This is a genomic window from Pseudochrobactrum lubricantis (assembly GCF_041929865.1).
GTDB lineage: Bacteria > Pseudomonadota > Alphaproteobacteria > Rhizobiales > Rhizobiaceae > Pseudochrobactrum > Pseudochrobactrum saccharolyticum.
In genome coordinates this window covers 1-115,343 of sequence record NZ_JBHEEE010000003.1, presented here as the reverse complement: position 1 = coordinate 115,343, position 115,343 = coordinate 1, and the positions used below count along the sequence as shown (strand labels likewise).

Below are 115,343 nucleotides of genomic sequence, written 5' to 3'. Positions count from 1 at the left end.
GCTGGAGCGTGTTTGGCTGGGTATCGGTTCTGCCGATGATTTCAGCTTTTCTGTTTGCAGTTTATCTGGTGCTGAACCGTAAATTCGGCCTCAATGAGCGTCCCGTCGTCATGCAGCTTTATGCCGGTATCGGCGGCAGTATCATGGGGCTTGCTGTTATGATCTTCGGTGAGGCCGCGGCTATTCCGGATCTGCAATTTGTATTGCCTACCTCGCTGTTCCCGTGGTTCATGCTGATTATGATCGGCGTCTTTGCAGCCAGCGGCCATTTGCTGGTGGTGCAGGCATTTCAGCTGGCACCGGCATCTATTCTTGCGCCATTTCAATATGTCGAAATCGTTATGGCCGTGACCGTTGGGCTGATCTTCTTCGGGGATTTCCCAAGCCTGTCAAAGTGGTTCGGCATCGCCATTATTATCGGCTCCGGTATTTATGTTTTCATCCGCGAGCAAAAGCGCAGTGCCGAAGCGGAGAAGGCAATGCTTTCCGCATGAGCGAAAAAGAAAGGCGGTTCAAAAGCCGCCTTTATCATTTTAAAATAATATGTTGTTTGATGTTTTTGTTATTTCACATCACCAAAAACATCATTGAAACTTTGCTTCAACGCCACATCCAGATCATCCATCGAAACGGGTAATCCCAGATCGACAAGGCTGGTCACACCATGTTCGGCAATGCCGCAGGGAACAATACCGCCGAAATTTTCAAGCTGCGGTTCTACATTGATGGAAATGCCGTGAAAGCTGACCCAGCGACGCAAACGAATACCGATTGCAGCAATCTTGTCTTCAGCCATTGAGCCATCGGCGAGGCGAGGTTTTTCAGGGCGCATAACCCAGACACCCACGCGGTCTTCGCGGCGCTCACCTTTGACATTAAAGCTGTCAAGCGTGCGGATAATCCATTCTTCAAGTGCAGCCACAAAGGCACGAATATCTTCGCGGCGCCGTTTCAGATCCAGCATGACATAGGCCACGCGTTGCCCCGGGCCATGATAGGTAAACTCACCGCCGCGCCCCGTCTTGTAAACCGGAAAACGATCAGGTGAGAGCAGGTCTTCTTCGCGGGCACTGGTGCCTGCAGTATAAAGCGGCGGGTGTTCCACAAGCCAGACCAGCTCATTAGCTGTACCGTCACGAATGGCTGCGACGCGGGCTTCCATAAATGCTTCAGCATCCGGATAGGCTGTGAGGCCATCGGCAAGCAGCCATTCAACAGGCGGAGAGCCGTCAGCAGCCTGAAAACGTGCAGATAGATCATTACGGTTTGTCGCGGGGCGACTCTGTGCAGGGGAATTTTCTGTCATGATGGCATTCAGGTAGAGATTACAGCTCAAAAAATCCAGATGGCAAATTGACCGCTTTTATTTGAAAAGGCTCTACTCTGTGCGCATCAGATGTCGTAATGGCAAGAGCAACATCACTATCGCCATGTTGCTGTGTAAATGACGAAACTGCAGCAATGGGACACGGGTGTTGTGCAGGCTTTACTCTGTATCCTTTAGCCAATAATGCTCACGAATATTTTGAGCATTTTTAATCACGAATTCTGCAATTTGTGGGTCTCCGCCCTCAAATGTTTCAGGATCAGCGCCACACAGAAGTGCGAATAACTGCTGATGCGCTAAGGCGATATAATAATCCTGTGGCGGTGCATCTTCGTCGATTCCGGCTGCTTTTAATTCATTCGCCGTTTGTACATAGGCATCACTGAGAGATTCCTTGATCGCAAGCATCATCCTGCGCTCATTTTGTGCTTTGATGTCGGAGTATTTCTCTTCCATTGAAGGTGTCAGTGAGTTGCGGGTGCTCAAAGGGACTTCCTTAGCTTAAAGTGCAATAGTGATAATCAAGTCATAAAATATGCGGATGGTGAAATTGTGCCGCACCTTATCGATCACTAGTGCTTCGGTAAAGCGAGTCATTTTGCCCATAAAGGCTGCTGTCGCAGGCCTGTATCAGCGACGGTGTCAACGATCTGCTTATTGGCAACTATCGAAGAGGCTTAGCACTCATGCATATGCAGAGGAGGGCTCAGGTATGTTTTTTTATAAAAAAGGCCATCTCAACTAATCTGACAAGGTGAGGGGCTTGTTTCAAATTAGGAAGTAAAATCAATAGGTGTTTTAGAATAGAGGATAGAGGATAGAGGGGAAACGCATTTAATAAGCTTCAATAGATCGTTGCTATTGTTAGCTTTTTCTTCCTGATTGTAAGGAGAGAATGGTGCGGTCGAGAAGACTCGAACTTCCACGGGTTGCCCCACAGCGACCTCAACGCTGCGCGTCTACCAATTCCGCCACGACCGCACTGTGTGGTAGAAACCGAACTGCTTCGGTGAGCGCTGTTTAGCAAACCACTATTACACTGACAAGGGTCTTATATTCAATAATTTCAAACGGTTTCAGAGTTTCCTTAAGGTGACACTCGAATGATTGTTTTTCAGTCTTTGTGTTGTACTCTTTGGTCGTCTTGAATGTCAGCTAAGAGAAAAGCGCAGACAAGCCATTCAAAGGTAAATAGTTAGAAGTCGGCCACTGTGTACCTCGTGTGGTGCAAAATGTGTACCTCTGATTGAACCATTAGCAGCACTTATAGGGAACGCCAAGAGGTAATCAAACGCCCTCACAACCTTCAACTTCAACAGCAATGAAATTCGCGTAGTCACCATTGAAGACCAACCTTGGTTCGTGGCGGCAGACGTTTTGGATACGCTTGAATATCCTAAAGGCTCCAGAACATACCGCATGAAAATGCTTAATGTAGCTGAACAGGGGGGGCTCATTTATTAAGACCCCACAGGGCGGTAATGAGCCTAATCAAACGGTATCTGAAAGCGGTTTCTACAAGCTCGTAATGTGGTCAGACAAACCTCAGGCGCGGCCTTTCCAAGATTGGGTCACAGGAACAGTCCTTCCAGCTATCCGCAAAGATGGTGCTTACATCATGGGCGAAGAGAAGGTCGTGTCTGGTGAGATGGGCGAAGACGAGTTCGTTCTGAAAGCTATGATGATCTTGCAGGGCAAGGGTGTATTTTCAGAGGGGGCAGTAGCTTTTTTAAGAAATAGTCTGATTAAAAGAAGTTGTGCTAGCTGAGTGTAGCCGCGCAGCAGCAGTGAAATAAGATCGAAGCAGTCGTAAAAAACAGGTTCAAGCATTGGTTTGTGCAACAATGCAGAAGTCTCAAAGATTGTTTGTTAAATTGCTTAGAGAGACCGGTCACACTCACCCTGTGGAGCTTCAAAATCAAGAAATAGTCGATCTCGGCTAGGGTAATCGGATACGGGCTAGGTGCGTTATTGTGTAGCTATTTCAGCAGCTTAGGGTAAATATACCAATCATTCATTGGCCCACCCTCTGTAATAACCAAGCAGCGTCTATAATGGCGGGATGGTCATAGTTGCAAAGTTTTGCCATTCTTACCCATTTGTTAGGGTTGGTAGGAAAGAACATGGATTGCTTAATCAGCCCAGTGAGGAAATGTTCAAAAATTTGATCTTCTTCTTAATGTGATGCAATGAAATCCAATGCTGCTTGATGACTAAAAATACCAATCGGTTTTAGGAGGGAATAGAGCTCAGTCAGATCTATTAAAAATAATCTGAGCTGTTTGAATTCATCGTTGTTCAATACATACTCCTATAACATCCAGTAATTTCGTTATTGTATAGTGAAATTTCTATTTATTGAAAATAATGTTCATTCATGTAAATAGTTTTTGAGTTTATATTAAGGTTTTTCATAGTTCTGCTTGTTTTGCTGTGTTCCCTACATCAAGGCTTGCAGATCGGTAACTATAATCTGTAGATGTAGTACTAAGCAGAGGTCGGTATGGGATTGGCTATATCCTTTATTAAAAAACAAAATTATGTGTTTATGGTGCTCTGCTTGTCATTAGCTATATTTTCGCCAGAAAATGATTTTGCATTAGCTGGCACAGGTCTTCGAGCATTATCGATTAGCGAAGACACTAAAATTACCGAACAAGACGTTTCCGTTATTATAAAAAATGAAAAATTAGAGCTTGATATTTCATGGCAAAAGCTGAGACCAATTACATTCGATAATACGAATAAAACTGAATATATTAATTTTTTTGATGATTTAATACATAAGTGGGAGGGGTATGTAGAAGAGGCGGGGAAAGGCGATAGTAATGTTATTAATTTGCCTGATTTGAAATCGGATAACGGGGGACTCATCGCACATTTTTTATAAGATTAGCTGATGGGAAAGAGTTTTTTGACGGAAAACCTAGAGTTCGTTTGACATATTGCGACAATAATAATCACTGTCTCGGTGGGCAAATTCATTTCTATACAAAAGAGCAATTGATAATTTTAAGAAATATCATTCTTAAGAAGTTTTAAATTATTCATAGGGATTTTTGACTTTATTATAGGTTGTTTCTGAATGGGGGAGGAGAAGAACCCCGCACGGAAAATCATGCAGGGCACTTGAAGGGGAGATTGCATAGGTTACGTATCACGGAACTTATCGAGTTCTTTTTTAGCGAGTGCATGAGCAGCTTTCTTTGCCTGATTAACCTTATGGCCTTGCTCCCATTTCCATGACAGGGACAATCCTGTGGAGGTTTCGTCAAGTTGTAGCCATAATTTATAATTCTCAACCTGGGTTTTGCTGGTAGTTTTCCAACCGTTGTTCTTCCAGCGTTTTAGCCATTTATTCATGCCATCAATCACATATTTGCTATTGCAAACTAGGGTGATTGGTACGTTCAAACTACCGGTATGCTTTTCTCGCAGATGGCGCAGTGCTTCAATTGCGGCAGACATCCCCATTTGATTGCAGGACGTCATAGTGTTGCTAATATCTGATACTTTATCAATTAGGGGTGGCCGGTCTTTATTCCATCGTTCGATAGTTGCTGCGTAAGCTCCGGAACCTAGATTGCCTAGGTAGGAGCTACCAATGTAGATAATAATATGTGTGATTTCGTTGGTGGACATATTGTTGCTCCTTTCAAGGGCAGCATAAAGCAACCGCAAACGCGCAAAGTCATATGCACGGCGGTGATAATAGGGTGGTTTTGTGGGGTGTTTCGTGATGGCTTAGAATGTGCCGTACCGACTACGGACGACCTAAAGACCTACATTTAGCAATGCTGATTAAGGAGTGCGTAGTATGATACTGCACTATAAACACTTGCTTTCAGGGTATTCTCAGAGCTTGTTCCAGTGACCATTCAACATGAATAGCATTTGGAATGTATTGAGAAAGACAGGAAACAAGGGGCTTAATGGGAAGAACCTACGACCTATCTCATATGAAAGTATGTCTAAGGTTGGCCTGTTAAGGGTATAACAAAAGGGTCTTCTATATATAATAGCGGAAAGGTTGTGACGAAACCCTGTATTTGTAGGCTTTTTAGGTCGCTTTTTATTAATGAGGAGGTGACGCAATGGTTGTGAAACGAAGAGGAATAATCTCATTCCCAAGAGCCAAGAATAGGCCAGTTTGTTAGATGAGGGTGTCTACTTTTAATTTTTTTGCTAACAGCTTGCTGACTGCATCCTAACAGGGAAGCAATTCTAGATTGACTATAACCTTTTTTCAGTAATCGGCATACATCAGTTTCATCCGGATTGGTGGCTTCAAGGTTGGTCACAATTTTAACCATGCCTTCAGGCAAGATTACGTCAATACACAGCATAGCCCCCGTTCTGTCATGCTGAGGCTGTTTGTAAGTTCTGCCATAGCATTTTTGTCTTGCCATTCTTGTGAGGCGATGGCGTTCCCCTTTGTATTCTACAATACCAAGCTTTAAACAGCGTCGAATGAGGTCTTGCGTTGTCGTACCTACAAGGCGAGCCATAGCTGTATAAGTTAATACTCCTGTGTGCCATTTTCCTTCTGCATCGCGGATTTCACCGAGTACTGGATGTACGCATTTAGTATTTGAGAGTAGTTTCATTATATGTCCGGATTTTATTTGTGATCTGGTTGAGGCGTAAATTGTTGGCGCGAAGGTCTAATCTGTTTGCGCTGATGTAACTGACAACTTGTCGAGGTTGCGCGTTTAGTATCATTCGAGCGATTTGTACGAGGGTTGCACTGCCGTTCTGGTGCAATCTCGCACGAACGTAAAAGCGACCTTTTCCGTCACTATTCATGCACCATACTGGTGACACGCCCATATCAATCAAACGCTTGTAATCAATGGCATTTACAAGCGCGTAGTTCTCATTTCGATTGTCTAGCGGGACTTTGAGAACATCATTTCCAAAGCCGTCTATAAAGGGCAGAGGAGTTCGGTTCTGGTGCTGTTTTGTGTTTGGCCTAGGTGGTTTCATAAGCGCCTTTCGTGGATATGAAAAAGCCCCGCAAGGATGAACCAAGCGAGGCGATTAATGGTGGTCTTTGGGGTGTTAATTGTGTCACTTATATTCGTACAGACGGAATAAACAGACTCTCAGACACAAAAGGGACTGTGTAATAAACTATCGAAGATAGGGGGTAATCAATTTTCTATATATGCTCATTCCTCTAAAATGAGTCATATGCAGCGTTTTGCACCCATCCGTGGCCTCTTTTGGCTTGTCTTGATTGTCGTGTCTATGTGAGAGCTTTAGCTCTGTGGCTTATCTACTTTTTGCGTCTCTGTTGCTGGTAATTGCTTAATTAGTTTTCGGTCTTGCTTTTCAAGCTTGATGAGGTGTTTTCTTAAGGCATCGACGCCAGATAAAATTTCTAGACGGTCTTCACTGGATAGGTGTGCTATCGCCTCTCTTTGTTGCAAAAGGCTCCATTGAAATGCCTTTCCATTAGTCATAGGCCAACCATTCTTGCCTTCGACCATATCAAATATGGCTTCATTCAAAAATTCTAAGGCTTGGTAGAGATGCCATATGTGCGTCATACGTTTCTTTGGTGGACTGTTCTTTATGCTGGTAGCAAGTGCCTCACGTACACGCATAATGCTATTTCGCGGGTTTTCAACATTGGCGGTTGTGGTGTTCGACATTAGTAATCCTCATTAGCTTGAAGGTTGCCTAAAGCTACCATTGAGGATTCTTGTGATCCAATGCGTAATCAGAATCGCTTGATTCCGTTTTGGAATGAGATCGAGTGTTGCTAGGTCGGACATGCTGTGATTATGGAAGCATTTTCGTCCATATAAAATAACCCGCAATGAGTATCCATGCTGTTATGAATAAAGCCATTACACTGCTCCTGTAGAGCTTTGCAGCGCTCTATAAACAGCGGCACGACTGACATTCGTGACCTTCATAATCTCAGGTACTGTCTTTCCTGCCGCTTTCAAGGCTTGTATTGCAGCCTCATCAACTGTCTTCGGTCGACCTCCAGTTTCCCCCCTTGCCTTGGCTCTGGCTATGCCCTCTAGCTGGCGCTCCTTACGTAGTGCGGTCTCAAACTCTGCCATAGAAGCAAGAATACCAAACATGAGCTTTCCTGTTCGGGTGGTGGTATCAAGGGCGCTATCGTCTAGCACTTTGAAGCCGACACCTTTCTTGTCTAGCAGTTCAAGTATTTGATGTAGGTGCGCGGCAGAGCGAGCAAGGCGGTCTAGCTTCGTTATGATGAGGGTGTCACCGTCACGCACGAACTCCAGAGCTGCCGATAGTTCTGGCCTGTCTTTATCTAAGCCTGATTGCTTCTCACTGAATATCTTCTCAGCCCCTGCTGCTTGCAAGCGGTCAATCTGGCTGCTGTGGTCTTGTCCAAGGGAGCTGACACGGGCATAGGCAACAATCATGAGTGTCTCCGTATCTCTAAGAGTATTTAGAGACTGTTTTGAGACAGGTCAATCGGATTGTCTATAAAGTTTACTTTTGAGACTTCGTAGCGATCTCAATCTGATTGCAATACGCTGAACAATGGATAGAGAATTATGAATGTAGTCAGGGAGAGGAAAACCAATGAAGATTATGCTGGTAGCTGTAGTGGCAGCTTTTACACCTGTTCAGGCTTTTGCTTATTGCTCCGCTCCCTATGGCAGTGTCAGCTTTCCCGATACGCCAAGCAGCTTTCAAAAACCAAGTGTTCCGTATTGTCTATCGTCGTACTCTTATAGCGGTACTCATACGTGTGAGGAGTGGGAGATCACTAGCTATAAGAATGACGTAGATAACTATGTCAGGAAGCTTCAAGACTATGTTGATGAGTCATTTGAAGCAGCACGTAAGGCGGCTAGGCTGGCTGAGGAGGCGCAGGACTACGCTAAGTGCGAAGCTGCTGATGTTGCCCGACAACGCCAATGAGGGGCGCTGTGTGTGCTCGAGAAGGCAGCGGGGGGAAGCCTCTAAGCATTGACTGTTGAGTTCGGTGTCTCACATTTTTATGTCAGATTTAGATGGTATTGAAAAAGCGGCCATGATAAATTTGGGACATTTGTAGTGCTAAGCAAAATGACCGATATCGTCGTATTGGGTAGGGTGTTTAAAAAGATTAAGAGCATAAGGTTGCTAATTATCTGATTTTAAGATCTCCGCCATAGTGGCCTAATGGAGACTAGCCTTACACCAGACTATCTACCGCATTGAGGGTGAGTCAGCAGCGGCAGATAAAGCCTTGGCAATGTGGGGGCTGTGATTGTTATGGGGTGATTATGCGTTTTCGTAACCATAGCCGCCCATACAATTTATTTCTCTGTTAGTACTGTCTCAGTAACGAGACCCGTAACTGCGTCTACCTGAGTTATAACCGCCATAACTATTGCTGCGGGTAGTGCTACGGCTTCCATAGCTATATGAGTTATAGTTGTTACGGGGACGATAAGAAGGCGATACAGTTCCTCTCTGGCCTGTGTAGGGATTGACGTTCCCACGCGTAGAATAGTTATTGTATGTATTTCGATCAGGGCTTGTTCGATAATGCGGTGCTACATATGTTCCATTGCTGCGCGTGTATCCGCGTGTATATGTGTCAGCCATTGCTGATGAAGTAAAAGCAACGGCAGCTACTGCCATTAAGATGGTTCTAATTTTCATTGTTCTTCAAAGCCTTCATTAAGTAAATTTTCTTAAGTGACTTCTAAATGGCAGTAATAGGGTTATCAAGTGTTATTATAATTTAGATGTTTTAAAACGATTATCAAGCGGTTTTAACTTTGCATCGACCCTAATGATAATAGATCAAGCTACCTAAATATCAGCCATTTAATTTTTTAGGTGTTGGTCGAACGATTTAATCTCATTTCGGATATTTATTAGATACCGCAACGGCTATATATCATTGATATTAGCTATTATGTGGCTCAAAACTCTGCATCAAGCTCGATTGATTGTATGAATGGGCGGAGGTTGGTTTCTCGAATTAAATCGCTTTTTCCCCTAATGCTAAAAGTTAATCTGTGGGGCTTTGTGTTGTCCCGTAATTCAAAGCGATGATTTGGATTGGTGAGTTCTACTCGAACGTTTGGCGCAACTCGCATTACAACAGCAAAATACATTGTATAATGGCCTGACTGATTGGGGCCATCGATAATAATTTCAGAGTTTCCATGGCCTTGAACGTACGCTAACTCTGCTTCGTTCTTTCCGATGCGCTGACTTGTAAAGAGTTGCTGCGGAGCAGCGTAAACAAAGTGCAGAGGAGTTGGAGGGGATAGATCGTGCAGTATAGGATGCAGCCAAAGCGAAAAATCTCGAAAATCGAAACGAACTCCTCCTAGCTCCGAGAAACCAGTAGGGGTGAATGTTACGGCGAATGTAAAGCGATTTTCATGGTTGATTGGAATTATGTAATTTGCTGTTTCGCTATCCATGCCCCCTTCGTATATGTCGAGTAGCGTGCAAGATGGGATGGAGATTGCGAGCACGGTATTAGCTACGGTGATATCAACCAAGGGTTCAAAGTAGGATGGTGGTGATGATACCAAACCGTGATAATTTACCCTGCCTGTAGTGTGATAGGATAGTTTTCTTGAGCTTTTGGGAGCAGGAGCAGGAGTGTAAACTGTTTCATTTGCCTTTTTCACGAGTCTACTAGTTGGCTCTTGTACATGTCGGTCAAGTGAGATGTATATCGACCCATCTTTTTGGTGTTGTATATCTAGAAGACGGTAAAGTTTAGTCAGGTGCTGAATAAGCAGCTTCACAGCGTGTTTTCCTTATTCGTTTAAAGAATAATTGTTGTACGTTCAGATAGCATGATCATCTAGGTTGATTTAGTCATTTACCATTTACACTAATTAATGCCTTATATGCCATCTCGAGCCGTACCTCTGCACCACCATAACGCTCACTCATACCACCGCTTGAATGTCCGAGAACAAGGTTTCTATCAAACTCCGACACGCCAGCTCGTGTTAGCTTGTCCTCCATGCCGTGACGGAGTGAATGGACGGTGTGTTTTGGATTGTCAGAAACAGCTCTTAGGTGCTTCATGAGGGCTGCTGAGGCGCTATCAGCTCCGCGCACACGACCATAGCGAGGGAATAGAAAGACGCTACCTGTGGAGTCCCTCAGGGCGTTTTGAGCTGCTTTCAATGCACTTCCTACAAGCGGCACTCTACGAATTGAGCCGTTTGTCTTGAGTCGTCTGTGGTTATGGAATATCAAATCAATGTAGGGAATTTGATTTTCTGTATGAACATCTGATTTGAGTAGGCCGGTCACTTCACCAAGGCGGCAGCCCGTACCTTCGACCATTTGCCATATGTTCCATATGTCGGGTGCTGCATGAGTAGAAAGACGCTCCTGCATGGCTGTTAAGACCTCGGCAGGAAGTGGGTCTCTCTCCTCTCTGGCTACTGTATCAATCTTGATTGGCAGATTGAGAAACGGGTTTATTGCTCCCCGTATATCGAACTCCCTGAGACCAAGGTTCACCATAGCGCTTACATCGCACAGGTAGCGTTTCACTGTTATCGGAGTCATGTTGAGCTCTGTGAGCATTCTGTCACGCACTTCACGGGCATCTTTACGTGTGATCTGCGAGAGTGGGCAGTCAGGCTTAATGATAGCGTGAAGATGAGTCATAACGCGCTCTAAACGGGCAGTTTTATGGTGCTCGTTTATATCCCCGATAATCCGCTCTTGCAGGTATAGCTGCTTAGCATCCGCTAATATCGGCTTGTAGCGCTCTGTTGCAATGCCCTTGAGTGGAGGCTTTGGGGCTTGCTCTGCGGAGGTGTGGTCTCGGTAAGGCGAAGTAATGCGCTGCTCAAATGGCGCAGTGTCAGGGCTTGAGGGATGCTCGTTTGCGAATGATTCTTTAGGTGGGTGTTTGTCACTGCTGGTCAGGCGTTCAAACTCAGCATGGACATGCGACCAATTACGTAGAGCTTCACGTCGAGTGTCACCAAGTAGTCTTTTGAATTCACTTTGAGGGAAGGCTGTCTGGGCTGCTTTAGGAACCCTACGGCGATAATGCCAAGTGCCAGCATTTGTCAGGACTACGTATTTCAGCGACAAACCCATTGTGTACTTCCTGTGTACTCGAATGTGTACCTGAGAAGTGCTGAAACTGTTATGTTATTGAAATATAAGGGGCAATAAAAGCCAAATGGTGCGGTCGAGAAGACTCGAACTTCCACGGGTTGCCCCACAGCGACCTCAACGCTGCGCGTCTACCAATTCCGCCACGACCGCACTGTGTGGTAGAAACCGAATTGCTTCGGTGAGGGCGATGTAGCAAATCACTATTGCAGTGACAAGCCAAATTATTCGTTTCATTGCATTTTTTTAAAAGTAATTCACAGAAGCCCGTTTTTCTCCCGCAAAACCGCGTTTTTATAATCCCTTCAATAGGATGAAGCGGGGCTATTTTCTTCACTGGGTAGTTAGTTCGCCATATTTTCCGGAATCAAACTGTCAAAAAACTGAAAAGATTCGTCTTTTGAGCCGGAATTTTTGATTCAAAAGATTACGCGTTGCAGTCTTTCAATATTTTCCAGCTGTTTACGGGTTTCCTGATAGCCAATATCAATAGTTTCAGCCGCGCGGTGAAACTCGGTCAGGCCGATATGGCCGATGCTTGGCATCAAAGCGATGTCCGGCGGATCGCCGGCCATACGGGCGCGCGAGATTCTGTCCTGTATAATATTGAAAGCGTCCATCATGACGCCGGTTATGCCCAAGCGTGATTCATGGCTTATTACCCCTGCCTGAGCAGGGTTGATGGTATCCTCCTGTCCGGCGCGTGCAGGGCTGGTATATTTTACAACGGCTGCGCGGCCGAACTGGTCATAGTTGAGATTGACGGCCAGAACCAATTGCTGCTCATAGGCGCGGCATACGGAAACGGGAACCGGATTGACCAATGCACCGTCCACAAGCAGCCGGTGGTCGTAACGGATCGGTTCAAAAACGCCCGGCAATGCATAAGAGGCGCGCATTGCCATTATAAGTGAGCCGGTGGAGAGCCAGATTTCGTGACCCGTGCGTAATTCAGTAGCCACAGCCACATAAGGACAGGGCAAGTCATCAATATTCAATCCGTCGAGATGCTGGTGCAATTTGCGATCCAGTTTCATGCCTCCGAATAATCCGCTGCCACGAAATGTAATATCCATCAGGCTGAACATGCGTCTGCGTGTAAGGGAGCGTGCAAACTCTTCCAGCTCATCTAGTTTTCCTGCCAGATAGCAGCCGCCCACAAGTGCCCCTATTGAGGTGCCTGCAATCATAGATATTTTGATATTGGCTTCATTCAGTGCGCGTAATACGCCGATATGTGCCCATCCGCGTGCCGAACCGCCGCCTAAAGCAAGAGCAATTGGCTGGGGTGTTTTAAGAATAACAGGTTTGGGAATTTCCGCCTGAGCCGGTGCATTGGCAGCAGCAGTTGTGCGGCGGCGCGGTACCCATGAAAGCATGCAATATCTCCCGAATATACCTGTGTTTGCAACCAGAATACAGGAACAAGTATATTCAGACTATGGCTTTCATGCGATGGCTGTGCAAGGCAATTTATGCAGTTATAAATTGCAGAAAACGCACAAAATAATATGAATTATGTAAATTTAATGTAATTTTAATTATTATTAATTGTCAATTAAGTAATTATATTGAAGTTTATTTGTGTTTACTTTGATTTTTCAAATTAACGCAATAGTAACCATAAGTTCTTCTGAATATACGTGTTGCAATATTGTTACAGCATTTTTGTCCGGTTGGTGTAAAACAAGATCAAGAAAGATTTTTGAGGTTCTCCCATGTTTAATAAAGTCATCCTCGCTGCTTCCGCAGCTGTTCTGTTCTCCGGCACTGCAATGGCTGCAGACGCTATCGTTTACAACGAACCTGCACCAGCCGTTGAAGTGAATACCTTCAGCTGGGAAGGCGGTTATGTTGGTGCCAATGCCGGTTACGGTTTTGGTAAAATGAAAGAAGACGGCGTCAGCATCAAGCCACGTGGCTTTGTTGGTGGTGTGCAGGCTGGTTACAACTGGCAGTTCGATCAGGTTGTTGCCGGTATCGAAGCTGACTTCCAGGGCTCGACCATGAAGAAATCGGTTGATTTCTATGATGCAGCCGGCGCTTACGAAGGCACTGTAAAAGGTAAAGTCCAGTGGTTCGGTACTGTTCGCGGTCGTCTGGGGGCAGACATTGCTGAACGCACCATGCTCTACGGTACAGCCGGTCTTGCTTACGGTAAAGTGAAGATCGAAGGTTATGATGCTGCTCAGGATGTGTCTGAAAGCGCTTCCAAGACCCGCGCTGGCTGGACTGCCGGTGCCGGTGTAGAACACGCCTTCACTGACAACGTAACTCTGAAGACAGAATATCTCTACACTGATCTGGGCAAAGTTAAGTTCAGCGACGGTGCAGATGTATCCAAAGTTAAAACCAACTTCCACACTGTGCGCGTTGGTGTAAACTACAAGTTCTGATAATCTGACGGGAGGTGAAGGACGCCTCTCATGTCTTCAAGATTTCTTTCGCCGGATTTGATATTTGGCGAAAGAACCGTCCTCCAGACAAAAAGCCCTGCGTAATTAATATTACGCAGGGCTTTTGTGTTTCGTATCAAACAATAAAACTAATAGTTTGATTTATTTATGTAAAATGACGTTGTTGCCTGAAATGTCTACCGTGCGATAAAAGCAGGAGTGACGATCTGTGTGGCATGTCGGGCCATTACCGGCAACTCTGACCTTGAGCCACAGGGCATCCTGATCGCAGTCTGTGCGCATCTCAATAACAGTCTGCAGATTGCCGGAGGTTTCGCCTTTCTTCCAAAGCGACTTGCGTGACCGCGACCAGTAATGGGCAATGCCGGTTTCCAGTGTCAGCCGCAAAGCTTCGCTGTTCATATGCGCAACCATCAGCAATTCGCCGTCATCCGCACTTGTCACAACTGCGGTTATCAGACCTGAACTGTCAAAGCGGGGCGCAAAGACAGCACCTTCTTCGGTGCTGTGCTTGTCGGTCTGTGCAGGGAAATCGGCAGGCAATTCGGTCATGAACCGCTCCGCAGCATGGTCATGAACCGAACCTGATTGGCAACATCCTGTTCAAAAGCGCCTGTAAAGGTGGTCGTCAATGTGGTTGATCCCTGTTTGCGAATACCGCGCATAGCCATGCACATATGTTCCGCTTCAATCAATACAGCAACGCCGAGGGGTTTGAGAATATTCTGAATGCTGTGAGCAATCTGCGCAGTCATGCTTTCCTGTGTTTGCAGGCGATGGGCAAACATATCAACAACACGTGCAATTTTCGACAGGCCGACAACAGAACCATTCGGCAGATAGCCGATATGTGCCTTGCCGATAATCGGCACCATATGATGTTCGCAATGCGAGAAGAACTTGATGTCTTTGATGAGAACCATGTCTTTGTAGCCGGCAACTTCTTCAAAAACAGTGCCGAGTTCTTCTTCCGGAGACTGATGATAGCCGGAAAACAGTTCTTTATAGGCTTTTGCCACGCGTTTCGGGGTTTCAAGCAACCCTTCGCGCGACGGATCTTCTCCCATCCAGAGCAGCAATGTTTTTACAGCGGCCTCTGCTTCAGCCTTTGTCGGGCGTGCAACATTGCTGGTCTGTGAATCGGAAATGTGCTTGTTCATATCGAGCTCCCGTAGTCTCTCTCTGTGGAGAGACGAGTTAAACGGACACTGTTACGAAGCTTGCTCAGGCGGTAATCTTAGCTGTACCGCTGAAGGCTTGGCATTTATGTCGGGGCAGTTATCTGGCGTTTTGCAGAATACAGCCAAAGGCCTGCTCTGCCTGTTTGCATTGACTGTCGCGGAAATATCCGCAAAAGGCAAATGCCTGTCCTATATAAAGTATGTCGAAGATATTAAAAGAGCAAAGACAGCCGATTTATGTCGTATTTCGGTTGTGCTATTCTCTATAGCGGCTTGAAATGAAATATTTATATAGCCACTTATACAATCATGTCCGGCAATGCGCCGGAACATGCTGAAGGAGAAACCGGATGATCAATGATATGTATAATGCCCGGATTCTCGAATTTGCCGGTAACATTCCACATATTGGTCGTCTTCAGTCGCCGGATGCAACAGCTAAGGCACATTCAAAACTTTGTGGTTCTACAGTGATTGTCGATCTCAAAGTCAGAGATGGCATTGTCGTAGATTTCGCGCATGAGGTAAAGGCTTGTGCTTTGGGGCAGGCGACCTCCTCGGTGATGGCACGCCATATTATCGGCTCAACAGAAGCTGAACTGCGTGAATTGCAGGCGCAAATGACTGCAATGCTGAAAGACAACGGCGCACCACCTGAAGGGCGTTTTGAAGATTTGCGTTTTTTCGAGCCGGTGCGTGACTATAAAGCCCGTCATGCATCCACTTTGCTAACATTTGACGCTGTTGTTGACTGTCTGGATCAGATTGCCGCAAAAGCTGCCGTGTAAGCGATATGTGCCCGCAGCCTGAAACCAAACCCCGCAAAAAATACAGCCGTAACTATCAGGGCGCATGGCGCAAGACACCGGATCGTTTGTTGGGAACAGGGCTTGTACGGCTTTATCAGCTGACTTTATCGGGTTTTATCGGTAATTCCTGCCGCCATATGCCAACCTGTTCCGAATATGCCTATGAGGCTATTGCCCGTTACGGTTTGTGGACCGGCGGCTGGATGGGCTTGTTTCGTGTTATGCGTTGCGGGCCGCTCGGCACCTGCGGCATAGATCGCGTGCCGGAAGCGCTGGAGCCGTGCTATAAATGGTATTTTCCGTGGCGTTATTGGCACATTTCGGCTGCAAAACCCGATAATGACTAAGCTTTTACGGGGTAAAGGTTTATTTCCCCGTTTAGATTGATTATAGAGACGCTGCCGGTCGCATCTGCACTTCGTTTTGCAGGAGCCGGAAAGCTTTTATTTTGCTCTAAATAACCACCCGCAATCGTTGGCGGGACTGGATGAGGATGACAATGTCTGATCTTATTACTCTCGAATTTCCCGACGGCTCACAGCGCGAATATGATCCGGCCATGACCGGTCTGGCGCTTGCCGAATCCATCTCCAAATCACTGGCCAAGAAGTCTGTCGCCTATGCGGTTGACGGCACCGTGCGTGATTTGTCCGAGCCGCTTGGCGCATCAGGCAAAGTCGAGATTCTCACCCGTGAAGATCCGCGCGCGCTGGAGCTGATCCGCCACGACTGCGCCCACGTTCTGGCTGAGGCTGTGCAGGAGCTTTTCCCTGGCACGCAGGTCACAATCGGACCGGTTATCGAAAACGGCTTCTATTATGACTTCGCCCGCAATGAGCCTTTCACGCCCGATGACCTGCCGGTTATCGAGAAGAAAATGCGTGAAATCATTGCCCGCAACAAGTCGTTCACACGCGAAGTCTGGACACGCGAAAAAGCCAAGCAGGTTTTCTCTGATAAGGGTGAATCCTATAAGGTTGAGCTGATTGACGCGATCCCTGAAGGTCAGGATCTGAAGATCTATTATCAGGGCGACTGGTTCGATCTTTGCCGTGGTCCGCATATGGCCTCCACAGGTCAGATCGGCAATGCGTTCAAGCTGATGAAAGTTGCCGGTGCTTATTGGCGCGGTGACAGCAACAATCCGATGCTGACCCGTATTTACGGTACAGCCTTCGCGAATGATGCTGATCTGCAGCAATATCTGACAATGCTGGAAGAAGCTGAAAAGCGCGATCATCGCCGCCTTGGCCGTGAAATGGATCTGTTCCATTTTCAGGAAGAAGGTCCGGGCGTTGTGTTCTGGCATTCCAAGGGCTGGCGCATGTTCCAGAGCCTTGTCAGCTATATGCGCCGCCGTCTCGACGATCATGGCTATCAGGAAGTCAACGCACCGCAGGTGCTGGATAAATCCCTTTGGGAAACATCCGGTCACTGGGGCTGGTATAAAGACAACATGTTCAAGGTCACCACTGCCGGTGATGACACTGAAGATGACCGCGTTTTCGCGCTAAAGCCGATGAACTGCCCGGGTCATGTGCAGATTTTCAAACATGGTTTGAAATCCTATCGCGATCTGCCGATCAAAATGGCGGAATTCGGTAATGTGCACCGTTATGAGCCATCCGGTGCACTGCATGGCCTGATGCGCGTTCGCGGCTTTACGCAGGATGATGCGCACATCTTCTGTACAGATGAACAGATGGCTGATGAATGCCTGCGCATTAACGACCTGATCCTCTCGACTTATGCCGATTTCGGTTTTGATCAGATCACCGTCAAGCTCTCCACACGTCCTGAAAAGCGCGTGGGTGATGATGCGCTGTGGGATCGTGCGGAAAGCGTTATGGGCGAAGTGCTCAAGACAATTGAAGCCAATTCCGGCGGCCGCATCAAAACCGGCATTCTGCCAGGTGAGGGTGCGTTCTACGGACCTAAGTTCGAATATACGCTGAAAGACGCGATCGGTCGTGAATGGCAGTGCGGTACAACGCAGGTTGACTTCAACCTGCCGGAACGCTTCGGTGCATTCTATATCGACAACAATTCCGAGAAGCAGCAGCCGGTTATGATTCACCGCGCTATCTGTGGCTCGATGGAGCGTTTCCTCGGTATTCTGATCGAGAACTTTGCCGGTCATATGCCGCTGTGGTTCGCACCAATTCAGGTTGTTGTGGCAACGATCACTTCGGAAGCGGATGAATATGGTCAGGAAGTTGCTAACTTGTTCAAAAAAGCAGGCTTGCAGGTGACAACTGACTTCCGCAACGAGAAGATCAACTACAAGGTGCGTGAGCACTCGCTGCAGAAAGTGCCGGTTATTCTGGTGCTTGGTAAGCGTGAAGCAGAAGAGCGTACAGTGAATGTACGTCGTCTCGGCTCCCGCGACCAGACACCAATGTCGCTGGATGAAGCACTGAGCTCATTGCGCGAAGAGGCAACACCGCCGGATCTTCGCCGCGCATAATCGATATAAAAAAGGCCGGAGCAATCCGGCCTTTTTGTTTGTTGTTTAAAGCAGGTATCCATGCGCAGCACCCCGTTTTCACAATTCTGGAATAGTATATACTCAGGCTCGCTGCCTTTGATGTATCTTCTGCGGGAAGAAAAACGGCAGCAATGGGTACGCTTTTACGCATTGCCTGAAGGAAAGCGCTATCCTTCTAATGTTGCTGAGCAGCAGGAGGTTTTAGAGCGATTTAACAGCATTGCCTCTGCAATTTTCACTGATAATGAACCACTTTGGTTGGTGTCTGATACTGACATTGAAAAATCTGCAACCAGTAAAACTTTAAGCTTTCTCAGGATGGGTTTTAAAAGTTCAGGTATAAAAACATATTTTGACAATGATGGAGATAAGTGCAAATCCCGTTTTCTCTATAAACAAGATCATTGGAAAAGCGGCGCATTTGACGAGTTATTTTCTCTCATTCTTCATGGGAAAATATCAGGCATTTTGTTTGTAAATCAAAAAGCGCAGCTATTTTATGTTTATGACGGCGGAATGGATGTCATCCTGCCAGATAGTCTGCAGCTCAATCACCTCAAAGAGCGGTTTGAACAATGGCGCTCACCGCTTTTAAGCGGACTTTAATTCAATGGTGCAGCTTTAAAGCGATATTCGCCCTGACTGTCGATGTCGAAATAGTCACCGATTTGCGGGTGGCGCAGCGGTTCACCGCTTTCATCTTCTTCCAGATTTTGCTCGGAAACATAGGCCACGTAATCCGTTTCCTCATTCTCCGCCAGCACATGATAAAACGGCTGCTCACGTTTCGGACGTGAGGCTTCGGGAATGGACATGTACCATTCTTCCGTATTGGCGAATTCCGGATCAACATCGAAAATGATACCGCGGAACGGTAACAGGCGGTGACGCACCACCTGTCCGATCTGGAAACGTGCATATTTTACTTCAAAAGCACTCATTGTGATCCGTCGTGATGTGGCGTGACAGTTGGCAGTGTCGTCTTCTTATTTGCTGCGGAGAACGACGGCAGCAGGGCTTTGAAGCCGCCACCGGGACGCAGCCCCTCACGCATGAAAAAAGCACGCAGCGGCGGTACAACACGCAGGATTTCCAGTCCGGTGCCGCGAATGATCTGTGCTGGCAGGAAGTCTGACAACAGCGTGCGGTTCAGAACATCGACCGAGCCGGTACGTGCCAGAATGTCAGGGCGGCGACCGCTATCATAGGCGCGGATCACGCGATCAGAACCGGCATCCTGCTTATCTTTGCTCAAAGCGGAGATCAGTGTTTCCACATCACGGGTGCCGAGGTTCAGGCCTTGTGCACCGATTGGCGGGAAAACATGCGCTGCTTCGCCGATCAGAATGGTACGCTTGGCTGCAAATTTCAGCGGTACCAGACCGGAAAGCGGCCATGCCTGCTGTTTGGTGTCGACCGTAATTTGCCCGAGCATGGATTGCATTTTTGTTTCAATCTCACGGGCGAGCTGTTCGCTGTCGAGCGCCATCAGTTTTTCAGCATAGCGCGGATTGGCAACCCAGACGAGACTGGAGCGATTGCCGGGCAGCGGCACCTGCGTGAAAGGGCCGTCCTCGGTGTGGAATTCGGTCGAAATATTCTGATGCGGAACTTTATGGCTGAACGAGCACACAACTGCCGTTTGCGGATAGCGCCAGCGGCGGGTTTGAATGCCGGCTGCATCCCGTGCCAGACTATTGCGGCCGTCAGCGGCCACGACCAGTGGAGTGGTCACAACCTGTCCGTCGCTGAAAGTGACAGAAATACTGTCTGTATTATGCTGATAGGCGGTGGCATTGCTGAAATTACGGGCAATGCGCGGATGCGCGGTTACAGCTTCATGCAGCGCCCGGTTCAGCACCAGATTGGGAATATTATAGCCGAAAGCTTCTGTGCCGATTTCTGAAGCGCGGAATGTCACTGCAGGGCTTCGGATCAGTCTGCGGGTGCCGTCAACAATACGCATGGAGGCGAGGGCGGCTGTATCCGGACGGATCGTCTGCCAAACGCCGAGACTGTCGAGATATTCAATAGCAGGCATCATCAGTGCTGTGGTGCGCCGGTCATCCTGATCGCTTACCGGACCCGCAAGCAGAATATCATAGCCCGCCTGCGCCATCGCCAGTGCCGCAATCATTCCCGCAGGGCCGCTGCCGCTCACAAGAATGCGCGCCGAAGTGAACTCTGATGAATGAACGGAGCCTGACATAATGCACCTCTTTGTTATCCGGATTTTGACAATCAAACAGTCAAATCACCGGAATATCCTGCTAATTTTTAAAAACCATAAGCAGATTTGCCTGCTCATTCTTTTAGGCCATAAGTCGCCGTTACGACACTAAAAACATATGCTTAAAGCGGAGATAGTCACGAATAGCAGGTAACTTCTTTGGATGAGCGACATTTTGTCTGTTTTTCAAGTCAGCTTTTCTTGCACTTTTGGTGTTTTTCGACAAAAGCTGTCAGGACTGATAATTCATTAATTTTTTGTAACAGAATCGGCAAAGATCTTGAAAGCGAAACTGACAGACAAACTGAAAGCTAAAAAAGTCACTCTGCCTCAGGTCAGGGCTTTTTCTGTTCACCTGTTAACGGCTTCCGGCTCCTTTCTGGCCTTTCTGTCACTGGTTGCTGCCAGTGAAGAAAACTGGACGGCAATGTTTCTCTGGCTCGGGCTGGCACTTTTCGTCGATGGTATTGACGGGCCGATAGCCCGCAAGCTGGAAGTGAAATATGTGCTGCCGAACTGGTCGGGCGAGCTTCTCGATAATATCATCGATTATGTCACTTATGTGCTGATCCCTGCATTTGCACTCTATCAGAGCGGCTTCATGGGACACGGCCTGTCGTTCCTGTCCGGTGCGATCATCGTTATCAGCAGTGCGATTTATTATGCTGATACCGGCATGAAGACCAAAGAAAACTTCTTCAAGGGTTTCCCCGTGGTCTGGAATATGGTGGTCTTCACCCTGTTCATCGTCGGTCCGGGTGAATGGACAGCTTTTGCGGTTGTTGTTGTCTCGGCGATCCTGTCTTTCATGCCGCTGAATTTTCTGCATCCGGTGCGCGTGGTGCGTTTGCGTCCGCTCAATCTCACAGTGTTTCTGCTGTGGTGCGTTTTCGGTGTGGCGGGTATTTTCTATCAGATGGATGCACCGCTCTGGGTGCGCATCGGTATTTCCGTCACCGGTATTTATCTCTACTGCATCGGTATCGTGATGCAATTCCTGCCTAATCTTGGTCTTAAAACTGCTGCGAAATAACAGGGAATTCTGACAATGATAAATGCAATTCTGATCCGTGAAACCGGTGGTGCCGATGTTCTGAAATATGAACAGGTCGAACTTGGGCAGCCTAAAGCAGGCGAGGCACGTATCCGCCACGAAGCGGTCGGATTGAATTTTATCGATGTCTATTTCCGTACCGGTCTTTATAAGGCGCCGCAACTGCCTTTCATTCCGGGGCAGGAGGGCGCAGGCACAGTCGTTGCTGTCGGTGAAGGCGTGACGAATGTGAAGGTCGGTGACCGTGTGGCCTATACAGGTGCTATGGGTTCTTATGCGGATGAACGGCTGATTGCTGCGGATCGTCTGGTTAAAGTGCCGGATAATATGGATTTGCGCCTTGCCGCATCCATGATGCTGAAAGGCATGACAGCCTATTATCTGATTAATCTGACCTATAAGGTGCAGAAGGGCGATACGATCCTGATCCATGCTGCCGCCGGCGGCGTCGGACAGATTGCCGGACAGTGGGCGAAGCATCTTGGTGCAACAGTCATCGGTACTGCCGGATCGCAGGAGAAAATCGATCTCGCACTGTCACTCGGCTATGACCATGTTATCAATTACCGTGAAGATAATTTCGTCGAGAAGGTGAAGGAAATTACCGGCGGCAAAGGCCTGCCGGTGGTCTATGACAGTGTTGGCAAAGATACGTTCCCGGCATCACTGCAAGTTCTGCAACCACGTGGCTTGTTCGTGAGCTATGGCAATGCATCGGGGCCGGTGCCGCCATTTGAGCTGGCACTGCTCAATCAATATGGTTCGCTTTATGCAACCCGCCCGACGCTGGGCTCTTATATTGCTACAAGGGAAGAGCTGGAACGTGCGGCGCAGGCGCTGTTTGATGTGGTTGCCAGCGGTGCAGTCAAAATCAATGTCAATCAGACCTATGCATTGCGGGATGCCGCACAGGCACAGCGTGATCTCGAAGCGCGCAAAACCACCGGTACAACGATACTGATCCCGTAAAATCATTTTCAGATTTGAAAAACAATATTCCGGCGAAATCTGATTTCGCCGGAATTTCTTTATGCATCTTGCAAAAAGTGTTCATAGAATTGTTATAAATTACTTTTCGGCTTTCCTATTTTTTTGACTGTGGCATAAGGTGGGCGGAAGAAATGTCTAGGGGACACATGACAGAACCTTCCGCAAAACCTCAACAATTACTGGCTGAGCAATTACTGGATGTACGGCGTTTAACCAAACAGTTTGGTGCGCTGAAAGCATGTGACCAGATTGATCTGACAATTGAACATGGCGAAATCCACGCGCTGCTGGGGGAAAACGGCGCAGGAAAATCCACGCTTGTCAAAATGCTGTTCGGCTCTTTGCAGCCACAGGATGGCGAGATTTTCTGGAAGGGACGCAAAGTCCGCATGAATAATCCGGCCTATGCCCGCAAGCTCGGCATTGGTATGGTTTTTCAGCATTTCTCTCTGTTTGACAGTTTGACCGCTGCAGAAAATATCGCGCTGTCACTGGATGCGGGTCTCTCCCTCAATGAAGTTGCGCAAAAAGCATCGCAGATCGGTGAGACTTACGGCCTGCCCGTCGATACCAATGCGCTTGTCGGTGATTTATCGGTCGGGGAGCGCCAGCGTATCGAAATTATCCGCTGCCTGTTGCAAGAGCCGGAACTTATTATTCTCGACGAGCCGACATCAGTTTTGACCCCTCAGGAAGCGGACAAGCTGTTTATCACGCTCAATCGCCTGAAAAGCGAAGGCAAATCCATTCTCTATATCAGCCACCGGCTGGAAGAAGTGAAGCAGATTTGCGACCGCGCAACCGTGCTGCGCCATGGCAAAGTCGTGTCCCATTGCACGCCTTCGCAGGAAACCGCAGCGTCGCTTGCCCGTATGATGGTCGGTGAGGATGTGGCACTGGTTGAACGTCCGAAAGCTGAGTTGCAGTCAGCGGAACAGGCGATATTGCTGGAGATTGACGGGCTTTCACAGGCACCGCGCGGACCATTCTCAACGGCCTTACGTAATATTTCTCTGAATGTCGCTGCCGGTGAGGTGGTTGGCATCGCCGGTGTTGCCGGTAACGGCCAGAGCGAGTTTTTTGAAGCTGTATCCGGCGAGTTGCGGCAGGATCAGGCATCAACCATCCGTATTCGCGGGCAGCAGGCAGGTCTTGCCGGTATCACGCAGCGCCGAATGCTGGGCGCAGGTTTTGTGCCGGAAGAACGTTTAGGACATGGCGCTGTGCCGGAACTGCCGCTGACGGATAATCTGTTTCTGTCGCGTTACCGTACCGATGCAAAAGTGTTTCTGAAGGGTGGCTGGCTCAAAATCATCTCGCAATCCGCATTGTCCTCCGCTGCCAAGCGCATCAATGCGATGATGGATGTACGCAAAAATGCGGAAAATCCGGTGGCGGGTGCGCTGTCCGGCGGCAATTTGCAGAAATTCATTATCGGCCGTGAGCTGGATCGCAACCCGTCTGTTCTTGTCGTCAATCAGCCGACATGGGGCGTGGATGCCGGTGCGGCCATGCGTATTCGTCAGGCTTTGGTGGATCTGTCACGTCAGGGTTCTGCGGTACTGGTCATCAGTCAGGACCTTGATGAATTGTTTGAAATTTGTGACCGTATCGCAGTGATGCATCATGGTCAGTTATCCGAAGCCATGCCGCGCGATGTTGTAACGGCTGAAAAAATCGGCCTGATGATGGGCGGGGCAGTCTGATGCGTATTGAACTGATTAAAAGACCACAACCCTCACGTTGGTTCAGCGCAATTTCTCCGCTGTTAGCACTGGCGCTTGCAATGATTTGCGGCGCCATTTTGTTTGCGCTGATGGGAAAAGACCCTTTTGCGGCGCTCCATGCGTTCTTCATTGAGCCGCTGCTGGATATGTGGTCGATTCATGAATTGCTGGTCAAAGCCGCGCCGCTGATCCTGATCGCTGTCGGGCTTTCCGTCTGTTATCTGTCGAATAACTGGAATATCGGTGCCGAAGGTCAGCTGACCATGGGCGCGATTACCGGTTCGATCCTGCCGATATTATATCCGGACGTGCAGGGCTGGTATGTTCTGCCGCTGATGCTGCTGATGGGGATGGTCGGCGGTGCGCTTTATGGTGCGGTTCCGGCGCTTTTAAAAACCCGTTTTAATGCCAATACGATCCTGACCAGCCTGATGCTGGTCTATGTGGCGCAGTTCTTTCTGGACTGGCTGGTGCGCGGGCCATGGCGCAATCCGGAAGGTAATAATTTCCCTGAAAGCCGTCAGTTTCATGAATATGCGGTGCTGCCGGAAATCTGGTCAGCCGCAGGGCGTGCGCATTGGGGATTCATCTTCGCCATTATTGCTGCATTCCTGCTGTGGTTCATGCTGCACAGCACCCTGAAAGGTTTTCAGATCAAGGTTGTCGGGCAAAGCCCGCGTGCAGCGCGTTTCGCCGGTTTCAGTGCGGGCAAGATTACATTCTTTGCCTTTCTGGTCTCCGGTGCGCTGGCAGGTCTTGCCGGTATCAGCGAAGTGTCCGGCGCTATCGGACAGCTGCGTACGACAATTACACCGGGCTACGGATTTACGGCGATTATTGTTGCCTTTCTCGGGCGGCTTAATCCGCTGGGTATTATTGCAGCCGGTCTGGTGCTGGCATTGTCCTATCTCGGCGGTGAGGCAGCACAGCTTTCTATTGGTATCTCAGAAAAATCCGCGCGCGTGTTTCAGGGGATGATCCTGTTTTTTGTGCTGGCCTGCGATACTTTCATTCACTACCGCATTCGTTTTGTCAGTCGCAGTCAGCATGATCTGCGCGGGGAGGCCTGAGCCATGGATATGACACAGGCAATTATGCTGACTATTGCAACAGCGGCCACGCCTCTGCTGATTGCCGCCATCGGCGAGTTGGTCGTTGAACGCTCAGGTGTGCTCAATCTCGGTGTTGAAGGCATGATGCTGATGGGCGCAGTCACCGGTTTCGGTATCGCTCATTTAACCGGCAATGCGTGGCTCGGCATGATAGCAGCAATTTTTGCAGGAGCAGCCTGCGCATTGCTGTTCGGCTTTCTGACACTGACACTGGTCACCAATCAGGTGGCAACAGGTCTGGCTCTGACCATTCTCGGGCTGGGCGCATCGGCAGTGATCGGCGAGGGCTTTGTCGGTCTTCCGGGCGTGCGCCTTGGCGCGATCTATATTCCTTATCTGAGCGATATCCCGCTGATCGGAAAATTGCTGTTCGGGCAAGACCCGATTTTCTATATCGCATTATTGCTGGTTATTGGCGTGAGCTGGTTTTTGTTCCGCTCACGGGCAGGGCTTAAACTGCGCTCTATCGGCGACAATCACGGCTCCGCCCATGCGCTCGGCATCAATGTGGTGCGCACGCGTTATCTGGCTGTAATGTTCGGTGGTGCCTGTGCGGGTCTTGCCGGTGCGCAGCTCTCCCTCGTCTATGTGCCGCAATGGGTGGAAAATATGACGGCTGGCCGTGGCTGGATTGCGCTGGCTCTGGTGGTTTTTGCTTCATGGCGGCCTTGGCGTGTGCTGATCGGCGCCTATCTTTTTGGTGCAGTGACGATCGGTCAGCTCCATGCGCAGGCATTCGGCATCGGCCTGCCGCCGCAACTGTTGTCGGCACTGCCATATCTGGCGACAATCATTGTGCTGGTGATTATTTCGCGTAACCGCCGCCTGACAATGATGAATACACCGGCATCGCTCGGCAAGCCATTTGTGCCGGATAGATAATACAAAGTCGTTTTACAGTTTTTTGATTACGGACCTTAACAGGAGAACGGGGACAATGAAGAAAACGCTAACAATTCTTGCCACTGCGGCAACGCTTGCCATGGCAGGCACCGCCATGGCTGAAGAAAAGCTGAAGGTCGGCTTTATCTATATCGGCCCTCCGGGTGATTTCGGCTGGACCTATCAGCATGACGAAGCCCGCAAAGAGCTGGAAAAAGAACTGGGTGATAAGATCACAACCAGCTATCTGGAAAGCGTACCGGAAGGTGCGGATGCCGAGCGTTCGATTGAACGTCTTGCCCGTGCAGGCAATAAGCTGATTTTCACGACATCTTTCGGCTATATGGATCCGACCATTAAAGTTGCGAAAAAATTTCCTGATGTGAAATTTGAACATGCAACCGGCTATAAGACAGCAGAAAACGTATCTGCCTATAATGCGCGCTTCTATGAAGGCCGTTATGTGCAGGGTCAGATCGCTGCCAAATTGTCGAAAAACGGTATGGCTGGCTTCATCGGTTCCGTGCCGGTGCCGGAAGTTGTGCAGGCTATCAACTCCTTCATGATCGGCGCGCAGTCCGTTAATCCGGATTTCAAAATCAAGATCATCTGGGCAAACTCATGGTTTGATCCGGGCAAAGAAGCAGATGCTGCCAAGGCGCTGATCGATCAGGGCGTTGATATTCTCACCCAGCATACAGATTCCACCGCACCAATTCAGGTTGCGGCAGAACGCGGTATCAAGGCATTCGGTCAGGCTTCGGACATGATCAAGTTCGGCCCTGAAACCCAGCTGACAGCGACAATCGACCATTGGTCGCCATATTATATCGAGCGCACCAAAGCTGTTCTCGATGGCACATGGAAGTCGCAGAATACATTCAACGGCATGAATACCGGTCTGGTTGCTATGGCACCGCTGACCAATATGCCTGACGATGTGAAAGCAATGGCTGAAGAAACCATCAAGAAGCTGACCTCCGGCGAGCTGAAGCCGTTTACCGGCCCGCTGAAAAAGCAGGATGGTTCTGAATGGCTCAAAGCCGGTGAAACCGCCGATGATAAAGCAATCGTCAGCATGAACTTCTATGTTCAGGGCATTGATGACAAGCTGCCGCAATAAGCTGCTTGCATGAAGAAATGAAAAGGCTCCGCATTTGCGGAGCTTTTTTATATGGTTCAGGCGCGGTCAATACGACCGGAATAACAGCCGCGTCCGGCATTATGCGCATGAATATAGGCGGCGTTCTGATCGCTGAAGAGGCGTTCAATTGCCGCTTCAATATCCGTACCCTGCACAACTTCAGCTCCTATAATCATGCCTGTAGCATTATAGGCACGCAAAGACAGGAGCCGCGTGCGCATGACTGAGGGAACCTCGTTGATCTGGTCATAGGCTGCCACTGCATTCTCGCGTACATAAATCGCATGAGTTGCATAATAGGGTGTTTCTGCGCTTTGGCAGACATGGTTGAGCAGCAGCAGGCTTTCACCTATTTCAGCCTCACACATCTCAATACGGTCAGGATAACCTCTGTCTTCAGCAAATACGCGTAGTGCACGATGCTGTTTCAGTTCATGATCGGGTAAACCAAATAGGTGGCGAAACGGCTCCGGTGAAAGCCCTGTGATACGAAAATCCATAGAGAGTCTCCTGTAAATAACAGGAGGATTAAATTGCAGATACAAAGCGGAAACACTGCAATTCTGCTTTTCAAATTTTTGATTTGTAAGATTGGTACGGCGTGTATCCGGCAATAAAAAAGGCCCCGCAGAGCGGAGCCTTTCATTGCAATCGCAATAACGATTTTATTCAGCAGCATCTGCCGGTGCGGCATTGAGCATACCATAGCGTTCTTCGCCGATTTTGCCGAGCAGTTCGAGCTGGGTTTCGAGGAAGTCGATATGGCCTTCCTCATCCTTCAGCAATTCGTCGAAAAGCTGACGGCTGACATAGTCACCTGCTTCATCGCAGATTTCGCGGGATTTCTTGTAAGAGGCGCGGGCGTCATATTCACCGGCCAGATCAGCTTCCAGAACTTCTTTTACAGTCTGACCGATACGCAGCGGCGCAACAGTCTGCAGGTTCGGATGGCCTTCTAGGAAAATGATGCGGTCGATGAGGCGGTCTGCATGCTGCATTTCTTCAATCGACTCTTCGCGTTCCTTTTTCGCCAGACGGGTATAACCCCAGTCAGACAGGAGGCGGTAGTGCAGCCAATATTGGTTTACTGCGCCGAGTTCGAGGAAAAGTGCCTCGTTAAGCCGCTCGATGACCTTTTTGTCGCCCTTCATTCCATTTGCTCCCGAATTGTTCACGTAACGCACGAACGCGATCAATATAGACAATGAACTCAGAATCATTGTGCTCGCGCCGAAGATGATATTCTTCAGTCACTCTTATGATCGTTTCAACAACATTTGGGAAGCAGCCGCAGCACCGGCCACGCTTCTTCATAGCATGGTAGACCTTGGCAGGAACAATCAATTGCCAGCAATCTTCATCCAGCATCTGGATGATAGTATTTTCGATTTCTTTGGCAGTAATTACATTGCAATGGCAGACTAGCATGCTGCACCATGCATAGAAAAAGCGGTGTTTAAGCCGGAAAATACGGAAAATGAATTTGAAATATGCAAATGACCTGAAGAAATCATGTTCTGATTTTCATCATGGTCGCTGAAAAAGAAAGCAACCCTGGCTGCATTCATAAAATTATACTGATTCATCATTCCTCCAAATGAATGGGTCAAGGCCAAACATTTAAAGTTGCACTGTAACTGTTTGATTTTCTAATGCTTCACAGAGGCGGGCTTGTCAAATTGTGCAGATTAAAACCATTCTAAAAATCAACAATTTAGAATGACTTTAAACCTGAGTTAAATACCCATATTAATTGAACTATTCGGTACGGAAAAACGGCAGAACGGAGAATTTACGGTAAAATCATACCGCTGTGGCGTGTTGTCACACTACGTATAAAAACGGAATTTCAACAGGATTTTGAAAAAAACAACGCGCCCCGAAGAGCGCGCTGCATCATCTTCTATATCCGGCTCAACTCAGAACTGGAACTGAGTGGCGACAACGAATGTACGACCCTGACCGGAGCCCGATGTGCTGAGTGCCGGTGTATATGTTTTATCAAACAGGTTGGTGACTTTGAGGGACAGGTCAACATTTTCATTGAATTTATAGGTCGCGAAAATGTCTACCAGATCATAGGAGTCGGATTTTGTCGGAGGCAGCAGATTGCCTCGTGCATCTGCAGCAGCAACCAGACCGCTGGAAACATAGGAATATTTCACACCTGCAGAGAGCTTCTTATCAAAGAAATAGCCGCCGAGGGTCGCCGCAAAAACATCATCCGGCAGATACTGGCTTGCACCAAGACCCGGTGTCTGCGACGGCAGGTCAGACTTGTTATGGGTGTAGGAAAGGCTGCCGAACACATAATCGGAATTATAATGTGTTTCGAGTTCAAAACCTTTCACGCGGGATGTGCCCGGCAGGTTAACAAACTGCAGCTTGTTGAAAGTCGTATTACGCTGCGCTGCGATATAGTTTTTAACATCCATATCAAAGTAATTGGCTTTGAAGCGGATTGTGTCGCCTGCGGTAATCAGATCATCATGCTTCATGTTCAGGCCGATATCCCAGCCGCGCTGCTCTTCAGGCGCGAGATAAGGGTTTGGCACATAGCTGGATGCTGTTCCGCCGGGATGCGTGCCGCCGATCATTGTTTCCTGCAATGTTGGCGCGCGCATTGACTGCGAATAGGTCACATATGGCTGGAGCCAGTCAGTTACATTGTAAGCGAGTGTAACTTTAGGATTCCACAAGCCTTTGGACTGATTGGCGGAATACATGCCGTTATCTTCAAAGCCCGGAATACCGCTATCGGCTGTACCGTCCAGCTTGTAGAAGTCATAACGCAGACCGGTCAGAACCTGAAGGCGGTCGTAATTCCACTCGACCTGAGTAAAGGCTGCGCCGCGGTTCATGCTTGAATCAACCGGATTAACGCCGACTTTCACGCCGCCGGTATTGTCGTGATTATATTCAACGCCGTATTTCCAGTCGATATACAGATCATTGACTGTGAAACGGGAAGTGTTGGCGACCGAGAAGCCGATGGATTCATTTTTGATTTCACGGCCAAGGCTCGACAGAGTAGGGCTGTTGCCACCGACATAAGTCAGTTTTGTGCTGTTGAAATAACCGTTGATCGCAAGGTCAATCAGATCATTATCGACAGGCTTGTAGACGTAATTGGCTGTAAATGTACGGTTCTGCAGCAGCAGATCATAGTCAATTGTCGGCGGCACAGGCATGAAATTCGTCTGCGATGTGCCATATTTATTGTTATAAATCACGCCGCCAAGTGTCAGCTTGTGATCTTCGGCAAATCCGAATTCTGTTTTGAACAGGCCGGAAGTCATCTCCTGACCGGTTTTATTCTGGGTAATACCGTCACCGTTTTTATAATCATTGGAATCGCGGCGGCTGAGAGCGGCAACAATGCCCACTTCATTGACGCGCATCGCACCGGCAAGCATTTCAGAGAAGCCGACGCCGTTGCTGCCCCATGATGCGCGGCCGAGAACGCCTTTGTCCTTGCCTTCCATCAATACGTCATCAACGCCGAGTGTTTTGAAATTAACACTGCCGGCAAGACCGCTGCCGCCTTCAGTGGTCACTGCACCGCGGGTAATATCAACGGAGGACAGCAGATTCGGATCGATATAGCTGTAACCTTGAGCATCATGCGCCGTGGTACGGAAAGTCTGCGGCGCACCGTCGATCATCATATTCACGCGGCCGGAGCCTTCAAAACCGCGAATATTGACCGCAACACCCGGATTGGAGCCGTTAATACGGGTGAACACGCCCGGAGTTTCACGCAGAACCGTATCCAGTTTTTCACGGCCGTTCAGCTTGATCTCTGTTTTGGAGATTGTGCTGACCGGTGCCGGACGGGATGTAATATCCTGAGGATTAACGGTTTTAACATTGATTGTGTTGAGCTGCACATCACCGGATGCATTTTCCGCAGCCGGTTTTGCAGTCTGAGCCTGTGCCTGCTGGGCATTGGCTGCGCCAGCCATTACCACAAGGCTGATAGCCGTGCTGCCGAGACCGATTTTGAGATATCTGGAGAGGTTGGAAGGCTGCTGCATTGAAAGTCTCCGCATCGTTGCCGCTTATTGGCGGGGCAAGCAAGGCATTAAAATTGCGTTCGGAACCTTGGCGCTTGCACCGGAAAAATGTTCTCAGCAACAATCAGCAGTTTTTCCGTACTGATCTGCGAGTTCCCTGATCCGGCTGGTGCAGGTTCAATTCTGTACTATGCGGAGGCCAGATATCCTCTGTTTTTCCACACAAGTTTATGGACAATCACATGATTTTTAATATGACTCTTAAAGTCCACTATTGCTTCCAATAATTAATATGATATTTTGTGTCAAGAAAACTTCCTGAAAATAAACAGGATGGTTGCATTGATGCAACGGGGGCCAGAAGGCGCCGATAAACTGATCCGGCAGTTTTGTTGAAAAGCCGGATTTGACGATGACACTAATAGACTGCATCCGGCGGATGTGGTCGGTACAGGCGTATAATAATGACTGCAACGCAAACACATTCTCAGTCCCTGACACCGCAAGATATCCTGCGTCTGCGCAGTGAAAATCCGAAATCCCGTGAGAGGGACTTTGCTCAGGCTCATGGTATTACCGAGGCTGATTATGTTGCTGCCCATGTCGGCACATCTGCTATTCGCCTGAATGTGGACATTGCTGCAATTCTGAACGGCGCAACCACACTCGGCGAAGTTATGGCGCTGACCCGCAATGAAAGCGTTGTGCACGAAAAAATCGGACCTTATGAAAAAGTCTCCGTCGGACCGCATGCGTCTCTGGTGCTCGGCAAGCAGATCGATCTGCGTATTTTCCCGAAAGCCTGGGCCTATGGTTTCGCTGTAGAGAAAGCTGACAGCGAAAATAATATCCGCCGCTCATTGCAGTTCTTCAACAAGGCCGGTGATGCGGTTCACAAAATCCATCTGCGTGATGCGTCCGATCTGGCCGCCTATGAAGCACTGGTTGCTCAGCTGCGCTCGGACGATCAGAGCCAGACAGTTGAAACCAAAGCTGCAGCGAAAAAAGAGCCGACAGACATTGATACAGTTGATGTAAACGGCTTCCGTGAGCGCTGGACAAACATGACTGACGTGCATCAGTTCGTGATGATCCTGCGTGATTACGCTGTCAGCCGCAAACAGGCTGTTGAACTTGCCGGTGAAGAATTCGCCTGGGAACTGGAAGCCGGTACAGTTGAAAGCATGATGAATACGGTTTCCGAAACCGGCCAGCCGATCATGGTTTTTGTCGGTAATAACGGTTGCATTCAGATCCATACCGGTCCGGTTAAAGAGATCAAAATGATGGGCCCGTGGCTCAATGTTATGGATCCGACTTTCCACATGCATTTCCGCACCGACCATGTTCATGCCGTTTGGGCTGTTCGTAAGCCTACCAAAGACGGCCATGTAACATCGCTGGAAGCCTATGACGAGCAGGGCGAAATGATTGCCCAGTTCTTTGGCGAGCGTCACGAAGGTGAAGCAGAGCGCACAGACTGGCGTGAACTGGTTGAAGCGCTGCCGCGTCTGGCACGCTCCGCAGCAGCCTGAAAACTCTGAAAGACATGCAGGGCGGTTTATGTCGCTCTGCATGGTTCACTTTTAAAATTGCCCGCTGTCTCCCTTGGCGGTGAATATTATCAATGACGGTCAGGATAGTTATCTTTGGCCGGAACAGTCTCGGATTGACCAATGTCTTTTGCCCGCAGCACTCTTTTTTCATCCCGGATCAGGTCTTATCGTTTGGTTGCAGCTTTTGCTGCCGGTCTGCTTTCTGCCACCACAGGCGTTTTGCCGGTCGCCGGTATGATCTCACCTGCACAGGCAGAAGAGGTCAAAACCTTTACGGATACAACACGACTGGTGAGTGTTGGCGGCGCGCTGACAGAAATCATCTATGCGCTGGGTCTTGAAGACAAGCTTATTGCCCGCGACCGCACCAGTATTTATCCGGAAACAGTCAAAAAGCTCCCTGATATCGGCTATATGCGCCAGCTTTCAGCGGAAGGTATTTTGTCTGTTGCACCGACTGCCATGCTGGTGATTGAAGGCAGCGGCCCTGCGGAAACTATGGATGTGCTGAAACGCGCTTCTGTGCCGATGATTATTGTGCAGGATCAATATACCGCTGAAGGTATTACCAATAAAATCAATGCTGTGGGACAGGCATTAGGTGCTCAGGATAAAGCCGCGGCTCTGGCGGAAAAAGTCCGCACTGATCTGAAGGCTGTTGAGGCCGCGACCAGCAAAATCACCGAGAAAAAGCGTGTCCTGTTTATTTTGTCCCGTCAGGGCGGACGTCTCATGGCATCAGGGCGGGAAACTGCGGCTGACGGCATGATTAAGATGGCCGGCGGCATCAACGCGATTGACGAATTTCAGGGCTACAAACAGCTGACCGATGAAGCTCTTGATAAAGCTGCTCCGGACATGATCCTGCTGATGAATACCGGCCCTGATAAAGCGTCGAATGATTATTCGGATCTGCTTGCCAATCCGGCGCTGGCTGCCACACCGGCAGGTCGCAACAAAGCTATTCTGGCCATGGACGGGCTCTATCTGCTCGGCTTTGGACCGCGCGCTGCTGAAGCTGCACGCGATCTGGCAGAAGGCCTTTATGGCAAGGCTGTTCAATAAGATATTGAATTGGTTCAGCCCGTTGCCGGAAGATTATCCGGCAACGGGCGACGCATTCTGATAAGGTATGAAGCTGTCTTCTGCCGGAATGTGTTTTCATCAAATTTCACATTCGCAGCAGCTTTTCGATTTGCCTGCTGCATGGCTGAAACGGAAAGCATAAGATTTTGACTGATACTGTTGGCGATATGCCTGCTTCCCACTTTGCCAAACGCAACACAGTCGCGGCATCCTCAAATGTGATAAAGCCTGCTGAGAGCGGCAAAGGTACAACTGCCCTGCAAGGTGACCGTTCGCGTCAGGCGCGTATTCTGATAGCACTTCTCGCAGTTCTGCTGGTGGCTGTTGCATTATTCAGCCTGACAGCCGGTGCTTCGCAGGCATCAAGCTGGTCGGTGCTGAAATCCCTGTTCTCCTCACAAATCAATCCTGATGATATTACAGCGCAGCGCGATCATATCATCATTATGGATATCCGCCTGCCGCGCATCATTCTCGGCATTCTGATCGGCGCTTCACTGGCCGTTTCCGGCGCGGTAATGCAGGGTCTGTTCCGCAACCCTCTGGCTGATCCGGGACTGGTCGGCGTTTCTTCCGGCGCCAGCCTTGGTGCGATTGTCGTTATTGTTTTAGGTGGTACATTCCTTGCACCGGTACTCGGATTTCTCGGCATGTATACATTGCCGCTGGCAGCCTTTATCGGCGGCCTGACGACAACACTGATCCTGTATCGTGTTGCCACGCGCAGAGGCAGAACTTCAATTGCCACAATGCTGCTTGCCGGTATTGCGCTGGGTGCCATGACCGGCGCTTTCAGCGGGGTGCTGGTTTATATTGCGGATGACAGACAGCTGCGCGATCTCACTTTCTGGGGGATGGGTTCGCTGGCCGGTGCCACATGGATTAAAATCCTCACTGCCGGACCGATTATTGCGCTGACATTGTTTGCGGCTCCGTTTCTGGCACGCGGATTGAATGCTCTGGCTCTGGGTGAGGCGACAGCCAATCATCTGGGGCTGCCAATTCAGCGTATTAAAAACACAGCAATCATTCTTGTAGCCGCAGCCACCGGCGCTTCGGTTGCAGTCAGTGGCGGTATCGGTTTTGTCGGCATTGTGGTGCCGCATTTGCTGCGCCTTTCCATCGGACCTGATCACCGCTATTTGCTGCCTGCCTCTGCATTGCTGGGGGCTTCGATGCTGCTGCTGGCGGATGCTGTCAGCCGTACTATTGTTGCTCCGGCTGAAATCCCGATCGGCATTGTCACTGCATTTGTCGGTGCTCCGTTCTTCCTTTGGATTTTGCTGCGTCGCCGTGGTTTGCTGGACTTATAATCATGATAGAAACAAAAAATCTGGCCGTTCAGCTCAGCGGCAAAACCATTCTGAAAAATGTCAATATCACTGCCAAACCCGGTGAGGTGACAGCCATTGTCGGGCCGAACGGCTCCGGCAAGACAACGCTGATCCGTGCGCTTTCCGGCGATCTGCCTTATACGGGGCAGGCGCTGCTTGATGGTGCATTGTTCGAAACCTATAAGCCCTGGCAGATGGCTGAACGCCGCGCAGTGCTTCCTCAGAACAGCGCTTTGTCCTTTCCGTTTACTGTGCGTGAGATTGTTAATCTCGGCCTGACAGGCGGCCGTTCCGGCCTGACAGCAGCGGAAGAAATCCGTTTGCCGGATCAGGCATTGGAGCTGGTCGATCTGAGCGGTTTCGGCGGCCGTTATTATCAGGAGCTTTCCGGCGGAGAACAGCAGCGCACGCAACTCGCGCGCGTGCTGTGTCAGGTATGGAAACCGGTGCTCGATGGACAGCCACGCTTCCTGCTGCTGGATGAGCCGGTCTCCAGTCTTGATATCCGCCATCAGATCGTGGTGATGGATATTGCCCGTAATTTTGCGGCCAAAGGCGGCGGCGTCATTACGATTCTGCACGATCTTAATTTGACAGCCCTTTATGCGGATCATGTTGTGATGGTGCATAATGGTGAAATAGATGCCAGCGGCTCTGTCGCAACCACACTGACGAATGACCGTTTGCTGCGGGTCTATGAATGTCCGCTGCAGGTTGGTGTCGCACCGCCTGCCGGTCAACCTTTTGTGCTGCCGCATTCGGTATTCGGTTAAAATAAAAAAGCCCTGAAACGTCTGTTTCAGGGCTTTTTAAATTCATGGATAAACGGGGTTAGAGCGGTTTACGTCCGGATTGAATCATAGTGCTCGCGTCTCAATTCTTTATTTGGTCGCATTGTCACGGGCGTCAAGTTGATCCAACTTGACTGTGAAATGCTCTAGTGTGCCGCAGCGACTGCGCGGACTTCCAGTTCATCAATACCCAGCAGCTTGCGTACATTCGGCCGTGCATCAATCAGATCCTGAATGCTGTATTTGCCAAGCACTGTGAAGAAAGCATTCAGTGCTTCGCGCAAAGCAGAATTCAGCGCACAGCTGTCAATCAGCGGGCACTCACTGTCACTGTCGAAGCATTCTGCCATCGCAAAATTATCTTCAGTCACACGCACCACATCAAACAGCGAAATTTCCGCAGCAGGGCGGGCGAGTTTCACACCGCCATTGCGTCCGCGTACTGTTGTGACAATGTTGTTTTCAACGAGCGGCTGCAAAATCTTGAACAAAAACAATTCCGAGACCGTATAGGCCTTGGCGATTTCAGCAATACGGCTGAGACTGCCTTCATTTGCTGCACAATACATCAGCATCCGAATAGCATAATTGGTCTGTCTGGTAAGACGCATTTCAGGTCCTTTCCCGCAGCGCATCAGGGCGCTGCTAAAAACATGAGCGCAGTTTAGAACTATTCTGAATAAATATGAAGTCCTGTTTTGAAATTAAAGTCACTAAAATTAATCATGTTTTAGTGATTTTGCACAGCCCTTGTTTTAAAGTCACATTCCGGTGACCGTTTACAGGCCGTGATTATGGTTTCAGCCAAATCGAAACTGCTGATTCCGAAGAGATTTACAATATCTGTCAGAGGCTTACTGACATACATCCACCCATTTTGCATTGGTCAGTTCGGCCAGACGATGCGGATTAATGCGCACAGCACTGTTAACAGCACCGGCCGCAGGCAAAACTTCTTCAAAGGCTTTCAGCGAAACGTCACAATAGATTTTCAGATGTTCCGCAACACCGAAAGGGCAGCCCCCGCCGACAGGATGGCCTGTGGCCTCCAAAACAGAATCAAAATCCAGCATGCGCGGCTTGTTCTGAAACTGATCTTTGAACTTGCGGTTGTCGAGCCGTGCATCGCCGCGGGCAACAAGCAGAATAATATCTTCACCAAGTTTGAGTGAAAGCGTTTTGGCGATTTGTGCAGGCTCCACATTATGAGCGGCAGCGGCTTCAGCAACTGTTGCAGTGCTGGTTTCCAGCTCAATAACCTGCACATCCGGTGCTTTTTCAGCGAAAAAGGCTTTCACAGTTTCAAGGCTCATGAGATTTCCTGTGCGCTTTCGTCAGAACAGTCACATCAAAGAGGAATGGTTCTGAATTTCGGGATTGCCCGCATGATGGTACAGAACATCATGCGGTCTCAACAATTATTTGCAAACAAGCACAATAATTTAAGCGGAGGCGATTGACGAAACGACAAGAGTGCCTGTATGTAGCCTTCATTCGCCATCACAGTGCGTTTCGGGCTGATTTGCCTGAGGAGGGGTGGCCGAGTGGTTTAAGGCACCGGTCTTGAAAACCGGCGTGCGGGAGACCGTACCGTGGGTTCGAATCCCACCCCCTCCGCCATGTTTTATTTTCCCATGTTCATTGCTGTTTATCTGTAGCTGAGCCTTTGTATTTAAAGGGTTCATACGTTTCTTCTTTGCAATTATTACCGGCTGTACCTCCAAAATTCTGTACGGCGTTAAGAGTTATGGCAAGTGGCCGCCAAGCAGAGCAACCACTGCCAGTGCATATCGAAATGACTCTGCCGGTTTTACTCCGGCAGGGATATTTTCTAACCCGACACCGTAATCTTGCCTTTCATATTGGGATGAAAGCGGCAGTAGTAATCGACCGTATCGTCAGCGGTAACGATGTGAGTTGCCACTTTGCCGGGCGGGATCATCACCTCCCAACCGCCTTTAATTGTGGCAGTGTGGGCAAAAGGATCCTTATTTGTCCATTCAATGGTCTCACCGGCCTTTACCGTGATTATAGCTGGCACAAAGGCCAGCTTTTCAATAACCACGTGGACGGTGCCGTTATGGGCGCGAGCCAATTGTGTTGCGGCGAGTGTCGCCGCACCGGCAGCGAGTAGCTGCCGTCGGTTGAGAAGGAGCGCGGTCATTTCAGGCTGGCCGCAACATGTTCGGCGTGCTGTTCATGGCCTTGAAACAGTTTCAAACCGGTTTCCAGCAGGCCTTTCAGCTCTGCATTCTGAGCAGAAGGGATCAGCAGCGTTTCCAGTGCGCCATTCACCTGCTTGTGATAGGCGACTTCATTATCGATATAAGCCTTGTCGAAGGCAGCTCCCTGAAGCTTATCTAGCTTGGCGCGCTCTTCTTCGCCCGCTTTGGTCAGTGACTGGCTGGTGGCATTATCTTCCGGCGTTACATTGAGTTTTTTGACGAGCGCCAGAGCCATTTCATTGACGGCTGCATGGTCTTTCTGCATCGATTCCGCGAAGGCTTTAACCTCGGGATTCGTCGTTTTTGACAGGGCAAGCTTGGCCGCTTCAATATCGATGGCACCGGCACTATAGGCGATATGGGCGATCTGAGGGTCAGTTGGTTTGTCAGCAGCCATCCCGAGCGAGCTGGTGAATGCAAGGGCGGCAGTGCCGAGTATAGCGATCAGAGTTTTCATCGGACTCTCCTTGGCGCCGTTTTGTTCAGCGCCTGTTTCGGTTGACACTACATTTGATGTCAGCCCGCCGGAGAGGTTCCCGTTATTTTTCGAGACCTAGTTTTGTAATCACGGCTTCAGTCAGCCGGGCGCAGCGCATACCGGCAAATGGAAAGGCGTTGATCAATATCGGCCCGATCTGTTCTTCAAGCTGTGTGCGGATGAGTTTTCTGGCGCGATGCAGGCGGGTCTTGACCGTAGCGACCGGAATATTGAGCGCAGCGGCAGTTTCCTCAGCACTCAGCCCCTCAATGACACGGGCGACGAAGACAAGGCGGAAGCTTTCAGGAAGCGCATCAGTGGCTTCCTCGACGAGAGTGAGAAGCTGGCGCTGCGCCATGATACGCTCCGGATCGGCAGTGGTGGAATGGTAAAGCGGAAAGGGAATAATCTCTGCATCCATATGTCCCGTTGCTGGGGCGGGATATGTGACAGCTGTACGTTTCAGGCGCTTTTGTGCCCGAAGTCGCATCAGTGCCGCGTTGAGCGCGATGCGCGACAACCATGTCGAGAGCGAAGCACTGCCTTCAAATGTATCAAGATGGGTAAAGGCGTTCAAATAGGCTTCCTGCAACACATCTTCGGCATCCGCATTATTGCGCAACACCGCGCGGACGAGCCGGTAGAGGCGTTGGTTATGCGTCTTGATGATCTGACGGACGGCTTCCGTTTCTCCGGCGGCAGCGCGGGAGACGAGAGCCGCTTCTTGCGGTTCGGCGGCGGGCAGCAAAACGGACATGAATTTTCTCCTCTCAGAGACTATTAGATGCCGGTTGTTCCATAAGGTTCCGCAGATTTCACAAATTTAAACATCATTCAGCTTGTCAGAAGCTGAGTATAGCCTCAAAGCCGTTTTTCTGCCCGCTTGGCGGGGAGGAAAATTGCAGGCGGGCGTGCATCTGACCGGCAATTTCAGTGGCAATGGGAATACCAAGTCCTGAACCCGGTGCTGCAGTTGTGCCGCGGCCAAATCTTTTCTGAACACGCAGTAATTCTTCAGCAGTAAGGTTCTTGCCACTATTTATGATGCGGATCGTACCGTTTTTATCGGCCTGAATGATAACCGGTTCATTCTGCGCACCATGAAGCAATGCATTTTCAAGCAGATTTCTTATGACAATAGCAAAGGCGTCTTCATTGACCGGCTTCATCAGACTGGCCTCAGAGTGGCGTTGATAAATAATCCGGTCATTGGAAGCCATTTTACGCTGAAATTCCTCCACCAGAAGATCAAGGACGCTCAGGAGATTCACCGGCTTATCCGCAAGCGCTATATTGGCTTCTGCGCGTGCCAGCTGCATCAGTTTTTCAACCAGTCGTTTCAGTTTTTGCAGTGATGCTTCGATCTGTTCGACCCGCGCTTTGCCCGATGCGCTTTTCACTTCTGTCATCAGCAATTGCGTATGTGCCAATGCACCGGCAATCGGCGTGCGTAATTCATGGGCGCTGTTTGCGGTGAATGCCCGCTCTGCTTCAAGAGCGGATTGCACGCGTCCCATCAGAATATTGACCGAATGCACGATCGGCTGAAGCTCGATCGTCAGTCCTTCAGCTTTTATCGGTGTCAGATCTCCGCTGTCTTTCTCGGATATTGCCTGTCGCAAATCGCCGATAGGATTAACCGAGCGCCGTGCAACAAGGCGGATAATATAGAGGCTGAGCGGCACAAGCACGAGGATCGGCAGCAGCAGGGCAAGCGCACCTTCATTGATGGCTTCGCGCCTGTTTTTCATCTGATCCGCGACCTGAACAAAGATCGTATTATCGGCTGCGGCGACAGTATAGTAGCGCGCAGTGTCATCCTCCCAGAAACCCTCAGCTAATGGCGCAGGGAAGGCACCGTCGATAATATCCGAGGAGTGAACAAGGATTTTGCCGCTGGCGTCTCTGGCCTGATAGGTCAGATATTGGCGGGATGAGGATTGAGCGCCGTTGTCCAGCGACAGAACTGCACCGGATTGGTCACGATGCATAATGTCGTCGACGATGAGCGGCGTCAGCCGTTCGGTGGTTTCCTGCAAGGCACTGTCAAAAATTTCAGCAAATTCGTCCCGCATCACCAATATGCCGCCGACAGCGGCGACGACCCAAAATGTCACCACAGCTGCAGTCACAGAAAACATGAGACGTCCGATGAGGCTGGGAGACTTCATGTTCTGTCCTCAACTTTGTAACCCACACCACGCACCGTACTTATCCGGTCATGACCGAGCTTTTTACGCAGGCGGCTGATATAGACTTCAACCGTATTGCTCTCAATTTCCGAGCCGAATGCATAAAGCGCTTCTTCAATCTGTGCTTTGGAAACAATAGCACCGGAACGGTGGAGCAGACATTCCAGCACTGCCCATTCGCGTCCCGAGAGGATAATCTCGCCCTGCGGTGAAAGAATATTGCGCTCGGAGATTTTGATTTCGAGATCACCGACATGCAGAACCGATGCGCTGTTGCCGCCATATCTGCGTGACACGGCCAGCATACGTGCGGTCAGCTCATCGAGATTAAATGGTTTGACCAGATAATCATCTGCGCCTGCATTCAGGCCTTCAATACGGTCTGATATCTGGTCATGTGCCGTTAATATAATAACCGGCACCGGATTATTGGCGCTCCGCAAATCTTTGAGAATGGTGAGGCCGCTGCCGTCAGGGAGACGCAGATCAAGCAGGATCAGGCCATAAGCAACGCTTGTCGCAGCCAATGCCGCATCTTCAGCCGTCTGCATCCAGTCAACAGCATGACCGCTTGCCAGAACATGATCGCGCACGGCCTGACCAAGTGTATCATCATCTTCAACAAGAAGAACTCTCAAGCAGTAATCTCCGGCGGATAGTCTGAAAACAGGCAGGGTGATGGATTGTCAGCGGACAATCCATCACCCTGTAACCGGTTTCAAGTATATAATGTGATTTCTATCTGCGCACAGCCACAGAATTAGCAACCTGCGGATCTGTTTGCCCGTTCACGCGGCATGAAGAGAGCGTATCCAGAGCCGGAGAATAAACCTGTGTTTTCACCTGCATCAGACCGAGAACTGTATGGAACAGCTTGTCATGAGATTGCGGCTCGGTTGCTTCTTTCGCGAGACAATCCTGCCTGATTGTGGCTTTGGCATCTTTTCCGAGCCACAGCACATAAGGCACGTGAGTCTGCTGTGACGGTGCTACAAAATAGGGTGCACCATGGAGATAGAGGCCAAATTCACCAACGGATTCACCATGGTCTGACATGTAAATCAGCGAAGTATAGAGCTTGTCCTGCTTATCGCGCAGCCGGTCGATAACCGATGAAATAATATGATCCGTATAGGCAATACTATTATCATAGGCATTGAGAATTTCTTCACGGCTGCATTTTGAAAATTCAGCACTCTGACAATCCGGTGTAAAACGGCGATATTCATCAGGATAACGCAGATAATAAGCCGGACCGTGGCTGCCAAGCTGGTGCATCACCAGCACCGTGTCCTGTGTTATGCCGGACATCCATGTATCAAGCTTATCCAGAAAAATCCCGTCCAGACATTCTCCGTTTTTACAATATTTCGGATTGTCTGATGTCGACAGCGCTTCACTTGTCACGCGATCAGCAACAGATTTGTGGCCTGTATTATTATCCCACCACTCCACATGCACACCGCCATGTTTCAGCACATCGAGCAGGTTTTCCGTCTCCAGACCCTTCTCATGGGTATACTCATCGCGTGTGTAAACCGAGAACATACATGGCAGGGATACCGCTGTGATGGTGCCGCAACTGCTGGTATCGGAAAAATAGGTGATGTCCTGACGGGCAAGTTCAGGATTGGTGTTTTTCTTATAGCCTCCGAGGGAAAAGCTTTCTGCACGGGCAGTTTCACCTGCAATAACAATCGTCAGACGCGGTTTTCTATTGCCGGAAACAGCATTGGCAACCTTGGCATCCGTACCGAGCGGCTGCACAATAATATTCTGATTTTTACCGGAGCGGATGCCCAGCTTGACAGCATTGCCAATCGGCATCACCGGATTGAGCGTTGCAATCCATTCCTTATGTTCGCGCCCCAGCGAGGTAAAGGTGCTGGCATTCAGCATGAAAAGTGCGGCTGCAGCAAACAGTGCAGGAAAGATAAAAGCAGAATTCTGCTTCACTTTTTGCAGGAATGAACGGTGCTCGATTTTTACCCATAAAATCAGCAGGGAAGGCAGAATGCCAAATATAACGACATGGCGTATGAAACCGAAGCTGATGAGATGTCCCGCTTCGGCATTGGTTGTGTCGATGGCACTTTGCAGCATCTCCACATCAATGATGGTTCCGAACTGATCGATGAACCATGATGCTGTGGCCGAAACCATAATGAGAAAAATAAACAGCGGTTTGGTGAGATATTTCACGGAAACAGTGATGCAAAGCGCTGTTAACAGGCAGAATATGCCCGCAACAAGAGCCAGAAGCGCGCCGGTTGGCAGCAGCTCCTCTGAGCGGTGCCAGAATGTTGCATTGTTTACTGCGGTCAGATAGCCGGCTGTGATGATACTTAAGGTTACGCTCTCGATATGCGGGCGGCGTAACTCTGCCGGAATATTCAATGCCATGACTCGTCGTCCTTGAAGTTCTGTACTTTGGACAAACGAGTGAATGGTTTTCCTGACAGGAACCTGAACGCGGCTTTCCCTGATCGCTATATGAAAGCCTGATCTTCATATAAAATAAAAACGCGCCGGTGCATTTGCTCCGGCGCGTGCCTATTCAATATATGCCTGCGTTTTATTCCGAACTTGTTTTCAGGAATATTTTAGGCACCCAGAAACCGGGTTTCGGGTCAACGATGGCACTCAGCGCACGGGCATAATCAAGAACGAGACCCGGTGTCCATGCCATGGTTTCTGCGCGCTTGCGCATCATGCTGGCAGCCCAGAGTTCCGGATAAACAATCGCACGGAATGCTGAGAAGACCGGCCAGCGTTTATTCCGGTAAACACCTTCCAATGCGGCATCCAGAGCATCAGCCACTGCGCTGGAGCAATTGCGGTTTGTCAGGTTATAGGTGTTGTCGGCCTTGTAGGTCTTCCAGAAAGCACGCAGCTTATCTTCATCAATATTATTGATAACCACCTGTACCGTAGACTCGCACCAGTCTGCGGCCTCCGATTTATAATCAGGTAAAAATCTGCCTTCGATATTATTATCGGCAGTGGCACGCAAAGTGCGGCTGAACTCATTGGGAGAACGGTCAATTTCTACCGCCGGATAGTGACTGATATAAACATCAGGCACCAGCTCCAGAGCCGCATGGCCGGTGGAGATGACACCATTGGCATCAACGGCAGCGATATAACGGCTGATCGCGCGCTGACGCAGCGGTGTCATGGCCGTGCCGGTTGGTGTCCAGACATGAACGATTAATTCGCCGCGTTTAGGGTTTTTCTCATCCGTTTCATGATGCGCGGTCATTGCCGAGAGCAGGCTGCTGCGGCCGAAAAGACGTGAAAGCGGCGCACCGGCCTCAAGACTATGAATGCGAAGCGCAACATGGATAATACCGAAGCTGGTGAGCATAATAACAGCGCCGACATTGGCGCCGACAGTGCCTTCATACCAGGTCGGCCATGGCTGCAAGGTTGCAACCGCCAGAATAAGTTCCAGCACACCACCGGCAATACCGGCCTTCCAGCGCGGATAGCGCACAACCCACGCGCTGGCGATACGCATACTGCCGTCAACAAGAAAACACAGGCCAAACACCATGGCCAGAAAGAAATTGCTGGCGGCACTGGATGTGTAAATAAGAATACCGACAGCGAATAATGCAATCCCTTGCACTATGCGCATCTGTCTGGCTGTGCCTTCGCTACCGGCTGCGGCAAGCAGGCTGAGAGCCGCTTCCGGCACCAGAAAATAAGCAAAAAGATACGGGCGGAGCAGGGTATCTCCGTCCAGTGCATCAATCAGAATAGCAAAGCCGACAAGAAGCCAGAGAACGCCGATGACGAACAGTGTTTTCCAATGTCTCTGGATGATTTCACGACCCAGAAAAAGAAACAGAATACGTATCATGCGTTGATCTCGGTTGTTCTCTTGTAATTATCATAATGGCGCTTTTATTCAGTTAAGCGCGAAGAATTTACTATTACATTTAAAATTGTACAGACAGCTAAATAAATATTGCAAAAAAGAATAAAAAACCTGCGGGTCATAATATTGTCCGGTCAGGCTCCCAATTATGCCTCATTCCGCCGCAAAGCATAGGCATCGTTTATTCTTCGGGGAAAATAATGGTTCGTTCTTTGCGCGCTTTCGGAAAAAAACTTGCTGCCGGTCTTGCTGTCACTGCATTGGCCTCACCGGTTTTTGCAGCCGGTAATGACCAGAACCAACGTATTGAGGTCGCTTTTGTACTCGATACAACCGGATCAATGGCCGGCCTTATTGACGGGGCCAAAAAGAAGATCTGGTCGATTGCCAATACCATCATTGATGTGAATCCCGATGCGGATATCCGTATGGCACTTGTGGCCTATCGTGACCAGGGCGATGAATATGTCGTTAAATCCTATGATATGAGCGCGGATGTGCAGGGACTATACGGCAAGCTGATTAAGCTTGAGGCAGACGGCGGCGGCGATACACCCGAATCCGTCAATGAAGCGCTGGATGAATCTGTCCGCAAGCTGCAATGGACAAAGAATGACAATACCAGACGGATCATCTTCCTTGTCGGAGATGCGCCGCCGCATATGGATTATCCGAACACATGGCAATATCCGCAAATTCTGAAACGTGCGAAAGAAGATAAAATCACCGTCAATACAATTCAGGCCGGTGATGATCCTGACACAACCAAAGTCTGGCGGGAAATTGCCCAGCTCGGACACGGGCGTTATATAGAAATTCCGCAGGATGGCGGTAATATCACTGTTATGGAAACGCCGTTTGACAACGAAATTATCGTTGTTCAGCAAAATCTTGATAAAACCGTGATTGCCTATGGCAGTTCAAAAGTTCAGGCTGAGCTTTTCAGCAAGATGGATGCAAAATCTGCCGCTCCTGCAGCTGTAAAGGTTGATAATTCACGCTATTACTCGAAAAAAGGCGGCGCTAAAGAGGTTGTAACCGGCGGCGGCGATCTTGTGGCGGATGTGCAGAACGGCAAACAAAAACTGGATGCCGTGAAGGATGAGGAATTGCCGGAAAATATGCGCGGCAAATCCGGTCAGGAAAAACAAGCTATTCTCGACCGCAATGCGCAGGAACGCACGAAACTTGAAGGGGAAATGGCAGGCCTCATCAGCAAGCGTGATGATTATATAGCCAAGAAAACAGCTGAGCTGAGCAAAGACAGTGGCGGAGATTCATTCGATACTGTTGTTAAGGAAACTCTGGTTGAACAGCTGAAATAATACTCCGATTTTGGCACTCTGTTCATAACGGGCAGGGTGCCTCGTGCTGTAAGACATTTTATAAATATATAAGCGGTGAAAGCCCCAGAAGCAGGCCGGCAACGGCGATACTGCTGCGCCAGTAAAATACGCCCCACAGGCCGAATATTAAAGCGATTGGCGCCGTAAAAACGCAATATATGATGGCATAACCGTCATTTCCCGCACCGAAAAAGACCAGATAATAGAATATAAAGGCCGTCAGCGCGCCAAAAATCACGGATATGATTGCAGACAGGCACCAGTTTTGTTTACGGGAGGGTGTTTGCTGGCTCATATGTCGTAAGCAATCCGCTCAATAGTCCCGTCACCGGATAATCCGAACAGAACATCCTGAGGGACTTCAAGTTTCAGTGCTTCATTTCTCGGGATATTGGCATAAATACTGCGAATTATCCGGCCGGTCACACCATGCGAAACGATGATTTTGATCTGAGCCTTATATTCTTCAATGGTGGTCAGCACGTCCTGGACGCGGGCGGACATATCTTCAAAGCTTTCACCGTCTGGAGAGTGAAAGAACCATTCATGGCGTTCCAATCCATCACGGGCATTCGGCCATTCCTGCTCTATCTCGTAATCCGTAAGACCTTCCCATGACCCCATACCAATTTCCATCAGGCGCGGATCGAGTATGATTTCATCCGGTTTTCCCAGTTTTTCGGCGATTATTTTTGCAGTGCTATGCGCACGGCCTAGCGGGCTGGAAAAGAGAGCAATATCATCGGAGATGATGTTTTTGCGAAGAGTTACACCTGCAGCAGCAGCCTGACGTAATCCGAGCGCGGTTAGCGGAGAGTCGACTTGTCCTTGCCAGCGTGCGGCAGCGTTAAAAATCGTTTGGCCGTGACGAACTAAATAAATCACGCTGCTTTGCTCCTGAGTCCAAGGCTGTTTTGTTTTCGCAGTGATGAGAATACTCAAAAATAATCCCTCAAACCATCGCTGGCTTGAGGGATAATTTTTTAGCCGATTATATCGCCGGTGACAGGGCCTTCCCAGTTCGGTTTCCAGCCAAGGGCAGGAGCCACATATTTTGCAAAAGATTCCAGCATATGCAGGTTATAATCCGGCCCAAGCTGGTTCGGAATTGTCAGCATAAGAGTATCAGCCAGTGCAATGGCGCGATCATTCTTCAGCTCTTCAATCAGCCGGTCCGGTTCGGCAGCATAGGTACGGCCGAATGTTGAACGGAAACCGTCAATCATACCAACCCCGTCATATCTTTCAGATGCATTACCAAAATAAGCGGCATCCTGTTCGTTCACAATCGGGAAGATGCTGCGGCTGACAGAAACACGCGGAGCGCCGGTATGACCTGCCGCACGATAGGCTGCGCGGAAACGAATAATCTGCTCCGCCTGAAGCTCATCAAAAGGCATTCCCGCATCTTCCGTCAACAAAGTAGATGACATCATGTTCAGGCCTTGTTGTCCTGTCCATTCAGCACTTTCACGGGTCGCAGAACCCCACCAGATATGATCGCGCAACGTAGAAGAACGCGGTTCAATCGGCATCATCTGACCGCCGGTCGTGCTGCGTTCGCCCGGTGCCAGTCGTTCGCCGTCAATTGAACGCATGAACAAATCGAATTTGGTGCGTGCAATATCAGCGCCGCGCGGATCAGTTGAACCGGTATAGCCAAAGGTTTCGTAACCGCGCACCACTGTTTCCGGTGAGCCGCGACTGATCCCCAGTGCAATACGTCCGTCTGCGAGAATATCGAGAGCAGCAGCTTCTTCAGCCAGATATAGCGGGTTTTCATAGCGCATATCGATAACACCGGTACCGACTTCGATATGTTTTGTCTTCGCTGCAATCGTTGCCAGCAATGGCATTGGCGATGCCTGCTGACGGGCAAAGTGATGCACGCGGAAATAAGCGCCGTTCACACCAAGTTCGTCTGCACCAACGCCGATATCGACTGCTTGTTTCAGCATGTCACTGGCTGTCCGCGCCTGCGAACCCTGTGCATTCACATAGTGACCAAAACTTAAAAAACCAAAGGCTCTCATAGAGTTACTCCTGCCGCTCAAGCGGTTTCAATAGCAATTGGTCTTGATATAGTATGCAGGTGGAAGAGGCGCAAAGCTTGCAAATAGGACACTGTGTTCATCATGTGACCTATAGTGAGGAGAAATCCCCTTCATTGCGTTGTTGGTTATTTTTTGACCTGATGTCTTGATACCTGATTATAGGCAAGAGGCATTTACAAGGGATAGTATTCTTGCTGGATCTACCTCATGTATTGTTACAGCTATTTGAAATGGGGTTCGAGTAATTCTTGTCGCTAATTAGCAGGCTGGCATTTTATCCCCCAGCAAATTGATATCATTTGCGGAAGCTATGAATGCATTAGAAATGTTTCATAGCTATACACACGGCCGGAGTGAGTACGAATATTGGCTTTATCGTCCTTACTCTGAGAGTTTTCCGTGGTTTAGCGAACGTTGAAACTTCACCACAAATTTATCATAATCTGCGCCGTAATATCCGCCCGTTCTCATGGCGCAGGCAGCGATAAATGACGGCTCCGAATGATAAAAAACAACACGCACATTCCGAAACAACACTGCAGCCTGAAGGGCTTGCACAGTCATCCCGACGCTTTGACCTGATAAAGCGCTATCAGCATTTTTTCTTTCCTGTTGCCGGTTTCGTAGTCGTTCTGCTGGCAATCTATGTATTGGAAAATATGCTGCAGAATACGTCCCGCTCGCAGACAATGGCGGCGTTTCATACGATTTCATGGCAAACAATCAGCCTTGCCGTATTTTTCACAATGCTCAGCTATGCCGCTGTTGCACTATATGATGTGGTCGCAGTCGAGACGATTGCTCCGGGGCAGATTCCAAAACGTCTTGCAGCGATTGCAGGAGCGGCAGGCTATGCAATCTCTAATGCGCTTGGTTTTTCACTGCTGACAGGTGGTGCATTGCGTTACCGTATTTATGCGGCGGAAGGTATCAGCCTTGCCGATATAGGCAAAATAGTCGGCACATCGTGGTTTGCCATCTGGTTCGCCCTGATTATCATGGTTGGCGCGGCACTGTTGATTGACCCTCAGGACGTGCCCTGGCTGTCTGCTTTTGACAGCCGTATTGATATTGTGGCCGGACTTGTCATTCTTGGTGGCATCGGCTGGCTTATTTACTGGCTGTCACACAGCGAACGCCATATCAGGATCGGCACTTTCAGCCTGCGATTACCGGATTCAAAAGGCGCTATGGTTCAGATATTCGCCGGTCTGGTTGATGTCGGTGCTGCAGCTGCTACACTTTATGTGCTGATGCCGGATGGCGCGGTCCCAAGTTTTGCGGTTTTTGCGATTGTTTATGTAATTGCGGTGGTGCTGGGTATTGCCAGTCATGCACCCGGCGGGCTTGGTGCTTTTGAGGCAACAATCATTGCCGGTCTTGGCCTTGGCGGCAATCCGGAAGCCATTGCAGGCTTACTTGCCTATCGCGTTATCTATACGGTCTTGCCATTGGTTACCGCTGCAGCCGGTCTGTTATTCTGGGAGATCATGCGCCGCCGGCATATGCTCGGCAAACAGGCACGACTTGCCAAACGTCTGGTTGAGCCGCTGATACCGGGACTGAGCGCCAGTATTATTTTTCTGGGCGGAATTATCCTGCTGATTTCCGGAGCCACGCCGGATAAGCGCTATCGTGTGGAATTGCTGTCTGACATTGTGCCGGAATTTCTGGTTGAAATGTCTCATCTGGCCGCGAGCTTGGTCGGGGTTGCCTTGCTGATTGTTGCGCGGGGGCTGGCAAAACGGCTGGAGCGTGCATGGCTGGCGGCATTGCTGTTACTTTTAAGCGGCGCTGTTTTCTCCCTTTCGAAAGGGCTGGATTGGGAAGAAGCTGTTACGCTTTGTCTTTTTTCTGTCGTGCTCTGGGAGTTTCGCGATTCATTTTATCGTCGCCCGATCACCGGTAGTTTTGAGCTAAGCTGGCATTGGATTGTGACCGTTGGCACAACATTGCTGGTTTCTACCTGGCTTGGTTTCTTTGTGTATCGCCATGTCGAATATTCCAGTGATCTTTGGTGGGATTTTGCATGGAATAGCAATGCGCCACGTTTTTTGCGTGCCACAGTACTGGTTTTCGCTGTTGTCGCTGCTTTTGGTCTGCATACATTAATCAACCGTCATAGCCAGCGCAGACAAAATACCAATCATGACATTCCTGAAGCCGTGCCTGCTTTGGTTGCGGCCTGTCCTCATACGGATGCGGCTCTTGCTATGGTGGGGGATAAACAGTTTCTTCTTGCACCTGACGACAGTGCTTTCATCATGTATGCGCAGTCGGGCGGCAGCCTGATTGCATTGGGTGAACCGGTTGGCCAAATCTCTACGGCAAAAGAACTGGCATGGTCATTTCACGCTTTGGCGGATCAGCAGGCATTACGCACAGTGTTTTACGGAGTGGGGCCGCAAAGTCTGCCATTGTTTCTGGATATGGGATTGGTTGCACTTAAGCTGGGTGAAGTGGCGCGGGTGGAATTGGCGGATTTCTCTCTTGAGGGCGCACGGCGTCAGCCTTTCCGCTATGCAGATCGTAAAGTCAGTAAAGACGGGTTAGTCTTTGAAGTTATTTCTGCAGCAGATGTACCGCCTTTGTTGCCGCGTTTGCGTGAGATTTCTGATGCCTGGCTGGAGTTTAAATCCGGAAGTGAAAAAGGCTTTTCACTCGGATATTTTGATGAAGATTACCTCAAGCGGTTTGATCTGGCTGTGCTCCGGCAGCAAGGGGAAATCGTTGCTTTTGCCAATTTATGGCGCGGTGGTGACAAATACGAAATTACCGTCGATCTGATGCGTTATATGCCGAATGCGCATAAATTACTGATGGATGCGCTCTTTGCCAAATTGCTGATCTACAGCAAAGAGCAGGGTTATAAATGGTTTAATCTCGGAGCAGCGCCCCTGTCAGGCTTAAGTGGCAGCAGGCTTGCTTCCCGATGGAACCGGTTTGGTTCTTTTGTCTACAGACGTGGCGCAGATCTTTATCATTTTGACGGGTTAAAGGCGTTTAAGGAAAAATTCGAACCTGTCTGGACACCGCATTACATGGTTTGCCCCGGCGGATTTGAAACGCCGCGCGCACTTTTGGACGTAACGAAACTGATTAACGGCAGTCCGCTGGAGTTTATTCGCAAATGAAAGCAAAACGGCTTGTGGGACTCTTCGGATTACTGGTGCTGATTGCAGCAGGTATCTATTTTTCTATGCATCCGGGCAAAGTGCTTCGTTTCTGGGCAGGTCTGACTGTTTCGGACAAGCCGGTAACGCATGTAAGTGCGGAGCGGCTGTCAGAGATTCCTGTTTATATGCCGAAAGGCGATCCGGCAGGGCTGGCGATTATTATCAGCGATCTTAACGGAGGCGGCGATCGTGAACGCCGTTTTGCCGATGCGCTGCTGGCACGCAACCTGATTGTCTTGCCGGTTGATCTCCGGCAATGGCGTGCAGCACTCGATAAAGAGGATGGTGAATGTAATTATCTTGATTCAGACTTTGAAGCGATCACCAAAGAGGCTCTGCGTGCGCTGGATCTGAATGTTTATTTTCATCCTGTTGTAACCGGTATCGGGCAGGGGGCGACGATTGTTTACGCCGCTGCATCTGATTCACCCGATGCTACAATTGCCGGTGCTGTCGGAATTGATCCCGTGCCCGCCCGTACCCGTCTGCCATCCTGTACCGAACAGGCGCAGGCCAGCAAAACGCCGGACGGCGGTTTCACTTATGAATATGGTAAGGAGCTTCCGGTTTCTGCTTTGCTTGTTGCAGCAGGAGGCTTGCAAGCCAACCAGCCGGAAGCTGCACGCGAACAGAATATTGCGATATTGCAAAATGTGCCTGATCCGGATCAGCGTTTACGCGTGGCCGCTGATGAGGTGTTGTCAATGGCCGGGCAGGATGCTCAAAATGCAGCTATGCCGGTTGTTGATTTACCTGCGCGTGGCGGTAAAGCAAAATATGTAGCAGTTTTTTATTCAGGAGACGGCGGCTGGCGCGATATTGATAAATCTATCGGGGAGTGGCTGCAGACGCAGGGTGTGCATGTGATTGGTGTGGATTCTCTGCGTTATTTCTGGAGCGAACGTAAACCCGAGGATATTGCGCGCGATACAACAGCTTTACTGAAGAAAGCAGATCCGGGTGGAAAGTTACCTATAGCGGTTCTGGGCTATTCATTCGGTGCTGATACATTCCCTTTTGCATGGAAATATCTTGATCCGGCACTGCAAAACCGGATCAGAATGGTAGGGTTACTGGGAGTCTCAACCACAACATCTTTTCAGATTTCCGTTCAGGGATGGCTCGGTTTTGAAGGGGAGCAGAAAACGCTGCCGGCTATTCTTTCCATACCACAGGATCGGGTCGTCTGCGTCTATGGTGAAGATGAAGAGGATACGGCTTGTACTGCGGATGCTTTAAAAGGTGCGGATATTATGAAAATCAGCGGCGGGCATCATTTTGACGGGAATTATGAGGCACTCGCCCAAACATTGTTACAGAAAATGCAGAAACTTGCAGCAGTGTTGGAATAATAAATGAAAAATGCACCGCAGATAATATACATGACAAAAGTACATTTATTATATCGATAAAATAATGAGAGAATATTTCGCTGATTAAACAAGATATCTTCATGATTAATATGGTTAAAACAAAGAAGTAATGTTTCGTATATTCTTTTGCAATTCAGAGATGCGATTACCACTTAATGATAAAATATCCAAAATGACAATATAGTCTGTTCGCGTATAACTGGCGCTTGATATGTTTTAGACCAGCAGTAAGATTTTACACAAATTACAGGCGGAAACCTCTGACTGGTTCGACAAATAATAATTTATACTGAAAACAGCGCGTTATCAGCGCAAGTTTTGTCATTGAGAGAATAATGATATCAGAACGCGCAGAACGCTTAAAAAAAATAGCACCAGCTAAGTCATTGAAATAGCTGGTGCGGACGGCGGGACTTGAACCCGCAAGCTCTAAGAGCGGCAGATTTTAAGTCTGCTGAGTTTACCGATTTCTCCACGTCCGCAGTGCAAGATGTTTTATGCACCTGAAACCTGCCTTTTGATCTGTGATTTGCTGGCGGAAGTCAAGGCGCAGATTGCGCGCTGAGTGAAAAATCTGCCGGAATATCACTCGACATAAATATATTTTGCAAAAATCAATATTGATTGAAATCAGTAATTTAGTCTCATGTAACTCACGTCACATAAGAGTGGCAGCGGCCGGACTATACCGGCCGCGGCAAGATATTCTTAAACTGAACGCGTAATGCCGCCATCAACGCGGATATTCTGGCCGGTAATATAACCTGCGCCGTCAGACGCCAGAAATGCGATGGTTTCGGCAATTTCCTGTTCGGTGCCATAACGCTGCATCGGAATACGGTCTTTGAATTCCTGCTTTTCCGGCAGGCTGTCGATAAAGCCCGGCAGAATATTATTCATGCGGATATTGTCAGCAGCATATTTGTCTGCAAACAGCTTGGTATAGGAGGCGAGGCCAGCGCGGAACACACTGGAGACCGGAAAAGCCGGATCCGGCTCAAAGGCTGCAAATGTTGAGATATTGATGATCGAGCCGCTTTTTTGCGCCTGCATGATTGGCGTTACCAGTCGCACAGAGCGCACCACATTCATGAAATAAACATCCATGCCGCGATGCCAGTCTTCATCTGAAAAATCCAGCAAACCGCCACGTGGCCCGTGGCCCGCGCTATTCACCAATACGTCTACGCGACCCCATTTCTGATGTGCGCTGTCGATAAGCTTTTGCAGGTCATCATTAGACTGGTTGCTGCCGGTTACGCCGATGCCGTCATAGGTCTTTGCCAGCGCTTCACCTTTGCCAGATGAGGATAAAACTGCAATTTTATAACCGTTATCCGCCAGTTTGCGTGCTGCCGCTGCGCCCATGCCTGAACCACCGGCAGTAATAATCGCTACTTTTCCGTCCATATTCTATCGCTCCCGATTTGAATTTTCCTGAAGCTGCCATGAAAATGCTTTTGCTGTAAAGTATTATATAGTCAGTGTTATAATAATTATTGTGCCGTTTGAGAGACGCCGCTTAGCTGTGTAATCCGATGAGATAATTGCTTAAACAATCAAAACAAACTGGTAATTTCCGGCTAAACTTGGCAAAACTGATTTTTGCCTGCGCCGGATATATTTATGACCGGTCATGCCATGGAGGCTATCTTGTCATCATCAGATCTTAAAAAGTCAAAAACTGAAATCAAATCATGGGCAGCATCTGCGCCTGTTCTGGTTGATGTTGCCATGGGGCGCAAACCGGCCGATCTGGTTGTGCGCAACGGTCGTCTGGTCAGCGTTTACTCTGGCGAGATTGTTGCCGGCATTGATATTGCTATTGCCGAAGGGCGTTTTGCCTATGTCGGCCATGATGCAACCCATTGCATTGGTGCGACAACCAAGGTTGTGGATGCCGAAGGCCGCTATCTGGTGCCGGGTCTGTGCGATGCGCATATGCATGTCGAAAGCGGCATGGTGACAGTCACAGAATTTACCCGTGCGGTTGTTCCGCATGGCACAACTTCCATGTTTATTGATCCGCATGAAATCGCCAATGTGCTTGGGCTTGAAGGCGTGCGGCTGATGCATGATGAAGCTATGGCCATGCCGGTCAATGTCTATGTGCAGATGCCAAGCTGTGTGCCTTCTGCACCGGGACTGGAAAATGGCGGCGCGGAAATCGGTGCGGCAGAAGTGCTGGAAGCCATGAGCTGGCCGAATATTATCGGCCTCGGCGAAGTGATGAATTTCCCCGGCGTCGCCAATAATGACCCGACTATGCGCGGCGTGATTGATGCCACGATGAATGCAGGCAAGACGGTCGGCGGCCATTATGCTTCGCCTGATCTCGGCCGTGCGTTCCACGGCTATGTGGCCGGTGGCCCTGAGGATGACCATGAAGGCACACGCGCGGAAGATGCGATTGCCCGCGTGCGTCAGGGGATGCGCGCAATGCTGCGCCTTGGTTCCGCATGGTTCGATGTGGCAACACAGGTCAAGGCGATTACCGAGCAGGGCTTGGATTCCCGTAATTTTGTGCTCTGCACCGATGACAGCCATTCCGGCACTCTGGTGCATGAAGGCCATATGGATCGCGTTGTGCGTCATGCCATTGCGCAAGGGCTGAAACCTGTCACAGCTATTCAGATGGCAACGATTAATACTGCCCAGCATTTCCGCTTAGAGCGCGAAATCGGCTCTATCACACCGGGTCGCCGTGCGGATTTCCTGATCGTGTCTGATCTCTCGGCGCTGACGATTGAGCGCGTTTACGGACGCGGTGTGTTGCTGGCTGAGCAGGGCAAACTGGTTGCGGAAATTGCACCTTATAAATATCCGGCAAAAGCGAAAAACACGGTAAAGCTTGGTCGTAAGTTCTCGGCACAAGACTTTGATATTCAATCACCAAAACCAACTAAAAATGTAACGGCGCGCGTTATCGGTGTGATTGAAAATCAGGCACCGACACGCGCTTTGGAAGCCGAACTTTCCGTGAGTGACGGCATTGTGCAGATGGATCGCCGTAATGATGTTTGCCAGATTGCTCTGGTTGAGCGTCATCGCGGTTCAGGACAGATTACCAATGCTTTCGTGTCCGGCTTTGGCTATACGCTCGATTGCGCGCTGGCATCGACTGTTGCCCATGACAGCCATCACATCATCGCTGTCGGCACCAATAAGGAAGATATGGCGAAAGCCGTTAATCGTCTGGGTGAGATCGGTGGCGGCGTGGTGCTTTATTCCAAGGGCAGGGAACTGGCCTGTGTGGAAATGCCGATTGCCGGACTGATGTCTGATGAACGTGCCGAGATCGTTGCAGCAAAAGCGGACAAGCTGGTGAAAGCCATGGCTGCGATGGGGTGCACATTGAATAATGCCTATATGCAGCACTCGCTGCTGGCTCTTGTGGTGATACCGGAACTGCGCATTTCCGATATCGGTTTGGTGGATGTGCGTAGCTTCGAGAAAGTTGATTTGTTCCTATGAGTGATTTTATACAATCGGTAAAACAGGCTACGCAGCAAATGCGCGGCCTGTTCGGCGAAACACCTTTGCTGCGTAATGATTATCTGTCGCGCAAATATGGTGCGGATATCTGGCTGAAGCGCGAAGATTTGACGCCGGTACGCTCCTATAAAATCCGTGGTGCATTCAACTTCATTTCTGCCGCGATTAAAAAAGCCGATCCGAACGCGGTGTTTGTCTGCGCGTCTGCAGGCAATCATGCGCAGGGTTTCGCCTATGTCTGCCGCCATTTCGGCCGCAAGGGCGTGGTCTTCATGCCGGTGACAACACCGCAACAGAAGATCAACAAGACCCGCGCTTTCGGTGCCGAGTTTATTGAAATTCGTCTGGTCGGCGATATTTTTGACCAGTGCTATGCCGCCTCGCAGGATTATGCCAAGGCCGAAGGCGGGGTGATGGTGCCGCCATTCGATCATATGGGCATCATCACCGGTCAGGCATCGGTTGCGCAGGAAATTTCCGAGCAATTGCCGGAAGGCAAAATCCCCGATCTGATGATGCTGCCGGTTGGCGGCGGCGGTCTTTCTGCCGGTGTAACGCTTTATGTGAAAGCGCTTGGCTGGCCGACAGAGTTTCGCTTTGTCGAGCCGCAGGGTGCGCCAAGCCTCAAACTCAGCCTTGAAGCAGGCAAGCGCGTCAAGCTGCAGACTGTTGATAATTTTGTTGACGGTGCGGCTGTTGGTGAGCTGGGCGCAGAGAATTTCAAAATTCTCAAAACCTATCCGGCATCATCCGTTATCAATGTGCCGGAGAACCGTCTTTGCGGCACGATGACGGAAATGCTCAATGTTGAAGGCGTGGTGCTGGAGCCAGCCGGTGCTCTGGCAATTGATGCGCTGAAAGATTTCAAGAAGAGCGAACTCAAAGGCAAAACCATTGTTCTGGTGGTTTCCGGCGGTAATTTCGACTTTGAACGTCTGCCGGACGTCAAAGAACGTGCGCTGCGCTATGAAGGGCTGAAGAAATATTTCATCTTCCGCTTCCCGCAGCGTCCGGGTGCATTGCGCATGTTCCTTGATCTGCTGGGGCCGGAAGATGATATTGCTCGTTTCGAATATTTGAAAAAATCGGCACGAAATTTCGGTTCTGTGCTGATCGGCATTGAAACGAAAGATGCGAAGAACTTCGCTATTCTTGATAAGAAGTTCAAGGAAGCGGGCTGGGCCTATCAGGATATTACCGATAATCAGGTTCTGGCTGATTTCATCATCTGATGAAGGTTTAAACAGTGTCCTATGTTTATTTGCATAGGACACTGTTGTTTATTTCATTTGCTTTTTAACACGAAAGCGCCCATATGCAGGTCAGGCGCTTGGGTCTGATGCGAGATATTGCATTAGGGCTTTCCATGCTGGACTTCGTTGCGTCTTGAAACTTTGCCTCATGAAGAGGTGAAATAATCCGGTCATTCCGTACCGGATACGGCAGCGCAAGTCGCGTGAGAACATCAATGTTCCGGCGCTTCGTCGTATAAAAATTTGTTTCCGGATTGCCAGCTGCGCATGGTGGTCTGATGATGCGTGTGTCCGGTTCTCCCGACCGGCGGCGCATATCGAAAGCTTATATTTTGACAAATCGAAATGAATCCGACCTGACCGCAGTTGCGGAAATTCAGGATACCAGCGGCTTCGCCGCTAAAACTGAAGATAATGCCGGCTTTGCCGCTTTGGGCATTACCGGTCTTTTGCTGAAAAATCTGGATGCAGCGGGCATGACTTCGCCAAAGCCAATTCAGCAGCAATCCCTGCCAGCCCAGCTTAAGGGCAAAGACATTCTGGGTATCGCGCAGACCGGCTCCGGCAAAACTGCGGCCTTTTCCCTGCCGATCATCGAGCAGATTTTGGCACTTGGTGATAAGCGTCTGCCTAAAACCTGCCGCGCTCTGATCCTCGCGCCAACCCGCGAACTGGCTGTGCAGATTGAAGAAACCGTTCGTGTACTCACCAAAGGCGCACATCTTTCAACCGCATTGATTTTGGGTGGTGTTTCCCGCGCCTCTCAGGTGCGCAAAATGGCGCCGGGCGTGGATATTCTGGTGGCAACACCGGGTCGTCTGACCGATCTGGTGCGTGATAAATGCGTTGATCTGTCCGCTACTAAATGGCTGGTTCTGGACGAGGCCGACCGTATGCTGGATATGGGCTTTATCAATGATGTGAAGCGCATTGCCAAAGCAACGCGTTCTGACCGTCAGACTGCTTTGTTCTCTGCAACCATGCCTAAGGAAATCGTGGCACTGGCTGAAGGCCTGCTGCGTGATCCGGTGCGTGTCGAAGTTTCGCCTGCCGGTACAACTGCAGCTGAAATTACACAGGTTGTTTATACCGTTCCGACCAAGGATAAGAAAAAAGCGCTGTCCGGCCTTTTGACCAATCCTAAGCTAGAAACCGTTATTGTCTTTACCCGTACCAAACATGGCGCGGATGCGGTAACACGCACGCTGGAAAAAGACGGTTACTCCGTTGCGGCCATTCACGGTAATAAATCGCAGAACGCCCGTCAGCGTGCGCTGAACGGCTTTAAAGACCGTTCTGTGCGTGTGCTGATTGCCACCGATATTGCTGCGCGTGGTATTGACGTTCCGGGCATCAGCCATGTCATCAATTATGACCTGCCGGATGAGCCGGAGAGCTATGTGCACCGTATTGGCCGTACCGGTCGTAATGGTGCCTCCGGTGCAGCGATTACGCTTTATGACGGCGGTACAGAACATGCAAAGCTCAAGGCTGTTGAGCGTGTTATCCGCAATAAGCTGACATTGAAAGACCTGCCGCCGCAGTTTGGCCCGTTGCCGGAACGCACAGAAAAGCCAACCTTCGAGCACGAATGGCCAAAGCCTGATCCGCGTGCCACCGGCAAGCGTAAAACCTCACGCCCGTATAAAAACCTGGATAAAGCACCGCAGCGTACCACTGGTTTTTCCGATGTGCGTGAACTTTATGATGATGCCGCACCTGCCAAGCCACGCGAAGCAAAGCCTGCACAGGGCGAACGTGGCCGCCAGAACCGCAATCATTCCGGTCGTGGCGGTAAAAGCTCGGCTCAGGGTGCCGGTTATAATTCCGGTCAGGCCAATAGCGGTAAGCCTGCGAATAAAAAGACCTTCCACCGCAATAAGAAACGTGCGGGTCAGGACTGGAACAGCTAATTTATAAGTCTGTTCTAAACCTTGCATAATAGTGAAATAAAACACCGCCGGAACGCTTTCCGGCGGTGTTTTTTATTGTCGGATGCAGACTTACCGGAAAACTGTACCTTGAATAAGCTGTTCAGCAACAATAGGTTCGGCGCAGCAATGCGTATTCTTGCATAGAATTACCGGCGTAAAATTACCGGTGCAGAATTAAAGGACAAATATAATGGTGCAGTCAGGTGTAACAAATTCTGTGATTGAGGCGATCGGCAATACACCGCTGATCCGTCTGAACAAAGCTTCAGAGCTCACCGGCTGCGAGATTTTCGGTAAAGCTGAATTTGCCAATCCGGGACAGTCCGTCAAAGACCGCGCGGCGCTTTATATTATCCGTGATGCAGAAAAACGCGGGCTTTTGCGCAAAGGCGGCGTGATTGTGGAAGGCACTGCCGGAAATACCGGTATCGGCCTGACCATGGTGGCCAAGGCACTGGGCTATCGCACTGTTATCGTTATTCCTGAAACACAAAGTCAGGAAAAGAAAGATGCACTGCGTCTGCTGGGTGCGGAACTGATTGAAGTTCCGGCTGTTCCTTACAAAAACCCGAATAATTATGTCCGGCTTTCCGGCCGCTTGGCCGAGCAACTGGCCAAAATCGAGCCGAATGGTGCTATCTGGGCAAACCAGTTTGACAGCCAGATCAACCGTCAGGCGCATATTGAGACAACAGCACCGGAAATCTGGCAGCAGACTGAAGGTAAAATTGACGGTTTCATTTGTGCTGTCGGTTCCGGTGGCACACTGGCCGGTGTGGCAGAGGGTCTGCGCGGCTTCAGCAAAGATATCAAAATCGGGCTGGCTGATCCGGAAGGCGCGGCGCTCTATTCCTATTACACCACGGGCGAATTGAAGGCTGAGGGATCATCCATCACGGAAGGTATCGGGCAGGGACGCATTACCGGTAATCTCGAAGGTTTCAAACCGGATTTCGCCTATCAGATCAGCGATGCAGATGCTCTGAAAATTGCTTTTGATCTGGTGCAGGAAGAAGGCCTCTGCCTCGGTGGCTCATCGGCTATCAATATTGCCGGTGCTATCCGCATGGCGAAAGATCTTGGCAAAGGCGCACGGATTGTGACAATTCTGGCTGATTACGGTAATCGCTACCAGTCAAAAATGTATAATCCGGCTTTCCTTGAAGAGCGTGGCCTGCCGGTGCCGCAATGGCTTCTGACACGTTCAGACATTGCAGTTCCTTACGAGGCCTAACCTAGTCTCTTTGTTGTTATCATAGTTTCAGGAAAAGCGGTTTTACTTTTCCTGAAACTGCTTTAAACCTCTCGCAAAAGACTTTTTCTTAAATGTTTGCATGAGGGTATGATGACACAGAGTCTGGAAACCAATCCGCTTTTCCGCGAAGATGCTTATCTGAAAGCGACACCGGCCAAGGTGATCGGTCTCACGGATGAAGGCGGCGTTATTCTCGATCAGACCGTGTTTTATGCCACATCCGGCGGTCAGCCGGGTGACAGCGGTTTGCTGCGCCGTGCAGACGGCAGCATCATTCAGATTGCCACCACTGTTAACGGCGCGACCAAGAATGATTTCATTCATGTGCCTGCGGAAGGTGAAACACTGCCGCAGCTCGGAGAAGAGCTGATTGCAGAGATCGACTGGGAACGCCGTTTCAAGCTGATGCAAATGCATACAGCCTGCCATTTGCTTTCCGTGATTTGTCCGTTTCCGGTGACCGGCGCTTCGGTCAATATTGATGACAGCCGCATTGACTTCGATATGCAGGGCACTGACCTGACAAAAGAACAGGTCAGTGAAAAGCTGATGGAAATGGTCAATGCCGCATCGCCGGTGACTACAAACTGGATCAGCGATGAAGAACTGGCTGCCAATCCCGATCTGGTTAAATCCAAGAATGTGCGCCCGCCGGTCGGGCAGGGACGTATCCGTTTGGTGCTGATCGGCGACAATGGTTCCGTAGACTCACAGCCATGCGGCGGCACACATGTGGCCAATACCTCCGAAATCGGTGAAATTCATATCGGCAAGGTTGAGAAAAAAGGCAAAGAAAACCGCCGCTATCGTATCCGTTTCGGTAAGGCTCCGGCATAATATCGCTGCTTTTCCTTGTCATTATCAGGAAAACAAAGCAATTGAGCGATCCGGCGTGCATAATGAAATATGCACGCCCTGAAATGAAGATCGGAACCCTATGAGCGATCCTACGGATAACGTCGATAAAACGCTCGCTGATGAAGTGAGCGTTAATATTACCCGGCTCGAAATGGCTGCGCCGTTAAATGTTGCGGTGCCTCTGCCTGCGGGTCTCCGGCTGGCAATCATGCTGGCAGAAAATATGCCGGTGCATCTCTATCGCTATCTTTATGAGGTCATCGGCAAGCCGCATCACTGGATGCTGCGCCGTATGCAGAATGACGAGACTGTTACCTCGATCATTCAGGCCGAAGAGACCCGCATTCTGCTGCTCTATGTGGATGGTTGCCCCGCAGGTTTTGCTGAAATGCGGCTCAATCTGCCGGAGAGCGTCGATCTGCTCTATTTCGGGCTGGTGCCGGATTATCAGGGACGGGGTCTGGCAAAATTCTTCTTTGCCGAGGCTCTGGCGGCAGCATGGTCGCATAATCCGGAAAAACTGCGCCTTGAAACCAATACGCTTGATAGCCCCCGCGCTTTACAGCTCTATCAGCGCATGGGCTTTTCGCCGGTTTCCACGGCTGAGGACGTGATTACGCTCTGGAAATAGAGCGTAATCCGTCAGAAATTGCGCCGGTCCCGGCTTTCTTCTGCATCTGAAATCAGGTGAATTTTCCTGGCATCTGTTTCAGCTGCTTCTGCCGGTTCAAAAACAATGCAGTTCCGCCCCTGATTTTTCGCCTCATAAAGACAATGGTCGGCACGGCTGAAAATCTGCGAATTGCTGTCGCTTTTATACGCAAGGGCACCGCCCGCACTGATTGTCAGCGGTTCAACATGGCTCTGTGATACATAAAACGGCGTATTCTCTATTTCCACACGAATACGCTCGGCAACGCTGATAGCGGCAGCGCGGCTGGCATTGGGCAGGTAAACGCAAAATTCCTCACCGCCGACACGGCCAACCAGATCACCCTTTCGGGTCACATTCTGCAAAGCATAGGCAATCAGCTTTAAGGCGCGGTCACCGACTGTATGGCCGTATTTATCATTGATATTCTTAAAGTGATCCGCATCTATGAGCAGCAATGCACCTGCGTCCTGACGGGAACGGACAGTGCGCATCATTTCAAAGAAAGCCTCTCGATTATAGAGGTTGGTCATATAATCGATCTTTGAACGCGCCTGTAATTCATGATGGGCTTTCTCCAGATCGGAAAATGCTTTTGAAAGCTGCGTATTACGGTGAAACACCACCGTCATTGCCGGAAAAGCGGTAATCAGGGGGAGGATCAGACTCAGGCTGATGCTGAGCGTGCCAACCGGCTCATTGCGGATAAGCCCGACAATCATGTTGATTGCAACACAAAGCAGCGCAGCCGCAGCAGAAACAATAAAGGCTTTTATAAGAGCTGATTTCATAGTCTGTTCAAATATCCCTGAGCGTATGCTGTAGTCTGAATATTTCAGTTAATGACTGGAAATGCTGAATAGAAATTACTGGCCAACCCGATATTCTCCTCCACATAAAGGAATAGTTCTTTCAAGCCTATTAAAATCAGGAATTGGCGTAAATTCTTTATAAATAAGAGCTTTTTATTTTAGCGATACATAAACCTGCATTATACGAATAGCCCCGTCAGTCCCAAAATTATCATGCCAAGTCCGGCCAGAGAGACAACCCAGATCAGGCTTCGCACATAAGGAATCCCGAAAGCATAAGCGGGAATATAAAAGATGCGCCCGATAACATAGATCCACGCGCCTGCAGTAGTGAGCCCGCTTTCCCGACCGGCAATATGGGCAATAATCACGGCAGCGAGAAACAGGGGCAGGGTTTCATAAAGATTGCGCTGCGCCCGTTGCAGTCGTGCGGTGATAATGCCGACAGGCGGCCCCGCCTCATCACGTGGTCCGGCATTATAATCCAGACCTGTCTCGCCGTTACGGAAAAACGCGGGAAGCAAAACCTGAATGATTGCTACAATAAGCATGACGACAGCAAGGTTCAGTTCTGTACTCAAACTCTTCTTCCTTCATCGGAGGCAGATGCATGTCCGCAGCATTTCTGACAGCGGTTTATTTCAGGAAAAGATCAAAGCGGAATTTCATCTGTCCCCAGCGAAATATAAACTTGGTTAACGCGGGCACATCAAGAGAAATCCGGCACCGGGATTTTGGGGCAGATAAAGCTGCTGGCAGATATTCGTTTGTTTCTTCATGGCAATAAACCATTGTTAATAAAGCGAGTTAATCAAATAGGGTTTGTTGTTCTGCTGATTATCAAAAAAGAAATTATCCCCCGAAATACACATAAATAATGAAAGATCTGATTTAAATATGTAGGCGAAAAAACCGGCGGGCAAGGTTTGGGGATTTGCTTTGTGCGGATTTTTAAGATTCTATCAATTAATTCTTGCGAACAGTCGCCAAATGTTGTGCATTTTCCGCTCTGAACAAAGGCGGGATAAAGGTTTTGAAACTGTTTCGTTTTACAAGTGACAGGCTGGCATTGTCTGACTGGTATAATGACAGGGGAAATGCCGGTTTTGTTGCAGACTGAATGTTGTTGTTTGTAATGGGTTTGAGTAGCGTAATGAAGTCATTTCAGAAAAAGCCGCATGGGCCTGTTGCAATGAACAAGAGCGGGGGCCGGATGCTGCATTCTTCTCGGGTGAAACATATTCTTTGTCTTGGTGTGGTGGGATTGCTGGTTACAGCCTGTGCCTCTCCCCAGCCGGAAGTGAAGAAGAAAAAGCGCTCCAAGGAATATTTTGCAGAATCCGTCTATGGCGTAAAAGCCAGCCCGCGTGTAGCCAATGGCAAGAAAATCCCGCGCGGCGGCGGCCGCAATCAGGTTGGCAAGCCTTATAAAGTCAAAGACAAGTGGTATAAGCCGAAGGAAGACCCGAATTATGTGAAGGTCGGCCGCGCTTCCTGGTATGGTTCGGCCTTTCATGGCCGTCTGACCGCCAATGGCGAGGTCTATGACATGACCCACCTGACAGCCGCGCATCCGACCATGCCGCTGCCAAGCTATGCCCGCGTCACCAATACCACCAATGGCAGTTCAGTGATCGTACGCGTGAATGACCGCGGCCCTTATTCCAACGAACGTATTATTGACATGTCGGAAAAAGCGGCTGAAATGCTGGATTACAAGCATCACGGCACCGCGAATGTTAAAGTCGAATATGTTGGCCGTGCACCTTTGCATGGACAGGATGATGCATTCCTGCTCGCTTCTTACCGTCCGGCAGGCGGTGACAATATCGGCCAGCCTGCGACAGGTGTGATGATGGCCATGAACGGCCCGACACCGACATCTGCGCCAAACCGTGCAGAACAGGGTGTAGCCAACGCATTTGACCAGATTTCCGCACAGCCGGAGCTGCCTTTCGGTTATGCTGACGGCGCAGCGCCTGTGCTTCCATCTGTTATTCCTGTGCCGCTGGATAAGCCATATGGCCTCTATGCATCTGCGCAGAATGATATTCTGGTCAGCGCCTATGCCGGAAACCGCATCGCTCAGGCCAATGAGGGTATCTATTCCAAAGTGCTGATGCCGGATGCAGCCTCTGCCGAATGGCGCAATGCGCAGGCTGCAAAATATCTGCAGGCCGGTGCGGAGCAGGGTGAGTTTGTCGATCTCGGTACTTTCAGCAGCAAGGATGAGGCAGACCGTATTGCCTCTGCGCTTAAAAATATCGGAACAATCAGCAGCAGCATGACCCCGCAGGCTCAGGGCGATTTATACAGCCTGACTGCAAAATCACGCAGCGGCAATAATGACGCGCTGTTGCAGGCCGCATGGGCTGCCGGTGCAAATGATGCTTTTGTGGTGCGTGCCGAGTAATTTTTTACAATGTGATATATCGTGTTCAAACGTCCGGCTATGCCGGACGTTTTTGTTTCAGCTTCATTGATCGTCAATCATCGTGAACTATTTTTGAGTCTGTTACAGAGAGAAATCACAACCGGAGAACAAGGTGGCCTGCTTTACCGGCACATACGAAAAGACAAAATCTGCAGGGAAGCTGCGTTTTGCTGCTGTGCTGATCGTGAGCCAGTTTATACTATCTCATGCGCAAAGTGCCGAGCCGCCATTTGCGGTGAAGTCCGAACAGGTTTTGCTGTTCGATTCCGATACAGGCAGCGTCTTATTCGCCCGCAAAGCCGATACGCCGTTTCCGCCGGCCTCTTTGGCGAAGCTGATGACTGCGGAAGTTGCATTTCATGCGCTGACAACCGGAAAATTGCAGCCGGAAGCCAGTTTTACAGTCAGTGAACATGCGTGGCGCACCGGTGGTGCACCTTCGGGTACGGCAACAATGTTTGCCAAAATCAAATCACAGCTGACAGTCAATGACCTGATACAGGGCATTACAGTGCAATCGGCCAATGACGGTGCGATTGTACTGGCGGAGGGTATGAGCGGTAGTGAGCAGGCTTTCACCGTGCTAATGAATCAACGGGCGCAGGAGCTGGGGTTAAAAAACTCCGTTTTTGCGAACCCGACCGGTTTACCGCTGGATGGTGCTACCCAAAAAGTAACGCTGGGCGATATGGTGAAACTCGCACAGCATCTGCATAAAACCTATCCGCAATATTATCCGCTTTATGCGCAGGAAAGCTTTACGTGGAATAATATTATGCAGCGCAATCGTAATCCTTTGCTGCGGTTAAATCTGGGTGCTGATGGTCTGGCCATGGGGGGCACCAAGGATTCCGGCTTTTCTTTTGTCGCATCCGCTGAAACCGGCGGACGGCGCATATTTATCGGGCTGAACGGAGCCAAAACCATTCAGGACAGAACCGAAGATGCTGAAAAGCTGATCCGCTGGGCAATGAATGATTTCGTTAAACTGCCGGTTTTTACTGCGGGTACAGAAGTGGCTCAAGGCTCGCTCTATGGCGGAACACAAGGATCAGTCGGGCTTGTGGTTCATGATGCGGTTTCCGTGCTTGTGCCTGTTCAGGATAAAGGCAAACTGCGCTCGCAAGTGATTTATCAGGGGCCGGTATCGGCACCGGTCTCCAAAGGACAGGAAATCGGCCGGATTCAAGTGCTGCGGGATAAGGAAATATTGCTCGAACGCCCTGTCTTTGCAGCGCAGGATGTGCGTGAGGGAACTTTGCGCAACAAGTCGATGGATGCGCTCTATGAGCTGGCGACAGGCTGGATACGTCGTTTGCTGAAATAAGAGTGCTTGTTTCCTTTGTCAGTTTTATTTGACAAAGCCATGCCTATCCCTCATTAAACTTATAATTATTAACGGTGTACAGCGTAGGAAAATCAGAGCTTTGTCAGGATTGCTGATCACATTTGAAGGCGGAGAAGGCGCGGGGAAGTCCACGCAGATTCTTGCTTTGGCTGATCATCTGCGCGCTCAAGGCTATGAGGTTGTGGTCACGCGTGAACCGGGCGGCTCAGCAGGGGCAGAGGCTGTGCGCCATGTCATCCTGAGCGGTGCGGCAGAAACCTATGGCCCTGCCATGGAAGCGCTGCTATTCGCAGCTGCACGCAGCGATCATATTGACCAGAAAATCCGCCCTGCGATTGAAGCCGGACAGATTGTGCTCTGCGACCGATTTATTGATTCAAGCCGTGTTTATCAGGGCATCAGCGGCAATCTTGATCCGCAATTCATGCGCTCGGTTGAGCGTATTGCCATTGATGGCACTATGCCTGATCTGACTTTCATTCTCGATATTCCGGCTGATAAGGGCTTAGCCAGAGCAGGCTTGCGTCGTGGCAATGAAGTGGCAGATCGTTTTGAAAAAGAAACCATTGCCACCCATGAGGCGCGCCGTCAGGCATTTCTGGCTATCGCCGCCGAAGAACCACAACGATGCAAGGTAATTGATGCAGACCGCTCGGTGCATGAGATCAGCGCTGAAATAGCTACACTCACCGATGCTGTTCTGAGCCCGCAAGAGGTGTCTGCCCATGGCTGAACAGGCACCCAACAGTACCTATGATGCGATTGATGGTGTTCCTGCACCCAATGCGACCAGTTTTCTGACTGCGCATGAGGAAGTGCGCACATTTCTCGCGCAGGCCTATCAGGAAGGGCGCATGCATCATGCGCTGTTGTTTGAAGGTTTGCAGGGCATAGGTAAAGCGACAACCGGTTTTCATCTTGCCGGACATATGCTGAAATTTCCCGACAGTGCATCAGCTCCACAGCAACTGAGCACGCCGGATCTGGATGCCGCGCCTTACCGTCAAATGTCGCAGGGAATGCATCCGGCGCTGCTGCATATTACACGACCTTTTGATGCGAAAACCGGCAAATACCGCACGGCGATTACCGTTGAGGAAATCCGCCGTATCACGCATTTTCTGAGCCGCACCTCCGGTGACGGCGCATGGCGCATCGTTATTATCGACCCTGCGGATGATATGAACCGCAATGCTGCCAATGCTTTGCTGAAAACGTTGGAAGAACCACCGGCACGGGCGCTGTTTATTCTGATTTCCCATTCGTCCGGCCGTCTGCTGCCGACGATCCGCTCGCGCTGCCAGTCACTGGCTTTCAAGCCACTGAATGATAATGAGCTGAAGCGCGCGCTGGAAGTTGCAGGCAGAGATGTCGGCATTGATGTACAGGATCAGGCTTATTTCACTGCACTCAGCGCGCGGGCGGAAGGTTCTGTGCGCAAAGCTTTGTTGCTGGTAGCGCATGGCGGTTTAGAAATCACTGATACAGTCGATGCTGTGCTGAGCGGCAATCACTTTGATCTGCCAAAGGCGCAGGCGCTTGCCGCTGTGCTTGGTGGCCGTGAAGCCGATGTGCAGAACCAGCTTTTCCTTGAATATTTGCTGGATAAAGCTGCCGCGCAGGCACTTGGTCTTGCTGAACAAGGGCAGGTGGTGCAAGCTAGTCAATGGTCGCAATTCTGGGATGATCTGCGTCGCGAGGCGATGGAAACGGAAAGCTATAATCTCGACCGCAAACAGGCGGCACTGATTATGATGGAAAAGATGCATCGCGCTATGCGCAGCGGCATGCCGGTCTAAGGTTTGAGACCGGCTGATGCCGCCGAGCAAGCCGGTCACTGCAAGAATACCGGAAACCGGTATTTTCAGGATCACAAAACCGCATAAACAAGCATGAGTTTCTGAATTCGATGCATTTAGGGCTGACTTACGGTCTGACATGCGATATGCCGGTTTTATCAGTTATCATCATATTGACTTCATGAGATAAAATATCTCGACAAGACGGATCCGACATGAGCCGCGAAAAATTTTACATCACTACCCCGATCTTCTATCCGAACGGCACACCGCATATCGGTCATGCCTACACATCGATTGCCACCGATGCCATGGCGCGCTTCCAGCGTCTGGACGGCAAGGATGTGCTGTTCCTGACCGGTACAGACGAACATGGTCTGAAAATGCAGCAGACCGCCGAGAAGGAAGGCATTACGCCGCTTGAACTGGCTGACAAAAACTCCGCCGTGTTCCGCGAAATGCTGGCGAAAATCGGTTCCAGCCATGACCAGTTCATCCGCACCACGGAAGAACGTCATTACAAAGCCTGTCAGGATATCTGGGAGCGCATGGTCGCGAACGGCGATATCTATCTCGACAGCTATGCCGGCTGGTATTCGGTTCGTCAGGAAGCTTATTTCGACGAGAGCGAAACAACTGTTGGTGAAGATGGCGTTCGCCGTGAGCCGATCGGTTCGCCGGTAGAATGGCATGAAGAAGAAAGCTATTTCTTCCGCCTGTCCAAATACCAGCAGCCGCTGATCGATTATTTCGAAAAACATCCGGAATTTGTCGGCCCGTCTGAGCGCCGCAATGAAGTGCTGAGCTTCATCAAATCCGGCCTGCGTGACTTGTCCGTTTCCCGCACCACATTTGACTGGGGTGTGCCGGTTCCGGGCAATGACAAGCATGTGATGTATGTCTGGGTTGATGCGCTGACCAACTATCTCACAGCTATCGGCTATCCGGATATGGATGCGGAGAAGGCACAGTTCTGGCCTGCAACTGCTCATATTCTCGGTAAGGACATTGTGCGCTTCCACGCGGTTTACTGGCCTGCATTCCTGATGTCTGCCGGTCTGCCTCTGCCGGAACGTGTTTTCGCGCACGGCTTCCTGTTCAACCGCGGCGAGAAAATGTCGAAGTCGGTCGGCAATGTGATCGATCCGTTTGCCTTTATCGACCGCTATGGTCTGGATCAGGTGCGCTACTTCTTCCTGCGTGAAGTGCCTTTCGGTCAGGACGGCAGCTACAATCACGAAGCGATTGTCAACCGCACCAATGCCGATCTGGCCAATGATCTGGGCAATCTGGCACAGCGCTCGCTGTCGATGATCGCCAAGAACTGCGAAGGTAAAGTGCCGGAAAAAGCCAACTTCCATGAGGAAGATACGGCTATTCTGAAACTGGCTGAAGAAGCAATTGAACTTGCCCGTAATGCGATGAAGGTTCAGGCCATTCATCAGGCGCTGGCGGCAATCTTCAATGTTGTATCCGAAGCCAACCGTTACTTCGCAGCTCAGGAGCCTTGGGCACTGCGCAAGACCGATCCGGTACGTATGGGCACAGTATTGTATACGACCGCAGAAGTGCTGCGCCGCGTTGCAATTATGACTCAGGCCTATATCCCGACATCTTCAGCCAAGCTGCTGAATATTCTGGGTGTTGCACAAGATAAGCGCAGTTTCGCTGATCTCGGCGATGTGCTGATCAGCGGTGCTGAACTGCCTGCACCGGAGCCGATCTTCCCGCGTTATGTGGAAACTGAAGAGTAATATCTTATATCAGATACGGGCGAATTATCGCCCGTATCATTTTCCCGAGTGCTAAGCCTTGGGCAGGACTTTTATTATGCTTGTAGACAGCCATTGCCATCTCGATTTCGCTGATTTTGCAGAAGAGCGTGACGCGATTATTCAGCGTGCTCTCGATGCCGGTGTCGAAAAGATGATCACCATCTGCACCCGTGTGAAGAAATTCGATCAGATTTTAGCGCTCGCGGAGAGCTATGATCCGGTTTATTGCTCGGTCGGCACCCATCCGAATAATGCCCATGAAGAGCTGGATGTAACCGCTGATGAGCTGGTACGTCTTGCGCAGCATCCGAAAGTTGTGGCAATCGGTGAGGCAGGGCTGGATTACCATTATGATTATTCAACGCCGGAAGCCCAGCGCCAAGGCCTGCTGACACATATTGAAGCGTCGCGCCGCACGCAATTGCCGCTTGTGATTCATGCGCGCAGTGCGGATGAGGATATGGCAGTATTATTGCGTGAAGAGACCGCCAAAGGCGCTTTCCCGTTTATTCTCCATTGCTTCTCGTCCGGCATTGAACTGGCACGTACCGGCGTTGAGCTTGGCGGCTATGTGTCTTTCTCAGGTATTATCACCTTCAAAAACTCTGCCGAAATTCGTGAAGCCGCAAAAATCGTGCCGCATGATCGTCTGCTGGTAGAGACTGATGCACCTTATCTGGCACCGATGCCACATCGCGGCAAACGCAATGAGCCGTCCTATGTTGCGCATACTGCTGCGGTTCTGGCGGATGTAATCGGTGTGAGCGATGCGGATATCCGCCGGATGACCGGTGAGAATGTACTGCGTCTGTTTACTAAAATACCTCGCTGATTATGTTCGTTCAAACTATCAGATAATCATTTCAACCTTTTGATATTTAATTATTAAAAGGCGTATAAAAGCGGAACTGGCACATGTCTGACTTCTATCGCTTTACGGTTCTTGGTTGCGGCTCATCTCCGGGTGTGCCGCGTCCGAATGGCGATTGGGGTAAGTGCAATCCGGACAATCCGAAAAACCGCCGTCGCCGTGCATCGCTGCTGGTGGAGCGTGTCAGCCCCCATGGCACAACGCGTGTGGTGATCGATACGGGACCAGATTTTCGCGCACAAATCATTGATGGTTTGGCAGGCAAAACAGACCGTCATATCGATGCGGCGATCTATACGCATCCTCATGCCGACCATATTCACGGTATTGATGATTTGCGCAGTTTTGTGCTCGACAGCAAGAGCCTGATGCCGGTCTATGCAAATCGTCTGACGCTCAACCGGCTTTATGAGGCTTTCGGCTATTGTTTCGCCACGCCCTTCGGCTCAAGCTATCCGCCAATTCTTAAAGCCCATGAAATCGGTAATACCGAGAGTTTTACCATTAACGGGGCAGGCGGTCCGATCCGCTTTAAACCCATGCCGATGGTGCATGGCGATATTACCAGTCTCGGCTTTCGTATTGAAAATGTGGCCTATTGCTCGGATGTGAATGAATTTCCGCCGGAAACGGCCGCTTCCCTTGAAAATCTGGATGTTTTGCTGATTGATGCTCTGCAATACAGGCCGCATCCAAGCCATTTCAGTCTGGATGAAGCGCTGGAATGGGTTTCACGCCTAAAACCGCACCGTGCTATTCTCACCCATATGCATGTGCCGCTGGATTATGATGAAGTGCGCGCTCTTGTACCTGAGAATGTCGAGCCAGCCTATGACGGTATGGTTTTTGAAGCCCCCGCAAATCACTGATTTAGCTCAGCCTGTTGTTTTTATTTGCAATCGGGCAATCCTCTCCGTAGTTTCCTGTCGTGCAGTTATTTCAGGAGGCCGTATCGTAGATATGGAGCAATAATTGCAGCATGAGGAGGAAACTGATTTATGAAATTTACATTTGCTGAGCCTCAGCGCGCGCATAATCCGGCCATGTTTTTATCCGCCGGTGCCCGCAAACCCAATCCGGAAGTGCCTGAGCGCATACAGCGGCTTTTAACCGGCGCTAATGATGCCGGACTTGCAATGATTGCAGCGCAGGATCACGGTTTGGCACCGGTCAGCGCCGTGCACAGCCCTGAATATCTGGAATTCCTGCAGGTCATTTACGGGCAATGGCAGACGATCAGCGGCGCGTCCGATGAGGTCATTCCGAATATCCATCCGAACCGCCGCGATTTTTCCTATCCGACTTCACCGGTAGGCCGTGCGGGCTATCATATGGCCGATACGGCATGCCCGATTGCTGCGGATACGTGGAATTCTGCCTATTGGAGTGCGCAGACGGCAATCGAAGCTGCCAAACTGGTGCAAAATGGCGAGCCTGCAGCCTATGCGTTGTGCCGTCCGCCCGGACATCATGCCTATGCCGACATGGCGGGCGGCTTCTGCTTTCTGAATAATTCCGCGATTGCTGCGCAAGTTCTGCGCGAGAGCCATGACCGCGTGGTCATTCTCGATGTGGACTTGCATCACGGCAATGGCACGCAGGGCATTTTCTATCACCGTGCTGATGTGATGACCGTTTCCATCCATGTTGATCCGGCGGTTTTCTATCCGTTTTTCTGGGGGCATGCCTCAGAGCGCGGTGAGGGCGCAGGCCTTGGCTATAATTACAACCTGCCTTTGGCACGCGGTTCCGGCAATCAGGAATTTCTCGATGCACTGGATCTGGCATTGGATCGTATCCGCGCCTATCGGCCGGGTGCTTTGGTTCTGGCGCTTGGGCTTGATGCTTCCGAGCATGATCCGTTTGGCGGTTTTACCGTCAATGAGCAGGGTTTCACCAGCATTGCTCAGAAATGCGCAAGCCTGAACCTGCCGACAGTGATTGTGCAGGAAGGTGGTTATATCTGCGATCAGCTGGGCGGAAATCTCACGCATTTTCTGCGCGGCTTTGGCGGATAATCTACATTCAATGAATATTTGCTGAGCAGGCGGTCAAGAAGCTGCCTGCTTCTTCAATAAAATTGTTTAAACGAACTTGATTTTGTGTATATTCAAAACTGTTTTATATAAATTTCATTTGTATTTATTGTTATTTTAAAATTATTATTATTTTCAGTTTTATTTGATCTTACATATATGTGCGTTCAGGAATAATCCGGCATCAAATAATCCTTACAGGGGAAATATCCGATGTGTTTAGCCTGCAATCCCGGAGTTACAGCCATTCTGAGAAACGCCGCATCACGGCGTAATTTTTTGAAATATATGGGAGTGGCGGCCACTTCTGTTTTCGCCGCCTCAGTTATGGAAAGCAGAACAGCGCTGGCCGCAGCTTCTGCTGACGGATCCGCTGATGTGATCTTTAAGGGCGGCACTATCCTCACCATGAATAAGGAGAATGCCCGCGCTGAAGCTATTGCCATTCGCGGCGATACTATTCTCGGCGTCGGAACGGCTGAGGATATGCAGGCTTTAAGCGGCCCTAAGACGCGTATTGTTGATCTTGGCGGCCGCACATTAATGCCGGGTCTGATTGATCCGCATATGCATTCGACCTTTGTGGTGCTGGATGACTGGATTGACGTCAGCCCGATGGCCACACCGACCTTCAAGGATGTCTGGCTTCAGCTGAAAGCTGGCGTGGAGAAGGCAAAATCAGGTGAATGGATTCGGGCGAAAAATTTTGACCCCAGCATCACCAAAGATGCCCGCCCGCCGATAATGGCAGAGCTGGATGCACTGGCACCGGACAATCCGTTTTTCATGATGGAAAGCAACGGACATATTGCCTATGCAAACAGCGCCGCCATGAAACTGGCAGGCATTACGGAAGACACCAAAGACCCTTCCGGTGCGCGTTTTGTGCGTGATGCAAATGGCAAACTCAGCGGCAGGCTTGAAGAGAGCGCGGCGCAGGAACCATTTATCGAGAAGATGCCGCAACCAACGGCAGCGGAAGTACAGAAGCGCATTCGCGGACTTTTCGATCATGCGGCATCTGTGGGCTGCACAAGCCTGCATGATTGCAGCATTGGCATGCTATCCGGCGTCAATGATATTGCGCTTCTTGATGCCGTGATGGCTGATAATCCGCCGGTGCGCTATCGCGGGATGCTGATTTCAACCCTGATGGATGAATGGGACAAACTCGGCATCAAACCCGGTCATGGCAATGACCTGTTCCGCATCGATGGTATCAAAGCCTGGGCGGATGGCTCCAATCAGGCAGAAACCGGCTATCAGCGCGAGAATTATCTGGGCAGCAATAGCCGCGGGGCTCTGAATTACAGTCTTGAACAAATCACCGAAGTCATAAAGCGTGCGCATGATGGCGGCTGGCAGGTCGGCGTGCATGCCAATGGTGACGGGGCGATTGATACGGTGATTGAAGCCTATCAGACCGTGCTGCAAGGGTCGGCACCGAATGATCTGCGCCACCGGATTGAGCATTGCAGTGTTCTGCATCCTGAGCAGATGGAGAAAATGGTGCGGCTTGGCCTGTCGCCGTCTTTCCTCATCGGCCATGTACGATGGTGGGGCAAGGCCTTCCGTGATCGCATTCTGGGGCCGGAGCGGGCGAAATATTATGACCCTTGCGCCTCGGCTCTGGCAGCCGGTTTGCGTATTTCGCTGCATTCCGACTGGAGCGTAACGCCGATTGAACCTCTGCGCTATGTGCAGGATGCGGTTGCCCGTGTGATGAATGAGGGCGGCGGTGTCTTCTTCTCCGACGAATGCATACCGGCAGAAGCCGCATTGCGTGCTGTAACCATTGATGCTGCATGGCATTGTCATATGGATGATAAGGTTGGCAGCCTTGAAACCGGAAAATATGCGGACTTCGCCATTCTGGAACAGGACCCGACTAGCGGCGTGAAAGATATCGGCAAAATCAAAGTCAGCGAAACATGGATGGCAGGCGAGCAGCGCTATACAGCCTGACATTTTCGTGAGTGCCTGTATTTATTGCGCAGCCTGATTTACCATACCTCATCCATTCTTGAGGTTTGATTATGTTATCGGGTAAGCTCAAAGAAACGCTGACGGTGGGCGATGTTGCCCGCCGCAGCGGTGTTCCTGTTTCCACCATCCATTTTTATGAAGCAAAAGAGCTGATAGCCGGATGGCGCACCGCGGGTAATCAGCGGCGCTACCACCGTGCGGTTCTGCGCCGTATTGCTATTATCCGCATTGCCCAGCGTGCCGGAATTTCCCTGTCGATTATCCGTGATGCACTGGAAGATCTCCCGCATGACCATGTGCCGACAGCACGGGACTGGCGGCAATTTACCAATGCATGGAAAGATATGCTGGAGGAGCGCATTGTCAGCCTGATGCAGCTGCGCGATCAGATTGCCACCTGTATCGGTTGCGGGTGCCTTTCTCTGGCAGATTGTCCGTTACGCAATCCGGATGATGAACTTGCCGAACAAGGGGCAGGGCCGCGCCGCCTGCTGAGAAAAAAACTTTAACACAACAATACAAATACGGCTTGACCTCAACTTTGGTTGAGGTTCTATAAGCGTGTCGGTGCTTGCGACGACTTGTCATTTTTGGCCGGTTGTCACGGCATTCTTTTGAGATGCTGCATGAATTTCTCCGTGAAAATCCGGTGAAGTCCTGCGGCGGCAAAGGAACCTTTGCGTTCACACGCATTTTGGAGAGCCGACATGAGAAATGATACGACGGGCGCAGTATCAGCCGGTGCTGATGCCGCCACAGTAAAAAGAGATAATGCTCCGGCCGGCTGGGGCGAATTATTCAGCGGAAAAAACGGAATCTATGCACTTGCCCTTGCCGGTGGTGTAACCTTGCATGCCGTCAATATGTATATCGCCACAACGGTTATGCCTTCCGTGATCGTTGAAATCGGCGGGCTCGATTTTTATGCATGGACAACAACATTATTCGTAGTCGCCTCAATTCTGGGCGCGGCTCTGACCGCTAAATTACTGAAAAGCACAGGGCCGCGCGGTGCCTATCTGGTCGCCACATTGTTATTTGGCACCGGCACGCTGATTTGTTCACTGGCGATCAATATGCCGGTTATGCTGCTCGGACGTGCGGTACAGGGACTGGGTGGCGGCTTTCTCTATGCGCTTGCCTATGGCCTGACACGGATCGTGCTGCCGGAGCACCTATGGGGGCGGGCGATTGGCCTGATCTCGGCTATGTTTGGTGTGGCAACTCTGATTGGCCCCGCGATCGGCGGTGTTTTTGCTGAATATGGCGCATGGCGTGCGGCTTTCTGGTCTTTGCTGCCCTTTGCTGCTTTGTTTGCTGTGCTGGCTTTCACAACTTTACCAAAGCGCAGCTGGGATAAGAATGAGCAATCCTCCATACCCGTTTTACAGCTTATTCTGCTGACCGGTGCAGTGCTGGCTGTTTCAGCCGGCAGCCTGTCAAAAGAATTGTCATGGAACATGATCGGTCTGGCCGGAGCGCTGACTATGGTTGTCGCCATAGCTCTCGTGGATATGAATGCCAGATCCCGCCTGTTGCCGCGCAAGGCTTTCAATATTTCCACACCGCTGGGGGCGCTCTATCTGATGATTGCTCTGCTGATGATGAGCATGCAGCCGGAAATTTATGTGCCTTATCTGTTGCAGAAACTGCATGGTCAGACTCCGCTCTGGGCAGGCTATCTTGCAGCACTGATGGCGATTGGCTGGACAGCGGCTTCTTTCCTCAGCTCACGTTGGCAGAAGAGCGGTGGTTTTCTGATTTTCTCAGGTCCCGTCATGGTACTGGCGGGGCTGATCCTGCTTGCCATTTTCATGCCGGTTCATGGTGGCGGAGACTGGACATATTTACTGCCTCTCTGCATCGGGCTGGTTCTGATCGGCTTTGGCATTGGTCTGGCATGGCCTGGTCTGGTCACGCGGGTTTATCAGAGTGCACCGGCAACTGAACAGGATCTTGCTTCAGGAGGCATGACCACAGTGCAATTATTCGCCATTGCATTCGGAACAGCCTGCGCCGGTATGATTGCCAATTTTGCCGGTATATCGGATGCGGGTGATATTGCCGGTGCGTCCAATGCCTCGCTATGGCTGGCGGGTATTTTCGCAGCGGCTCCGGTTCTGGCTATATTTGTGGCGATGAAAGTCGTGCGCCTCACCGGAGGCAAGGGATAAGCCATGCCGGACATCATCGCAAAAATACTGGATTCCTATTGGTTTGATATTCTGGCGAGAATTCTGCTTACACTGGTTTTCTGGACAAGTGGTCTGGCAAAATTATTCGACTTCACCGCCAATGCGGGGATTATGGATGATTTCGGTCTGCAACCGGGCTGGGCTTATAATCTCATGACACTAATCCTGCAAATCGGTTCTTCGCTGATGATTATCTGTAACAAAGGTGTCTGGCTGGCAACCGGTGCGCTGGCGGTCTTTACGGTGCTGACGATACCAGTTGCGCACCCGTTCTGGGCGAAGGAAGGGGAAGAGGCTTTCCGCGATATGACCGTGGCTCTGGAACATGCCTCAGTTATCGGCGGTCTGGCAGTATTTGCCCTCTATTCCCGCTACAGAACCTGCAATTGCTGGTGAACAATATGCAACAAACAGTCACTCCTTTTAAAGGGAGTGACTGCCGATGAAATATCTGGTGCAATCAGATAAAGGCAGCAACCATATTGGTGAAAAACAGAATAATGCTGAAAATCACAATCAGGGAAATAACCCAGACACCGAAAGCTTTGATTTCCGCATATTGAGAGCCGGATTTTGCCTCAAGATATTCTCTTTCAGCAAAGGCTGCGATGACAACCGACAGCGGCAGCCCGATAAACAGAAGAGAAACAATGAGCGTGGTTGCTTTGAAAATCATCTCATACTCCTGATTTTCCATTTCTGTTTAATAACAACAGCTTCAATCTATAGGTCTTTGCACTAATTGCAATAATGAAGCATGATATCCGCCTATGTTACTGAATATATTTCATATATTAAACATTCAATATTAGATATTAATTATATTACTTATATTGATATCCGAATTTATTTGCGACTATAGTCTATATTGGTGTGGTTTTTATTGAAATTGTCCCCGACTTCTGTCATTGCACGCCCAAACGCGGGAGGGGTACCGCATGCTGGCATTTCCAATACTCTGCGACGCAATCCGGCAGAGAAGACAAGTTCGTTTTATTTATAAATCATTTCGTTGGATCATCGAGCCATATTTGCTCGGCTATTCCGCACAGGGAAACATGGTTCTGAATGGCTGGGTTATCGCGCATCGCAGCGAGGCCGGCTGGCAGCAGTTTCATGTTCCGCTGATCTCGAATGTGGCGCTGTCCCAAAAACGCTTTCTGCGGGCAAGGGCGGATTATAATCCCTATGATGAATCCGTTGCTCAGGTAGTCTGGCGTTTTGAGAGCTTCAACACCTCGATTGATACGGATTAAGATCAATTGAAACCATCTCCATACAGCGATCCTGCGTGACCGCTGTATGGGGCGATCTTCTTTATCCGGCTGCTCTGAGATCCTGCAGCCATGGCCCTGCATTGCGCGCTTCAACCTCATGCGCTTCATCGCGCCAGACCTCAGCGAGACTTGCAGCATACCAGTCCTGCATCACTGGCAACTCACGCAAATGGGCAGCATAGGCTGCGGCTTTATCGCTGAGCCTGATACCATAGGTCTGGAAGCGGAAAGCAACCGGCGCAAAGAATGCATCAACAGCACTGAATTCAGCACCCGCCAGAAATGGTCCGCCAAAATCATCCAGCCCTTCATTCCAGAGCTGGTCAATGCGGCTGATATCTTTTTGCAGGGCAGGTGTTGTCTGCGCACTGACATCAATCCGCAATCCGATATTATTGGTGCATATTGAGCGCAGAGAGTGAAAACCGGAATGCATTTCTGCTGTCGCACAGCGTGCCCAGGCTCTGGCTTTCTTGTCCTGCGGCCAGATTTGCGGATGATTATCCGCCAGATATTCGGTGATGCCGAGCGAATCCCAGACTGAGATAAAGCTGCCGTCAGCCTGCTTTTCCGAGAGGCAGGGAACCTGCCCTGTCGGAGACGGGTTTTTATCCCAGTCTGCGCTGCCAAAAGGGATCAGAATTTCTTCAAACGGAATGTCCAGCTGCTTCATCAGAAGCCATGGCCGGAGTGACCATGAGGAATAGTTTTTATTCGCAATATAGAGCGTGTACATGAAATATCCGTCCTGATGCTGATGCAACAGTCATTCCATGAAATGGTTTTCCGGTACAGAGGAACAGCGCATATTTCCGCTATTCAGGACAAAAGAAACAGTTCCGTCAACTATGGCTTGGACGCAGCTTCCGCCTGCGCATTAAGATAGGCCAGCAAATCGTCAATCTGCCCCTCCCACAGCCCCCAGAAACGCATTGTTGTGCCGGGGATCATGGTTTTAGGCGCTGTCAGGAATTCTTTGAGCGTCGCATCATTCCAGATCAGACCATTTTCACCGGCCTGTTTCATAGCGGCAGAATATTGAAAACCTTCAATCGTGCCTGCTTTGCGCCCCTGCAATTGCATCAGATGCGGCCCCATGCGATTGGCCGGCTGGCTGAGAATATGGCAGAAGCGGCATTTCTGGTAAATTTTCTCGCCGTTCCTGATGTCGCCTTCCGCCAATGCTGTCGCCGGTGCCGACAGACACATAGCAAGAAGTGAAATTTTAAACAGGCGCAGCATGTCAGATACCAGTCAGTCTTTAATCCATTTTCGCTGATCTACGCCGGATTACAGCCTGCCGCAATATGGCACCGGTCAACAAATGGTGCCGGTGCCATATCCTGATTTTTATGCGCTGATGGTTTTTGTCAGTACCAGAGTAAGCAGTCCTGATGTGATGGTGAAAACAACCAGAGGCATAATTGTATTGCCGCCAAGCAGCACGACCACAAGTGTTCCGGCAATGCTGACGATCAGGCTTTCAATGCAGTAATAAATGGCCGTTGCCGTGCCTGCATAGTCACCAAAACTCTTCAGCGCTCCGTTCGCTGTTACCGAGCAGGTGAGGGCAATGCCCGCCGCGATCACCCACATGGCGACAATGAAGGCTGGCACAGACAATTGCATAACTCCGCCGAAGAGCAATAACAGCCCGCCACCGCACATGATAAGTAGCATACCGCGTCTTAATGTGCCGCGCAGTCCCCACCATTGCGTATAAAAACCGGCAAAACGGGCGAAAGCCACCATAACAATGGCGATACTGGCAAAACACAGGCTGAATGTGACCGAAGACAGGCCAAGCCCGTTGACCAGCAAGAGCGGTGCCGTGGAGAAGAAAACAAAGAACGAGCCCATTGCGGCACTAAAGCCGGTTGTATAGGTCCAGAACGGCTTGCTTCCGAGTATGGAACGCAGCTTTCCCTGCGGTTTTGTCAGGCTTGGCACGCGGGTTTCCGGCCAACGCCATGCGGCATGCAAACCTGTAAAAGCACCAAGTGCCGCGAGCACGCAGAAAATACTGCGCCAGCCAAACTGAATATCCAGCAAAGCGCCGAGCAGCGGTGCAAGTGCAGGTACAAAAGCCAGCATGGAGCTGAACAGGCTGTAGATGACCGCACTTTCCGCACGTTGCGCATAAACATCGCGCACCGTAGCAAAAGTTGCCACCAGCATTGCCGCAGCCCCTGCGGATTGCAGCAGACGCAATGCCAGAAAGACCGGCGCAGAACCGGTGATCGCCAGTCCGGCAGAGGCACAGGTAAAGATCAGCGCGCCACCCAGCAAAACCGGTTTGCGCCCGATTTTATCCGAGAGCGGGCCGAAGATAAGCTGACCTGTACCCAGTACGCCCAGATAGAGGCTGAGTGTCAGCTGCACCATTTCAGGGCTGGTCTGCAGCGCTTCCGACATATGCGGAATAACGGGCAGATAAATATCCATTCCCATAGATGCCAGAAGATCAAACGGCGCCATGAGAACCAGTGCCGCTGCAAGACTAAAATTCCATTGCACCGGCAGAATGCCCTCTGCGGGTTGCAAAGACTTGTTTTTATAGAAAGACATATGTCGAATCCACGCTGTGAGGTGTGCATACAAAAGCAATCATGCAGCGGTGCTTAAGCGACCGGCAGAGCGTGGCTTCTGAATGTTACGCCGTAAATTTTCTTCAGATGATGAAATTTACGGCTGAGCGGGTTGCGGATTCGACTGTACTCATGATGCGCATTGTTTAGATATTTGTCAGCATATTGTCAAAGTACTGTCTCTGTTCTGCCTGAGTTCTGCCTGAAACCAAGTATCAGTTTGCCGCTCCCGATCCCTGTATATAAATTGCACTTGCTTGATTACCTGCCGGATATGGCAGGCGAAAATGAGAGGGTTTGCAATGGCAAAACTGGTTATTGAAAAATATACCGAAGGTCAGCTCGGGAAGAAGACGAATGTTCCGCTTCCGCTGGTGCGGATAGCTGCACGTATTTTACCGGATGCAGCGCTGAGCCAGCTAAAAGCAAAAGGGATTGATCTTCCGGCAGTCTGTGCTGCAAGCCGTATCGGCCAGCCTTATGAGACGGTTCTGGATATTCGTGAAAACCGCCAAAACAAAAAAGTCGTGATCTCTTTACAGCACTGACGCACTATAATTTTACAAGATAAATTTCTGTATCTTGCCGCTGATAAACACAAATGTGAGCGGTTTATCAGCCATGCGGCACTATGAGCGCGGTAGGAATGTCGGTCTTTGATTGACTGCGCGGTGTATTTTTGCCAAATCAGCGAAAATGATTTTCATGGAAGTGCAGGTTTCTGCCTGTATAATGCTTCTGTGTTTATTGCAGAATGTTGCAGCAAATTTCAAATCCCGATCAGGCATTGCTGCCGTGGTCAGGTAAGCTGCAATGTGAGATTGAGATTATTACGTGCGTCAAACGCACAGGAAAGGTTTAGGGCTATGACAGCCGATTTCCGCGAGCTTCGTGTTAATATGGTTGATACGCAGATCCGCACGACGGATGTGACGGATCTTGCTGTTCTGGATGCTTTTCTGGCAGTTCCGCGTGAAGAATTTGTACCGGCGCACCGTCGTGAGCTGGCCTATATTGATGAAGATCAGCTGCTGGCAGAAACACCGGAAGGTGCGCGCTATCTGATGGAACCATCACCGGCAGCCCGTCTGGTGCAGCTCGCATCGGTGAAAAAGCAGGATGTGGTTCTCGATATCGGTTGCGGCACAGGCTATCTGGCAGCGGTTCTGTCGCAACTTGCAAGCTCGGTGATCGCTCTTGAAAGCAATGCGGATTTCGCCGCCACGGCTTCGGAAAAACTGCAGGCACTGGGTTGCGACAATGTTGTGGTTGTCAGCGGTGAACTGACTGCCGGCTACCCTAAAGAAGCGCCGTTTGATGTGATCATCATTGAAGGCGCAGTTGATTTTGTTCCTGAAGCTCTGCAGGCACAGCTCAAAGACGGCGGCCGTCTGGTTGCTATCGAAGGGCAGGGCAATATGGGCGTTGCGCATATTTATGTGAAAGAAGACGGTATCGTATCCCGTCGCGGCGTATTTAATGCTGCGGTGAAACTGCTGCCGGGCTTCCGTCATGCGGCCGAATTCGTATTCTGATACGCAATAAATTCTTTTCAGAAAGCCTGTCACGGATCTCCGCGGCAGGCTTTTTGTTTATTACCGATATTTAAGCTTAAAATCTCTGTGTAACCTGATATTGTCACACTCGTTGAAAACCACTATTTTTAGCCCGCCGCTTACAAAAGGGTAAAAATTGTGGCACACCAGAAATTGTTGTTTTGGCAACAATAACAATTTGTTTATTAATGAATTAAGCTGACGGGTGGAAAATCCGATTTTTACCCGTTATTAGCAAATGCCCGAATGAGTTTGGGAAATTTGATTCGAATTGTATGGGGTAAACCGTGGTCAATTTACGCAAACAGGTTTTAGCTGTTGCACTATTAGCGAGCACGGTACTCGCACCGGCTCCTGTCATGGCGGAAACGCTGTTCGGAGCAATGCAAAAAGCATATCACAATAATGCTTCGCTCAATTCATCCCGCGCCGGTCTGCGCGCAGTTGATGAAGATGTGGCAATTGCCAAATCAGGCTACCGCCCGACATTGAGCGGCACATATAAATATGGCCGCAGCCGTAACGGCACGACTGATATGTATTCGACAACAGGCGAGGTCGGCATTCAGCTGAACCAGACACTGTTCGATGGTTTCCAAACAAAAAACAGCGTGGCGGCGGCCGAAAGTAACGTATACGCCCAGCGCGAAAATCTTCGCAATGACGAGCAGAACCGTCTGTTCGAAGCTGTTCAGGCCTATATGGATGTTTATCAGAACCGCCAGATCGCTTCTCTGCGCCAGAAAAATCTGGCCGCATTGAACGAACAGGTTCGTGCAGCCAAAGCCCGTCTGGATGTTGGTGAAGGCACCCGTACTGACGTAGCGCAGGCCGATGCGCAGCGCTCCGCTGCTGTTGCGCAGCTCAATGCTGCTCTTGCCAATGTTAAATCGGCAGAAGCAGTCTACCGTCAGGTAACCGGCTCGGCGCCGGATAAATTGCAGGCCGCTAAGCCTGCCGGTAAATCGCTGCCAAAGAGCATTGCTCAGGCCTATGCGATTGCTGAAGCCGGTCACCCTGGTGTTAAGGCAATGCAATTTGCCATGGATGCTGCCGGTCATAATGTGAAAGCTAAAGAAGGTGCATTGCTGCCGACTGTCGGCGTAACAGCGTCCGCTTCGCATTCATCGGTTTATTCCGGTCTGCCAATGGCTGGTAACGGCAATTCCGCTTCGATCGGTGTTGGTGTTACTGTTCCGATTTATTCAGGCGGCAAAACATCTGCAACTGTTCGTAAGTCGAAAGAACAGCTTGGTCAGGCGCGTATTCAGATTGATGTTGTGCAGGATCAGGTGCGTGCTGCCGTGGCCTCATCATGGTCGCAGCTTGAAGCCGCAAAAGCGTCTCTCTCTGCTTATCGCGACGGTATCTCCGCAGCACGTCTCGCATTGGACGGCGTGATTGAGGAGCGCAATGTTGGTCAGCGTACAACACTTGATGTTTTGAACGCCCAGAATGATCTGGTCGATGTTCAGATCCAGCAGGTTCAGGCTGAACGCGATGTTGTTGTGGCAAGCTATGCTGTGCTTTCATCGGTTGGCCGCCTTACAGCACGCCAGATCGGTCTGCAGGTTGCAGAATATAAGCCTGAACAGCATTATGACGCTGTGAAAGATAAGTGGATCGGTCTGCGTACGCCGGACGGCCGCTAATCAGGATTAGATTCAAGCTTTTAAAAAGCGGCGCATAATGCGCCGCTTTTTTGTTTTCAGCTGACATTTCCGCGAGGGTTACGCGGCCACAATGACAGCAATAGTTAAAAATCACTTAAGAAATCTGTGTTTTACGCCGCAGCGGGGTCTGCAGGGATTCTCAAATCAGCAATGGTTCTGTATTTTAGAGCTAAGATTCGTTGAATTTTCAGACTGAAGAATTTTACGCTTTATTCTGCCGGAGAAAACTTAAGGCTAAACAAGCCGTTTCCGCAGATAAGCGACAGCCAAAGGATGCTGCACGATATGGCTCAGACTTCCAGCGCAACACGTGAACCGTCCATGGAAGAAATTCTGGCTTCCATTCGCAGAATTATTGAAGACAGCGATGTCACAAAACAGGCAACAGCTGATCTGACATCAGCTCCGGCTGCAAAAGCACAGCCTGAAAACCGCGCTGAAACAGTTAAAACCTCAGAACTGCCTGCAGAAGAAAAACGCGGGGAGGTTGCCCAGTTTCCCCGTGCTGTTTCTTCGGAAACAGCACAAACAAATAACCACGCTGTTTCTTCGGAAACAGCACAAACAAATAACCACGCTGTTTCTTTAGAAACAGCGCCAACTAATAATGCTGCTGTTTCGTCAGAAACCACAACTGCTGAAACTCAGCCTGCGCCTTCATTCACGCTGGATGCGATCTTGCGTGGCAGCATTCAGGAACAGGCATCACCATCACAAAAGCCGGAACTGACACGGGCTGAAATGCATGAGCGCAATGTTGCTCATGTGCGTATTGCGACGGTCAACCCGCCGGTGCCGCCGGTTGTTGTTGCCGCTACCGAACAACCTAAGAGTGATGCCATAAAAATGTCAGAGGCACTTCTTATGCAGGTTGCAGAAAAGCGGGTTGTGTCCATGACCCAGCCAGCCGCAAAAGAAGAGGTTGCCCCTGTGTCTGAAAAAGCATTTGAAACCGCTCCGCAAACTGTATCCGCTCCTGTACAGGACAAGTCTCTGATTTCAGAGGCGGCGGAAAAGCAGGTTGCAGCATCTTTCGGCAGTCTCAGTCAGGCTCTTATCGAAGAGCAGAAGCGTCTGCTCAATGAGAAAATGGAAGCTATGCTGCGCCCGATGTTGCAGGAATGGCTTGATACCAATCTGCCGCCGCTAGTTGAACGACTGGTGCGTGAGGAAATCGAGCGCGTCGTCCGCCGCGGCTGACGGAAAGAATGCTCACTTGCGGATTTACAGCCCCTTTACCACTGTAAACGGGGCTGTTTTTATGTTTAAAGCCATCCTATATAGAATACGGAAATACCGTGATTTGCAGTGTGAGGCACGCAGTTTTCCTTGATTCTTTGTTTCAAACTTGCTTTGAAACATATCACTGAGACTTGTTTGTACCGGATAGGTGGTCGGATCTGCTGCTGTTAAGGCAGGATTGAACGATCACTGCTTTCGTTGCGCCTGCCTTCATATAAAGAGACAGAGTTTTTTATGTTAGAGAAAACCTACGATTCCGCGGCTACCGAGCCAAAAATTGCTGATATTTGGGAAAAAGCGCAGGCTTTTAAAGCCGGTGCAGGTTCCAAGCCGGGTGCGGATCCGTTTGCTGTGGTGATCCCGCCGCCGAATGTCACCGGTTCTCTGCATATGGGCCATGCCCTCAATAATACCATTCAGGATATTATGGTGCGCTTTGAGCGCATGCGCGGCAAAAACGTGCTGTGGCAGCCGGGCATGGATCATGCCGGCATTGCAACGCAGATGGTTGTTGAACGCCAGCTGATGGAACGGCAGGAGCCGAACCGTCATGAGATGGGGCGTGAGAAATTCGTTGAGCGCATCTGGCAGTGGAAAGAAGAATCCGGCGGCCTGATTTTCAATCAGCTGCGTCGCCTTGGTGCGTCCTGTGACTGGTCGCGCGAACGCTTCACGATGGATGAAGGTCTGTCCAAAGCCGTTCTGGAAGTTTTCGTCACGCTCTACAAAGAAGGCCTGATTTATAAAGACAAGCGTCTGGTCAACTGGGATCCGAAATTGCAGACAGCGATCTCGGATATTGAAGTTGAACAGCGTGAAATCAAAGGTCATTTGTGGCACTTCCGCTATCCGCTGGAAGGCGTGGCTTTTGATGCGGAAAATCCGGACACTTATATTGTTGTTGCAACAACCCGTCCTGAAACAATGCTGGGCGATAGCGGTATTGCGGTTAATCCGGAAGATCCGCGCTATCAGTCCCGTATCGGCAAAAATGCCGTATTGCCACTGGTTGGCCGTGCGCTGCCGATCGTTGGTGACGATTATGCTGATCCGGAATCCGGCTCCGGTGCGGTTAAAATTACGCCTGCGCATGATTTTAATGATGCGGAAGTCGGAAAACGTAATAACTTACGTAAAATCAACATCATGTCACCTGTTGCTACCATTTTGCTTCAGGACAATGAGGACTTTGCGGAAGGCCTGACACCATCTGCTGAGCTGGATGCGCTGATTGAACGCTTCCACGATCAGGATCGCTTCAAGGCGCGTAAAGCCATTGTTGAGATGATGGAAGAAGGTGGCTATCTCGAGAAAATCGAAGACCACACCCACATGGTGCCGCATGGCGACCGCGGCGGTGTGCCGATTGAACCATTGCTGACTGACCAGTGGTATGTAAATGCTGCGGAAATGGCCAAGCCGGCCATTGCTTCTGTTCGTGAAGGCCGTACAGCGATTGTACCGAAAACATGGGAAAAGACCTATTATGACTGGATGGAAAACATTCAGCCATGGTGTATTTCCCGCCAGTTGTGGTGGGGTCATCAGATCCCTGCATGGTATGGTCCGGACGGTACAATTTTCGTAGAAAAGAGCGAAGCAGAAGCTCTGACTGCGGCTCAGAAACATTATGGTGAACCGACATCGCTGACCCGCGATTGCGACGTGCTGGATACATGGTTCTCCTCAGCGCTGTGGCCTTTCTCGACCCTTGGCTGGCCGGATAAGACACCGGAACTCGACACCTATTATCAGACAGATGTGCTGGTAACAGGTTTTGACATCATCTTCTTCTGGGTTGCCCGTATGATGATGATGGGTCTGCACTTCATGAAAGAAGAGCCGTTCCACACCGTTTATGTTCACGCTCTGGTTCGTGACAAGAACGGCGCGAAAATGTCGAAGTCCAAAGGCAATGTTATCAATCCGCTTGACCTGATTGATGAATACGGCGCGGATGCGCTGCGTTTCTCGCTGGCAATCATGGCCGCGCAGGGACGCGACGTGAAGCTCGATCCGGCACGTATTGCCGGTTACCGCAACTTCGGCACCAAGCTGTGGAATGCGACACGCTTTGCGCAGATGAACGGTGTGAGCCGCCAGCCGGACTTCAAGCCGGAAGATGCGAAACTGGCGGTTAACCGCTGGATTCTGACCGAGCTGACACGCGCGACGAGAGCCATTACTGAGGGCATCACAACTTACCGCTATAATGATGCGGCAAGTTCTGCCTATCGTTTTGTCTGGAACCAGTTCTGTGACTGGTATCTGGAACTTCTCAAGCCGATTTTCATGGGCGATGATGAAGATGCAAAGCGTGAAGCGCAGGCTTGTGCAGCATATTGTCTGGATGAAATCTACAAGCTGCTGCATCCGTTCATGCCGTTTATGACGGAAGAACTTTGGAGCCTGACAGCCGGTGAGGGCCAGAGCCGCGATACGCTGCTTGCCCATGCACCATGGCCTGATTTGTCCTTCGAAGATGCATCCGCAGCTGATGATATCAACTGGCTGATCGAACTGGTCAGCGGTATCCGCTCCGTTCGCTCGGAAATGAATGTTCCGCCGTCAGCACAGGCACCGCTTGCGGTTCTTGAAGCCAATGAGCTGACCAAAGAACGTCTGGTGCATCATGATGCGGCGATCAAACGTCTGTCCCGTGTTGCTGATATCAGCCTGTCTGATGCAGCGCCAAAGGGCTCTGCACAGCTGGTTGTCGGCGAGGCGACCTATTGCATGCCGCTTGGCAGCCTGATTGATCTTGGTGCGGAAATGCTGCGTCTTGAAAAAGAAAGCGGCAAGCTCACAGCCGAAATGGAGAAAATTGACAAGAAGCTCTCAAATGAGAAATTCGTTGCCAATGCCAAGCCGGAAGTTGTGGAAGCAGACCGTGCCCGTTTCGCTGAATTGCAGGAAGCACAGGGCAAAATTGCAATTGCCATGCAGCGCCTGAAAGATGCCGAATAAACCGGACTTTTAGAGACGTCTAAAGAACAAAAGCGCCCTCAAATCACACTGATTTGAGGGCGCTTTCTTTTGATGCCTCATTCAAACAGTAACCGGCAAATCAGACTGCGGGTTAATCAGATTGATTCTGTGGTTTATTCATAAATTTTACAACCATTTGATTTATTTATGTTTATTGAGTTTTGAAGTGAAATTCTGTAATGCGAATGCAGCATTTTTACAAACAATGATGCTGAAACTGATCTGCTGCATCACGTTTGAAATGCGCAGAACCGGTGGCGCGGTATAGGTTTCAAGAGGTGAAAAACGATTGTCTTTTTTGCGTGACATATTTGGCACAGCGCACGTTTTGAAGGCAAAATCAGGTCAAAACTGACGTTTTGGATGTGAATTTATACGACAACTCACAAAAAAACTGAGTAAGACGATCAAAAATCGGATTTTCGGTCGACTCTGTGACGAACCGGTGGTTCGTTTTCAACTTTCTTGTACTTGCAGAACCCATTCGGCATGTTACGCTCACGTCAAAATTAAGTATAAAAATTGAGGGACAATATGCTTAAAACTGCCTTGAAATTATCTGCCGTGTCGCTGGCATTGTCGGGGGGAATTTTGACCGCGCATGCCGGTGGTCTGGAGCGCAGTTCTCAGGATTTCGATATTTTATTTGAAGAAGGCAATGTGGTGGAAACCGGTGCGACTTTTGTTGCGCCGCAGCGTAAGCTGAAGAACATTCGCGGCAGTGTTTTTCCTGCCAATCCTGTTCCAAATCAGAATTTCGGCAAACCTTTCGACACAGAAGTTGACGAAGGTAAGACCTATTGGGTTCCGAAACTTTCGGCAAAAATCCAGCTGACTGATGAACTGGGCTGTGCGGTTCAGTATCGTGAACCATGGGGTATTGATACAGATTCAGGCATCAACAATGCCCGTATGTTCAGCGCTATTGAGCAGGAAATTTCTTCGCGCGATTATGGTCTGAACTGCGCCTATCGTTTCTCTGCCGGTGAAAAAGGCTTTTTCCGTATTCTCGGTGGCGTAAGCTATCAGGAGCTGAAAGGCCGACAGACAAAAATCTCCGGCGTACCGCTGGATCCAAACAATCCAAGAAACCTGACTTTCGCAAATAGTACACTGGATGTTGACGACAGTGCATTTGGCTGGCGCTTGGGTGCAGCTTATGAAATTCCTGAAATCGCTCTGCGCGCCAGTTTGGTTTATCAGTCCAAGGTCAATTATGATCTGGATGGCACCGTTGGCGTGTCTCTGATCGGTGCGCCTCTGAGCTTTATTACACCGGTCAACGGTAGTGTAGCCACACCGCAATCTGTTGAGTTCAAATTCCAGACCGGTATTGCTCCGGATTGGCTGGCACTTGCCTCCATCAAATGGACAGACTGGAAGAGCATTACCAAAATCGGTTTTGAAAACAGCGGCACAGGGCCGTTCCTCGGTCGTTTCCCTGTAGGCGCCGAAGTAACGTCTCTTGATCTTTACTACAAAGACGGCTGGACCGTTATGGGTGGTATCGGTCACAAATTTAACGATAAGTGGTCGGGTGCGGCAACTGTTACCTGGGATCGTGGTACAACAACTGGTCTGACCTCACAGACCGATGTCTGGCTGTTGGGTCTCGGTGCGAATTACAAGGCAACACAACATTTGGAATTCCGCCTTGCAGGTGCTGTCGGTATCCTGACCTCCGGTACTCTGGATAACACAACAAGTGCCCCTAATGGTGGCAGCCCGACTGGTTCCAAGGCTGATTTTGGCACCGATGTTGTCGGCGGCATGACACTTTCGGCCAAATACCGTTTCTGATCGTATGATCGGATAAAGAAAAGGCGCTGCGATTGTGGTGATCGCAGCGCCTTTTTATATGCGAAAGCAGGATTTTAGCGGTTTATTTTTCAAGGCGCGCGAGCAGGGACGATGTATCCCAGCGACCGCCACCAAGTTTCTGCACATCCTTGTAATATTGATCCACGAGGGCAGTCAGAGCGAGCGTGGCACCATTGCGATCCGCTTCTTCAAGACAGATTTTCAGGTCTTTGCGCATCCAGTCAGCAGCAAAGCCGAATTCATATTCGCCTTTAATCATTGTCGGTGTGCGGTTTTCCATCTGCCATGAACCCGCAGCACCTTTGGACAGCACATCAATCACGGTCTGAATATCCAATCCGGCACATTTACCGAAATGAATGGCCTCAGCCAGTCCCTGAACAATACCGGCAATGCAAATCTGGTTCATCATCTTGGCCAGCTGACCATTGCCAACAGCGCCCATCAAACCAACCGAACGGGCATAGGCAGAAATAACCGGCTTGGCTTTTTCAAAAACAGCTTCATCAGCGCCGCACATCACAGTGAGAACGCCATTCACAGCACCGGCCTGTCCGCCGGATACCGGCGCATCGATGAAATGGAAACCACGCTGGCGGGCTTCCTTGTCGAGTTCACGGGCAACCTCAGCGGAGGCTGTGGTATTGTCGATGAAGATGGTGCCTTTGCCCATGCTCTGAAATGCACCGTCTTCGCCAAGGGTGACTGAGCGCAAATCATCGTCATTACCGACACAGCAGAACACAAAATCCTGACCACGGGCAGCTTCGGCCGGTGTTGTAGCAAAACTGCCTTTAAACTCCTGCGCCCAGGCCTGTGCCTTAGCCGTGGTGCGGTTATAGACGGTTACTTCATGTTCGCCGCGTGTTTTGAGATGGCCAGCCATCGGATAGCCCATAACACCGAGGCCGATAAACGCAACTTTAGCCATAGTAACTCCCATTTAATCAATGCTCTAAAGATGTTGGATAAAGTAATTTCTAAAAGAGAAACCCGCTACGGATTGTTAAGCGGCAACTCCCGATGCATTTGCTCCAAAATCCAGTCACGGAATTTCTCTGTGCCGGACTTGATCTGGCGCGATGCCGGAGCCACCAGAAAAATGCTCTTTCCGGCCTTGTAGGAATTCTCCAGCGGTATAACCAGCTTGCCGCTTTCCAGATAGCTGCCGATCAGATGCCGCCAGCCGAGCGAAATACCCTGACCGTGAATTGCCGCCTGCATTGAAGCGAGATTATCGCTGAACACCACATCATGAGGCAGTTTGGCACTGGAAACACCCTGATATTCAAGCCATTCACGCCAGCCGATACGGGAGCGGTGCTTTTCTTCAAAATGCAGCAGGCGATGATTGAGCAAATCGGCCGGCGCATGAATAGGACCATGAGCAGCCAGATATTCCGGACTGCACACACAGACCGTTTCTTCCAGACACAGCTGCCATGAGCGCAAGCCTTGCCATTCGCCATTGCCAAGACGGGCGGAGAGGTCAATATCCTCTTCGCCGAGATCAATATAATCTTTCGGGCTTTCCTCAATATGCAGCGCGATTTCCGGATAGCGGTTTTTAAAATCTGCAAGGCGCGGCAGTAACCATAGCGAGATAAACACCGCCGAGAATGAGGCGCGCACAATGTCTTTTTGGTATTTTCGCTGCAGGGACGAAATCACCATATGCAGATGATCAAAAGAGGCCTGCACTTCCTGATAGAGCCGCTGTCCTTCCGGCGTCAGCTCCAGCCGCGCACTCTCGCGGCGGAACAGTTTCAATCCTGTCGATTCTTCAAGTAACCGTATGGTTTTACTCACCGCGGGCTGGCTGACATTCAGCTCTTTGGCAGCGGCAGTGAAGCTTAAACGCCGTGCTGCCGCCTCAAAGGCAAACAGGTAATTGGCGGAAGGAATGAGATTACGGAGTCTGTGCATAATCTGAAGTTATACCTCGGACTATTTTTTTACAAGATCACAAAGCATCTGCCGCATCCTATTGTGAGATCAAAATCAGCCGTAATTTTGCGCGCTGAGAAAACATGAAAACAGTCTGAGATCATTGCACTAAGGAGAGGTGCAACGGTCTTCATAAATAGTAATCGGGTGGAATTATGCAAACTTATGCACGGGTTGTGGTTGTCGGCGGCGGTTGTGTCGGGGTTTCCGTTCTCTATGCACTGGCCAAACGCGGCTGGACAGATTGTGCGCTGCTGGAACGCACATCGCTGACAGCAGGCTCAACATGGCATGCGGCAGGGCTTATTCCCTCTTATGCGCGCAGCAATAATGTCGGCCGCATGATTGCAAAAACCATTGAGATTTATGAAGGACTGGAAGCTGAAACCGGCCAGAATGTTGGCTGGCATAAATGCGGCCAGCTGCGTATCGCCAATACGCGCGACCGTATGGATGAATATAAGAGCTATATGGATGTGGCCGAAGCGCAAGGCACCAATGCCCGTCTGGTTTCGCCAAAAGTGGCTATGGAACTCTGGCCGCTGCTGGAAAACAACAAGCATATGATTGGCGCGCTCTATCATCCGGATGACGGACATATCGCACCGGCTGACGTGACCATGGCTATGGCCAAAGGCGCCCGCGATATGGGGCAGAAAATCTATCAGAATACGCAGGTCAACAGTTTTGAGCGCCTGCCAAACGGCGAGTGGAAAGTATCGACCAATAACGGCGATATTATCTGCGAACATATTGTTTCCGCGACCGGCAATTATGCCCGCCAGACCGGCGCATTGCTCGGTATTGATATTCCGGCAATCCCGATCCTGCATCAATACTGGATCACCGATGCGGTGCCGGAAATTATTGAGCGTAAAAAACAGGGTCTTCCGGAAATGCCGATCCTGCGTGATGAGGGCTTTGCCGGATATCTGCGTGAAGAGGGTGACGGATTGATGTTCGGCCCTTATGAACGTACCGAACATCTGAAACTCTTTGCCGTGGACGGTGTGCCGGAATGGTTCGGCGCTGATCTGGTGGAAGAGGATTTCGACGCGGTTGAATGGAACTGGGAAGTAGCCACAGATTATGTGCCTGCTCTTGCCCGCACCGGCATTAAAGCCAATGTGCGCGGGCCATTCCAGATGACTGCCGATGAATTGCCGCTGGCTGGCCCTGCATGGGATCTGCCGAATGTATGGCTTGCGGAAGGTGTGCCGGGCGGCATTCTCTGGGGCGGCACACTGGGCTTCCATCTGGCAGAATGGATCATCGACGGTGCGCCGTCCAAAGATATGTCGGAACTCGACCCGCGTCGTTTCTCCAATTATGCCAACAAAACCTGGACGCGCCACAAGGTGCAGGAAACATGGGGCACACACGCGGATATTAAATTTCCGGGTCAGACCATGCCTGCATCCCGTCCGCAGAAAACCGCGCCTTCCTATGACCGCCTCACCGAAATGGGCGCTGTATGGGATGTGCTGAACGGCTGGGAAATGCCGCAATGGTTTGCACCAAGCAAAGAGGAAGCTATTCCTGACCTGAGCTTCCGCCACACTCAGCGCGCGGCAAAATATATCCGTGAAGAAGTGACTGCGGTGCGTGAAGGCGTTGGCCTGATCGAAATGACACCGATGACCAAATTTGAGGTTTCGGGGCCGGGGGCTGAAAGCTGGCTGGACGGCATTCTCGCCAATAAGCTACCGAAGCTCGGACGTATCGGTCTTTGTCATCACCTGAATAAAAACGGCGGCGTGGTCAGTGAATATACGGTTATCCGCTTCAAACCGGATGCATTTTATCTGATCTCCACACCGCGTGGCGAACGGCTGAATTTTGATGAATTGTCAAAGATCCTGCCGGATGACCGCAGTGTTACGCTAACCAATGTCACCATGGAACGCGGTGCTTTCACACTTGTGGGGCCAAAAGCGCGTGATGTTTTGCAGAAGATCACCGAGGTTGATCTGAGCAATGCGGCTTTCCCGTGGATGAGCATGCAGACCGGCACAATCGGTCTGGCCAGCGATGTGCGGATGCTGCGCGTAACCTATGAAGGCGAGCTTGGCTGGGAACTCTATCATCCGATCGGTTATCAGCGTCATCTGCTGGATGAAATTCTCAAAGCCGGTGAGGAATTTGGTATCCGCATGGTTGGTCTGGCCGCACTGGAATGCTGCCGTCTCGATAAATCCTATCGCGCGATGTATCGCGATATGAATGCCGAGCTGACGGCTCTGGAAAGCAGTCTCGACCGTTTCGTCAAATTCGATAAAGGCGACTTTATCGGCCGCGATGCTCTCATCCGCCAGCGCGAAGAGGGGCTGAAGCGTCGTATTTGCACCATCACCATCGCCACAGATGGTGCCAGTGTGCAGATGAATGAGGGCGTTTATCACAATGGTAAACTGGTTGGCCGTATTACCTCCGGCGGTTATTCCTGCCATTTCAGCCATGATATCGCGCTTGCTCTGCTGCCGCCGGAATTAGGCAATCAGACCGGGCTGGAACTGGAAGTTCAGGTGCTGGGTGAATGGCGCAAGGCAAAAGTGGTTGAAGAGTCGCTCTACGATCCGACCAATTCGCGTTGCAAAATGTAATTTTAACAGTCTGATACATTGAATTGACAGGATAAAATCATGAAAGTTCTGGTCGCAGTTAAACGGGTTGTTGATTACAACGTGAAAATCCGCGTTAAGGCCGATGGCAGTGGTGTTGACCTTGCCAATGTTAAAATGGCGATGAACCCGTTTGATGAAATTGCCGTGGAGGAGGCGTTGCGCCTCAAAGAAGCGGGCAAGGTTTCGGAAGTGATTGTGGCTTCTGTTGGCCCTACCCAGGCGCAGGAAACACTGCGCACAGCACTGGCAATGGGCGCTGATCGCGGCATTCTGGTGAAGGTTGATGATGCTGTTGAGCCGCTTGCTGTTGCTAAAATCCTAAAGAAACTGGTTGAGGAAGAGCAGCCACAGCTGGTGATCGTCGGCAAACAGGCGATTGATGATGATGCCAATCAGACCGGCCAGATGCTCTCGGCACTGCTGGGCTGGTCGCAGGCAACCTTTGCATCCGAACTGGAGCTTGGTGAAGGCAAAGCCGGTGTGACCCGTGAGGTTGACGGTGGTTTACAGGCGATTGAAGTGAAACTGCCTGCAGTGGTGACTGTTGATCTGCGTCTCAACCAGCCGCGCTATGCATCGCTGCCAAATATCATGAAAGCCAAGAAAAAGCCGCTTGATGAAAAAAGCGCGGCAGAACTTGGCGTTGATACTGGATTGCGTCTCAAAGTTCTGAAAACCGAAGAGCCTGAAAGCCGGCAAGCCGGTATTAAAGTGGCTAATGTGCAGGAACTGGTTGCGAAACTGAAAAATGAAGCCGGACTGATTTGATAGGGAAATAAGATCATGGCAATTTTACTTTTAGCGGAACATGACAATCAGACCCTGTCAGAACAGACAGCAAAGGCGCTGACCGCAGCACTTACAATTGGCGGTGATGTGGATGTGCTGGTTGCAGGGCAGAATGCCAAATCTGCGGCTGATGCAGCAGCAAGCCTCAAAGGTGTACGCAAAGTGTTGCTGGCAGAAAATGCAGCACTGGAAAACCAGCTCGCAGAACCACTGGCCGATCTCATTCAGACATTGAGCGCGGATTATGATGTGATTATCGCTGCGGCCACAACAACAGGTAAAAATGTGCTCCCGCGTGTGGCCGCATTGCTTGATGTGATGCAGGTGTCGGACATTATCGAGGTAATTTCGGCGGATACATTCAAGCGCCCGATTTATGCAGGCAATGCCTTACAGACTGTGCAGGCGCTGGATGCTAAAAAGGTGATTACTGTGCGTACTGCCGGTTTTGCTGCGGCAGAAAAGGGCGGGACGGCTGCGGTTGAAAATATTGCTTATGCCAATGACCCGCAATTGTCGAAATTTGTTGAAGCAAAACTTTCTGGCGGTGATCGTCCGGAACTGACTTCGGCAAAGATCATTGTTTCCGGTGGCCGTGCGCTTGGCTCCGCAGAGAAATTTCAGGAAGTCATGCTGCCGGTGGCGGATAAGCTCGGCGCTGCCGTTGGTGCAAGCCGCGCAGCAGTGGATGCCGGTTATGCGCCGAATGACTGGCAGGTCGGACAAACCGGTAAAGTGGTCGCGCCTGATCTTTACATCGCTGCCGGTATTTCCGGTGCTATCCAGCATCTGGCAGGGATGAAGGACTCTAAAGTAATCGTGGCAATCAACAAAGACGAAGAAGCACCCATCTTTCAGGTTGCCGATTATGGACTGGTCGGTGACTTGTTTGAAATCATTCCTGAACTGGAAAAAGCGCTCAGCTAATTTTTCCATCAGAATTTATTGAAATGAAAGGCATTCACCTGTTCAGGTGGATGCCTTTTTGCTTTAACCTGACATGAGATTTATGGGAGAACTGAGCGATGAGCGAGACAAATGAAACAGTCAACGGTGCCTGTCATTGCGGGACAGTGCGGTTTCGAGTGAAACTGTCCGACGGGCTGAACACCGCGCGCCGTTGTACCTGCTCTTATTGCCGGATGCGTGGAGCTGTGGCCGTATCAGCGCAACTTGGCGGTTTGGAGATTATCAGCGGTGAAGATGCGCTGACGCTCTATCAGTTCAACACCAAGGCTGCGAAACATTATTTCTGTTCGGTTTGCGGAATTTATACCCATCATCAGCGCCGTTCCAATCCGCAGCAATATGGCATTAATGCCGCTTGTCTTGAGGGTGTCAGTCCGTTTGATTTTGATGAGGTTCTTGTCACCGACGGCATTAATCATCCGTCTGATGACAAATCAGCAAACAGGTCGCCCTATGTCGGCGTACTAAAATATATCCGCTGCGAATAATGCTTACTGATCGTTGATAATCGCCCAGCGTTCATGGTCACGCCAGTCGCCGTTGATAAACAAATAGCGCGGTGAAAAGCCTTCTTTGTGAAAGCCTGCGCGTTCGACAAGGGCGAGGGAGCGTAGATTGTCCGGCTGGATATTGGCTTCAATCCGGTGCAGGCCGATTTCCCTGAATCCATAAGCCACCGTCTGCTTCAGGCCTTCGGTCATCAATCCGCGACCGGCCAGATGCACCATGCTGTAATAGCTCAAATAGGCGCTGCAAAACGCCTTCATAAAAATCTGGCTGAAGGTGAAAACACCGGCAATCTTGCCGCTGTCCGTATCGCGCACAACAAGCGCCTGAGAAGCACTGCCTTGCAGATTGCCAAACCAGTCTTCAAAACCGGCGAGATCAGTAAAATTGCGCATCCATGGGTGATGATGATTGCGGCTCGTAAGATTGCCCGCAATCAGTTCGGTTGCATCTGTTCTTCTGACGGGTTGCAAATTAATCATTTCATCCTCCGGCCGGATGCGTTTTATGCCGTTTAGTACAACGCGCTGACAAGCCCAAACCTGTGTGATGAAGAAGTTTTTCGGCCTGTGCATTGCGTGTTGCACTATATTATGGCAGCGATATTCAAGTGTAATTACAATATTGTGTATGGGGGAAGCGTTTGACGGGCAATAAACAGATTTGGAAATCCTATCTGACAATATCGGTTATCTGGCTGATATTGCTATTGCTGTTTGTCGCATTCACCGCCCGTCAGAGCATTAATCAGGCGCGTGACGAGGTGAAGCAAACCGGCACAGCGCTGCATCGTGTTCTGTCGCAGCGTGCCGCCCAGCATGATGCTCACCTTACCAGTTTGAATGCGCTGATCCTCTGCCAGTCCGGCACCGGTGGACGCCTTGCGTCAGGTGTCGCGCAATATTATCCGCTTTTACCCGCGCATCAGCGTAATTGACGTCATGCTGCTGAACCGTACCGGTTCCACGGTTAATGCTGAGCCTGTGCTGATGGTTGATGAGACTGAGCATGATAATATCGCTGTTGATTTTGCCGCGCAGGTCGCAGAACAAAAACCGGGCGAGGTACGCACTTATCTGTCTGACAAGCTGGCAGACCGTTATTATCTGGGCAAAAAATCTGACAATGCCAATCCCGGTTATGCGATTTTCATGGCTATCAATCCGGCTCTGATGATTGAACCGGATGAGCGGCCGGATTGGGCAGATCTGACCCTGTCCATTAATGATAAGATTATTCTTGAACAACAATCCGGTCTGCAAACAGTGGCATCGCACTTTCTGGAACAACCGGTCTTTTCGCAGAAAATCGATAGTCAGAACCAGCCGCTTTTGCTGCGTCTCAGCCGTCCGATGGCGCTGTCAGATGTGATTGATCCGCTGCGCACCATATTATTCGCGGTTTTGTCACTGATTGCTTTGACCGGCGTTTATACGCTCTGGCGCTTTCAAAGGGCCACCAGAGAGGCCGAACAGAAAGCACTATTGTCGGAACATGAAACACGGCTTGCTCATGCGGCGCGGGTCAATTCCATGGGCGAACTGGCCTCCGGCATTGCCCATGAACTGACACAACCGCTGACAGCCTTGCTGAGCCAAAGTCAGGCCGCATTACGCCTTGAAGCTTCCGGTGATCGGCCTGAATTATTGAAACAGGCTTTGGCCGCCAATGTGCGCGAAGCATCGCGTGCCGGTGAGATTTTACAGCGTATGCGCAATTATATGAGCAATCATGAACCACAGCGTAAATCTATAGAAATAAACCAGATTATCCGCGATGTGGCGGAATTACTGCGCACGGATCTGGCGCAACGCAATATCAGCCTGCATCAGCAAACCGAGAGAATATCGCCGCTGATTACTGCTGATCCGGTAGAAATGGAGCAGGTGCTTTATAACCTGATCCGCAATGCTGCCGACAGCCTGAGCCAGAGCGAGATCAGCGATAAACGCATTACTTTGACAGCTGAGGCCAGAGGCGGGCAGCTCATTCTGAGCATCGCTGATAATGGCGGCGGCATTGCCGATGATATTCTGCCGCGTTTATTCGAGCCGTTTTTCACCACCCGTGAAGCGGGTATGGGGCTGGGGCTTTCGCTCTGCGCAACCCTGATTGAGCGGATTGACGGGGAAATATCGGCAGAAAATGCACCATCCGGCGGTGCAATCTTTACAATTACCATTCCGATGGCTGAGCCTGAGCATTCAAAGGCAGCAGAATGAAAAATCTCAAAATTTATCTGATTGATGATGATGAAGCCGTGCGCGAGGCATTGTCACTGCTGTTGCAGACTTATGGCATGCATGTGGAGACATTCCGTGATCCGGCGACATTTCTGGCGCATGTTGATCCGCAAAAGCCCGGCTGTCTGATACTCGATTTGCGTATGCCAATGATAAGCGGCTTGCAACTGCAACAAAAACTGCTGGAACGCGGGATCGACTGGCCGGCGATTATGATTACCGGTCACGGGGATATCAATGCCTGTCGTCGTGCTTTCAAGGCAGGCATCCTCGACTTTCTGTCCAAGCCCGTGGATGAGCAGGTTTTACTGGAGGCACTGGAGACAGCTTCTCAGGAGCTGGATAAAATTCTGGAACGGGCGGAAGCGCAGAAACTGATCGCCAGACTGACCGACCGCGAGCATGAGATTTTCGATCTGATCTGCAAAGGTTTCGGCAGCAAAGAAATTGCCTCTGCACTGAATATTTCCGTACGCACCATTGATGCACATCGCGCCAATATTGCCGAAAAACTGGAAACCAGTTCGGTGGTGGATTTTGTGCGGCTGCAATTATCCGGCAGCAGTGCAGGGCATCCGTAATTCTACCTAGAGCTTTCAGCGGTATCGCGGATTCACGCAAAATGAGTGTTTCACTAGATTGAGTGTCAGAAAGCCGGTTGCTTTCATCAACACTCAGGAGACGATCATGAAACGCATTTTGTTTGCCGGTGCTGCGGCACTTGTACTGACCTCAGCTGCTTCCGCGCAGGTTTTGCAGGAAAAGAACATGCCGCTCAATCTTGCGGTAAACATTGCCAATGAAACAATCGCTGCCTGCTCTGCTAAAGGTTACAATGTAGCCGTAGCTGTTGTTGACCGTGCAGGCGTGCTGCGCACTCTGATGCGCGCCGATAATGCCGGTGCTCATACACCTGCCGCAGCGACCGCCAAGGCTTTTACCTCGGCCTCTTCGCGCACTCCAACCGGCGTAATGGCTGAAAATATCCAGAAAAATCCGGCAGCTGCAGAACTGGCTAACATTCCGGGCTTCCTCGTACTGGCTGGCGGTGTACCGGTTAAAGTCGGCGATGCAACCATCGGCGCAATCGGCGTCGGCGGCGCACCAGGTGGTCATCTGGACGAAGCCTGTGCAGTTGCTGCACTCGACAAGGTCAAAGACCAGCTTAAATAATTGCTCCCAACCGCCGCACTGTTGTCTCAGTGTGGCGGTTCACGCATGATGTATTTTCAATGAGGAGAGAGACATGACAAATTTATTGTCCCTGCGAAATATTTTCAGAAGCACTCTGCTTATTGCCGGTTTTATTTTGACAATCACGGGAGTTGCCATGTCTGCCTCGGCCAGCAAAGAACGCAAATTACTGGATGCCGCTGCCACCGGTGATGTCGCAACTATTCAGAGCCTGCTGAAAGATGGCGTGAATGCCGATACACGCAACGACCACCGCCAGACTGCATTACTGGTTGCAACCCATAATAATCAGATCGAAACGGCTAAAGTTCTGATTGATGCCGGTGCAGATGTGAATGCCAAAGATATGATACAGGACAGCCCGTATCTCTATGCCGGAGCACGCGGCCATCTGGAAATTCTGAAAATGACTTTGAGCCATGGTGCCGATCTGAAAAGCATCAACCGCTTTGGCGGCACGGCACTTATTCCGGCATCCGAGCGTGGTCATGTGGAAACGGTGCGCACGCTGATTGAGGCCGGTGTTGATGTCGATCATGTCAATCGTCTCGGCTGGACTGCGCTGATTGAAGCCGTAATCCTGAGCGATGGCGGGCCAGCCCATGTAGAAATTGTAAAGCTTTTGAAAGCCGCCGGTGCTGATCTCTCTATTCCGGATAATGAAGGCGTAACAGCACTTCAGCATGCTAAAAAGCGCGGCTTTGCTGAAATCGTTGCTGTGCTTGAGAAGTAGTTTCTACAGAACCAGCAGACCGATGCCGCTGAGAATATCCGTTGCCTGACTTTTTGAGATGATGGCACCTTTAAGCACAGCGGCATCGTGAAATGTCAGGCTGCCCAGATCGCAGCCACGCAGATCAGCGCCTTTGAATTTGCTCAGCCGTAAAGTGGCACCGCGCATCCGGCAATCGTGAAAAACCGCATCACGGAAATCACATTCTCTGAGATCAGCCTCGCTGAAATCCATATTTGTCAGAGTTTTATTACGAAACGACGCGCGCGGCAGAAAAGCTGCAATCAGCAAACATTCTTCAAAATCGGTGCCGATCAGGCTGCAATCAGCGAAATCCGCACCGGTTAGCTTGGATCGTGAAAATTTCACACCATTGAGATTGGACCGGCTCCACAATGTATTGGACAGATCGCAATCGTAAAATTGTGCGGTATTGCCATCAATATTGGACAGGTTTGCACCACTGAGACGGCATTTATTGAATTGCGTTTCAGTGATGATTGCAGCTTTGAAATTGCAGTTTGTAAATATGCATTCTGTGAAAATACAGTCAGATAAATCCTGACCGGACAAATCAGCCCCGTCACATATTAAGCCGCTGAAATTGCGGGTGCCGTCACTCATTTGCTTTAAGAATGCGACTGGCACAGGGCTGTTCTCAGCGTTTGCGGTTCAGGACAACATAGGCAACGCAACCGGCCAGACCGAAAGCGATAATACCCTGAATGAGAAATACCCATTGTATCATACTCATAACATCACCTTTTCATTGCAGGAAAAATATGATCTGCGCAGTGCTTTATCACTCCCCCGTGGCGATGTCAGCATTTTTAAACAGGAATATTATAAGCCAAAATTGAAAAACGGCGGCGCTTGCGCACCGCCGTATTTTGCTCTTCAGGCTGAAATTATTCAGCCAGCCATTCTTTGATGCGATCAGGATTGTCGGCAATATATTTATCAACGGCCTTATCGTACGATGTTTCCTGCGCCTCAAACATCGCTTTTTCGAGGTCTTCCAGCGGGATATTCATCTTTTCCAGCAGAGAGGCGACTTTCGGATTGTCTTCCTTAAAGCCTTTGCGGGCGAGGGCATTCACATGCTCTGCGGCACCAAGCGCACCTTCAGGGTCTTCCAGATAGCGCAGCTTGTATTTGCCGAACATCCAGTGCGGGCTCCATGCCGTCGCCACAAACCAGCCGTCCGAGCGGGTTGCACGGTCAACCGTCGTGAGCATTGCCGCTTCACTGGAAATCTGCAGCTTGTAATTCAGGCCGTATTTCTTGATCGCTTCCTCTGAAAGGCGGGTCAGACCGGCACCCGGATCAATACCTTGAATCTGGCCTTTCAGCTTTTCATGAATATCGGCTTTCTTCAGGTCTTCAATCGACTTGATATCACTCTCAGGCACGGAGGCGGGCACAACCCAGCCAAGTTGTGCACCTTCATAGAGCGGGCCCAGATCTTCAACCTTGCCTTCAACGCGCTTGTAATAATCCGCATGTGTTGCAGGCAGCCAAGCCATCATCATGGCATCAAGATCGCCACGGCTCACGCCCTGATAAAGCGGCGCAACATCTGTCTGCACCAGCTCGACTTTCTGATCCAGATTATCCTGAATAAGTTTAGCTGCGAGTTTGGTCACAAACTCAGCATCGGACCAGGGTGCCCAGCCAAGTTTGACCACTTTGGCATCGCCTGCAGCCAATGCTGAAGTTGCCATGGTTCCCGCCAGCAATGCCGCCAGGCTTAGACGTGTCAGTTTCCCGAACATATCTTCTCCTTTAAGGTTTCTATAGGTGAATTAAGCTTCCTGCTTGCGCAGGGTTGTTGTTTTCTTGGCTCCGGTTTCCGCTTCCGGCTGTTTGCGCAGCGCTGCAAAGCGCTTGAACAGACCTGGCTGCGGTTTTCCAAAACTCTGAGTGATACGGTCAAGCACAACGGCCAGAATGACCACGGCAAGTCCGCCCTCAAAACCGGTACCGACATCAAGACGCTGAATACCGGTGAGCACTGTATTCCCCAGACCGCCTGCACCGATCATGGAGGCAATCACCACCATCGACAGCGACAGCATGATGGTCTGGTTGATACCGGCCATAATCGAGGGAAGGGCATTGGGAAGCTGCACTTTGAACAGTAGCTGTTTTGCCGTGCAGCCGAAGGCCAGACCGGCTTCAACGAACTCTCCATGAACCTGCCGGATACCGAGATTGGTCAGGCGTACAACCGGCGGCATTGCAAAAATCACAGTCGCGATTGTACCGGGCACGGCGCCAAGACCAAAGAACATGGCCGCCGGAATAAGATACACAAAGGCAGGCATAGTCTGCATCAGGTCGAGCACAGGGCGGATGAAAGATGCAAGCAACTCGCTGCGCGCCATGGCAATACCCAGCGGAATACCAATGACAATGGCAATGATCGTTGCAGCCAGCACCAAAGACAGGCTCTCCATCGTGCCCGACCACAGTCCCATATGATGGACGAGTGCCAGTGCGAGAGCAGTGAAAATCGCAAACTTCCAACCCACACGCCACAGCGACAGCAATGTGAGAATGGCAATACCGGCAACAGCCGGAATTGCCAGCAATCCGCCCTGAATACCGCCGGTAACAAAGCCGATAACCGCAGCAATCATATCCAGCGCCGGTGTGAAATGGTCGAGAATGTAATTCACAGTGATATCGGCACCTTTGCCGATACTAAAATTCATATCCATTTTTATACCAATCGTTTCAGCTCAACCGGCGCGGTCGAGCGTTTCCAGAAGTGCCGACTTAGAAATCGCACCGACATATCTGTTTTTTTCATCAACAACCGGAACCGGCCAGCGGCTTTCAGCAACGCGGCCGAGCACGTTGGAAAGCGGTTCGCTTGCTTCAATAGGAGTGATATCGCTTAAGAACGCTTCCCTGTACGGATGCGGGGATTTGGCTTTGACCTTCTCAATCAGCCCGTCCTGACTGATCATGCCGTGATAGCTGCGGTCACGGCCGACAATAACGGCAACGTCGCGCCCCGTTGTTTCCATCTGTTCCAATGCGGACGCGGCAGAAACACCCTGACGGTCAAAGATCGTCAGCAGGGTTTTCCGCGCCACATCACCGGCAGAAAACACATGAGACACATCCACATTCTTGAAGAAGGAGCGCACATAATCATTCGCCGGAGCAGAAACAATCTCATCCGGTGTGCCGACCTGTACGACCTTGCCGTGCTGCATGATGCAGATGCGGTCGCCTATGCGCATGGCTTCGTCCAGATCGTGGCTCACAAAGATAATCGTGCGGCTGTTTTCCGATTGCAGGCGGATCAGCTCATCCTGCATTTCCGTGCGGATGAGGGGATCAAGCGCGGAAAACGCTTCGTCCATCAGCAGGATTGTCGGCTCATTGGCCAGAGCGCGGGCAAGGCCGACACGCTGTTTCATACCACCGGAAAGCTGGTCGGGCATGCTCTGGGCATAGGGCTCCAGACCGACGGCCGTGAGCGCTTGCATTGCGCGCTCATGGCGCTCGGCCTCAGCCATGCCGGCAACTTCAAGGCCGAAGGCAGCATTGTTGAGAACAGTACGGTTTGGCAGCAATGCGAAAGACTGGAAAACCATGCTCATATCACGGCGGCGCAGATCGATCAGCTCGCCTTTGGACATTTTGGTAATGTCACGCCCATCAACGGCAATGGTGCCGGAGGTCGGCTCAATCAGCCGGTTCAGCAGGCGCAGAAGTGTGGATTTGCCGGAGCCGGACAATCCCATAATGACGAAGATCTCGCCATCCATAATTTCAAAGCTCGCACCGTCAACGCCGATAGTGCAGCCCGTATCCTTGTGGATCTCTTTTTTGCTTTTTCCGGAACGCAATTGGCTCATTGCTTTTTCCGGCTTTTCACCAAAGACTTTAAAAACATCTTTTAAAGATAGTTTTACAGACTTTGGCTCATTCATACTCTCATTAATTGTATAAACAGCCATATAATAAGTTAACCCTGCCATAATGGCAGACCTATTCTCCTTTTGTATTTAAATAAGAGAAATATCTGCGAAATTAATGCAAAGATTATGCTTTAAATTTCATTTAGAAATTGCAGATAAATCTAAACTGATATTCAACAATATATAGAAATATCGAAAAAAGTCCACCCGACATATGGGAATTGCTGCAAAACCCTATGTTTTCAGGGCGCAGCGCATAATCAGAAAAAGGTAGCGCAGCTATAAAACAAGCCTCCATGAGCCTATGAAACTGCATTTGATGCAGAGGAGATTCTCACCATGTCCACGATACAAAAGCAGATGAAAAATCTGCAATATTGATAGAGTATGAAGTAAAAGATCAAAAACTTCGCAAAACAGATGAAATTTTTATTATTAAATATTCAATATTAAATTTTATAAATATACGCTTTAATATTTGAAAAAATGAAGTATCATCATGCATATCGCAATTTTCGATGGATAATACATGGAGAAAGACTGGAACTTCTTTATTATTGTCGAGCCGGTGCAAGGGCAGGTATTTAAAATATCCTGCTGGACCGATTTGTCTGTGTTTTTGCTGTGCCACTGGCCGGTAAAATACGGAACATCCTATACTGTGGCGGTATGTACCCTGTCACAGAATTATTACAAGAAATCCAATATTGAACTCATCATTAAACATTTCATTGCTGCACTCAATGAAGCAAAAATTCCCTATTACTTCAAAACAGACAAGCATATAGCTGATGCAATAGTACCTGCAATCCCGACAGGCATATCAGCCACGGCCATTAGCGAGTAAACCTCCACTCCTCAGGACAGAGGAATAGCAACTTCCGTGCGGTTTCTGCCGTTTTGCTTAGCCTGATACAGCGCCTGATCTGCGGTTTTAATCAAATGGCTGAAGTCAGGATGGCCATTGAATGTGGAAACACCAATCGACAGCGTAATATTTTGCGACCCGCCATCCGGCAGTGAGAATTGCTGACCGGCAATTTTCAGTCGTAGTTTTTCAGCCGTTTCCAAAGCAGTCTTTGCACTTGCTTCAATCAGCACCACAAGAAACTCTTCGCCGCCATAACGGAAGACAAAATCGCTGGCACGGGAATGCGTGAAAATGCTTTCTGCCACCTGCTGGAGAATATGATCCCCGCCGCCATGGCCGTAAGTGTCATTGATACGTTTGAAATTATCGATATCGACCATCATGACACTCAGCTCCATCCGGTTTTGTGAAGCCATTTTAACCTCACGCGACAGAATGGAAGGCAGAAAACGTCTGTTCAGTGTGCGCGTCAGCGGATCGCGACCGGTTTCCATCGCAGCAGCGGCCTGAAAGAGTTCTGCCAGCAGAAATTTGATCTCTCCGGTTTTATTTTTAAAGGATTCAATCAGTTCTGTTAGATTTTGATCCGCATCGGCACCGGCAATGGCCGGTAGCAAAACGGTGTCAATATATTTCATATCTGCACGAATATTTTCCAAAACCGGCGAACCATGAAAAATCATATCGCCTTTATGATGCAGCCACAGGCCGAAATCAGAACTGGAGAGCAGGGGCAGCACAGCCTCACGTCTGTTACCATAGAGACTGAACAGAACCGACTGGCTCCACTCCATGAGGCTGGCACGCTGGATTTCACGTTCCAGTGTCACATCCTGACTGAGTGCGAAAGCGCGATAGGCTTCATCCGTCTGTGCATCGCTTTTGGTATTGCTGACAAAAGCCTGACTCATAAATTCAATAGCAATATTAATGGCATTGCCGACATAATCGGCCATGACAGCAAAGTCACCAAGACTGATTGTCTGACTTTGCAGCTGACAAACAATCTCGTTCTTCAGCAGGCGTGCGCCCTGCATAACCACATGAATAGGCACCTGAATACGCGCATGAACCTCGCCGATCTTGCGCTGCTCAGCCACAAAAACCGCAACATCCATGGTTCGCTCAACAAAAAGGCGGCGCAGCCAGCCGCGCATCGAATGCTGCAGGCGGTCGTGAACCACATCCTGAGAGAGAAACGGACTTGCATCCGGGTTTTGCAGCAACCTGTCGTAGAAAACACCAACCAGACGGTCTTTATCCGCCTCGATCAGACAGGCAAGCTGCTTTGCAAGATTATCAGGCAGGCTATGAATGAGCTGAATCCATTCGCTTTCGGAAGGCGTCAGGCAGATATGAGGATTACGGATATCATCACCGGACATCTCTGTAGGCAGAGCAGGGACATTCATAACCGTCATAGCTTCATCACTCATATGCTGGAGCGCATATTAAAAATCCGAAACTTTTGATCTGTTTCCGGCTTTAAGAATGCGCATAATTTCAAAAACCAAAGCATTTCCAATGAGTTCCCATAACTGAAAATGCCTTAAACTCTGTTAAAGAGCATGCCCGATAATGGTATCAAACCGTTCATTCCGGCAGATGCAAATCTCCTTGCAACGCGCAGATTGCACGCTGTTTGCTATCAGTCAGAGATCATAATTATACCGGCTTAAGCCCCGCCAGGTGTTCTCATTATTATGTCTTGTTGATGAATGATACGCTTAAATAGCTGTTTTTAAATGAATACTCCGTTCACAAATATATTACCGCTTGTCTGCTGAAAAGCAATTATGTAGACTGACCTACCTAATACTGAAAAGAGAAATTATGTCTGCCTCTGCAAAGCCGTCCAAAGCTCAATCTGTGCGTGATCGTCTGCTCGATGCGGCGGGTATCCTGTTTTATAATTACGGGATTAACGCAACCGGCATTGATATGATTACCGCAAAAGCAGGCGTGGCCAAAATGAGCCTGTATAATAATTTTGCATCAAAATCAGAGCTGGTCGCCGCTTTTATTGAGCTGAGGCATCAGGAGTGGCTTGATTTATATGCTGCGCGTTTAGCACCTGCCGCCAGCCCGAAAGAGCGGGTTATGGCCGTGTTTGATGCCTACAGAGACCATGCTGAATATGATTATGAGAACGGTTTTCGCGGCTGCGGCTTGTTGAATGCCGCGGCTGAACTCACCGTGGGTGACAAGGGCAGGGAGGCTGTGCGCCGCCATAAGGAAGAGGTGGAGCATTTCCTTATTCAGCACCTGCAGGAATGGCGCACTCAAACAGGTAAAACATTGACAGCGGAGCAGGTGGAAATGACCGCAGAACATCTGGCATTTCTGCTGGAAGGCTCATTCTCCCGCGCCGGTCTTGAAGGCGATAGTAAGCGTGTTCAACATGCAAGACGTCTTGCAGAAAGTATTTTGGCCGGTTTATGAGCAATGTATCAGTTATCAAAACAGATAGTGCAGGGCTTGGCATTGTCTGCGTTTTAATCGCGTCCTTCCTGTGGGGCACAACCGGCACTGCCGCAACTTTTGCACCCGAAGTCGGGCCCATGGCCATCGGCGCGGTTGCCATGGGAGTAGGCGGACTTTTGCAAGCCCTGCTCGCTTTGCGGGCATTGAAACGCGATTACAGCAAGTTACAGCAACAATGGCTTCTCGTCTTGTTCGGCGCGGTTTCTGTGGCTGTCTATCCGCTGGCCTTTTACTCGTCGATGTATCTGGCGGGTGTCACAGTCGGCACGGTTGTCACGATCGGTTCCGCACCTTTATTTTCCGCGCTGATTGAATGGGTGATTGATCGTAAAACCCTGAGCAAGCAATGGATATTCGGCGCGGCTCTCGGGCTTTCCGGCATTGTTCTGCTTTGCTTTTTCGGTGGCGGCGACCATCAGACAGCATCAGTTGCATTTTCTGCGGGAGCGACTGCGTCAGGCGTATTGCTGGGACTTGTCGGCGGACTGACCTATGCCCTTTATGCATGGGCAGCACACCGGCTGATGTGTAAAGGCATTTCCTCAAAAGCAGCGATGGGGTCAATTTTCGGAGCAGGCGGCCTGTTACTGATGCCGGTATTACTGCTGACCGGCGGAGCATTGCTGGCCTCATGGAATAATGCACTTGTCGGTGCCTATATGGCTGTCATACCGATGTTTACCGGCTATGTCTTATTTGGCTATGCGCTGGCGCGTATTTCCGTCAGTACCGCAACAACAATAACACTCACAGAACCTGTGATTGCCGCTTTGCTGGCCGTTGTAATCGTTGGTGAAAACCTGTCGCCACTCGGATGGCTTGGTGCTTTGCTGGTGATATTCTGCCTTGTTATTCTCTCTGCTCCGAAGAAAGAGCAGGCGCGGTAAATTCGTCAGGCAAGCGTTTTGAGATAGTCTTCAAAACGCTTGCCTTTTTCATCCCGGAATACTCTGTCTGCAAGCTGAATGGCTTCAATACGATCAGCGCGCAGATTACGGAAATCCATGCGGCTCTCACACCAGACAGTCAGAAGCCAGACTTGCTCAAACATCGTCAGGCCAAGCGGGCGAACGCTTCGCTGACTGCGTTTATTCTCCAAGTCGCAATAGGTAATATTTAATACGGCTTTATCGCGTAAAGCAGTGCGCAGGACTGCAAGATGTCCGGATGCCTTGTCACTCTCAGAATTTTGTCTTGCAACAGCGCGTAATGGCAGACGCGTATAGGCTTCACCTTTATCGTAACCAATAGCAGCACTGATTTTGGCCGAGACACGTCGGGCAGCCGCAGCCAGTGCTTCGTCGCCGCGGGACGCGATCAGGCGGGTTCCGAGCATCAAAGCATCCAGTTCATCAGGATCGAAATGAAGAGGGGGCAGAAAATAGCCCTTCTCCAGCTGATAACCAATGCCGGCCTCACCGCGCAAGGGCGCTCCCATAGCCTGCAAAGTCGCCATATCGCGATAGATTGTGCGGACTGAAACCTGCAGTTCCTGTGCCAGCATTTCTGCTGAAACCGGCTCTGTTCGGCCCCGTAAATGATCGAGGAGAGCAAAAAGGCGAAGTGTGCGCATGGTGTATCTATACAGCATCCTGACAGAAACTGTCAGGAGGAATATTGTATGCAACGCTCCTCAAACAAGGAGTTAATGCAATGCAATCAGTTAAAAACCAGACGTCCCTTCAGGCAAAAATATCCGGTCTCGAATTGGGGCGTTTCCGTCTTAAAAACGGTGTCAATGAAGCGGATATGCACATTGCCTATGATTTGATGATTGCAAGCCATTTGTCCAAACAGAATGGCTGGTGCAACCAGCATCTGGTAAAGCTGGGCGATGGTGCTTTTCTTGATATTGCTTTTGCACTGACTGAGGATCATGCAAAGGCAATTTGTGCAAGCTGGCGCAATCAACCGGTCTGCGATGCTTTTCTGGCACTGATTGAGCCTGAGAGTATGGAATTCGGAACAATTTTATAAAACTTGTCCGGTTTCAACGATTTCCGGTGAACAGATCAGGATTGCGATAATGCAAGCAAATATGCAGGTAATTTCTTGCTGGCCTGCAATATCTCGATCCCGGTCAGCCTCCCGTCGCTATTGAAATCCAGATTGATTTCCCCGTCCGTTTCGCGCGGATCACAGCAATATGTAAAGCCGAAGGCAGTTTCATCTTCATCTGATTTGAACTGAATATAAGCAGCATCAGCGGCCGCATCGTAAGTCAACTTCATGATCGCATCCTGATGGGATAAAATTTCAGACAAACGGGCTGTTTCACTCCATTTGCCGTGCAAATTCACCCATCAGTTTTTCATAGTCTTCTAAAGGCGGAAAAGCTTCATAGTGATAAAGTGCCGGTGTCTGTGCCCAGGACAGCTTCTCCTTTGTCATGGTCTCCACGAAAGGTACAAACCAGCTATGGTCATCAAACAGCGATGGCCGGACATTGACGAAAGCATCAACGCCTTCAATGCGCGTAAACATCCATGTCATGCAATAGGCGCAGAAATAATGATGCTGTTGCGGGCCATGCAAACCACCGATCACCGGCTTACCCTCCGTGACTTTAAAGCCAGAAGAGGGGATCATCGCCGTCAACGAAAACGCGCTGCTGCTCATTGTCTGACAGCCTGTGCAATGACAGGCCGCCGTCATGATCGGTGCTGCACTGACCTCAATCCTGACTTTTCCGCAGCGGCATTGCCCGCTGAAGGGGAGTTGCGGTGTTTTCATCACTGATATCCTTATAAAACAGGCATTTCATTGATTTTATAAGTCATATTCTTCATCAACTGCCGCGTTTCAGACCATGAGCTATGAGCCGGTCGAGAATCTGAGCATAGCTGACGCCACTCACAGCCATTACTTTCGAATACATACTGATATCGGTAAAGCCCGGAATCGTATTAATTTCGTTGAGTATGATACGCATATCATCCGTCACAAAGAAATCCACGCGCGCCATTGCATCGCAGCCGGTAGCCCGGAATGCTTTTTTCGCCATCTCACGGATCTGCGTTTCAACAGATGCGGGCAAGTCGGCCGGTACTTTTAAAGCCGCACCGTTCTCGTCCGTATATTTCGCATCATAACTATAAAAACCATGACTTTCAGCTGGTGTAATCTCGCCGCAACGGGAAACGAAAAGCGTACCGTCAGCATCCTCAAGCACAGCACATTCAATCTCGCGGCCACGGATAAATTCTTCTGCGAGAAGCTTATTGTCGTGCCGGAAACCTTCATCCAGTGCCAGTCTGTAATCCGCCGATGTAGCAACCTTACTGACCCCCACGGATGAGCCTTGCCGTGCAGGCTTCACAAAAAAGGGCAGGCCGAGCGCATTCTTGACAGCTTCAAACTCCGGTACATTTCCCGAATGGAGCGTCACAGCATGGGCAACAGGAACTGCGGCCTCTCTGTTCACACGTTTAGTCATGTCCTTATCAAGAGCGACGGCAGAACCTAGAATACCACAGCCGATCAGCGGAACGCAGGCAACTTCAGCCAATCCCTGTACCGCACCGTCTTCGCCATGAAGGCCGTGCAAAACAGGAAATAAAGCATCAATTTTCGGCAATTCCTGAAGCCCCTGATCTGCATCAATACCGATAATCCGCCCGTAACCACCGGAAACAAGGCAAATTTCAGTGCCGGAGGAGGGCTTCGCCAATTGTCCCTGCTCATAGGCGCTGAGCAACCATTGTCCTTCACGGGTCACAAAAACCGGTACGACCTCGTATTTATCGACATCCAGCGCCTGCATCACATTGGTAGCAGAAAGCACAGAAACATCATGCTCCGGTGAGCGGCCGCCAAACAGCACAGCAATACGCAATTTATTTTGTTTTCCGGTCATGACACCATCCATAATATCAATATTTTCAATAAGATGCGGGAGATAATGAATATCATTTTTCAACCGGATCATTTTCCGGAAATCCGGCCATATTAAGTTTCAAAGATGCACAATCTTGAAAGCCGCGGCTTTTGCGTTTTTATGGTAAATAAAGACTGCACTCAGAATGAGGTTGAGGTGAGCCACATGCAAAAACAAGCAGCAATTCTCGAGCGTACAGAATGGGCTGAAAAGCCCGATGTCTGGCACGGAGAGTTTGAAGGAAAGCATTTGGGCACGAATGTATCAGTGATGTTTTATACGACCGAGCATATCGGGCGCGGACCAAGGCTGCACAAACACCCTTATGATGAGATATTTATCATACGTCAGGGCCGCGCTTTGTTCACAGTGGGTGACCGGCAGTTTGAGGCTGTAGCAGGACAGATAATCTTCGGACCAGCCAACATTCCGCATAAATATGTCAATCTCGGCCCGCATAGTCTGGAGATGACGGATATTCATGTCACCGACAAGTTCGAACAGGAAAATTTGGACTGATCCGAGACGGTCAGGCGGCTCACTGCCAATCGGTCAAAGCCATATGTATTGTTTTAGCAAGTTAAAGTTGCGACGTTCCCAGCAAAATAGAAATGCGACAGGCGCTGACGACAGCCCCCATTCCGAGAGGCTGGTCAGGGTTGCAAGCGAGGAATGGGGGCGAGTGAATACCCGCCTCTTCGGCTTTAGCTTTCTCAGTAGCAATTGTTCTGTCATTAGTTGATACTCGGCCCACCTATATCGGCTACGCTAAGCCATATCAGCGTCCATTGACGAGCTTTATTCCTGCGCCGGCTGTCTCAATAGGGCTTGCTCTCGCCGAGCAATGACAGCAGGATCGTTCATGTAGGCTGTGCGCGATTTACGCTCTCGCTTCTGATAGCCGTTGGCGGTGCTGCCGTCGCGGACGCCAAACATATGGTTCGTCTGTCCCGTGCGACGCGGACCACTCTTGCTGCGTTGCTGTTCCCGTCCAGCCTGCATCTCAGCGACAAGAGCCAGCATGTCGTCCAGCCGTTTGTTCTCGACAACGGGTGAGCGATGAACCGAACGCAATTTGTCAAACGTTCTATAGGGCAGGGTGTCCGTGCCGTGCATGATTTCAAGGCGACCGTCCGGATAATCGCAGACAATGACCTTTTGACGGGCCAGTCGTTTTGCAATCTCCGTTGGCTCCAGGATGAACAATACCTTGTCGTAGCGCAGCGTCAGAGACTGCGACAGTGTCCGCACTTCCTTCCGGCACAGTGCGCCGTCGAGGTTCTCATGCGCAGCCAGCGGCCGATGCATATCCTTCGGATTGCGCGGTAGCTTACCAAAACGGGCATTGAAATCTGCAATGAATTCCGGTGCATAAGCATTTGCTGCTTCCATCGTATCAATGCCGCGCAATCGCAACTCCTTCACTAGGCGATCCTGCAAAGTTCTGTTTGCACGCTCGACACGGCCTTTGGCCTGTGGGGTATTGGCACAGATAATATCAATGTTCAGCTCATAAAGTGCCCGACCGAATTGCGTTAGCCCACTCGTTCGATCTTTCTCAGAACCATGGGTGGAGCGAAATACTCCATGCTTGTCGCTGTAAAATGCCAGCGGCTTGCCCCAAAGCTCCAGATAGGCCTTCGTCGCATGGAAATAATCAAATGTGTTCTCTGATCCGGCAAAACGCAGATGCAGAAGCTTACCGGTTGCATCATCAATATAAACGAGGAGGGCGCATTTGGGCCCCCGACCCTCGAACCACCAATGATGTGAACCGTCAATCTGCACTAGTTCACCAAAACAATCGCGCCGGCCGCGCGGTTGAAATACACGTTTTTTGCGTTCTCGGCGTGAAATCCATATACCTGCAGCTGTCATCCACTGGCGCAGCGTTTCTTTACTGACTGAAAGTTGATGTAGCTCAACCAGCTTCTCACAGGCCAGTGTCGGGCCAAAATCCCGATAATAAGCCCGTATAAGATCCAGCACCGTATTCCGGAAATCCTCGCTGTAACGGCGATTGCTTGGGTGACCACGTTTGCCTGAAACAAGGCCAGCCGCACCAAACTTGTCAAAGGCCTGTAAAAGACGATGAATATGGCTGCGGCTGAGATCGAGCAATGCAGTCGCCTGAACAACAGTCAGGCGGCGATCCCGTATCTTCTGAATAGCGTCTAATCGATTGAGTTCTTTCTGCGACATTGTGATCAAACAAGACATGACGGCTCCCATCCGCTGCTTGCATTCGGAACCCCAGTCTTCCTTTCTTTATTCTGTTTGAACAGGGCATGAGCTGCAAAATCTGTCGCATCTCTAATTTGCCCAAGTGTCGCATCTCTATATAGCTGTTATA

General features: G+C 50.1%; 107 protein-coding genes, 4 tRNA genes and 2 pseudogenes (1 of these 113 running past the window's edge). 62 read left to right on the top strand and 51 right to left on the bottom strand.

The annotated features are described in order from the left end of the window. Positions 1-494 carry the 3' portion of a DMT family transporter gene (locus tag JNC80_RS07705; RefSeq protein WP_075655794.1) on the top strand. The gene continues 439 nt to the left of window position 1, outside the view, so the window shows 494 of its 933 coding nt (coding positions 440-933); its start codon lies beyond the left edge, outside the window; its stop codon occupies positions 492-494. A gap of 68 nt (positions 495-562) precedes the next feature. Here the strand turns inward: JNC80_RS07705 and lipB are convergent, their stop codons facing one another. The 3 genes from lipB to JNC80_RS07690 all read right to left on the bottom strand — a co-directional run bounded on the left by lipB (position 563) and on the right by JNC80_RS07690 (position 2,308). Beyond that, on the bottom strand, positions 563-1,306 hold the full coding sequence (lipB, locus tag JNC80_RS07700) for a lipoyl(octanoyl) transferase LipB (RefSeq protein WP_376709974.1): 744 nt from the start codon (positions 1,304-1,306) through the stop codon (positions 563-565). A gap of 180 nt (positions 1,307-1,486) precedes the next feature. Continuing rightward, complete coding sequence (locus tag JNC80_RS07695; protein WP_376709973.1) at positions 1,487-1,813, bottom strand: hypothetical protein; 327 nt, start codon at positions 1,811-1,813, stop codon at positions 1,487-1,489. Between the two features lie 410 nt (positions 1,814-2,223). Continuing rightward, positions 2,224-2,308 (bottom strand) — tRNA-Leu (locus JNC80_RS07690). 457 nt (positions 2,309-2,765) lie between these two features. Between JNC80_RS07690 and JNC80_RS07685 the strand changes: the two genes are divergently transcribed. Both JNC80_RS07685 and JNC80_RS07680 read left to right on the top strand, forming a co-directional pair. After that, positions 2,766-3,095 (top strand): BRO-N domain-containing protein, encoded by a 330-nt coding sequence (locus JNC80_RS07685; RefSeq protein WP_376710127.1) that lies wholly within the window; start codon positions 2,766-2,768, stop codon positions 3,093-3,095. Between the two features lie 735 nt (positions 3,096-3,830). After that, entirely contained in the window at positions 3,831-4,217 is a 387-nt protein-coding gene (locus JNC80_RS07680; RefSeq protein ID WP_376709972.1) for a hypothetical protein, read from the top strand. Between the two features lie 260 nt (positions 4,218-4,477). Here the strand turns inward: JNC80_RS07680 and JNC80_RS07675 are convergent, their stop codons facing one another. The 4 genes from JNC80_RS07675 to JNC80_RS07660 form a co-directional block, all read right to left on the bottom strand. Next, a complete protein-coding gene (locus JNC80_RS07675; RefSeq protein ID WP_376709971.1) occupies positions 4,478-4,969 on the bottom strand; it encodes an RNase H family protein in 492 nt (163 codons plus the stop codon). 479 nt (positions 4,970-5,448) lie between these two features. Beyond that, the gene (locus tag JNC80_RS07670) at positions 5,449-5,934 is read right to left on the bottom strand and encodes a hypothetical protein (RefSeq protein WP_376709970.1); all 486 of its coding nucleotides are present in this window, start codon (positions 5,932-5,934) and stop codon (positions 5,449-5,451) included. A 654-nt stretch (positions 5,935-6,588) separates the two neighbouring features. Continuing rightward, the gene (locus tag JNC80_RS07665) at positions 6,589-6,984 is read right to left on the bottom strand and encodes a hypothetical protein (protein WP_376709969.1); all 396 of its coding nucleotides are present in this window, start codon (positions 6,982-6,984) and stop codon (positions 6,589-6,591) included. Positions 6,985-7,182: 198 nt separating this feature from the next. Further along, entirely contained in the window at positions 7,183-7,737 is a 555-nt protein-coding gene (locus JNC80_RS07660; protein WP_376709968.1) for a recombinase family protein, read from the bottom strand. A gap of 163 nt (positions 7,738-7,900) precedes the next feature. Here JNC80_RS07660 and JNC80_RS07655 point away from each other — a divergent pair, with 163 nt between their 5' ends. Next, entirely contained in the window at positions 7,901-8,242 is a 342-nt protein-coding gene (locus JNC80_RS07655; protein WP_376709967.1) for a hypothetical protein, read from the top strand. A 995-nt stretch (positions 8,243-9,237) separates the two neighbouring features. On the opposite strand, the gene JNC80_RS07650 is transcribed toward JNC80_RS07655, so the two are convergent. From JNC80_RS07650 to JNC80_RS07635, 4 genes and pseudogenes are all read right to left on the bottom strand, one after another. Further along, entirely contained in the window at positions 9,238-10,080 is an 843-nt protein-coding gene (locus tag JNC80_RS07650) for a hypothetical protein (RefSeq protein ID WP_376709966.1), read from the bottom strand. 73 nt (positions 10,081-10,153) lie between these two features. Continuing rightward, a pseudogene (locus JNC80_RS07645) lies at positions 10,154-11,056 on the bottom strand (tyrosine-type recombinase/integrase); the annotation flags it as partial. Between the two features lie 434 nt (positions 11,057-11,490). Then, positions 11,491-11,575 (bottom strand) — tRNA-Leu (locus tag JNC80_RS07640). A gap of 565 nt (positions 11,576-12,140) precedes the next feature. Then, positions 12,141-12,801: pseudogene (locus tag JNC80_RS07635) on the bottom strand (patatin-like phospholipase family protein); the annotation flags it as partial. Positions 12,802-13,140: 339 nt separating this feature from the next. Between JNC80_RS07635 and JNC80_RS07630 the strand changes: the two are divergent. After that, complete coding sequence (locus tag JNC80_RS07630; RefSeq protein WP_022712291.1) at positions 13,141-13,818, top strand: outer membrane protein; 678 nt, start codon at positions 13,141-13,143, stop codon at positions 13,816-13,818. Between the two features lie 162 nt (positions 13,819-13,980). Here the strand turns inward: JNC80_RS07630 and hisI are convergent, their stop codons facing one another. After that, a complete protein-coding gene (hisI, locus tag JNC80_RS07625; RefSeq protein WP_376709965.1) occupies positions 13,981-14,391 on the bottom strand; it encodes a phosphoribosyl-AMP cyclohydrolase in 411 nt (136 codons plus the stop codon). Continuing rightward, positions 14,388-14,999, bottom strand: coding sequence for a GTP cyclohydrolase I FolE (folE, locus tag JNC80_RS07620; protein WP_116088007.1), 612 nt, complete (start codon positions 14,997-14,999; stop codon positions 14,388-14,390). The genes hisI and folE overlap by 4 nt, the downstream gene beginning before the upstream one ends. A 371-nt stretch (positions 15,000-15,370) precedes the next feature. Between folE and JNC80_RS07615 the strand changes: the two genes are divergently transcribed. From JNC80_RS07615 to JNC80_RS07600, 4 genes are all read left to right on the top strand, one after another. Next, complete coding sequence (locus JNC80_RS07615; RefSeq protein WP_075655270.1) at positions 15,371-15,808, top strand: iron-sulfur cluster assembly scaffold protein; 438 nt, start codon at positions 15,371-15,373, stop codon at positions 15,806-15,808. Positions 15,809-15,813: 5 nt separating this feature from the next. Next, positions 15,814-16,176, top strand: a complete 363-nt coding sequence (gene yidD / locus JNC80_RS07610; RefSeq protein ID WP_376709964.1) for a membrane protein insertion efficiency factor YidD — start codon at positions 15,814-15,816, stop codon at positions 16,174-16,176. Positions 16,177-16,328: 152 nt separating this feature from the next. Next, entirely contained in the window at positions 16,329-18,296 is a 1,968-nt protein-coding gene (gene thrS / locus JNC80_RS07605) for a threonine--tRNA ligase (protein ID WP_075655266.1), read from the top strand. Between the two features lie 60 nt (positions 18,297-18,356). Further along, positions 18,357-18,923, top strand: a complete 567-nt coding sequence (locus JNC80_RS07600) for a DUF3885 domain-containing protein (protein WP_376709963.1) — start codon at positions 18,357-18,359, stop codon at positions 18,921-18,923. On the opposite strand, the gene hspQ is transcribed toward JNC80_RS07600, so the two are convergent. Both hspQ and JNC80_RS07590 read right to left on the bottom strand, forming a co-directional pair. After that, complete coding sequence (gene hspQ / locus JNC80_RS07595) at positions 18,920-19,258, bottom strand: heat shock protein HspQ (protein WP_022712123.1); 339 nt, start codon at positions 19,256-19,258, stop codon at positions 18,920-18,922. The two genes, JNC80_RS07600 and hspQ, sit on opposite strands and share 4 nt — an antisense overlap. After that, complete coding sequence (locus JNC80_RS07590; RefSeq protein ID WP_376709962.1) at positions 19,255-20,526, bottom strand: UbiH/UbiF family hydroxylase; 1,272 nt, start codon at positions 20,524-20,526, stop codon at positions 19,255-19,257. The genes hspQ and JNC80_RS07590 overlap by 4 nt, the downstream gene beginning before the upstream one ends. 301 nt (positions 20,527-20,827) lie before the next feature. Between JNC80_RS07590 and pcsA the strand changes: the two genes are divergently transcribed. From pcsA to JNC80_RS07560, 6 genes are all read left to right on the top strand, one after another. Then, positions 20,828-21,580, top strand: coding sequence for a phosphatidylcholine synthase (gene pcsA, locus JNC80_RS07585; RefSeq protein WP_022712121.1), 753 nt, complete (start codon positions 20,828-20,830; stop codon positions 21,578-21,580). A gap of 15 nt (positions 21,581-21,595) precedes the next feature. Further along, positions 21,596-22,570 carry a quinone oxidoreductase family protein gene (locus JNC80_RS07580; RefSeq protein ID WP_075655260.1) on the top strand — a complete coding sequence of 325 codons (975 nt, stop codon included), beginning with the start codon at positions 21,596-21,598 and terminating at the stop codon, positions 22,568-22,570. A 167-nt stretch (positions 22,571-22,737) separates the two neighbouring features. Then, complete coding sequence (locus JNC80_RS07575) at positions 22,738-24,297, top strand: ABC transporter ATP-binding protein (RefSeq protein WP_376709961.1); 1,560 nt, start codon at positions 22,738-22,740, stop codon at positions 24,295-24,297. Next, positions 24,297-25,388: an ABC transporter permease gene (locus tag JNC80_RS07570; RefSeq protein WP_075655256.1), complete on the top strand. Its 1,092-nt coding sequence runs from the start codon at positions 24,297-24,299 to the stop codon at positions 25,386-25,388. Before JNC80_RS07575 ends, JNC80_RS07570 begins: the two co-directional genes overlap by 1 nt. Positions 25,389-25,391: 3 nt before the next feature. After that, entirely contained in the window at positions 25,392-26,312 is a 921-nt protein-coding gene (locus JNC80_RS07565; RefSeq protein ID WP_075655254.1) for an ABC transporter permease, read from the top strand. Positions 26,313-26,367: 55 nt separating this feature from the next. Continuing rightward, on the top strand, positions 26,368-27,435 hold the full coding sequence (locus tag JNC80_RS07560; protein ID WP_075655252.1) for a BMP family ABC transporter substrate-binding protein: 1,068 nt from the start codon (positions 26,368-26,370) through the stop codon (positions 27,433-27,435). Between the two features lie 56 nt (positions 27,436-27,491). On the opposite strand, the gene JNC80_RS07555 is transcribed toward JNC80_RS07560, so the two are convergent. From JNC80_RS07555 to JNC80_RS07540, 4 genes are all read right to left on the bottom strand, one after another. Continuing rightward, positions 27,492-27,956 carry a DUF1203 domain-containing protein gene (locus tag JNC80_RS07555; RefSeq protein ID WP_075655250.1) on the bottom strand — a complete coding sequence of 155 codons (465 nt, stop codon included), beginning with the start codon at positions 27,954-27,956 and terminating at the stop codon, positions 27,492-27,494. A gap of 165 nt (positions 27,957-28,121) precedes the next feature. Then, positions 28,122-28,607 carry a bacterioferritin gene (bfr, locus tag JNC80_RS07550; RefSeq protein WP_022712114.1) on the bottom strand — a complete coding sequence of 162 codons (486 nt, stop codon included), beginning with the start codon at positions 28,605-28,607 and terminating at the stop codon, positions 28,122-28,124. Beyond that, entirely contained in the window at positions 28,573-28,884 is a 312-nt protein-coding gene (locus JNC80_RS07545) for a (2Fe-2S)-binding protein (protein WP_075655248.1), read from the bottom strand. Before JNC80_RS07545 ends, bfr begins: the two co-directional genes overlap by 35 nt. A gap of 491 nt (positions 28,885-29,375) precedes the next feature. After that, complete coding sequence (locus tag JNC80_RS07540; protein ID WP_022712111.1) at positions 29,376-31,493, bottom strand: TonB-dependent receptor domain-containing protein; 2,118 nt, start codon at positions 31,491-31,493, stop codon at positions 29,376-29,378. 443 nt (positions 31,494-31,936) lie between these two features. On the opposite strand from JNC80_RS07540, the gene JNC80_RS07535 reads away from it, so the two are divergent. The 4 genes from JNC80_RS07535 to JNC80_RS07520 all read left to right on the top strand — a co-directional run bounded on the left by JNC80_RS07535 (position 31,937) and on the right by JNC80_RS07520 (position 36,221). After that, positions 31,937-33,007, top strand: coding sequence for a hemin-degrading factor (locus JNC80_RS07535; RefSeq protein ID WP_376709960.1), 1,071 nt, complete (start codon positions 31,937-31,939; stop codon positions 33,005-33,007). A 141-nt stretch (positions 33,008-33,148) separates the two neighbouring features. Continuing rightward, positions 33,149-34,093 carry a heme/hemin ABC transporter substrate-binding protein gene (locus JNC80_RS07530; protein ID WP_510186703.1) on the top strand — a complete coding sequence of 315 codons (945 nt, stop codon included), beginning with the start codon at positions 33,149-33,151 and terminating at the stop codon, positions 34,091-34,093. A 188-nt stretch (positions 34,094-34,281) separates the two neighbouring features. Beyond that, positions 34,282-35,427: a FecCD family ABC transporter permease gene (locus tag JNC80_RS07525; RefSeq protein ID WP_376710126.1), complete on the top strand. Its 1,146-nt coding sequence runs from the start codon at positions 34,282-34,284 to the stop codon at positions 35,425-35,427. 2 nt (positions 35,428-35,429) lie between these two features. After that, positions 35,430-36,221, top strand: a complete 792-nt coding sequence (locus JNC80_RS07520) for a heme ABC transporter ATP-binding protein (protein WP_075655240.1) — start codon at positions 35,430-35,432, stop codon at positions 36,219-36,221. Between the two features lie 164 nt (positions 36,222-36,385). On the opposite strand, the gene rirA is transcribed toward JNC80_RS07520, so the two are convergent. After that, on the bottom strand, positions 36,386-36,850 hold the full coding sequence (gene rirA / locus JNC80_RS07515) for an iron-responsive transcriptional regulator RirA (protein WP_022712105.1): 465 nt from the start codon (positions 36,848-36,850) through the stop codon (positions 36,386-36,388). A 243-nt stretch (positions 36,851-37,093) separates the two neighbouring features. Continuing rightward, positions 37,094-37,552 carry a YbaK/EbsC family protein gene (locus JNC80_RS07510; RefSeq protein WP_376709958.1) on the bottom strand — a complete coding sequence of 153 codons (459 nt, stop codon included), beginning with the start codon at positions 37,550-37,552 and terminating at the stop codon, positions 37,094-37,096. A gap of 217 nt (positions 37,553-37,769) precedes the next feature. Between JNC80_RS07510 and JNC80_RS07505 the strand changes: the two genes are divergently transcribed. Continuing rightward, a tRNA-Ser gene (locus JNC80_RS07505) sits at positions 37,770-37,859 on the top strand. A 211-nt stretch (positions 37,860-38,070) separates the two neighbouring features. Here the strand turns inward: JNC80_RS07505 and JNC80_RS07500 are convergent. The 7 genes from JNC80_RS07500 to JNC80_RS07470 form a co-directional block, all read right to left on the bottom strand. After that, a complete protein-coding gene (locus JNC80_RS07500) occupies positions 38,071-38,403 on the bottom strand; it encodes a cupredoxin domain-containing protein (RefSeq protein WP_376709957.1) in 333 nt (110 codons plus the stop codon). Beyond that, complete coding sequence (locus JNC80_RS07495; RefSeq protein WP_376709956.1) at positions 38,400-38,921, bottom strand: DUF4142 domain-containing protein; 522 nt, start codon at positions 38,919-38,921, stop codon at positions 38,400-38,402. Before JNC80_RS07495 ends, JNC80_RS07500 begins: the two co-directional genes overlap by 4 nt. A gap of 82 nt (positions 38,922-39,003) precedes the next feature. Beyond that, complete coding sequence (locus tag JNC80_RS07490; protein WP_376709955.1) at positions 39,004-39,699, bottom strand: RNA polymerase sigma factor; 696 nt, start codon at positions 39,697-39,699, stop codon at positions 39,004-39,006. A gap of 85 nt (positions 39,700-39,784) precedes the next feature. Further along, the gene (locus JNC80_RS07485) at positions 39,785-41,113 is read right to left on the bottom strand and encodes a sensor histidine kinase (protein WP_151159193.1); all 1,329 of its coding nucleotides are present in this window, start codon (positions 41,111-41,113) and stop codon (positions 39,785-39,787) included. Beyond that, positions 41,110-41,772 (bottom strand): response regulator, encoded by a 663-nt coding sequence (locus JNC80_RS07480; RefSeq protein WP_220159632.1) that lies wholly within the window; start codon positions 41,770-41,772, stop codon positions 41,110-41,112. The genes JNC80_RS07485 and JNC80_RS07480 overlap by 4 nt, the downstream gene beginning before the upstream one ends. A gap of 100 nt (positions 41,773-41,872) precedes the next feature. Beyond that, positions 41,873-43,537: a phosphoethanolamine transferase gene (locus JNC80_RS07475; RefSeq protein ID WP_376709954.1), complete on the bottom strand. Its 1,665-nt coding sequence runs from the start codon at positions 43,535-43,537 to the stop codon at positions 41,873-41,875. A 172-nt stretch (positions 43,538-43,709) separates the two neighbouring features. After that, positions 43,710-44,999, bottom strand: a complete 1,290-nt coding sequence (locus JNC80_RS07470; RefSeq protein ID WP_376709953.1) for an HdeD family acid-resistance protein — start codon at positions 44,997-44,999, stop codon at positions 43,710-43,712. A 218-nt stretch (positions 45,000-45,217) separates the two neighbouring features. On the opposite strand from JNC80_RS07470, the gene JNC80_RS07465 reads away from it, so the two are divergent. Continuing rightward, positions 45,218-46,342: a vWA domain-containing protein gene (locus JNC80_RS07465; RefSeq protein WP_376709952.1), complete on the top strand. Its 1,125-nt coding sequence runs from the start codon at positions 45,218-45,220 to the stop codon at positions 46,340-46,342. A gap of 312 nt (positions 46,343-46,654) precedes the next feature. Here the strand turns inward: JNC80_RS07465 and JNC80_RS07460 are convergent, their stop codons facing one another. Beyond that, positions 46,655-47,248, bottom strand: a complete 594-nt coding sequence (locus JNC80_RS07460) for a histidine phosphatase family protein (RefSeq protein WP_376709951.1) — start codon at positions 47,246-47,248, stop codon at positions 46,655-46,657. Positions 47,249-47,346: 98 nt separating this feature from the next. Then, entirely contained in the window at positions 47,347-48,396 is a 1,050-nt protein-coding gene (locus JNC80_RS07455) for an LLM class flavin-dependent oxidoreductase (RefSeq protein ID WP_376709950.1), read from the bottom strand. Positions 48,397-48,905: 509 nt separating this feature from the next. Here JNC80_RS07455 and mprF point away from each other — a divergent pair. Beyond that, on the top strand, positions 48,906-51,551 hold the full coding sequence (gene mprF, locus JNC80_RS07450) for a bifunctional lysylphosphatidylglycerol flippase/synthetase MprF (RefSeq protein WP_376709948.1): 2,646 nt from the start codon (positions 48,906-48,908) through the stop codon (positions 51,549-51,551). Beyond that, positions 51,548-52,945, top strand: a complete 1,398-nt coding sequence (locus tag JNC80_RS07445) for a virulence factor family protein (protein ID WP_075655212.1) — start codon at positions 51,548-51,550, stop codon at positions 52,943-52,945. Before mprF ends, JNC80_RS07445 begins: the two co-directional genes overlap by 4 nt. A gap of 417 nt (positions 52,946-53,362) precedes the next feature. On the opposite strand, the gene JNC80_RS07440 is transcribed toward JNC80_RS07445, so the two are convergent. After that, positions 53,363-53,448: transfer RNA gene (locus JNC80_RS07440), tRNA-Leu, on the bottom strand. Between the two features lie 226 nt (positions 53,449-53,674). Next, on the bottom strand, positions 53,675-54,376 hold the full coding sequence (locus JNC80_RS07435) for an SDR family oxidoreductase (RefSeq protein WP_022712091.1): 702 nt from the start codon (positions 54,374-54,376) through the stop codon (positions 53,675-53,677). A 324-nt stretch (positions 54,377-54,700) separates the two neighbouring features. Here JNC80_RS07435 and ade point away from each other — a divergent pair, with 324 nt between their 5' ends. From ade to JNC80_RS07405, 6 genes are all read left to right on the top strand, one after another. Further along, complete coding sequence (ade, locus tag JNC80_RS07430) at positions 54,701-56,440, top strand: adenine deaminase (protein WP_225688440.1); 1,740 nt, start codon at positions 54,701-54,703, stop codon at positions 56,438-56,440. After that, a complete protein-coding gene (gene ilvA, locus JNC80_RS07425; RefSeq protein ID WP_376709947.1) occupies positions 56,437-57,693 on the top strand; it encodes a threonine ammonia-lyase IlvA in 1,257 nt (418 codons plus the stop codon). The genes ade and ilvA overlap by 4 nt, the downstream gene beginning before the upstream one ends. Positions 57,694-58,070: 377 nt before the next feature. Continuing rightward, entirely contained in the window at positions 58,071-59,627 is a 1,557-nt protein-coding gene (locus JNC80_RS07420; RefSeq protein WP_370637815.1) for a DEAD/DEAH box helicase, read from the top strand. 211 nt (positions 59,628-59,838) lie between these two features. Continuing rightward, positions 59,839-60,882: a cysteine synthase A gene (locus JNC80_RS07415; RefSeq protein ID WP_376709946.1), complete on the top strand. Its 1,044-nt coding sequence runs from the start codon at positions 59,839-59,841 to the stop codon at positions 60,880-60,882. A gap of 111 nt (positions 60,883-60,993) precedes the next feature. Beyond that, a complete protein-coding gene (locus JNC80_RS07410) occupies positions 60,994-61,740 on the top strand; it encodes an alanyl-tRNA editing protein (protein ID WP_376709945.1) in 747 nt (248 codons plus the stop codon). Between the two features lie 100 nt (positions 61,741-61,840). Further along, positions 61,841-62,392 (top strand): GNAT family N-acetyltransferase, encoded by a 552-nt coding sequence (locus JNC80_RS07405; protein ID WP_376709944.1) that lies wholly within the window; start codon positions 61,841-61,843, stop codon positions 62,390-62,392. 11 nt (positions 62,393-62,403) lie between these two features. Here the strand turns inward: JNC80_RS07405 and JNC80_RS07400 are convergent, their stop codons facing one another. Next, positions 62,404-63,204 carry a GGDEF domain-containing protein gene (locus tag JNC80_RS07400; protein WP_151159136.1) on the bottom strand — a complete coding sequence of 267 codons (801 nt, stop codon included), beginning with the start codon at positions 63,202-63,204 and terminating at the stop codon, positions 62,404-62,406. A 200-nt stretch (positions 63,205-63,404) separates the two neighbouring features. Continuing rightward, on the bottom strand, positions 63,405-63,806 hold the full coding sequence (locus tag JNC80_RS07395; protein WP_376709943.1) for an MAPEG family protein: 402 nt from the start codon (positions 63,804-63,806) through the stop codon (positions 63,405-63,407). 632 nt (positions 63,807-64,438) lie between these two features. Here JNC80_RS07395 and JNC80_RS07390 point away from each other — a divergent pair. From JNC80_RS07390 to JNC80_RS07335, 12 genes are all read left to right on the top strand, one after another. After that, a complete protein-coding gene (locus JNC80_RS07390; RefSeq protein WP_376709942.1) occupies positions 64,439-65,638 on the top strand; it encodes a septal ring lytic transglycosylase RlpA family protein in 1,200 nt (399 codons plus the stop codon). A gap of 133 nt (positions 65,639-65,771) precedes the next feature. Then, on the top strand, positions 65,772-66,986 hold the full coding sequence (locus tag JNC80_RS07385) for a D-alanyl-D-alanine carboxypeptidase family protein (protein ID WP_376709941.1): 1,215 nt from the start codon (positions 65,772-65,774) through the stop codon (positions 66,984-66,986). 100 nt (positions 66,987-67,086) lie between these two features. Further along, a complete protein-coding gene (tmk, locus tag JNC80_RS07380; RefSeq protein ID WP_376709940.1) occupies positions 67,087-67,740 on the top strand; it encodes a dTMP kinase in 654 nt (217 codons plus the stop codon). Continuing rightward, the gene (locus tag JNC80_RS07375; protein WP_376709939.1) at positions 67,733-68,806 is read left to right on the top strand and encodes a DNA polymerase III subunit delta'; all 1,074 of its coding nucleotides are present in this window, start codon (positions 67,733-67,735) and stop codon (positions 68,804-68,806) included. The genes tmk and JNC80_RS07375 overlap by 8 nt, the downstream gene beginning before the upstream one ends. A gap of 215 nt (positions 68,807-69,021) precedes the next feature. Next, positions 69,022-70,560, top strand: coding sequence for a methionine--tRNA ligase (gene metG / locus JNC80_RS07370; RefSeq protein WP_376709938.1), 1,539 nt, complete (start codon positions 69,022-69,024; stop codon positions 70,558-70,560). A 76-nt stretch (positions 70,561-70,636) separates the two neighbouring features. After that, positions 70,637-71,413 carry a TatD family hydrolase gene (locus JNC80_RS07365; protein ID WP_376709937.1) on the top strand — a complete coding sequence of 259 codons (777 nt, stop codon included), beginning with the start codon at positions 70,637-70,639 and terminating at the stop codon, positions 71,411-71,413. An 83-nt stretch (positions 71,414-71,496) separates the two neighbouring features. Then, positions 71,497-72,321 (top strand): MBL fold metallo-hydrolase, encoded by an 825-nt coding sequence (locus tag JNC80_RS07360; protein ID WP_376709936.1) that lies wholly within the window; start codon positions 71,497-71,499, stop codon positions 72,319-72,321. 129 nt (positions 72,322-72,450) lie between these two features. Then, entirely contained in the window at positions 72,451-73,470 is a 1,020-nt protein-coding gene (locus tag JNC80_RS07355) for a histone deacetylase family protein (protein ID WP_376709935.1), read from the top strand. A gap of 231 nt (positions 73,471-73,701) precedes the next feature. Continuing rightward, a complete protein-coding gene (locus JNC80_RS07350; protein WP_376709934.1) occupies positions 73,702-75,453 on the top strand; it encodes an amidohydrolase in 1,752 nt (583 codons plus the stop codon). Between the two features lie 71 nt (positions 75,454-75,524). Next, complete coding sequence (gene soxR, locus JNC80_RS07345; protein ID WP_376709933.1) at positions 75,525-75,983, top strand: redox-sensitive transcriptional activator SoxR; 459 nt, start codon at positions 75,525-75,527, stop codon at positions 75,981-75,983. A gap of 198 nt (positions 75,984-76,181) precedes the next feature. Continuing rightward, positions 76,182-77,648, top strand: coding sequence for an MFS transporter (locus JNC80_RS07340; RefSeq protein WP_376709932.1), 1,467 nt, complete (start codon positions 76,182-76,184; stop codon positions 77,646-77,648). Positions 77,649-77,651: 3 nt separating this feature from the next. Next, on the top strand, positions 77,652-78,065 hold the full coding sequence (locus tag JNC80_RS07335) for a DoxX family protein (RefSeq protein WP_376709931.1): 414 nt from the start codon (positions 77,652-77,654) through the stop codon (positions 78,063-78,065). Between the two features lie 64 nt (positions 78,066-78,129). Here the strand turns inward: JNC80_RS07335 and JNC80_RS07330 are convergent, their stop codons facing one another. After that, entirely contained in the window at positions 78,130-78,345 is a 216-nt protein-coding gene (locus tag JNC80_RS07330) for a hypothetical protein (RefSeq protein WP_376709930.1), read from the bottom strand. A gap of 262 nt (positions 78,346-78,607) precedes the next feature. Between JNC80_RS07330 and JNC80_RS07325 the strand changes: the two genes are divergently transcribed. After that, positions 78,608-78,925, top strand: coding sequence for a WYL domain-containing protein (locus JNC80_RS07325; protein WP_139316367.1), 318 nt, complete (start codon positions 78,608-78,610; stop codon positions 78,923-78,925). Positions 78,926-78,986: 61 nt separating this feature from the next. Here JNC80_RS07325 and JNC80_RS07320 read toward each other — a convergent pair whose 3' ends face one another. The 3 genes from JNC80_RS07320 to cml form a co-directional block, all read right to left on the bottom strand. Then, on the bottom strand, positions 78,987-79,682 hold the full coding sequence (locus JNC80_RS07320; protein WP_376709929.1) for a glutathione S-transferase family protein: 696 nt from the start codon (positions 79,680-79,682) through the stop codon (positions 78,987-78,989). Between the two features lie 110 nt (positions 79,683-79,792). Then, the gene (locus tag JNC80_RS07315; RefSeq protein WP_376709928.1) at positions 79,793-80,188 is read right to left on the bottom strand and encodes a c-type cytochrome; all 396 of its coding nucleotides are present in this window, start codon (positions 80,186-80,188) and stop codon (positions 79,793-79,795) included. Positions 80,189-80,296: 108 nt separating this feature from the next. Further along, positions 80,297-81,514: a CmlA/FloR family chloramphenicol efflux MFS transporter gene (gene cml, locus JNC80_RS07310; protein ID WP_376709927.1), complete on the bottom strand. Its 1,218-nt coding sequence runs from the start codon at positions 81,512-81,514 to the stop codon at positions 80,297-80,299. Positions 81,515-81,836: 322 nt separating this feature from the next. Between cml and JNC80_RS07305 the strand changes: the two genes are divergently transcribed. The 6 genes from JNC80_RS07305 to JNC80_RS07280 all read left to right on the top strand — a co-directional run bounded on the left by JNC80_RS07305 (position 81,837) and on the right by JNC80_RS07280 (position 90,793). Continuing rightward, on the top strand, positions 81,837-82,082 hold the full coding sequence (locus tag JNC80_RS07305; protein ID WP_220159677.1) for a hypothetical protein: 246 nt from the start codon (positions 81,837-81,839) through the stop codon (positions 82,080-82,082). A gap of 318 nt (positions 82,083-82,400) precedes the next feature. Beyond that, a complete protein-coding gene (locus JNC80_RS07300) occupies positions 82,401-83,069 on the top strand; it encodes a protein-L-isoaspartate O-methyltransferase family protein (protein ID WP_376709926.1) in 669 nt (222 codons plus the stop codon). A gap of 308 nt (positions 83,070-83,377) precedes the next feature. Continuing rightward, positions 83,378-84,742 (top strand): TolC family outer membrane protein, encoded by a 1,365-nt coding sequence (locus JNC80_RS07295; protein ID WP_028233836.1) that lies wholly within the window; start codon positions 83,378-83,380, stop codon positions 84,740-84,742. A gap of 306 nt (positions 84,743-85,048) precedes the next feature. After that, a complete protein-coding gene (locus tag JNC80_RS07290) occupies positions 85,049-85,963 on the top strand; it encodes a PopZ family protein (protein WP_376709925.1) in 915 nt (304 codons plus the stop codon). Positions 85,964-86,239: 276 nt separating this feature from the next. Then, positions 86,240-88,972 carry a valine--tRNA ligase gene (locus JNC80_RS07285; protein ID WP_225688002.1) on the top strand — a complete coding sequence of 911 codons (2,733 nt, stop codon included), beginning with the start codon at positions 86,240-86,242 and terminating at the stop codon, positions 88,970-88,972. A 555-nt stretch (positions 88,973-89,527) separates the two neighbouring features. Beyond that, positions 89,528-90,793 (top strand): OmpP1/FadL family transporter, encoded by a 1,266-nt coding sequence (locus tag JNC80_RS07280; protein ID WP_225688004.1) that lies wholly within the window; start codon positions 89,528-89,530, stop codon positions 90,791-90,793. Between the two features lie 82 nt (positions 90,794-90,875). Here JNC80_RS07280 and JNC80_RS07275 read toward each other — a convergent pair whose 3' ends face one another. Together JNC80_RS07275 and JNC80_RS07270 are read right to left on the bottom strand one after the other, a co-directional pair. Beyond that, positions 90,876-91,745, bottom strand: coding sequence for an NAD(P)-dependent oxidoreductase (locus JNC80_RS07275; protein WP_376709924.1), 870 nt, complete (start codon positions 91,743-91,745; stop codon positions 90,876-90,878). A 65-nt stretch (positions 91,746-91,810) separates the two neighbouring features. Continuing rightward, positions 91,811-92,740, bottom strand: a complete 930-nt coding sequence (locus tag JNC80_RS07270; protein ID WP_022711759.1) for a LysR substrate-binding domain-containing protein — start codon at positions 92,738-92,740, stop codon at positions 91,811-91,813. Between the two features lie 176 nt (positions 92,741-92,916). Between JNC80_RS07270 and JNC80_RS07265 the strand changes: the two genes are divergently transcribed. The 4 genes from JNC80_RS07265 to JNC80_RS07250 all read left to right on the top strand — a co-directional run bounded on the left by JNC80_RS07265 (position 92,917) and on the right by JNC80_RS07250 (position 97,631). Continuing rightward, positions 92,917-95,364, top strand: coding sequence for a GcvT family protein (locus JNC80_RS07265; RefSeq protein ID WP_376709923.1), 2,448 nt, complete (start codon positions 92,917-92,919; stop codon positions 95,362-95,364). Between the two features lie 39 nt (positions 95,365-95,403). Further along, complete coding sequence (locus tag JNC80_RS07260; protein ID WP_022711761.1) at positions 95,404-96,153, top strand: electron transfer flavoprotein subunit beta/FixA family protein; 750 nt, start codon at positions 95,404-95,406, stop codon at positions 96,151-96,153. Positions 96,154-96,168: 15 nt separating this feature from the next. After that, positions 96,169-97,101 carry an electron transfer flavoprotein subunit alpha/FixB family protein gene (locus tag JNC80_RS07255; RefSeq protein WP_376709922.1) on the top strand — a complete coding sequence of 311 codons (933 nt, stop codon included), beginning with the start codon at positions 96,169-96,171 and terminating at the stop codon, positions 97,099-97,101. Between the two features lie 98 nt (positions 97,102-97,199). Further along, positions 97,200-97,631, top strand: coding sequence for a GFA family protein (locus tag JNC80_RS07250; protein ID WP_376709921.1), 432 nt, complete (start codon positions 97,200-97,202; stop codon positions 97,629-97,631). Positions 97,632-97,634: 3 nt separating this feature from the next. Here JNC80_RS07250 and JNC80_RS07245 read toward each other — a convergent pair whose 3' ends face one another. After that, positions 97,635-98,132 (bottom strand): GNAT family N-acetyltransferase, encoded by a 498-nt coding sequence (locus JNC80_RS07245; protein ID WP_376709920.1) that lies wholly within the window; start codon positions 98,130-98,132, stop codon positions 97,635-97,637. Positions 98,133-98,293: 161 nt separating this feature from the next. Between JNC80_RS07245 and JNC80_RS07240 the strand changes: the two genes are divergently transcribed. The 5 genes from JNC80_RS07240 to JNC80_RS07220 all read left to right on the top strand — a co-directional run bounded on the left by JNC80_RS07240 (position 98,294) and on the right by JNC80_RS07220 (position 101,820). After that, complete coding sequence (locus JNC80_RS07240; protein ID WP_376709919.1) at positions 98,294-98,587, top strand: hypothetical protein; 294 nt, start codon at positions 98,294-98,296, stop codon at positions 98,585-98,587. Further along, positions 98,541-99,872 carry a sensor histidine kinase gene (locus JNC80_RS07235; protein WP_376710125.1) on the top strand — a complete coding sequence of 444 codons (1,332 nt, stop codon included), beginning with the start codon at positions 98,541-98,543 and terminating at the stop codon, positions 99,870-99,872. The genes JNC80_RS07240 and JNC80_RS07235 overlap by 47 nt, the downstream gene beginning before the upstream one ends. Further along, entirely contained in the window at positions 99,869-100,474 is a 606-nt protein-coding gene (locus JNC80_RS07230) for a response regulator transcription factor (RefSeq protein ID WP_022711766.1), read from the top strand. The genes JNC80_RS07235 and JNC80_RS07230 overlap by 4 nt, the downstream gene beginning before the upstream one ends. Positions 100,475-100,580: 106 nt before the next feature. Beyond that, positions 100,581-101,066 carry a GlcG/HbpS family heme-binding protein gene (locus JNC80_RS07225; RefSeq protein ID WP_151159165.1) on the top strand — a complete coding sequence of 162 codons (486 nt, stop codon included), beginning with the start codon at positions 100,581-100,583 and terminating at the stop codon, positions 101,064-101,066. A gap of 157 nt (positions 101,067-101,223) precedes the next feature. Continuing rightward, a complete protein-coding gene (locus JNC80_RS07220) occupies positions 101,224-101,820 on the top strand; it encodes an ankyrin repeat domain-containing protein (RefSeq protein ID WP_376709918.1) in 597 nt (198 codons plus the stop codon). Positions 101,821-101,823: 3 nt separating this feature from the next. Here JNC80_RS07220 and JNC80_RS07215 read toward each other — a convergent pair whose 3' ends face one another. From JNC80_RS07215 to proV, 4 genes are all read right to left on the bottom strand, one after another. Continuing rightward, positions 101,824-102,444 (bottom strand): pentapeptide repeat-containing protein, encoded by a 621-nt coding sequence (locus JNC80_RS07215; protein ID WP_376709917.1) that lies wholly within the window; start codon positions 102,442-102,444, stop codon positions 101,824-101,826. Positions 102,445-102,728: 284 nt separating this feature from the next. After that, complete coding sequence (locus tag JNC80_RS07210) at positions 102,729-103,595, bottom strand: glycine betaine ABC transporter substrate-binding protein (RefSeq protein ID WP_376709916.1); 867 nt, start codon at positions 103,593-103,595, stop codon at positions 102,729-102,731. Between the two features lie 30 nt (positions 103,596-103,625). Beyond that, entirely contained in the window at positions 103,626-104,543 is a 918-nt protein-coding gene (locus JNC80_RS07205; protein ID WP_376709915.1) for an ABC transporter permease, read from the bottom strand. A gap of 21 nt (positions 104,544-104,564) precedes the next feature. Further along, positions 104,565-105,770 (bottom strand): glycine betaine/L-proline ABC transporter ATP-binding protein ProV, encoded by a 1,206-nt coding sequence (gene proV, locus JNC80_RS07200; protein ID WP_376710124.1) that lies wholly within the window; start codon positions 105,768-105,770, stop codon positions 104,565-104,567. 517 nt (positions 105,771-106,287) lie between these two features. Here proV and JNC80_RS07195 point away from each other — a divergent pair. After that, positions 106,288-106,605 (top strand): DUF982 domain-containing protein, encoded by a 318-nt coding sequence (locus JNC80_RS07195; protein WP_022711774.1) that lies wholly within the window; start codon positions 106,288-106,290, stop codon positions 106,603-106,605. 11 nt (positions 106,606-106,616) lie between these two features. Here the strand turns inward: JNC80_RS07195 and JNC80_RS07190 are convergent, their stop codons facing one another. After that, complete coding sequence (locus JNC80_RS07190; RefSeq protein ID WP_376709914.1) at positions 106,617-108,065, bottom strand: GGDEF domain-containing protein; 1,449 nt, start codon at positions 108,063-108,065, stop codon at positions 106,617-106,619. A 397-nt stretch (positions 108,066-108,462) separates the two neighbouring features. On the opposite strand from JNC80_RS07190, the gene JNC80_RS07185 reads away from it, so the two are divergent. Further along, positions 108,463-109,071 (top strand): TetR/AcrR family transcriptional regulator, encoded by a 609-nt coding sequence (locus tag JNC80_RS07185; RefSeq protein ID WP_376709913.1) that lies wholly within the window; start codon positions 108,463-108,465, stop codon positions 109,069-109,071. After that, positions 109,068-110,000 (top strand): DMT family transporter, encoded by a 933-nt coding sequence (locus JNC80_RS07180; protein ID WP_376709912.1) that lies wholly within the window; start codon positions 109,068-109,070, stop codon positions 109,998-110,000. The genes JNC80_RS07185 and JNC80_RS07180 overlap by 4 nt, the downstream gene beginning before the upstream one ends. 5 nt (positions 110,001-110,005) lie before the next feature. On the opposite strand, the gene JNC80_RS07175 is transcribed toward JNC80_RS07180, so the two are convergent. Beyond that, positions 110,006-110,686: a helix-turn-helix transcriptional regulator gene (locus JNC80_RS07175; RefSeq protein WP_376709911.1), complete on the bottom strand. Its 681-nt coding sequence runs from the start codon at positions 110,684-110,686 to the stop codon at positions 110,006-110,008. Between the two features lie 80 nt (positions 110,687-110,766). Here JNC80_RS07175 and JNC80_RS07170 point away from each other — a divergent pair, with 80 nt between their 5' ends. Continuing rightward, a complete protein-coding gene (locus JNC80_RS07170; RefSeq protein WP_376709910.1) occupies positions 110,767-111,090 on the top strand; it encodes a hypothetical protein in 324 nt (107 codons plus the stop codon). 35 nt (positions 111,091-111,125) lie between these two features. Here JNC80_RS07170 and JNC80_RS07165 read toward each other — a convergent pair whose 3' ends face one another. The 3 genes from JNC80_RS07165 to JNC80_RS07155 are packed head-to-tail and all read right to left on the bottom strand — an operon-like array spanning position 111,126 to position 112,969. Beyond that, the gene (locus JNC80_RS07165) at positions 111,126-111,344 is read right to left on the bottom strand and encodes a DUF2283 domain-containing protein (RefSeq protein WP_075655146.1); all 219 of its coding nucleotides are present in this window, start codon (positions 111,342-111,344) and stop codon (positions 111,126-111,128) included. A gap of 43 nt (positions 111,345-111,387) precedes the next feature. Continuing rightward, positions 111,388-111,846, bottom strand: a complete 459-nt coding sequence (locus JNC80_RS07160) for a GFA family protein (protein ID WP_022711781.1) — start codon at positions 111,844-111,846, stop codon at positions 111,388-111,390. 55 nt (positions 111,847-111,901) lie between these two features. Continuing rightward, entirely contained in the window at positions 111,902-112,969 is a 1,068-nt protein-coding gene (locus tag JNC80_RS07155; protein WP_376710123.1) for a D-alanine--D-alanine ligase family protein, read from the bottom strand. 186 nt (positions 112,970-113,155) lie between these two features. On the opposite strand from JNC80_RS07155, the gene JNC80_RS07150 reads away from it, so the two are divergent. Continuing rightward, positions 113,156-113,509 (top strand): cupin domain-containing protein, encoded by a 354-nt coding sequence (locus JNC80_RS07150; RefSeq protein WP_376710122.1) that lies wholly within the window; start codon positions 113,156-113,158, stop codon positions 113,507-113,509. A gap of 279 nt (positions 113,510-113,788) precedes the next feature. Here JNC80_RS07150 and JNC80_RS07145 read toward each other — a convergent pair whose 3' ends face one another. Beyond that, positions 113,789-115,210 carry an ISNCY family transposase gene (locus JNC80_RS07145; protein ID WP_113943087.1) on the bottom strand — a complete coding sequence of 474 codons (1,422 nt, stop codon included), beginning with the start codon at positions 115,208-115,210 and terminating at the stop codon, positions 113,789-113,791. Positions 115,211-115,343 lie beyond the last annotated feature (133 nt).

What these genes read in the sequence shown, in the direction of transcription:
- lipB (WP_376709974.1), bottom strand. Translation starts at nt 1,306, where the DNA reads ATGACAGAAAATTCCCCTGCACAGAGTCGCCCCGCGACAAACCGTAAT.
- JNC80_RS07680 (WP_376709972.1), top strand. Translation starts at nt 3,831, where the DNA reads ATGGGATTGGCTATATCCTTTATTAAAAAACAAAATTATGTGTTTATG.
- JNC80_RS07675 (WP_376709971.1), bottom strand. Translation starts at nt 4,969, where the DNA reads ATGTCCACCAACGAAATCACACATATTATTATCTACATTGGTAGCTCC.
- JNC80_RS07670 (WP_376709970.1), bottom strand. Translation starts at nt 5,934, where the DNA reads ATGAAACTACTCTCAAATACTAAATGCGTACATCCAGTACTCGGTGAA.
- JNC80_RS07665 (WP_376709969.1), bottom strand. Translation starts at nt 6,984, where the DNA reads ATGTCGAACACCACAACCGCCAATGTTGAAAACCCGCGAAATAGCATT.
- JNC80_RS07660 (WP_376709968.1), bottom strand. Translation starts at nt 7,737, where the DNA reads ATGATTGTTGCCTATGCCCGTGTCAGCTCCCTTGGACAAGACCACAGC.
- JNC80_RS07655 (WP_376709967.1), top strand. Translation starts at nt 7,901, where the DNA reads ATGAAGATTATGCTGGTAGCTGTAGTGGCAGCTTTTACACCTGTTCAG.
- JNC80_RS07630 (WP_022712291.1), top strand. Translation starts at nt 13,141, where the DNA reads ATGTTTAATAAAGTCATCCTCGCTGCTTCCGCAGCTGTTCTGTTCTCC.
- hisI (WP_376709965.1), bottom strand. Translation starts at nt 14,391, where the DNA reads ATGACCGAATTGCCTGCCGATTTCCCTGCACAGACCGACAAGCACAGC.
- folE (WP_116088007.1), bottom strand. Translation starts at nt 14,999, where the DNA reads ATGAACAAGCACATTTCCGATTCACAGACCAGCAATGTTGCACGCCCG.
- JNC80_RS07615 (WP_075655270.1), top strand. Translation starts at nt 15,371, where the DNA reads ATGATCAATGATATGTATAATGCCCGGATTCTCGAATTTGCCGGTAAC.
- yidD (WP_376709964.1), top strand. Translation starts at nt 15,814, where the DNA reads ATGTGCCCGCAGCCTGAAACCAAACCCCGCAAAAAATACAGCCGTAAC.
- thrS (WP_075655266.1), top strand. Translation starts at nt 16,329, where the DNA reads ATGTCTGATCTTATTACTCTCGAATTTCCCGACGGCTCACAGCGCGAA.
- JNC80_RS07600 (WP_376709963.1), top strand. Translation starts at nt 18,357, where the DNA reads ATGCGCAGCACCCCGTTTTCACAATTCTGGAATAGTATATACTCAGGC.
- hspQ (WP_022712123.1), bottom strand. Translation starts at nt 19,258, where the DNA reads ATGAGTGCTTTTGAAGTAAAATATGCACGTTTCCAGATCGGACAGGTG.
- JNC80_RS07590 (WP_376709962.1), bottom strand. Translation starts at nt 20,526, where the DNA reads ATGTCAGGCTCCGTTCATTCATCAGAGTTCACTTCGGCGCGCATTCTT.
- JNC80_RS07580 (WP_075655260.1), top strand. Translation starts at nt 21,596, where the DNA reads ATGATAAATGCAATTCTGATCCGTGAAACCGGTGGTGCCGATGTTCTG.
- JNC80_RS07575 (WP_376709961.1), top strand. Translation starts at nt 22,738, where the DNA reads ATGACAGAACCTTCCGCAAAACCTCAACAATTACTGGCTGAGCAATTA.
- JNC80_RS07570 (WP_075655256.1), top strand. Translation starts at nt 24,297, where the DNA reads ATGCGTATTGAACTGATTAAAAGACCACAACCCTCACGTTGGTTCAGC.
- JNC80_RS07565 (WP_075655254.1), top strand. Translation starts at nt 25,392, where the DNA reads ATGGATATGACACAGGCAATTATGCTGACTATTGCAACAGCGGCCACG.
- JNC80_RS07560 (WP_075655252.1), top strand. Translation starts at nt 26,368, where the DNA reads ATGAAGAAAACGCTAACAATTCTTGCCACTGCGGCAACGCTTGCCATG.
- JNC80_RS07555 (WP_075655250.1), bottom strand. Translation starts at nt 27,956, where the DNA reads ATGGATTTTCGTATCACAGGGCTTTCACCGGAGCCGTTTCGCCACCTA.
- bfr (WP_022712114.1), bottom strand. Translation starts at nt 28,607, where the DNA reads ATGAAGGGCGACAAAAAGGTCATCGAGCGGCTTAACGAGGCACTTTTC.
- JNC80_RS07545 (WP_075655248.1), bottom strand. Translation starts at nt 28,884, where the DNA reads ATGCTAGTCTGCCATTGCAATGTAATTACTGCCAAAGAAATCGAAAAT.
- JNC80_RS07540 (WP_022712111.1), bottom strand. Translation starts at nt 31,493, where the DNA reads ATGCAGCAGCCTTCCAACCTCTCCAGATATCTCAAAATCGGTCTCGGC.
- JNC80_RS07535 (WP_376709960.1), top strand. Translation starts at nt 31,937, where the DNA reads ATGACTGCAACGCAAACACATTCTCAGTCCCTGACACCGCAAGATATC.
- JNC80_RS07530 (WP_510186703.1), top strand. Translation starts at nt 33,149, where the DNA reads ATGTCTTTTGCCCGCAGCACTCTTTTTTCATCCCGGATCAGGTCTTAT.
- JNC80_RS07525 (WP_376710126.1), top strand. Translation starts at nt 34,282, where the DNA reads ATGCCTGCTTCCCACTTTGCCAAACGCAACACAGTCGCGGCATCCTCA.
- JNC80_RS07520 (WP_075655240.1), top strand. Translation starts at nt 35,430, where the DNA reads ATGATAGAAACAAAAAATCTGGCCGTTCAGCTCAGCGGCAAAACCATT.
- rirA (WP_022712105.1), bottom strand. Translation starts at nt 36,850, where the DNA reads ATGCGTCTTACCAGACAGACCAATTATGCTATTCGGATGCTGATGTAT.
- JNC80_RS07510 (WP_376709958.1), bottom strand. Translation starts at nt 37,552, where the DNA reads ATGAGCCTTGAAACTGTGAAAGCCTTTTTCGCTGAAAAAGCACCGGAT.
- JNC80_RS07500 (WP_376709957.1), bottom strand. Translation starts at nt 38,403, where the DNA reads ATGACCGCGCTCCTTCTCAACCGACGGCAGCTACTCGCTGCCGGTGCG.
- JNC80_RS07495 (WP_376709956.1), bottom strand. Translation starts at nt 38,921, where the DNA reads ATGAAAACTCTGATCGCTATACTCGGCACTGCCGCCCTTGCATTCACC.
- JNC80_RS07490 (WP_376709955.1), bottom strand. Translation starts at nt 39,699, where the DNA reads ATGTCCGTTTTGCTGCCCGCCGCCGAACCGCAAGAAGCGGCTCTCGTC.
- JNC80_RS07485 (WP_151159193.1), bottom strand. Translation starts at nt 41,113, where the DNA reads ATGAAGTCTCCCAGCCTCATCGGACGTCTCATGTTTTCTGTGACTGCA.
- JNC80_RS07475 (WP_376709954.1), bottom strand. Translation starts at nt 43,537, where the DNA reads ATGGCATTGAATATTCCGGCAGAGTTACGCCGCCCGCATATCGAGAGC.
- JNC80_RS07470 (WP_376709953.1), bottom strand. Translation starts at nt 44,999, where the DNA reads ATGATACGTATTCTGTTTCTTTTTCTGGGTCGTGAAATCATCCAGAGA.
- JNC80_RS07465 (WP_376709952.1), top strand. Translation starts at nt 45,218, where the DNA reads ATGGTTCGTTCTTTGCGCGCTTTCGGAAAAAAACTTGCTGCCGGTCTT.
- JNC80_RS07455 (WP_376709950.1), bottom strand. Translation starts at nt 48,396, where the DNA reads ATGAGAGCCTTTGGTTTTTTAAGTTTTGGTCACTATGTGAATGCACAG.
- mprF (WP_376709948.1), top strand. Translation starts at nt 48,906, where the DNA reads ATGACGGCTCCGAATGATAAAAAACAACACGCACATTCCGAAACAACA.
- JNC80_RS07445 (WP_075655212.1), top strand. Translation starts at nt 51,548, where the DNA reads ATGAAAGCAAAACGGCTTGTGGGACTCTTCGGATTACTGGTGCTGATT.
- JNC80_RS07435 (WP_022712091.1), bottom strand. Translation starts at nt 54,376, where the DNA reads ATGGACGGAAAAGTAGCGATTATTACTGCCGGTGGTTCAGGCATGGGC.
- ade (WP_225688440.1), top strand. Translation starts at nt 54,701, where the DNA reads ATGGGGCGCAAACCGGCCGATCTGGTTGTGCGCAACGGTCGTCTGGTC.
- ilvA (WP_376709947.1), top strand. Translation starts at nt 56,437, where the DNA reads ATGAGTGATTTTATACAATCGGTAAAACAGGCTACGCAGCAAATGCGC.
- JNC80_RS07415 (WP_376709946.1), top strand. Translation starts at nt 59,839, where the DNA reads ATGGTGCAGTCAGGTGTAACAAATTCTGTGATTGAGGCGATCGGCAAT.
- JNC80_RS07410 (WP_376709945.1), top strand. Translation starts at nt 60,994, where the DNA reads ATGACACAGAGTCTGGAAACCAATCCGCTTTTCCGCGAAGATGCTTAT.
- JNC80_RS07405 (WP_376709944.1), top strand. Translation starts at nt 61,841, where the DNA reads ATGAGCGATCCTACGGATAACGTCGATAAAACGCTCGCTGATGAAGTG.
- JNC80_RS07400 (WP_151159136.1), bottom strand. Translation starts at nt 63,204, where the DNA reads ATGAAATCAGCTCTTATAAAAGCCTTTATTGTTTCTGCTGCGGCTGCG.
- JNC80_RS07390 (WP_376709942.1), top strand. Translation starts at nt 64,439, where the DNA reads ATGCTGCATTCTTCTCGGGTGAAACATATTCTTTGTCTTGGTGTGGTG.
- JNC80_RS07375 (WP_376709939.1), top strand. Translation starts at nt 67,733, where the DNA reads ATGGCTGAACAGGCACCCAACAGTACCTATGATGCGATTGATGGTGTT.
- metG (WP_376709938.1), top strand. Translation starts at nt 69,022, where the DNA reads ATGAGCCGCGAAAAATTTTACATCACTACCCCGATCTTCTATCCGAAC.
- JNC80_RS07365 (WP_376709937.1), top strand. Translation starts at nt 70,637, where the DNA reads ATGCTTGTAGACAGCCATTGCCATCTCGATTTCGCTGATTTTGCAGAA.
- JNC80_RS07360 (WP_376709936.1), top strand. Translation starts at nt 71,497, where the DNA reads ATGTCTGACTTCTATCGCTTTACGGTTCTTGGTTGCGGCTCATCTCCG.
- JNC80_RS07355 (WP_376709935.1), top strand. Translation starts at nt 72,451, where the DNA reads ATGAAATTTACATTTGCTGAGCCTCAGCGCGCGCATAATCCGGCCATG.
- JNC80_RS07350 (WP_376709934.1), top strand. Translation starts at nt 73,702, where the DNA reads ATGTGTTTAGCCTGCAATCCCGGAGTTACAGCCATTCTGAGAAACGCC.
- soxR (WP_376709933.1), top strand. Translation starts at nt 75,525, where the DNA reads ATGTTATCGGGTAAGCTCAAAGAAACGCTGACGGTGGGCGATGTTGCC.
- JNC80_RS07340 (WP_376709932.1), top strand. Translation starts at nt 76,182, where the DNA reads ATGAGAAATGATACGACGGGCGCAGTATCAGCCGGTGCTGATGCCGCC.
- JNC80_RS07335 (WP_376709931.1), top strand. Translation starts at nt 77,652, where the DNA reads ATGCCGGACATCATCGCAAAAATACTGGATTCCTATTGGTTTGATATT.
- JNC80_RS07330 (WP_376709930.1), bottom strand. Translation starts at nt 78,345, where the DNA reads ATGATTTTCAAAGCAACCACGCTCATTGTTTCTCTTCTGTTTATCGGG.
- JNC80_RS07325 (WP_139316367.1), top strand. Translation starts at nt 78,608, where the DNA reads ATGCTGGCATTTCCAATACTCTGCGACGCAATCCGGCAGAGAAGACAA.
- JNC80_RS07320 (WP_376709929.1), bottom strand. Translation starts at nt 79,682, where the DNA reads ATGTACACGCTCTATATTGCGAATAAAAACTATTCCTCATGGTCACTC.
- JNC80_RS07315 (WP_376709928.1), bottom strand. Translation starts at nt 80,188, where the DNA reads ATGCTGCGCCTGTTTAAAATTTCACTTCTTGCTATGTGTCTGTCGGCA.
- cml (WP_376709927.1), bottom strand. Translation starts at nt 81,514, where the DNA reads ATGTCTTTCTATAAAAACAAGTCTTTGCAACCCGCAGAGGGCATTCTG.
- JNC80_RS07305 (WP_220159677.1), top strand. Translation starts at nt 81,837, where the DNA reads ATGGCAAAACTGGTTATTGAAAAATATACCGAAGGTCAGCTCGGGAAG.
- JNC80_RS07300 (WP_376709926.1), top strand. Translation starts at nt 82,401, where the DNA reads ATGACAGCCGATTTCCGCGAGCTTCGTGTTAATATGGTTGATACGCAG.
- JNC80_RS07290 (WP_376709925.1), top strand. Translation starts at nt 85,049, where the DNA reads ATGGCTCAGACTTCCAGCGCAACACGTGAACCGTCCATGGAAGAAATT.
- JNC80_RS07285 (WP_225688002.1), top strand. Translation starts at nt 86,240, where the DNA reads ATGTTAGAGAAAACCTACGATTCCGCGGCTACCGAGCCAAAAATTGCT.
- JNC80_RS07280 (WP_225688004.1), top strand. Translation starts at nt 89,528, where the DNA reads ATGCTTAAAACTGCCTTGAAATTATCTGCCGTGTCGCTGGCATTGTCG.
- JNC80_RS07275 (WP_376709924.1), bottom strand. Translation starts at nt 91,745, where the DNA reads ATGGCTAAAGTTGCGTTTATCGGCCTCGGTGTTATGGGCTATCCGATG.
- JNC80_RS07270 (WP_022711759.1), bottom strand. Translation starts at nt 92,740, where the DNA reads ATGCACAGACTCCGTAATCTCATTCCTTCCGCCAATTACCTGTTTGCC.
- JNC80_RS07265 (WP_376709923.1), top strand. Translation starts at nt 92,917, where the DNA reads ATGCAAACTTATGCACGGGTTGTGGTTGTCGGCGGCGGTTGTGTCGGG.
- JNC80_RS07260 (WP_022711761.1), top strand. Translation starts at nt 95,404, where the DNA reads ATGAAAGTTCTGGTCGCAGTTAAACGGGTTGTTGATTACAACGTGAAA.
- JNC80_RS07255 (WP_376709922.1), top strand. Translation starts at nt 96,169, where the DNA reads ATGGCAATTTTACTTTTAGCGGAACATGACAATCAGACCCTGTCAGAA.
- JNC80_RS07250 (WP_376709921.1), top strand. Translation starts at nt 97,200, where the DNA reads ATGAGCGAGACAAATGAAACAGTCAACGGTGCCTGTCATTGCGGGACA.
- JNC80_RS07245 (WP_376709920.1), bottom strand. Translation starts at nt 98,132, where the DNA reads ATGATTAATTTGCAACCCGTCAGAAGAACAGATGCAACCGAACTGATT.
- JNC80_RS07230 (WP_022711766.1), top strand. Translation starts at nt 99,869, where the DNA reads ATGAAAAATCTCAAAATTTATCTGATTGATGATGATGAAGCCGTGCGC.
- JNC80_RS07225 (WP_151159165.1), top strand. Translation starts at nt 100,581, where the DNA reads ATGAAACGCATTTTGTTTGCCGGTGCTGCGGCACTTGTACTGACCTCA.
- JNC80_RS07220 (WP_376709918.1), top strand. Translation starts at nt 101,224, where the DNA reads ATGTCTGCCTCGGCCAGCAAAGAACGCAAATTACTGGATGCCGCTGCC.
- JNC80_RS07215 (WP_376709917.1), bottom strand. Translation starts at nt 102,444, where the DNA reads ATGAGTGACGGCACCCGCAATTTCAGCGGCTTAATATGTGACGGGGCT.
- JNC80_RS07210 (WP_376709916.1), bottom strand. Translation starts at nt 103,595, where the DNA reads ATGTTCGGGAAACTGACACGTCTAAGCCTGGCGGCATTGCTGGCGGGA.
- JNC80_RS07205 (WP_376709915.1), bottom strand. Translation starts at nt 104,543, where the DNA reads ATGGATATGAATTTTAGTATCGGCAAAGGTGCCGATATCACTGTGAAT.
- proV (WP_376710124.1), bottom strand. Translation starts at nt 105,770, where the DNA reads ATGAATGAGCCAAAGTCTGTAAAACTATCTTTAAAAGATGTTTTTAAA.
- JNC80_RS07195 (WP_022711774.1), top strand. Translation starts at nt 106,288, where the DNA reads ATGGAGAAAGACTGGAACTTCTTTATTATTGTCGAGCCGGTGCAAGGG.
- JNC80_RS07190 (WP_376709914.1), bottom strand. Translation starts at nt 108,065, where the DNA reads ATGAGTGATGAAGCTATGACGGTTATGAATGTCCCTGCTCTGCCTACA.
- JNC80_RS07185 (WP_376709913.1), top strand. Translation starts at nt 108,463, where the DNA reads ATGTCTGCCTCTGCAAAGCCGTCCAAAGCTCAATCTGTGCGTGATCGT.
- JNC80_RS07180 (WP_376709912.1), top strand. Translation starts at nt 109,068, where the DNA reads ATGAGCAATGTATCAGTTATCAAAACAGATAGTGCAGGGCTTGGCATT.
- JNC80_RS07175 (WP_376709911.1), bottom strand. Translation starts at nt 110,686, where the DNA reads ATGCGCACACTTCGCCTTTTTGCTCTCCTCGATCATTTACGGGGCCGA.
- JNC80_RS07170 (WP_376709910.1), top strand. Translation starts at nt 110,767, where the DNA reads ATGCAATCAGTTAAAAACCAGACGTCCCTTCAGGCAAAAATATCCGGT.
- JNC80_RS07165 (WP_075655146.1), bottom strand. Translation starts at nt 111,344, where the DNA reads ATGAAGTTGACTTACGATGCGGCCGCTGATGCTGCTTATATTCAGTTC.
- JNC80_RS07160 (WP_022711781.1), bottom strand. Translation starts at nt 111,846, where the DNA reads ATGAAAACACCGCAACTCCCCTTCAGCGGGCAATGCCGCTGCGGAAAA.
- JNC80_RS07155 (WP_376710123.1), bottom strand. Translation starts at nt 112,969, where the DNA reads ATGACCGGAAAACAAAATAAATTGCGTATTGCTGTGCTGTTTGGCGGC.
- JNC80_RS07150 (WP_376710122.1), top strand. Translation starts at nt 113,156, where the DNA reads ATGCAAAAACAAGCAGCAATTCTCGAGCGTACAGAATGGGCTGAAAAG.
- JNC80_RS07145 (WP_113943087.1), bottom strand. Translation starts at nt 115,210, where the DNA reads ATGTCTTGTTTGATCACAATGTCGCAGAAAGAACTCAATCGATTAGAC.